The organism is Nocardioides baculatus, assembly GCF_016735675.1.
Taxonomy (GTDB): Bacteria; Actinomycetota; Actinomycetes; order Propionibacteriales; family Nocardioidaceae; genus Nocardioides; species Nocardioides baculatus.
The window spans coordinates 734,721-845,965 of the sequence record NZ_JAERSG010000001.1 but is presented as its reverse complement, the minus strand read 5'-3'; the positions used below and the strand labels follow the sequence as shown (position 1 = coordinate 845,965).

At 71.3% G+C, this 111,245-nt stretch carries 116 protein-coding genes (2 of these 116 cut by a window edge); 58 read left to right on the top strand and 58 right to left on the bottom strand.

Annotated elements, in window-relative coordinates; genetic code table 11:
* Together JI751_RS04155 and JI751_RS04150 are read right to left on the bottom strand one after the other, a co-directional pair.
* Positions 1–24, bottom strand: the 5' end (the start) of a protein-coding gene (locus tag JI751_RS04155; protein ID WP_201933697.1) for a 3-hydroxyacyl-CoA dehydrogenase NAD-binding domain-containing protein. Its footprint begins 2,199 nt before the window's first position; the window shows 24 of its 2,223 coding nt (coding positions 1–24); its start codon is at positions 22–24; its stop codon lies off the left edge, out of view.
* A gap of 11 nt (positions 25–35) precedes the next feature.
* Positions 36–1,247, bottom strand: a complete 1,212-nt coding sequence (locus JI751_RS04150) for an acetyl-CoA C-acetyltransferase (protein ID WP_201933695.1) — start codon at positions 1,245–1,247, stop codon at positions 36–38.
* A gap of 68 nt (positions 1,248–1,315) precedes the next feature.
* Between JI751_RS04150 and JI751_RS04145 the strand changes: the two genes are divergently transcribed.
* The 3 genes from JI751_RS04145 (at position 1,316) to JI751_RS04135 (ending at position 4,317) form a co-directional block, all read left to right on the top strand.
* Complete coding sequence (locus JI751_RS04145; RefSeq protein ID WP_307813812.1) at positions 1,316–1,891, top strand: helix-turn-helix domain-containing protein; 576 nt, start codon at positions 1,316–1,318, stop codon at positions 1,889–1,891.
* A gap of 97 nt (positions 1,892–1,988) precedes the next feature.
* Complete coding sequence (locus JI751_RS04140) at positions 1,989–3,314, top strand: cation:proton antiporter (RefSeq protein ID WP_201933693.1); 1,326 nt, start codon at positions 1,989–1,991, stop codon at positions 3,312–3,314.
* 103 nt (positions 3,315–3,417) lie between these two features.
* Positions 3,418–4,317, top strand: a complete 900-nt coding sequence (locus JI751_RS04135; protein WP_201933687.1) for an NAD(P)H-binding protein — start codon at positions 3,418–3,420, stop codon at positions 4,315–4,317.
* Positions 4,318–4,321: 4 nt separating this feature from the next.
* Here JI751_RS04135 and JI751_RS04130 read toward each other — a convergent pair whose 3' ends face one another.
* From JI751_RS04130 to JI751_RS04115, 4 genes are all read right to left on the bottom strand, one after another.
* Positions 4,322–5,008: a CPBP family intramembrane glutamic endopeptidase gene (locus JI751_RS04130; protein ID WP_201933686.1), complete on the bottom strand. Its 687-nt coding sequence runs from the start codon at positions 5,006–5,008 to the stop codon at positions 4,322–4,324.
* A gap of 10 nt (positions 5,009–5,018) precedes the next feature.
* A complete protein-coding gene (locus JI751_RS04125; RefSeq protein ID WP_201933685.1) occupies positions 5,019–6,092 on the bottom strand; it encodes an LLM class flavin-dependent oxidoreductase in 1,074 nt (357 codons plus the stop codon).
* Between the two features lie 211 nt (positions 6,093–6,303).
* On the bottom strand, positions 6,304–7,830 hold the full coding sequence (locus JI751_RS04120; RefSeq protein ID WP_201933684.1) for a DEAD/DEAH box helicase: 1,527 nt from the start codon (positions 7,828–7,830) through the stop codon (positions 6,304–6,306).
* Positions 7,831–8,060: 230 nt separating this feature from the next.
* Positions 8,061–8,501: an ArsI/CadI family heavy metal resistance metalloenzyme gene (locus JI751_RS04115; protein WP_201933682.1), complete on the bottom strand. Its 441-nt coding sequence runs from the start codon at positions 8,499–8,501 to the stop codon at positions 8,061–8,063.
* A gap of 77 nt (positions 8,502–8,578) precedes the next feature.
* Between JI751_RS04115 and JI751_RS04110 the strand changes: the two genes are divergently transcribed.
* Genes JI751_RS04110 through JI751_RS04100 form a run of 3 tightly spaced genes read left to right on the top strand, consistent with a single transcriptional unit; the run spans position 8,579 to position 10,015 of the window.
* Positions 8,579–8,947, top strand: a complete 369-nt coding sequence (locus tag JI751_RS04110; RefSeq protein WP_201933680.1) for an ArsR/SmtB family transcription factor — start codon at positions 8,579–8,581, stop codon at positions 8,945–8,947.
* The gene (locus JI751_RS04105) at positions 8,944–9,627 is read left to right on the top strand and encodes an aquaporin (protein ID WP_201933678.1); all 684 of its coding nucleotides are present in this window, start codon (positions 8,944–8,946) and stop codon (positions 9,625–9,627) included. The genes JI751_RS04110 and JI751_RS04105 overlap by 4 nt, the downstream gene beginning before the upstream one ends.
* Positions 9,620–10,015: an arsenate reductase ArsC gene (locus JI751_RS04100; RefSeq protein ID WP_201933676.1), complete on the top strand. Its 396-nt coding sequence runs from the start codon at positions 9,620–9,622 to the stop codon at positions 10,013–10,015. Before JI751_RS04105 ends, JI751_RS04100 begins: the two co-directional genes overlap by 8 nt.
* 1 nt (position 10,016) lies before the next feature.
* Here JI751_RS04100 and JI751_RS04095 read toward each other — a convergent pair whose 3' ends face one another.
* The 4 genes from JI751_RS04095 to JI751_RS04080 are packed head-to-tail and all read right to left on the bottom strand — an operon-like array spanning position 10,017 to position 14,457.
* Complete coding sequence (locus JI751_RS04095; protein ID WP_307813809.1) at positions 10,017–11,042, bottom strand: LacI family DNA-binding transcriptional regulator; 1,026 nt, start codon at positions 11,040–11,042, stop codon at positions 10,017–10,019.
* Between the two features lie 29 nt (positions 11,043–11,071).
* Positions 11,072–12,520 carry a flavin-containing monooxygenase gene (locus JI751_RS04090; protein WP_201933675.1) on the bottom strand — a complete coding sequence of 483 codons (1,449 nt, stop codon included), beginning with the start codon at positions 12,518–12,520 and terminating at the stop codon, positions 11,072–11,074.
* Positions 12,521–12,569: 49 nt separating this feature from the next.
* A complete protein-coding gene (locus JI751_RS04085) occupies positions 12,570–13,304 on the bottom strand; it encodes a glutamine amidotransferase (protein WP_201933673.1) in 735 nt (244 codons plus the stop codon).
* Positions 13,305–13,308: 4 nt separating this feature from the next.
* Positions 13,309–14,457, bottom strand: coding sequence for a CaiB/BaiF CoA transferase family protein (locus JI751_RS04080; protein WP_201933672.1), 1,149 nt, complete (start codon positions 14,455–14,457; stop codon positions 13,309–13,311).
* 167 nt (positions 14,458–14,624) lie between these two features.
* Here JI751_RS04080 and JI751_RS04075 point away from each other — a divergent pair, with 167 nt between their 5' ends.
* Both JI751_RS04075 and JI751_RS04070 read left to right on the top strand, forming a co-directional pair.
* Positions 14,625–15,167 carry a PadR family transcriptional regulator gene (locus JI751_RS04075; protein ID WP_201933669.1) on the top strand — a complete coding sequence of 181 codons (543 nt, stop codon included), beginning with the start codon at positions 14,625–14,627 and terminating at the stop codon, positions 15,165–15,167.
* Positions 15,164–17,176: an NADPH-dependent 2,4-dienoyl-CoA reductase gene (locus JI751_RS04070; RefSeq protein ID WP_201933666.1), complete on the top strand. Its 2,013-nt coding sequence runs from the start codon at positions 15,164–15,166 to the stop codon at positions 17,174–17,176. Before JI751_RS04075 ends, JI751_RS04070 begins: the two co-directional genes overlap by 4 nt.
* Here the strand turns inward: JI751_RS04070 and JI751_RS21410 are convergent.
* Complete coding sequence (locus JI751_RS21410) at positions 17,173–17,301, bottom strand: hypothetical protein (RefSeq protein WP_269090348.1); 129 nt, start codon at positions 17,299–17,301, stop codon at positions 17,173–17,175. The genes JI751_RS04070 and JI751_RS21410 overlap by 4 nt on opposite strands.
* Here JI751_RS21410 and JI751_RS04065 point away from each other — a divergent pair.
* Positions 17,294–17,563, top strand: coding sequence for a sensor histidine kinase (locus JI751_RS04065; RefSeq protein WP_201933663.1), 270 nt, complete (start codon positions 17,294–17,296; stop codon positions 17,561–17,563). The two genes, JI751_RS21410 and JI751_RS04065, sit on opposite strands and share 8 nt — an antisense overlap.
* A 3-nt stretch (positions 17,564–17,566) precedes the next feature.
* Here the strand turns inward: JI751_RS04065 and JI751_RS04060 are convergent, their stop codons facing one another.
* On the bottom strand, positions 17,567–19,111 hold the full coding sequence (locus JI751_RS04060) for an alpha/beta hydrolase (protein WP_201933660.1): 1,545 nt from the start codon (positions 19,109–19,111) through the stop codon (positions 17,567–17,569).
* Between the two features lie 88 nt (positions 19,112–19,199).
* Between JI751_RS04060 and JI751_RS04055 the strand changes: the two genes are divergently transcribed.
* Complete coding sequence (locus tag JI751_RS04055; RefSeq protein WP_201933657.1) at positions 19,200–19,955, top strand: alpha/beta fold hydrolase; 756 nt, start codon at positions 19,200–19,202, stop codon at positions 19,953–19,955.
* Between the two features lie 100 nt (positions 19,956–20,055).
* Complete coding sequence (locus tag JI751_RS04050; protein ID WP_201933655.1) at positions 20,056–20,415, top strand: DUF6907 domain-containing protein; 360 nt, start codon at positions 20,056–20,058, stop codon at positions 20,413–20,415.
* A gap of 5 nt (positions 20,416–20,420) precedes the next feature.
* Here JI751_RS04050 and JI751_RS04045 read toward each other — a convergent pair whose 3' ends face one another.
* From JI751_RS04045 to JI751_RS04035, 3 genes are all read right to left on the bottom strand, one after another.
* A complete protein-coding gene (locus JI751_RS04045; protein ID WP_201933653.1) occupies positions 20,421–21,425 on the bottom strand; it encodes a beta-ketoacyl-ACP synthase III in 1,005 nt (334 codons plus the stop codon).
* Between the two features lie 30 nt (positions 21,426–21,455).
* Positions 21,456–21,602 (bottom strand): hypothetical protein, encoded by a 147-nt coding sequence (locus tag JI751_RS04040; RefSeq protein WP_201933651.1) that lies wholly within the window; start codon positions 21,600–21,602, stop codon positions 21,456–21,458.
* A 64-nt stretch (positions 21,603–21,666) separates the two neighbouring features.
* Positions 21,667–22,077, bottom strand: coding sequence for a DUF1810 domain-containing protein (locus tag JI751_RS04035; RefSeq protein ID WP_201933649.1), 411 nt, complete (start codon positions 22,075–22,077; stop codon positions 21,667–21,669).
* A gap of 28 nt (positions 22,078–22,105) precedes the next feature.
* Here JI751_RS04035 and JI751_RS04030 point away from each other — a divergent pair, with 28 nt between their 5' ends.
* Positions 22,106–22,711: a DUF998 domain-containing protein gene (locus JI751_RS04030; RefSeq protein ID WP_201933648.1), complete on the top strand. Its 606-nt coding sequence runs from the start codon at positions 22,106–22,108 to the stop codon at positions 22,709–22,711.
* A 3-nt stretch (positions 22,712–22,714) separates the two neighbouring features.
* On the opposite strand, the gene JI751_RS21405 is transcribed toward JI751_RS04030, so the two are convergent.
* Positions 22,715–22,849: a hypothetical protein gene (locus tag JI751_RS21405; protein WP_269090347.1), complete on the bottom strand. Its 135-nt coding sequence runs from the start codon at positions 22,847–22,849 to the stop codon at positions 22,715–22,717.
* Between the two features lie 141 nt (positions 22,850–22,990).
* Here JI751_RS21405 and JI751_RS04025 point away from each other — a divergent pair, with 141 nt between their 5' ends.
* Together JI751_RS04025 and JI751_RS04020 are read left to right on the top strand one after the other, a co-directional pair.
* On the top strand, positions 22,991–23,701 hold the full coding sequence (locus tag JI751_RS04025) for a hypothetical protein (RefSeq protein ID WP_201933647.1): 711 nt from the start codon (positions 22,991–22,993) through the stop codon (positions 23,699–23,701).
* A gap of 93 nt (positions 23,702–23,794) precedes the next feature.
* Positions 23,795–24,967, top strand: coding sequence for a nucleotide sugar dehydrogenase (locus JI751_RS04020; protein ID WP_307813806.1), 1,173 nt, complete (start codon positions 23,795–23,797; stop codon positions 24,965–24,967).
* A 77-nt stretch (positions 24,968–25,044) separates the two neighbouring features.
* Here JI751_RS04020 and JI751_RS04015 read toward each other — a convergent pair whose 3' ends face one another.
* The 7 genes from JI751_RS04015 to JI751_RS03985 form a co-directional block, all read right to left on the bottom strand.
* Positions 25,045–25,347 (bottom strand): GIY-YIG nuclease family protein, encoded by a 303-nt coding sequence (locus JI751_RS04015; protein WP_201933641.1) that lies wholly within the window; start codon positions 25,345–25,347, stop codon positions 25,045–25,047.
* 98 nt (positions 25,348–25,445) lie between these two features.
* Positions 25,446–27,026 carry a glycosyltransferase family 2 protein gene (locus tag JI751_RS04010; RefSeq protein ID WP_201933639.1) on the bottom strand — a complete coding sequence of 527 codons (1,581 nt, stop codon included), beginning with the start codon at positions 27,024–27,026 and terminating at the stop codon, positions 25,446–25,448.
* Positions 27,026–28,807: a glycosyltransferase family protein gene (locus tag JI751_RS04005; protein ID WP_201933636.1), complete on the bottom strand. Its 1,782-nt coding sequence runs from the start codon at positions 28,805–28,807 to the stop codon at positions 27,026–27,028. The genes JI751_RS04010 and JI751_RS04005 overlap by 1 nt, the downstream gene beginning before the upstream one ends.
* Positions 28,804–29,757: a glycosyltransferase family protein gene (locus JI751_RS04000; protein WP_201933634.1), complete on the bottom strand. Its 954-nt coding sequence runs from the start codon at positions 29,755–29,757 to the stop codon at positions 28,804–28,806. The genes JI751_RS04005 and JI751_RS04000 overlap by 4 nt, the downstream gene beginning before the upstream one ends.
* Positions 29,757–30,812 carry a sulfotransferase family protein gene (locus tag JI751_RS03995; RefSeq protein ID WP_201933632.1) on the bottom strand — a complete coding sequence of 352 codons (1,056 nt, stop codon included), beginning with the start codon at positions 30,810–30,812 and terminating at the stop codon, positions 29,757–29,759. The genes JI751_RS04000 and JI751_RS03995 overlap by 1 nt, the downstream gene beginning before the upstream one ends.
* Positions 30,813–30,957: 145 nt before the next feature.
* Complete coding sequence (locus tag JI751_RS03990; protein WP_201933630.1) at positions 30,958–31,629, bottom strand: hypothetical protein; 672 nt, start codon at positions 31,627–31,629, stop codon at positions 30,958–30,960.
* Between the two features lie 20 nt (positions 31,630–31,649).
* Positions 31,650–32,999 (bottom strand): GH1 family beta-glucosidase, encoded by a 1,350-nt coding sequence (locus JI751_RS03985; protein WP_201933628.1) that lies wholly within the window; start codon positions 32,997–32,999, stop codon positions 31,650–31,652.
* 18 nt (positions 33,000–33,017) lie between these two features.
* Between JI751_RS03985 and JI751_RS03980 the strand changes: the two genes are divergently transcribed.
* On the top strand, positions 33,018–33,716 hold the full coding sequence (locus JI751_RS03980) for a pirin family protein (protein ID WP_201933626.1): 699 nt from the start codon (positions 33,018–33,020) through the stop codon (positions 33,714–33,716).
* Here JI751_RS03980 and JI751_RS03975 read toward each other — a convergent pair.
* The gene (locus JI751_RS03975) at positions 33,691–35,256 is read right to left on the bottom strand and encodes an FAD-binding oxidoreductase (RefSeq protein ID WP_236665538.1); all 1,566 of its coding nucleotides are present in this window, start codon (positions 35,254–35,256) and stop codon (positions 33,691–33,693) included. The two genes, JI751_RS03980 and JI751_RS03975, sit on opposite strands and share 26 nt — an antisense overlap.
* A 17-nt stretch (positions 35,257–35,273) precedes the next feature.
* On the opposite strand from JI751_RS03975, the gene JI751_RS03970 reads away from it, so the two are divergent.
* The 3 genes from JI751_RS03970 to JI751_RS03960 all read left to right on the top strand — a co-directional run bounded on the left by JI751_RS03970 (position 35,274) and on the right by JI751_RS03960 (position 38,770).
* Positions 35,274–35,876 (top strand): TetR/AcrR family transcriptional regulator, encoded by a 603-nt coding sequence (locus tag JI751_RS03970; protein ID WP_201933619.1) that lies wholly within the window; start codon positions 35,274–35,276, stop codon positions 35,874–35,876.
* A complete protein-coding gene (locus JI751_RS03965) occupies positions 35,876–37,399 on the top strand; it encodes a glycerol-3-phosphate dehydrogenase/oxidase (RefSeq protein WP_201933616.1) in 1,524 nt (507 codons plus the stop codon). The genes JI751_RS03970 and JI751_RS03965 overlap by 1 nt, the downstream gene beginning before the upstream one ends.
* A gap of 141 nt (positions 37,400–37,540) precedes the next feature.
* Positions 37,541–38,770, top strand: coding sequence for a hypothetical protein (locus JI751_RS03960; protein ID WP_201933615.1), 1,230 nt, complete (start codon positions 37,541–37,543; stop codon positions 38,768–38,770).
* Between the two features lie 329 nt (positions 38,771–39,099).
* Here JI751_RS03960 and glmS read toward each other — a convergent pair whose 3' ends face one another.
* Entirely contained in the window at positions 39,100–40,923 is a 1,824-nt protein-coding gene (glmS, locus tag JI751_RS03955) for a glutamine--fructose-6-phosphate transaminase (isomerizing) (protein ID WP_201933614.1), read from the bottom strand.
* A gap of 30 nt (positions 40,924–40,953) precedes the next feature.
* Positions 40,954–41,214, bottom strand: coding sequence for a hypothetical protein (locus JI751_RS03950; RefSeq protein WP_201933613.1), 261 nt, complete (start codon positions 41,212–41,214; stop codon positions 40,954–40,956).
* A 248-nt stretch (positions 41,215–41,462) separates the two neighbouring features.
* Here JI751_RS03950 and JI751_RS21400 point away from each other — a divergent pair, with 248 nt between their 5' ends.
* From JI751_RS21400 to JI751_RS03930, 5 genes are all read left to right on the top strand, one after another.
* On the top strand, positions 41,463–41,588 hold the full coding sequence (locus JI751_RS21400) for a hypothetical protein (RefSeq protein ID WP_269090346.1): 126 nt from the start codon (positions 41,463–41,465) through the stop codon (positions 41,586–41,588).
* A 159-nt stretch (positions 41,589–41,747) separates the two neighbouring features.
* The gene (locus JI751_RS03945; protein WP_201933612.1) at positions 41,748–42,317 is read left to right on the top strand and encodes a YceI family protein; all 570 of its coding nucleotides are present in this window, start codon (positions 41,748–41,750) and stop codon (positions 42,315–42,317) included.
* Positions 42,318–42,458: 141 nt separating this feature from the next.
* Positions 42,459–43,016 carry a TetR/AcrR family transcriptional regulator gene (locus tag JI751_RS03940; protein WP_201933611.1) on the top strand — a complete coding sequence of 186 codons (558 nt, stop codon included), beginning with the start codon at positions 42,459–42,461 and terminating at the stop codon, positions 43,014–43,016.
* Positions 43,009–43,353, top strand: a complete 345-nt coding sequence (locus JI751_RS03935; RefSeq protein ID WP_201933609.1) for a DMT family transporter — start codon at positions 43,009–43,011, stop codon at positions 43,351–43,353. Before JI751_RS03940 ends, JI751_RS03935 begins: the two co-directional genes overlap by 8 nt.
* Complete coding sequence (locus JI751_RS03930; protein WP_201933606.1) at positions 43,350–43,670, top strand: DMT family transporter; 321 nt, start codon at positions 43,350–43,352, stop codon at positions 43,668–43,670. The genes JI751_RS03935 and JI751_RS03930 overlap by 4 nt, the downstream gene beginning before the upstream one ends.
* A 13-nt stretch (positions 43,671–43,683) precedes the next feature.
* Here the strand turns inward: JI751_RS03930 and JI751_RS03925 are convergent, their stop codons facing one another.
* A complete protein-coding gene (locus JI751_RS03925; protein WP_307813800.1) occupies positions 43,684–45,426 on the bottom strand; it encodes a DEAD/DEAH box helicase in 1,743 nt (580 codons plus the stop codon).
* Positions 45,427–45,519: 93 nt separating this feature from the next.
* On the opposite strand from JI751_RS03925, the gene JI751_RS03920 reads away from it, so the two are divergent.
* The 3 genes from JI751_RS03920 (at position 45,520) to JI751_RS03910 (ending at position 48,404) form a co-directional block, all read left to right on the top strand.
* Positions 45,520–46,482 (top strand): GNAT family N-acetyltransferase, encoded by a 963-nt coding sequence (locus tag JI751_RS03920; protein WP_236665536.1) that lies wholly within the window; start codon positions 45,520–45,522, stop codon positions 46,480–46,482.
* 160 nt (positions 46,483–46,642) lie between these two features.
* Complete coding sequence (locus tag JI751_RS03915) at positions 46,643–47,485, top strand: response regulator transcription factor (protein WP_269090345.1); 843 nt, start codon at positions 46,643–46,645, stop codon at positions 47,483–47,485.
* A 166-nt stretch (positions 47,486–47,651) separates the two neighbouring features.
* Complete coding sequence (locus JI751_RS03910; protein ID WP_201933598.1) at positions 47,652–48,404, top strand: response regulator transcription factor; 753 nt, start codon at positions 47,652–47,654, stop codon at positions 48,402–48,404.
* Between the two features lie 8 nt (positions 48,405–48,412).
* On the opposite strand, the gene JI751_RS03905 is transcribed toward JI751_RS03910, so the two are convergent.
* The 4 genes from JI751_RS03905 to JI751_RS03890 are packed head-to-tail and all read right to left on the bottom strand — an operon-like array spanning position 48,413 to position 55,420.
* On the bottom strand, positions 48,413–51,487 hold the full coding sequence (locus JI751_RS03905) for an FtsX-like permease family protein (RefSeq protein ID WP_201933597.1): 3,075 nt from the start codon (positions 51,485–51,487) through the stop codon (positions 48,413–48,415).
* Positions 51,488–51,492: 5 nt separating this feature from the next.
* Complete coding sequence (locus JI751_RS03900; protein WP_201933594.1) at positions 51,493–53,853, bottom strand: FtsX-like permease family protein; 2,361 nt, start codon at positions 53,851–53,853, stop codon at positions 51,493–51,495.
* Positions 53,850–54,536 (bottom strand): ATP-binding cassette domain-containing protein, encoded by a 687-nt coding sequence (locus JI751_RS03895; protein WP_201933591.1) that lies wholly within the window; start codon positions 54,534–54,536, stop codon positions 53,850–53,852. The genes JI751_RS03900 and JI751_RS03895 overlap by 4 nt, the downstream gene beginning before the upstream one ends.
* On the bottom strand, positions 54,533–55,420 hold the full coding sequence (locus JI751_RS03890) for an ABC transporter ATP-binding protein (protein WP_307813797.1): 888 nt from the start codon (positions 55,418–55,420) through the stop codon (positions 54,533–54,535). Before JI751_RS03890 ends, JI751_RS03895 begins: the two co-directional genes overlap by 4 nt.
* Before the next feature lie 74 nt (positions 55,421–55,494).
* Here JI751_RS03890 and JI751_RS03885 point away from each other — a divergent pair, with 74 nt between their 5' ends.
* From JI751_RS03885 to JI751_RS21395, 4 genes are all read left to right on the top strand, one after another.
* Positions 55,495–56,130 carry a response regulator transcription factor gene (locus tag JI751_RS03885; RefSeq protein ID WP_307813794.1) on the top strand — a complete coding sequence of 212 codons (636 nt, stop codon included), beginning with the start codon at positions 55,495–55,497 and terminating at the stop codon, positions 56,128–56,130.
* Between the two features lie 126 nt (positions 56,131–56,256).
* On the top strand, positions 56,257–57,765 hold the full coding sequence (locus tag JI751_RS03880) for an SDR family NAD(P)-dependent oxidoreductase (RefSeq protein ID WP_307813791.1): 1,509 nt from the start codon (positions 56,257–56,259) through the stop codon (positions 57,763–57,765).
* A gap of 258 nt (positions 57,766–58,023) precedes the next feature.
* The gene (locus JI751_RS03875) at positions 58,024–58,662 is read left to right on the top strand and encodes an HIT family protein (protein WP_201933576.1); all 639 of its coding nucleotides are present in this window, start codon (positions 58,024–58,026) and stop codon (positions 58,660–58,662) included.
* 11 nt (positions 58,663–58,673) lie between these two features.
* Positions 58,674–59,126, top strand: a complete 453-nt coding sequence (locus JI751_RS21395) for a GNAT family N-acetyltransferase (protein ID WP_201933575.1) — start codon at positions 58,674–58,676, stop codon at positions 59,124–59,126.
* Between the two features lie 63 nt (positions 59,127–59,189).
* Here the strand turns inward: JI751_RS21395 and JI751_RS03865 are convergent, their stop codons facing one another.
* Positions 59,190–60,908 (bottom strand): sulfatase-like hydrolase/transferase, encoded by a 1,719-nt coding sequence (locus JI751_RS03865; RefSeq protein WP_201933567.1) that lies wholly within the window; start codon positions 60,906–60,908, stop codon positions 59,190–59,192.
* A 90-nt stretch (positions 60,909–60,998) separates the two neighbouring features.
* Here JI751_RS03865 and JI751_RS03860 point away from each other — a divergent pair, with 90 nt between their 5' ends.
* The 4 genes from JI751_RS03860 (at position 60,999) to JI751_RS03845 (ending at position 64,654) form a co-directional block, all read left to right on the top strand.
* On the top strand, positions 60,999–62,042 hold the full coding sequence (locus JI751_RS03860) for a formylglycine-generating enzyme family protein (protein WP_201933566.1): 1,044 nt from the start codon (positions 60,999–61,001) through the stop codon (positions 62,040–62,042).
* 32 nt (positions 62,043–62,074) lie between these two features.
* The gene (locus tag JI751_RS03855; RefSeq protein WP_201933564.1) at positions 62,075–62,884 is read left to right on the top strand and encodes a hypothetical protein; all 810 of its coding nucleotides are present in this window, start codon (positions 62,075–62,077) and stop codon (positions 62,882–62,884) included.
* 12 nt (positions 62,885–62,896) lie between these two features.
* Positions 62,897–63,487, top strand: a complete 591-nt coding sequence (locus JI751_RS03850; RefSeq protein WP_201933562.1) for a DUF1349 domain-containing protein — start codon at positions 62,897–62,899, stop codon at positions 63,485–63,487.
* A gap of 162 nt (positions 63,488–63,649) precedes the next feature.
* On the top strand, positions 63,650–64,654 hold the full coding sequence (locus tag JI751_RS03845) for a DUF3644 domain-containing protein (protein ID WP_201933560.1): 1,005 nt from the start codon (positions 63,650–63,652) through the stop codon (positions 64,652–64,654).
* 326 nt (positions 64,655–64,980) lie between these two features.
* Here the strand turns inward: JI751_RS03845 and JI751_RS03840 are convergent, their stop codons facing one another.
* The 4 genes from JI751_RS03840 to JI751_RS21705 all read right to left on the bottom strand — a co-directional run bounded on the left by JI751_RS03840 (position 64,981) and on the right by JI751_RS21705 (position 69,772).
* Positions 64,981–65,673: a DUF7002 family protein gene (locus JI751_RS03840; RefSeq protein WP_201933558.1), complete on the bottom strand. Its 693-nt coding sequence runs from the start codon at positions 65,671–65,673 to the stop codon at positions 64,981–64,983.
* Between the two features lie 106 nt (positions 65,674–65,779).
* The gene (locus JI751_RS20825; RefSeq protein ID WP_307813789.1) at positions 65,780–67,240 is read right to left on the bottom strand and encodes an adenylosuccinate synthetase; all 1,461 of its coding nucleotides are present in this window, start codon (positions 67,238–67,240) and stop codon (positions 65,780–65,782) included.
* Positions 67,241–67,452: 212 nt separating this feature from the next.
* Positions 67,453–68,949: an ImmA/IrrE family metallo-endopeptidase gene (locus JI751_RS03830; protein ID WP_201933553.1), complete on the bottom strand. Its 1,497-nt coding sequence runs from the start codon at positions 68,947–68,949 to the stop codon at positions 67,453–67,455.
* A 136-nt stretch (positions 68,950–69,085) separates the two neighbouring features.
* Positions 69,086–69,772 (bottom strand): pyrophosphohydrolase domain-containing protein, encoded by a 687-nt coding sequence (locus JI751_RS21705; RefSeq protein ID WP_307813787.1) that lies wholly within the window; start codon positions 69,770–69,772, stop codon positions 69,086–69,088.
* 149 nt (positions 69,773–69,921) lie between these two features.
* On the opposite strand from JI751_RS21705, the gene purB reads away from it, so the two are divergent.
* Complete coding sequence (purB, locus tag JI751_RS03820) at positions 69,922–71,250, top strand: adenylosuccinate lyase (RefSeq protein WP_201933550.1); 1,329 nt, start codon at positions 69,922–69,924, stop codon at positions 71,248–71,250.
* A gap of 18 nt (positions 71,251–71,268) precedes the next feature.
* Here the strand turns inward: purB and JI751_RS03815 are convergent, their stop codons facing one another.
* From JI751_RS03815 to JI751_RS03785, 7 genes are all read right to left on the bottom strand, one after another.
* Positions 71,269–72,327, bottom strand: a complete 1,059-nt coding sequence (locus JI751_RS03815) for a hypothetical protein (protein ID WP_201933549.1) — start codon at positions 72,325–72,327, stop codon at positions 71,269–71,271.
* 547 nt (positions 72,328–72,874) lie between these two features.
* Positions 72,875–74,134, bottom strand: coding sequence for an HNH endonuclease signature motif containing protein (locus JI751_RS03810; protein WP_201933548.1), 1,260 nt, complete (start codon positions 74,132–74,134; stop codon positions 72,875–72,877).
* A gap of 187 nt (positions 74,135–74,321) precedes the next feature.
* Entirely contained in the window at positions 74,322–74,750 is a 429-nt protein-coding gene (msrB, locus tag JI751_RS03805) for a peptide-methionine (R)-S-oxide reductase MsrB (RefSeq protein WP_201933547.1), read from the bottom strand.
* A gap of 29 nt (positions 74,751–74,779) precedes the next feature.
* Complete coding sequence (locus JI751_RS03800) at positions 74,780–75,103, bottom strand: hypothetical protein (RefSeq protein WP_201933545.1); 324 nt, start codon at positions 75,101–75,103, stop codon at positions 74,780–74,782.
* Positions 75,104–75,155: 52 nt separating this feature from the next.
* Entirely contained in the window at positions 75,156–75,581 is a 426-nt protein-coding gene (locus JI751_RS03795) for a VOC family protein (protein ID WP_201933544.1), read from the bottom strand.
* 244 nt (positions 75,582–75,825) lie between these two features.
* On the bottom strand, positions 75,826–76,485 hold the full coding sequence (locus JI751_RS03790; RefSeq protein WP_201933542.1) for an FMN reductase: 660 nt from the start codon (positions 76,483–76,485) through the stop codon (positions 75,826–75,828).
* A complete protein-coding gene (locus tag JI751_RS03785) occupies positions 76,482–77,630 on the bottom strand; it encodes an LLM class flavin-dependent oxidoreductase (protein ID WP_201933541.1) in 1,149 nt (382 codons plus the stop codon). Before JI751_RS03785 ends, JI751_RS03790 begins: the two co-directional genes overlap by 4 nt.
* 156 nt (positions 77,631–77,786) lie before the next feature.
* On the opposite strand from JI751_RS03785, the gene JI751_RS03780 reads away from it, so the two are divergent.
* A complete protein-coding gene (locus JI751_RS03780) occupies positions 77,787–78,173 on the top strand; it encodes a tetratricopeptide repeat protein (RefSeq protein WP_201933540.1) in 387 nt (128 codons plus the stop codon).
* 101 nt (positions 78,174–78,274) lie between these two features.
* The gene (locus JI751_RS03775) at positions 78,275–79,057 is read left to right on the top strand and encodes a glycerophosphodiester phosphodiesterase family protein (RefSeq protein ID WP_201933539.1); all 783 of its coding nucleotides are present in this window, start codon (positions 78,275–78,277) and stop codon (positions 79,055–79,057) included.
* On the opposite strand, the gene JI751_RS03770 is transcribed toward JI751_RS03775, so the two are convergent.
* Positions 79,054–79,671, bottom strand: coding sequence for a response regulator transcription factor (locus JI751_RS03770; RefSeq protein WP_201933538.1), 618 nt, complete (start codon positions 79,669–79,671; stop codon positions 79,054–79,056). The two genes, JI751_RS03775 and JI751_RS03770, sit on opposite strands and share 4 nt — an antisense overlap.
* 201 nt (positions 79,672–79,872) lie before the next feature.
* On the opposite strand from JI751_RS03770, the gene JI751_RS03765 reads away from it, so the two are divergent.
* The 4 genes from JI751_RS03765 to JI751_RS03750 all read left to right on the top strand — a co-directional run bounded on the left by JI751_RS03765 (position 79,873) and on the right by JI751_RS03750 (position 83,610).
* Positions 79,873–80,175, top strand: a complete 303-nt coding sequence (locus tag JI751_RS03765; RefSeq protein WP_201933536.1) for a metal-sensitive transcriptional regulator — start codon at positions 79,873–79,875, stop codon at positions 80,173–80,175.
* A gap of 31 nt (positions 80,176–80,206) precedes the next feature.
* Positions 80,207–80,413 carry a heavy-metal-associated domain-containing protein gene (locus JI751_RS03760; protein WP_201933535.1) on the top strand — a complete coding sequence of 69 codons (207 nt, stop codon included), beginning with the start codon at positions 80,207–80,209 and terminating at the stop codon, positions 80,411–80,413.
* A 61-nt stretch (positions 80,414–80,474) separates the two neighbouring features.
* Positions 80,475–81,401: a DUF8832 domain-containing protein gene (locus tag JI751_RS03755; RefSeq protein ID WP_201933532.1), complete on the top strand. Its 927-nt coding sequence runs from the start codon at positions 80,475–80,477 to the stop codon at positions 81,399–81,401.
* Complete coding sequence (locus JI751_RS03750; protein ID WP_201933528.1) at positions 81,391–83,610, top strand: heavy metal translocating P-type ATPase; 2,220 nt, start codon at positions 81,391–81,393, stop codon at positions 83,608–83,610. Before JI751_RS03755 ends, JI751_RS03750 begins: the two co-directional genes overlap by 11 nt.
* Before the next feature lie 101 nt (positions 83,611–83,711).
* On the opposite strand, the gene JI751_RS03745 is transcribed toward JI751_RS03750, so the two are convergent.
* Positions 83,712–85,112, bottom strand: coding sequence for an alpha/beta hydrolase family protein (locus tag JI751_RS03745; RefSeq protein WP_201933526.1), 1,401 nt, complete (start codon positions 85,110–85,112; stop codon positions 83,712–83,714).
* Between the two features lie 177 nt (positions 85,113–85,289).
* Here JI751_RS03745 and JI751_RS03740 point away from each other — a divergent pair, with 177 nt between their 5' ends.
* On the top strand, positions 85,290–86,012 hold the full coding sequence (locus tag JI751_RS03740; protein WP_201933524.1) for an EcsC family protein: 723 nt from the start codon (positions 85,290–85,292) through the stop codon (positions 86,010–86,012).
* Here the strand turns inward: JI751_RS03740 and JI751_RS03735 are convergent.
* From JI751_RS03735 to JI751_RS03725, 3 genes are read right to left on the bottom strand one after another with little or no spacing between them, the layout of a single operon-like run.
* Positions 85,995–87,263, bottom strand: coding sequence for a CotH kinase family protein (locus JI751_RS03735; protein WP_201933523.1), 1,269 nt, complete (start codon positions 87,261–87,263; stop codon positions 85,995–85,997). The genes JI751_RS03740 and JI751_RS03735 overlap by 18 nt on opposite strands.
* Positions 87,260–88,039, bottom strand: a complete 780-nt coding sequence (locus JI751_RS03730; protein ID WP_307813782.1) for a polyphosphate polymerase domain-containing protein — start codon at positions 88,037–88,039, stop codon at positions 87,260–87,262. Before JI751_RS03730 ends, JI751_RS03735 begins: the two co-directional genes overlap by 4 nt.
* Positions 88,036–88,635, bottom strand: coding sequence for a DUF4956 domain-containing protein (locus JI751_RS03725; RefSeq protein WP_201933513.1), 600 nt, complete (start codon positions 88,633–88,635; stop codon positions 88,036–88,038). The genes JI751_RS03730 and JI751_RS03725 overlap by 4 nt, the downstream gene beginning before the upstream one ends.
* An 88-nt stretch (positions 88,636–88,723) precedes the next feature.
* Between JI751_RS03725 and JI751_RS03720 the strand changes: the two genes are divergently transcribed.
* Genes JI751_RS03720 through JI751_RS03710 form a run of 3 tightly spaced genes read left to right on the top strand, consistent with a single transcriptional unit; the run spans position 88,724 to position 89,935 of the window.
* Positions 88,724–89,083, top strand: a complete 360-nt coding sequence (locus JI751_RS03720; protein ID WP_201933510.1) for a hypothetical protein — start codon at positions 88,724–88,726, stop codon at positions 89,081–89,083.
* Complete coding sequence (locus tag JI751_RS03715; protein ID WP_201933507.1) at positions 89,080–89,472, top strand: hypothetical protein; 393 nt, start codon at positions 89,080–89,082, stop codon at positions 89,470–89,472. The genes JI751_RS03720 and JI751_RS03715 overlap by 4 nt, the downstream gene beginning before the upstream one ends.
* 40 nt (positions 89,473–89,512) lie before the next feature.
* Positions 89,513–89,935 carry a CHRD domain-containing protein gene (locus JI751_RS03710; RefSeq protein WP_201933504.1) on the top strand — a complete coding sequence of 141 codons (423 nt, stop codon included), beginning with the start codon at positions 89,513–89,515 and terminating at the stop codon, positions 89,933–89,935.
* Between the two features lie 60 nt (positions 89,936–89,995).
* Here JI751_RS03710 and JI751_RS03705 read toward each other — a convergent pair whose 3' ends face one another.
* On the bottom strand, positions 89,996–91,186 hold the full coding sequence (locus JI751_RS03705) for a RimK family alpha-L-glutamate ligase (protein WP_201933501.1): 1,191 nt from the start codon (positions 91,184–91,186) through the stop codon (positions 89,996–89,998).
* 41 nt (positions 91,187–91,227) lie between these two features.
* Here JI751_RS03705 and JI751_RS03700 point away from each other — a divergent pair, with 41 nt between their 5' ends.
* From JI751_RS03700 to JI751_RS03670, 7 genes are all read left to right on the top strand, one after another.
* Entirely contained in the window at positions 91,228–91,710 is a 483-nt protein-coding gene (locus JI751_RS03700) for an ATP-dependent zinc protease family protein (protein ID WP_307813780.1), read from the top strand.
* 80 nt (positions 91,711–91,790) lie between these two features.
* The gene (locus tag JI751_RS03695; protein WP_201933498.1) at positions 91,791–92,720 is read left to right on the top strand and encodes a phosphodiester glycosidase family protein; all 930 of its coding nucleotides are present in this window, start codon (positions 91,791–91,793) and stop codon (positions 92,718–92,720) included.
* A gap of 5 nt (positions 92,721–92,725) precedes the next feature.
* The gene (locus JI751_RS03690) at positions 92,726–93,847 is read left to right on the top strand and encodes a GtrA family protein (protein WP_201933495.1); all 1,122 of its coding nucleotides are present in this window, start codon (positions 92,726–92,728) and stop codon (positions 93,845–93,847) included.
* Between the two features lie 34 nt (positions 93,848–93,881).
* A complete protein-coding gene (locus tag JI751_RS03685) occupies positions 93,882–95,402 on the top strand; it encodes a carbohydrate-binding domain-containing protein (protein ID WP_201933492.1) in 1,521 nt (506 codons plus the stop codon).
* 55 nt (positions 95,403–95,457) lie between these two features.
* Positions 95,458–95,922 (top strand): hypothetical protein, encoded by a 465-nt coding sequence (locus JI751_RS03680; protein ID WP_201933489.1) that lies wholly within the window; start codon positions 95,458–95,460, stop codon positions 95,920–95,922.
* Between the two features lie 241 nt (positions 95,923–96,163).
* A complete protein-coding gene (locus tag JI751_RS03675; RefSeq protein WP_201933485.1) occupies positions 96,164–97,111 on the top strand; it encodes a succinylglutamate desuccinylase/aspartoacylase family protein in 948 nt (315 codons plus the stop codon).
* Between the two features lie 10 nt (positions 97,112–97,121).
* On the top strand, positions 97,122–98,321 hold the full coding sequence (locus JI751_RS03670) for a cysteine desulfurase-like protein (RefSeq protein WP_201933482.1): 1,200 nt from the start codon (positions 97,122–97,124) through the stop codon (positions 98,319–98,321).
* Between the two features lie 39 nt (positions 98,322–98,360).
* Here the strand turns inward: JI751_RS03670 and JI751_RS03665 are convergent, their stop codons facing one another.
* Entirely contained in the window at positions 98,361–99,203 is an 843-nt protein-coding gene (locus tag JI751_RS03665; RefSeq protein WP_201933479.1) for a GNAT family N-acetyltransferase, read from the bottom strand.
* 42 nt (positions 99,204–99,245) lie between these two features.
* Entirely contained in the window at positions 99,246–99,464 is a 219-nt protein-coding gene (locus JI751_RS20820; RefSeq protein ID WP_236665533.1) for a hypothetical protein, read from the bottom strand.
* 79 nt (positions 99,465–99,543) lie between these two features.
* On the opposite strand from JI751_RS20820, the gene JI751_RS03660 reads away from it, so the two are divergent.
* Positions 99,544–100,584: a DNA polymerase IV gene (locus tag JI751_RS03660; RefSeq protein ID WP_307813778.1), complete on the top strand. Its 1,041-nt coding sequence runs from the start codon at positions 99,544–99,546 to the stop codon at positions 100,582–100,584.
* Positions 100,585–100,650: 66 nt separating this feature from the next.
* On the opposite strand, the gene JI751_RS03655 is transcribed toward JI751_RS03660, so the two are convergent.
* From JI751_RS03655 to JI751_RS03640, 4 genes are all read right to left on the bottom strand, one after another.
* Positions 100,651–101,361: a ZIP family metal transporter gene (locus JI751_RS03655; protein ID WP_201933476.1), complete on the bottom strand. Its 711-nt coding sequence runs from the start codon at positions 101,359–101,361 to the stop codon at positions 100,651–100,653.
* Between the two features lies 1 nt (position 101,362).
* Positions 101,363–102,829 carry a peptide MFS transporter gene (locus tag JI751_RS03650; protein ID WP_201933473.1) on the bottom strand — a complete coding sequence of 489 codons (1,467 nt, stop codon included), beginning with the start codon at positions 102,827–102,829 and terminating at the stop codon, positions 101,363–101,365.
* Between the two features lie 76 nt (positions 102,830–102,905).
* Positions 102,906–105,458: an ABC transporter permease gene (locus tag JI751_RS03645; protein WP_201933470.1), complete on the bottom strand. Its 2,553-nt coding sequence runs from the start codon at positions 105,456–105,458 to the stop codon at positions 102,906–102,908.
* Between the two features lies 1 nt (position 105,459).
* Complete coding sequence (locus JI751_RS03640) at positions 105,460–106,242, bottom strand: ABC transporter ATP-binding protein (RefSeq protein ID WP_201933467.1); 783 nt, start codon at positions 106,240–106,242, stop codon at positions 105,460–105,462.
* A 106-nt stretch (positions 106,243–106,348) separates the two neighbouring features.
* On the opposite strand from JI751_RS03640, the gene JI751_RS03635 reads away from it, so the two are divergent.
* Complete coding sequence (locus tag JI751_RS03635; protein ID WP_307813776.1) at positions 106,349–106,951, top strand: LysE/ArgO family amino acid transporter; 603 nt, start codon at positions 106,349–106,351, stop codon at positions 106,949–106,951.
* 5 nt (positions 106,952–106,956) lie between these two features.
* Here JI751_RS03635 and JI751_RS03630 read toward each other — a convergent pair whose 3' ends face one another.
* Positions 106,957–107,130: a hypothetical protein gene (locus tag JI751_RS03630; RefSeq protein ID WP_201933461.1), complete on the bottom strand. Its 174-nt coding sequence runs from the start codon at positions 107,128–107,130 to the stop codon at positions 106,957–106,959.
* Positions 107,131–107,158: 28 nt separating this feature from the next.
* Between JI751_RS03630 and JI751_RS03625 the strand changes: the two genes are divergently transcribed.
* Positions 107,159–107,791 (top strand): hypothetical protein, encoded by a 633-nt coding sequence (locus tag JI751_RS03625; protein WP_201933460.1) that lies wholly within the window; start codon positions 107,159–107,161, stop codon positions 107,789–107,791.
* A 51-nt stretch (positions 107,792–107,842) separates the two neighbouring features.
* Here the strand turns inward: JI751_RS03625 and JI751_RS03620 are convergent, their stop codons facing one another.
* Positions 107,843–108,796, bottom strand: a complete 954-nt coding sequence (locus JI751_RS03620; RefSeq protein ID WP_201933459.1) for a helix-turn-helix transcriptional regulator — start codon at positions 108,794–108,796, stop codon at positions 107,843–107,845.
* Positions 108,797–108,903: 107 nt separating this feature from the next.
* On the opposite strand from JI751_RS03620, the gene JI751_RS03615 reads away from it, so the two are divergent.
* Entirely contained in the window at positions 108,904–109,602 is a 699-nt protein-coding gene (locus tag JI751_RS03615) for an alpha/beta fold hydrolase (protein ID WP_201933456.1), read from the top strand.
* On the opposite strand, the gene JI751_RS03610 is transcribed toward JI751_RS03615, so the two are convergent.
* Entirely contained in the window at positions 109,599–110,576 is a 978-nt protein-coding gene (locus JI751_RS03610) for a serine/threonine-protein kinase (protein WP_307813866.1), read from the bottom strand. The two genes, JI751_RS03615 and JI751_RS03610, sit on opposite strands and share 4 nt — an antisense overlap.
* A 227-nt stretch (positions 110,577–110,803) precedes the next feature.
* Here JI751_RS03610 and JI751_RS03605 point away from each other — a divergent pair, with 227 nt between their 5' ends.
* Together JI751_RS03605 and JI751_RS03600 are read left to right on the top strand one after the other, a co-directional pair.
* Positions 110,804–111,202: an ArsR/SmtB family transcription factor gene (locus JI751_RS03605; RefSeq protein ID WP_201933453.1), complete on the top strand. Its 399-nt coding sequence runs from the start codon at positions 110,804–110,806 to the stop codon at positions 111,200–111,202.
* Between the two features lie 4 nt (positions 111,203–111,206).
* Positions 111,207–111,245, top strand: the 5' portion of a protein-coding gene (locus JI751_RS03600; RefSeq protein ID WP_201933450.1) for an SRPBCC family protein. 459 nt of this gene lie beyond the right edge of the window; only the first 39 of its 498 coding nucleotides appear in the window; its start codon is at positions 111,207–111,209; the stop codon falls past the right edge of the window.

The window sequence follows — 111,245 nt, the reverse complement described above, 5'->3', positions numbered from 1 at the left end:
GGTCTGCTCGGTGGTGGTACTCATGTCGTGTCTCCTCAGACCAGCTCGACGATCGTGGCGATGCCCATGCCGCCGCCGACGCAGAGCGTGGCGAGGCCGCGCTTCTGGTCGCGACGGGCGAGCTCGTCGACGAGGGTGCCGAGGATCATCGCGCCGGTGGCGCCGAGCGGGTGGCCCATCGCGATGGCGCCGCCATTGACGTTGGTGATGTCGTGGCTGATGCCCATGTCGCGCATGAACCGCATCGCGACGGCGGCGAAGGCCTCGTTGATCTCGAAGAGGTCGATGTCCTCGACCTCGAGACCGGCCTTGGCGAGCGCCTTGCGGGCGGCGGGCGCCGGTCCGGTGAGCATGATCGTCGGGTCGGCGCCCGACACGGCGGTCGCGATGATGCGGGCGCGCGGCGTCAGCCCCATCGACGTACCGGCCTCCTCGGTGCCGATCGCCATCACGGCCGCGCCGTCGACGATGCCCGAGGAGTTGCCGGCGTGGTGGACGTGGTCGATCGCGGGGATCCAGTGGTACTTCTCGAGCGCGACGTCGTCGAAGCCGGCGTCACGACCCATCTGCGCGAACGACGGCTTGAGCCCGGCGAGGCCCTCGACCGAGGTGTCGGGGCGGACGGTCTCGTCGCGGTCGAGCACGGTGACGCCGGAGAGGTCGCGCACCGGGATAACGGCGTTGTCGAAGTAGCCGTTGGCCCACGCCTTCGCGGCGCGGTGGTGGGACTCGGCGGCGTACGCGTCGACGTCCTCGCGGCTCCAGCCCTCGATCGTGGCGATCAGGTCGGCGCCGATGCCCTGGGGCACGAAGCCGGTCTCCAGCGCGGTGGCCGGGTCCATCGCCCAGGCGCCGCCGTCGCTGCCCATCGGCACGCGGCTCATCGACTCGACACCACCGGCGAGGATCAGGTCCTCGAAGCCGGAGCGCACGCGCTGCGCGGCCTGGTTCACGGCCTCGAGCCCGGAGGCGCAGAAGCGGTTGAGCTGCACGCCGGCGACGGTCTCGGGGTAGCCGGCCTTGAGCGCGGCGGTCTTGGCGATGTCGCCGCCCTGGTCGCCGATCGGGGTCACGACGCCGAGCACGACGTCGTCGACGCGGGCCGGGTCGAGCGTGGGGTTGCGGGTCTTGAGCTCGTCGAGGAGTCCGACGACCAGATCGACCGGCTTGACCTCGTGCAGCGAGCCGACGGCCTTGCCGCGGCCACGAGGCGTCCGGATGTGGTCGTAGACGAATGCTTCTGCCATGCGAGCGATTGTGACACCATTACTGTCACAGTCCAACAGGTGTGTCCCGCGTCACGAGAGGCAGAAGTGTGGAGACGGAGCTGCTCACGCTCGACGAGCTGACCGAGCGCACCGGGGTGAGCGCGCGCAACGTGCGCTTCTACGCCTCGCGCGGCCTGGTCCCCTCGCCCGTGCGCCGCGGCCGCTCGGGCTACTACGGCCCCGACCACGTCGCGCGGCTCGAGCTCGTCCGCGAGCTCCAGGGCCACGGCTTCACGCTGTCGGCGATCGAGAAGTACGTCGACGCCATCCCCGCCACGGCGACGCCGTCCGACATCGCGCTGCACCTCTCCCTCCTCGCGCCCGTCACCGGCGACCGCGACGTGGACGTGCCCGGCGGCCTGTCCGGGATGGGCATCTCGCCGGAGGCGGCCGCGGCCGTCGCCGAGGTGTACGCCGAGCACGGCCGGCAGGTCGCCGAGGAGCTGTCCGAGATCGTCAGGACCATGGTGTGGCCGCAGTTCCGCGAGCACGGCTACACCGCCGAGCAGCTGCGCGAGTTCATCCACCGGCTCAAGCCGCTCACCATCGCCGGCCTCGTCGCGGCCTACGAGCAGGCGATCGACGAGAGCCAGGCGACCTACGACGGCAGGCGCAAGGCCTGACCGCCCATCCGGGTGACGGAACTGACAGAGAAGGCCGTTCACTGGGACGCTGAGGGGTGCCCTCCCCCGTGACACCCCGCACCGGACGGCGACCCCGATGACCGGAGCCGCGGTCTACTTCCTCTTCGGCCTGTCCCTTCTCCTCGCGATCGTCCTCCCCCAGGCCACCCGCCGGATCGCGCTGTCGCCGCCGATGGTGCTGGTTGGGGTGGGCATGCTGCTCGGGCTGCTGCCGCTCGCGGGCGACGTGAGCCTGGAGCCGCAGGACCACCGTGACCTGGTCACCCACGTCACCGAGTTCACCGTGCTGGTCGCGCTGATGGGCGTCGGCCTCGCGATCGACCGCACGCTCGACCTCCGGAAGCGGGCCTGCTGGCGCGCCTGGTCGCCGGTGTGGCGGCTGCTGCTGGTGGCGATGCCGCTCACCATCCTGGGCGTGGCACTCATCGGGTGGTGGGTGGCCGGGCTCGCGCCCGCCGTCGCCCTGCTGCTGGGCGCCGTCCTCGCCCCGACCGACCCCGTGCTCGCGTCCGACGTCCAGGTCGGGGAGCCCCTGACCGACGACGTCGACGACCCCGAGGACGAGGCGAACCGGCAGCAGGAGGACGACGACATCCGCTTCTCCCTGACCGCCGAGGCCGGCCTCAACGACGGCCTCGCCTTCCCGTTCGTGCACCTCGCGCTCCTGATGATCGCCGGCGGCTTCACCGCGCTCGACGCCGGCACCTGGCTCGGGTGGTACGTCGTCGGCAAGATCGCGCTCGGCGTCCTCGTCGGCCTCGGAGCCGGGTGGTTGCTGGGGCGACAGGCCTTCCACTCCCGCAGCGACAACCTGCGCCTGGCCGACCACGGCGAGCCCCTCCTGGCGCTCGCCGCGCTGCTGGCGGCGTACGGCGGCGCGGAGCTGGTCGGCGGCTACGGCTTCCTCGCGGTCTTCGCGTGCGCCATGCGGCTGCGCGCCTCGCACCGCGGCCACTCCTACCAGCGCGCGATGCACGCCGTCGTCGAGCGCCTCGAGCGGCTGATGACGCTGCTCGTCCTGCTGGTGCTGGGGATGGCGATGACCCAGGGCCTGTTGAAGCACCTCGACTGGCGCGGCGTCCTCATCGCCCTCGCCCTCGTGCTCGTCGTGCGCCCGCTGGCCGGCTGGATCGCGGTGTCCGTCCTGCCCCGTGACGAGCGGAGCGAGGGCGGGCTCGACCGCGGCGAGATGGTGGCGGTCGCCTTCTTCGGCGTCCGCGGCGTCGGCTCGCTCTACTACCTGGCCTACGCCACCAGCCACGAGCACGTGCCCGAGGAGTCGTGGCTGTGGTCGACGGTGGCGTTCACCGTCATCGCGTCGGTGCTGCTGCACGGCATCACCGCGACCCCGGCGATGGCCCGGCTGGACAAGCGTCGCGGACGCATCTCCGCGACGGGATGACTCGCCCGGCTGGACCCTGCTGACAGCATGGGGCCATGATCCGCACCCCACGGCGTTCTTCTCCCCCGCTTCGCTCCTCCGAACAACCCCGCAGGGACCCCGCATGAGCACCGTCCTCGTCACCGGCGCGACAGGCTTCATCGGCCGCCGCCTCGTCCCTGCACTGATCGACGCCGGGCACGAGGTCCGCGCGATGACCCGGCGCCCGGAGGAGTACGACGGCCCCGGCGAGGCCGTCGGCGCCGACGTGATGGACGCCGACTCGCTGCGTCCGGCACTCGAGGGCGTCGACGTCGCGATCTACCTGGTGCACTCCCTCGACGACCCCGACTTCGAGCGCAAGGACGCCGATGCCGCGCGCAACTTCAGCGCCGCGGCGGCTGCGGCCGGCCTGAGCCAGATCGTCTACATGGGCGGCCTCGGCGAGGACGAGGACCAGGAGCTCTCCCCCCACCTGCGCTCGCGCCGCGAGGTCGAGGGGCTGCTCGGCACCGACGGCGTCCCCGTCACGGTCCTGCGGGCTGCGATCGTGGTCGGCCACGGCGGCATCTCGTGGGAGCTCACCCGCCAGCTCGTGAAGAACCTGCCGGCGATGGTCGTGCCCAAGTGGGTCGGGACGCGCACCCAGCCGATCGCCATCGACGACGTCGTCCGCTACCTCGCCGGCGTGGTCGGCAAGCAGGAGGCGCTGGACCGGGTCTTCGAGATCGGCGGTCCCGAGACGCTGACCTACCGCGAGATGCTGCAGGGCGTGGCGCTGGCGATGAACGGCCGCAAGCTCCCGATCGTCGTCCTGCCGCTGCTCACCCCCGGCCTGTCGTCGCGCTGGCTCGCGCTCGTCACCGACGTCGACGTGACGACCGGCCGCAACCTCATCGACTCGATGTCGACCGAGGTCGTCGTGCGCGACACCTCGATCCGCGACGTGGTCCCGGGCGAGCCGCTGACCTACGAGGAGTCCGTACGGCGCGCGCTGGCCGAGCGGGCGGCGTCCGGGAGGTAGCGGCTCAGAACAGGAGCGGCAGCAGGAAGAGCATCGAGAGCGACCACGTGATGTGCGTCAGGATCGGCGCGAGGATGCCGCCGCTGGCCCGTCGCTCGAGGCCGCACACCGCGCCGAGCACGATGGCGGCGAACCCCAGCATCACGTTGCCGGTGGCCAGCGTCGCGACGACGTAGGCGAGCGTCGTCCAGAGGACCGGGTGCCGGGGGATCGCGGCATACATCGCACCCCGGAAGAACAGCTCCTCGGCGATGCCGTTGAAGAAGGTGATGACCGCCAGGACGGTCAGCGAGCCCTCGTCGGCGTACGCCAGGACGGAGCTGACGTAGTCGGCCAGCGGCGGGATCTCGCGCACGATGAGCGACCCGAGCACGAACACCCCGACCAGGATCAGCCCGAGCAGGATCGGCGCGAGGATCGGACGGACGAAGACCTCGTTGCTCCGCGCCATCCGGCCGAGGTGGAGCCGGCCGGACAAGAACGCCCCCGCCGCCCACACCCCCGCGAGCACGACGGCCGCGACGTAGAAGGTGTTGCCGCCCGGCTCGAGGCGCAGCGACCAGCCGAGGACGGCGGCGCCGACGAGCACCACGATCGCCGCGACCACCTGACGCCGGCGGAAGGCGGCGTCGCTGTCGCGCTGGTCGCGCGGGACGACGTCCCACAGCGATCGCTGGATGAAGGTGCGCATGTGGACCAGCCTAGGCAGCAGCCAACAGCTCGCGAACTCGCGGGACGACTTCTTCCCCGTAGAGCCGGATCGACTCGAGGCGCTGCTCGTGCGGGAGGGCGCCGACGGAGTACTTCAGCTGGAAGCGGGAGAGTCCGAGCGTGCGCGCGGCCCACGCGATCTTCTGCGCCACCGTCTCGGGCGAGCCGACGAAGAGGGCACCCGTCGGCGAGGCCGACTGCTCGAACGCGATCCGGCTGTAGGGACCCCAGCCGCGCTCGCGGCCGATGCGGGTCACCAGGTCGGCCTGGTGCGGGTAGAGCTGCTCGCGCGCCTCGTCGTCGGTCGCGGCGACGTGGCCGGGCGAGTGCATGCCGATCGGCAGCTCGGGCAGGCCGAGCTGGCCGAGCGCGTCGCGGTAGAGGTCGGCGAACGGCACGAACGCCGACGGCGAGCCACCGATCACGGCGAGCATCAGCGGCATGCCGTAGCGCGCGGCCCGTACGACGGACTGCGGCGTGCCGCCGACGCCGATCCAGGCGGGCACCTTCCCGGCCGCGGTCGTCGGGTAGACGGGCTGGTCGACGAGGGGCGTGCGGATGCTGCCCTCCCACGACACCGGCCGCTCGTGCTGGAGCGCGGCGAAGAGGTCGAGCTTCTCCTCGAAGAGCCGGTCGTAGTCGCCGAGGTCGAGGCCGAAGAGGCCGAAGGACTCGATGAACGACCCGCGACCGAGCTGCACCTCGGCGCGTCCGTTGCTCACCGCGTCGAGGGTGGCGAAGCGCTCGTAGACCCGGATCGGGTCGTCGGAGGACAGGACGGTGACGCCGGTGCCGAGCCGGATCCGCTCGGTCCGCCCGGCGATCGCCGCGAGCACGACGTCGGGCGCGGAGATCGCGTAGTCCGCGCGGTGGTGCTCGCCGAGGCCGATGTAGTCGATGCCGACGCGGTCCGCGAGCACCGCCTCCGCGACGACCTCGCGGAGGGTCTCGGCATGGTTGGTGGGGGCGCCGTCGAGCGGCGCGTCGCCGAAGGTGTCGAGGCCGAGCGAGATCCGCTCGCGCGTGCCGAGCACGCTGTGGTCGAACTCCTGGACGTCGGTCATGTCATCCTCCGGGTTGGTTGAAGGGTGAACGATCTCGGGCAGGCCTGCATTCCACGCACACGACCGCTGGTCGAGGAGGGTCGTCGGCACACGCACACGACCGCTGGTCGAGGAGGTCGCGCAGCGACCGTCACGAGACCCGGTCAGGTCTCGCGACAGGCGCCAGGGCGCCTTCCTCGACCAGCGGTCGGAGGATGCGGGGGTGCTGCGGTCAGCGGCCGCGCGAGAACGACGCCGCGCTGTGGCCCCCGCCGCTGCGCTGGCCGCCCTGCGAGGACTGGCCGCCGCCACCGGAGCGACGACGACGGTTGCCGCCACCACCCTGGCCGCCGCCGGAGCCGCCCTGGCCGCCCTGGCCGCCGCCGGAGCGACGGCGCTGGCCGCCGCCACCGGTGGCCGAGCCGGACGGGCCGGACGGCTTGCCGGTCTCGCTGGTGTAGGACGCCGGGTTGCCGCGACGCGACTTGCCACCGGTCTGGCCCGTGCTGCGGGCGCGCTTGCGCTGGGCGTTGGCGCCCGTCGAGCGACCGCCGCCACCCGTCGAGGCCGGGGCCTCGATGGTGAGGCCGCCGGGAAGGCTGCGCTCACCGGGGGCGAGCTGGACGAGCACGGGGTGGCTCGGGCCGTTGACCTTGGTGGTGGTCGGCTTGATGCCGGCCAGCCGGGTCAGGTCGCGCACGTCGCGCTGCTGCTCGTCGGTCATCAGGGTGATGACGGTGCCCTCATTGCCGGCGCGGGCCGTACGACCGGAGCGGTGCAGGTAGGCCTTGTGCTCGACCGGCGGGTCGGCGTGCACGACGAGGGCCACGTCGTCGACGTGGATGCCGCGCGCCGCGATGTCGGTCGCGACCAGCGTGGTGGCGGTCCCGGAGTGGAACGCCTCCATGTTGCGGGTGCGGGCGTTCTGCGACAGGTTGCCGTGCAGGTCGACCGTGGGCACGCCGCTCTTGTTGAGCTGGCGGGCGAGCGCCTTGGCGCCGTGCTTGGTGCGGGTGAAGACCACCGTGCGACCGGGCGCGCTGGTCAGGTCGACGAGCACGGGTACGCGCTGCTCGCGACTGAGGTGCAGCACGTGGTGGTGCATGGTCGAGACCGGCGACTGCGCGGAGTCGGCCTCGTGGGTGACGGCGTTGGTCAGGAACCGCTTGACCAGGACGTCGATCGCCTTGTCGAGCGTGGCGGAGAACAGCATCCGCTGGCCCGACTGCGGGGTCTTGTCCATGATCCGACGGACGCCGGGCAGGAAGCCGAGGTCGGCCATGTGGTCGGCCTCGTCGAGGATGGTGATCTCGATCGCCGACAGGTCGGCGTAGCCCTGGCCCATGAGGTCCTCGAGCCGGCCCGGGCAGGCGATGACGATGTCGACGCCCTTCTTGAGCGCGGTCACCTGCGGGTTCTGGCCGACGCCGCCGTAGACGACGACGGACGACAGGCCGGCGGCCTTCGCCAGCGGCTGCAGGGCCGCGTGGATCTGGCCGACGAGCTCGCGGGTCGGCGCCAGGATCAGCGCGCGCGGCTTGCGCGACATGGCCGGCATCTTGCTCGCGTCGAGTCGGGCGACGAGCGGGAGGAGGAAGGCGTACGTCTTGCCGGAGCCGGTGCGGCCACGGCCGAGGACGTCGCGACCGGCGAGGCTGTCGGGCAGCGTCGCGGTCTGGATCGGGGTGGGAGTGGTGATGCCCTGCTGCTCCAGGATCTGGGCAAGCGTCGTGGGCACGCCGAGGTCGGCGAAGTTCATGTGAGTTGCTTTCGGTTGGCGTCTCGCCACCGTGTGCCGCGCTTCTGTGATGTGCGCGATCTACGTGCCTCAAGTGCTGAGGAAGGGTGCCGCCCCAGTGGTGCGAGGGGCAGCTACCTGCGCCCGGGGCAAGACCGGCCGGGCGTCTGAGGTGTCAACGCTAGTGGGACAGGTGGTGTTCCCGCGAATCCGTTGCCGTGTGAGTCCGACCTCAGCCGCCCGGCCGACCCTCATGCGCAGCAGGGCTGCGGCTCCCCGGTGAGGTGCTCGCGGGACTCCTCGACGACGACATCGCCCGGGCCCGTCAGGTCGTCGGTGATCGTGTAGACCTCCCACCGCTCGCCGTCCGGGGTCCCCTGCACCCAGAACTTGTCCTGCTTGGCGTAGCAGCAGGTGGTGTCGCGCTCCTCGGTCGTCGCGAAGCCGGACGCCGCCAGGCGAGTGAGCTCGGCGTCGACGGTGTCGACGTCCGCGACCTCCACGCCGAGGTGGTTGACGCTGCCGCCCTTGCCGGGGTTCTCGATGAGCACGAGCTTGAGCGGCGGCTCGGCCACGGCGAAGTTGGCATAGCCCGGACGGAGCTTGTGCGGCTCGGTGCCGAAGAGCGCGGAGTAGAAGGCGATCGACGTCTCGAGGTCGTCGACGTTGAGGGCGAGCTGCAGGCGGGACATGGTGGTGCTCCATTCATATTGACGGTTGTCGATGTGTTGAGATTGCACCAGACATCGATCTCTGTCAATATTGATTTGTGTCGAAGTCTGCCGCCGGGTCCCAGCTCACCCTCACCCCCGTCGAGACGGCCGCGTGCTGCTCCCCGCTCCTGCGCGAGCCCCTGTCGCTCGAGCGCGCCGAGCAGGTCGTGCCCCTGCTGAAGGCTCTCGCCGACCCGGTGCGCCTCCGGCTGGTCTCGATCGTGGCCGCGAGCGAGGGCGGCGAGGCGTGCGTGTGCGACCTCAACGACTCCTTCGACCTCTCGCAGCCGACGATCAGCCACCACCTCAAGGTGCTGCACGAGGCCGGCATCCTCGACCGGACCAAGCGGGGCGTCTGGGTCTACTACGCCGTACGCCGTGAGGTGCTGGCCGACATCGCCGCGCTCATCGGCGGAAGCGCATGACCCCGGCACTGGTCCCGCGCGTCACCGCAGAGCTGGTCGGGACGATGCTGCTCGTCGCCACCGTGGTCGGCTCCGGCGTGATGGCGACCGAGCTCACCGACGACGTCGCGCTCCAGCTGCTGGCCAACTCCCTGGCGACCGGTGCCGTGCTGGTCGCGCTGATCGTGGCGCTGCAGCCGGTGTCAGCGGCGTTCAACCCGGTCGTGACGCTGGTCGAGGTCGTCCTCCGGGTGGTTCCGGCCGGCACCGCCGCCGCCCTCGTCGTCGCCCAGGTGGTGGGTGGGGCGCTCGGGGCGATCGTCGCGAACCTGATGTTCGACCTGTCCGCGATCGACCTCTCGACGCACGACCGGACCGGGAGCGGGCTGTGGCTCGGCGAGGTCGTCGCCACCGCCGGGCTGGTGCTCGTCATCCTCGGCTGCGTCCGCGCCGGCCGGACCGACGCCATCGCCTGGGCGGTCGCCGGCTGGATCGTGGCGGCGTACTGGTTCACCTCGTCGACGAGCTTCGCCAACCCGGCCGTCACGATCGCGCGCACCCTGTCGGACACCTTCGCCGGGATCAGCCCGGCGTCGGTCCCGATGTTCGTCCTGATGCAGCTCGTCGGGGGCGGCGTCGCCCTCGGCGTGGTGCGCCTGCTCCACCCGACGCCCTCGCCCCTGGAGGCCTCCGATGACTGACCAGCACACCGTCCTCTTCGTCTGCGTGCACAACGCCGGCCGCTCGCAGATGGCCGCCGGCTGGCTGCGCCACCTCGCCGGCGACCGCGTCGAGGTGCTCTCCGCGGGATCGGCACCCAAGGACTCGATCAACCCGGTCGCCGTCGAGGCGATGGCCGAGGTCGGCATCGACATCGCCGGCGAGCAGCCCAAGCTGCTGAGCGACTCGGCGGTCCAGCAGTCCGACGTCGTCGTCACGATGGGCTGCGGCGACGCCTGCCCCTTCTACCCCGGCACCCGCTACGAGGACTGGGCGCTCGACGACCCCGCCGGTCAGGGCATCGAGGCCGTCCGTCCGATCCGCGACGAGATCAAGGCCCGGGTCGAGGCACTGATCGCCTCGCTCTGACTTACGCGCTGTCGCGCCGCACCACTGTGGGCGGTACGACGACCTGCACCGGGTGGCTGGCATCGACGCCGTCCACCCGCTCGAGCAGCATCCGGGTCGCCCGCTCGGCCATCTCCTCGACCGGCTGACGGACCGTGGTGAGGCGCGGGGTCGTCCGCTCCGCGACCCCGAGGTCGTCGAAGCCGACGACGGCGATGTCGTCGGGCACCCGGCGGCCCAGGTCGGCCAGCACCCGGAGGGCGCCCGCGGCCATCAGGTCGGAGGCGACGACGAGGCCGTCGAGGTCGGGGTGCCGTGCCATCAGCGCGCGGGCCGCGGCGACCCCGCTGTCCTCGGTGAAGTCGCCGTGCTCGACGGCGTCGGTCGACAGGCCGGCGTCGGCCATCGCCCGACGCCAGCCGGCGAGGCGGTCGGCGGCGGCCGTCATGTCGGCCGGGCCGGCGATGGTGCCGATGCGGGTGCACCCGCGGGCGATGAGCAGCTCGGTGACCGCGCGCTCGCCCGCGGTGTTGTCGACGTCGACGTAGGCGACCCGGTCGCCGCCGGTCCACGGCCGACCGCCGAAGACGCACGGCAGGCCGCTGTCGGCGAGGTGCTCGGCCAACCGGTCGTCGCGGTGGTGCGAGATGACGATCGCACCGTCGACGTGGCGGGTGGTGAGGTAGCGCAGCGTGCGGGCGGTGTCAGCGCCGGGGCGGGTGAGCAGCAGCACCAGCTGGATGTCGCGCGCGGACAGCACGCGGTTGACGCCGCGCAGGGTCCCGGCGAAGAACGGGTCGGAGAAGACCCGGTCATCGGGCTCGGGCACCAGCACGGCGACGGAGTCCGTACGCCGGGTGACCAGGCTGCGGGCCGCCGGGTTCGGGACGTAGCCGAGCGTCCGCACTGCCGTCTCCACCGCGGACTGCGCGCGGGCACTGACCCGTTGACCGCCGTTGATCGCCCGCGACGCCGTCGCCCGGGAGACACCCGCGACCCGGGCCACCTCGTCGAGGGTCGGCGAACCGGCGGACGGCGGGATGCTCACGCCGCCACGGTAGCTGCCGGAGTCCGCGCTCAGGACCAGCGAAGGACGCCGTCGTCGAGCCTGGCGGTGCGGAGCCTGGCCGCGTCGTAGAGGTAGTTCTGCTTCAGCGCCCACGGCGCCACCGTGCCCTGGCGCGGCAGCGTGTGGACCATCCGCTGGACGTAGCCCGAGTCGAGGTCCATCAGCGGCTCCTCGGCGACCGACTCGTCCCGCACGGGTACGACGCTGCGGGTGCCGGTGGAGCGCAGCCGCTTCAGCACCCGGACGACGTACTCCGCGACGAGGTCGGCCTTGAGCGTCCACGACGCGTTGGTGTAGCCGATCGTGAAGGCGAAGTTGGGCACGCCCGACAGCATCATCGCGCGGTAGGCCATGGTCTCGTGCGGCTTGACCTGCTCGCCGTCGACGGAGAGCTCGGTGCCGCCGAAGACCTGGAGGTTGAGGCCCGTCGCGGTCACGACGACCTCGGCGTCGAGGTGCTCGCCGGAGACGAGCTCGAGGCCGGTCTCGGTGAAGGTCGCGATGCGGTCGGTGACCACCGAGGCGGAGCCGTCCTTGATCGCGGCGAAGAGGTCGCCGTCCGGCACCAGGCACATCCGCTGGTCCCAGGGGTCGTAGGACGGGTTGAAGTGGGTGTCGACCTCGTAGCCCACGGGCAGCTGGGCGACGTTGGTCTTGCGGACCACCTTCCGCACCAGGTCCGGGCGCGCGCGGCTGACCCGGTAGAGCGCCGACTGGAGCACGATGTTCTTCCAGCGGGTCAGGGAGTAGGACCTCTCCTCACCGACCAGCCGGGTGAGGCGTCCCTTGACCGCGTCGTTGCCCGGCACCGAGATGACGTACGTCGGCGAGCGCTGGAGCATCGTCACGTGGCTCGCACCGCTGGCGGCCAGCGCCGGCACCAGGGTCACCGCGGTCGCACCCGAGCCGATGACCACCAGGCGCTTGCCGGTGTGGTCGAGGTCCTCGGGCCAGTGCTGGGGGTGCACGACCTGGCCGCGGAAGCGGTCCCGGCCGGCGATCTCGGGGGTGTAGCCCTCGTCGTAGTCGTAGTAGCCGCTGCACGACCAGAGGAAGTCGGCGGTGATCGTCCGGGTCTCGCCGTCGACCCGGGACGTCACCGTCCACTGCGCGGTCGTCGAGTCCCATGCGGCCGAGGTGACGTGGTGGCCGTAGCGGACGTGCTCGTCGACGCCGTACTCGTGCGCGGTGTCGCGGACGTAGTCGAGGATCGACTGGCCGTCGGCGAGCGCGACGGTGCCGCGCCACGGCCGGAAGCGGTAGCCGAGCGTGTGCATGTCGGAGTCCGAGCGCACACCGGGGTAGCGGAAGAGGTCCCACGTCCCGCCGCTGACCGCGCGGCGCTCGAGGACGGCGTACGACGTCGAGGGCAGGTCCTTGGCCAAGTGGGCCGCCGCGCCGATGCCCGACAACCCCGCCCCGATGATCAGCACGTCGACGTGCTCGGCCTTCGTCATGCCGTCCAATCTAGGCCGCCCGGCCGCCGATGTAACTATGAGTTACACCTCAGCCCCGGGCGTACAGCTCCACGAACCTCGCGAGCAGCCGCACCGGCTCGGTCACCAGCGCCTCGCGCGCGGCGGCCTTGAGCTGCTCCTGCTCGTGGGGCTCGTAGTAGCCGTGGGCGCTGTAGGCGTCGACCCGGTCGCAGAGGGCGACGGCGTCGAGCTCGGGGTGGAACTGGGTCGCGTAGACGTTGAGCCCGAGGCGGAACGCGTGGACCGGGCAGGTGTCGGTCGAGGCCAGCAGGACCGCGCCCTCCGGCAGCCGCGCGACCGCCTCCTTGTGGCCGAGGAAGGCGGCGAACTCGGGCGGCAACGGGCCGAAGAGGGGATCGGCGCGACCCGCCTCGGTCAGCGTGACCGGCAGCGCGCCGATCGGCTCCCCCCAGGTGCGGTCGACGGACCCGCCGCCCAGCCGGCCCAGCACGCCGATGCCGTAGCAGGCGCCGAGGAAGGGGAAGTCCTCCGCGACGACGCGGACGGCGAGGTCGTGCAGGTCGGCCTCGACCCGCCGCTGCGCGGCCGACTTGGTGTCCTCCGGGTCGGACACGTTGAACGGTCCGCCGCCGAGGATGATGCCCGACCACGCGTCGGGGTCGACCTCGCCGAGCGGACCCTGCTCGAGCCGCACCCGCACCAGCTCGTCGGGTCGCAGGCCGCAGCCGGCCAGCACCGCGTCGTACTCCTGCTGGGCGACGGCGTCCTCGGCGCGGGTGCCGAGGAAGAGGAAGGGGCGCACGGGCTCAGGCTTGCACGGCGGCACCGGAGTCGATGAGCGCGTCCACGTCCGTCACGCCCCAGGCGGACAGGGCCTCGCGGGTGTGCTCGCCGGGGAGCGCGGGAGGCGCGTCGAGGGTCGGTGCGGTGCGTGAGAACCGTGGCGCCGGCGCCGGCTGGGTGACGCCGTCGCGCTCGACGAAGGTGCCGCGCGCGGCGAGGTGCGGGTGGTGCGGCGCGTCGGCGAGGGGTACGACGGGCGCGACGCAGGCGTCGGTGCCGGCGAACACCTCGGCCCACTCGGCCTGCGTCCGCTCGCGGAACCTCTCGGTCAGCGCCCGGCGGATGGCGGCATGGTTCGACGGGTCGTCGCGGTCGGGCAGCTCGACGCCGATGCGCTCCACCAGCGCGGACCAGAACTGCGGCTCGAGCGCGCCGACGCTGACGTGCATGCCGTCGGACGTCTCGTACACGTCGTACCAGGGAGTGCCGCCGTCGAGCAGGCCCGCGGCCCGGCGACCCGAGTCGAGTCCCATCGCCGCGAAGCTCGACGCGATGGTGTTGAGGTGGGCGGTGCCGTCGACGATCGCGGCGTCGACCACCTGCCCCTGCCCGCTCGTGCGCGCCTCGAGGAGGGCGGCGAGGATCCCGATGACGAGGTAGGTCGAGCCGCCGCCGAAGTCGCCGAGCAGGTTGCTCGGGAAGTGCGGGCGGTCGCGGTCCTGGCCGAGGCCGTGGAGGGCGCCGGTGATCGAGATGTAGTTCATGTCGTGGCCGGCTGCGGTCGCCCACGGCCCGTCCTGACCCCACCCGGTCATCCGGCCGTAGACCAGCCGCGGGTTGCGGGCCAGGCAGTCGTCCGGACCGAGCCCGAGCCGCTCGGTCGCACCGGGCCGCATCCCCTCGACCAGGACGTCGGCGTGCTCGACGAGCCGCAGCACCGTCTCCACGGCGGCCGGCTGCTTGAGGTCGAGCGCGACGCTCGGGCGGCCGCGGTTGAGCAGGTCGGCCCGGCCGCTGGCGAACATCCCCCCGCCCGGCCGGTCGACGCGGATCACGTCGGCGCCGAGGTCGGCCAGCAGCATGCACGCGTGCGGCCCCGGCCCGATGCCCGCGACCTCCACCACCTTCACGCCCCGCAGCGGCCCGGTGCCCTGGCCCAGCTCGTACGTCATGCGCCCGATCATGACACCAACGCTGTCACGGTCGCGAGGGGTAGTTCAGGGCGACCCGGTCGGCCGAAGGGCGGCGCGACGACCATCTCGCCCTGAACTACCTGGGGAGGAGGATGTGGCCCAGGCCACCTTGCAACTCGTTGCATAGGTGCGCCACACTGCCGGGCATGGCCCTCGAGCACGCCCTCCTCGTCGCGCTCAGCGAGCGACCGGCGAGCGGGCTCGAGCTCACCCGGCGCTTCGAGAGGTCGCTCGGCTTCTTCTGGCACGCGACCCACCAGCAGATCTACCGGGTGCTCGCGCGGATGGAGTCCGACGGCTGGGTGACGGTCGAGGTCGTCGAGCAGGACGGTCGCCCGGACAAGCGGGTCCACACGCCGTCGGCGACCGGCCGCGAGGTGCTCGCCGACTGGCTCGCGAGGCCGATGCCGATGGAGGGCTTCCGCAGCGAGCTGGCGGTCAAGCTCCGCGGGGCGTCGTACGGCGACCGCGCCACGCTGACCGACCACCTGGTCGACCTGCGCGCCGACCACGCGACGCGGCTGGCGCACTACGAGAAGTTCGAGCGCGAGCAGTTCCCCGACCCCACCGCGCTCGACGGCGCGGCGCTCGACCAGTGGCTGGTGCTGCGCGGCGGCCTCCGGCTCGAGCAGTTCTGGATCGACTGGATCACCGAGTACCTGCAGGCCCACGAAGGAGCCCCGAAGTGACGCACCCCCGCTACCCCCACCTCCTCGAGCCGATCACCCTCGGCAGCGGCCCCGACGCACTGACCCTGCGCAACCGGGTCGTGATGGGCTCGATGCACACCGGGCTCGAGGACCACCCGTGGGACATCGACAAGCTCGCGGCGTTCTTCGAGGAGCGCGCCCGCGGCGGCGTCGGCCTGATCATCACCGGCGGGTACGCCCCCACCAAGCGCGGCTGGCTCAAGCCGTTCGCCTCGGAGATGACCAACCGACTGCACGCCAAGCGGCACGAGCGGGTGACCGGCGCGGTGCACGACGCGGGCGGCGCGATCGCGCTGCAGGTGCTGCACGCCGGCCGCTACGGCTACCACCCGCTGTCGCAGAGCGCGTCGGACAAGAAGTCGCCGATCACGCCCTTCAAGCCGAGCGCGATGTCCACCAAGGACGTGGACCACACGGCGACCGCCTTCGCGAAGAGCGTCGCGCTGGCGCGGAAGGCAGGCTACGACGCGGTCGAGATCATGGGCTCCGAGGGCTACCTCATCAACCAGTTCCTCGCCGCCCGGACCAACGACCGCGACGACCAGTGGGGCGGCTCGGCCGCGCGCCGCATGCACTTCCCCGTCGAGGTCGTACGCCGCTCGCGCGAGCTCGTCGGCGACGACTTCCCGATCGTCTACCGGATCTCCCTGCTCGACCTGGTCGAGGGCGGCCAGACGTGGGAGGAGACCGCCGAGCTCGCGCTCCACCTCCAGGCCGCCGGCGTCACGGTCTTCAACACCGGCATCGGCTGGCACGAGGCGCGCGTCCCGACGATCATCACGCAGGTGCCGCGCGGCGCGTGGCGGTCGTACACCGCTCGGCTCAAGCAGGTCGTCGACGTGCCGGTCTGTGCCTCCAACCGGATCAACACCCCCGAGCTCGCCGAGGAGATCCTCGCCGCGGGCGAGGCCGACCTCGTCTCGATGGCGCGGCCGCTGCTGGCCGACGCGGCGTTCGTGGCCAAGGCGATGGACGAGCGCGCCGACGAGATCAACACCTGCATCGCGTGCAACCAGGCCTGCCTCGACCACGTGTTCAGCAACGAGCGAGCCTCCTGCCTGGTCAACCCGCGCGCGTGCCACGAGACCGAGCTCGTCCTGATGCCGACCCTGCGGAAGCAGACGGTGGCCGTCGTCGGCGCCGGTCCGGCCGGCCTGGCCGCGGCCGTCAGCGCGGCCGAGCGCGGCTTCGCGGTCACCCTCTTCGAGAAGTCTCCCGAGCTCGGCGGCCAGTTCCGCCTGGCGATGGCCGTCCCCGGCAAGGAGGACTTCGCCGACACGCTGCGCTACTTCACCCGTCGCCTCGAGGTCCTCGACGTCGACGTACGCCGTTCGACGGAGGCCACCGCCGACGACCTCGCCGGCTTCGACCAGGTGATCGTCTCGACCGGCGTCGAGCCGCGGATGCCCGCGATCCCGGGCATCGACCACCCGTCCGTGGCGTCGTACGCCGACGTGCTGAGCGGTGCCGTCGTCCCCGGCAAGCGCGTCGCGGTGATCGGCGCCGGTGGCATCGGCGTCGACGTCAGTGTCTTCCTCACCCATGAAGAGGAGGACCTCGACGACTGGATGGCCCACTGGGGCGTCGGCGACCCGGCCCTCACCGCCGGCGGGCTGACCGAGGCCAAGCCGCGCACCCCCGCGCGCGAGGTGACACTCGTCCAGCGCAAGACCACGCCGATCGGCATCGGCCTCGGCAAGACGTCGGGTTGGGCGCACCGAGCGGTGCTCAAGCAGTCGAGGGTGACCCAGGTCAGCGGAGCGACCTACGACCGGATCGACGATGAGGGCCTGCACGTCACCGTCGACGGCGAGCGGCGCGTGATCGAGGTCGACACCGTCGTGGTGTGCGCGGGCCAGGAGTCGGTGCGCGGCCTCTACGACGGCCTCGACCGCGACGCCCACCTCATCGGAGGTGCGGACGTCGCGGCCGAGCTCGACGCGAAGCGCGCGATCAAGCAGGGGACCGAGGTCGTGGCGGCGCTCTAGCGCTTCGGCGGGGAGAACATCAGCACGACCATCACGATCGTCCAGACCACGCCCGCGGCGACGAAGATCTTCACGACCGCCGGCACGTCGACGAAGAAGGCCGGGAGCGAGGTCAGGGTGACCACGATCAGGCTCGCCGCGGAGCGCCGGTTGGCCGCCTTGCTGCCCGAGCGCCAGGCGACGACGGCTCGCGTCGAGGTGCGCGTCCGCGACGGTGCGCTCCACGTCGCCGTGCGCGACGACGGTCGGTCGGGCGTCGAGTGGGTGCCGGGTGTCGGGATCTCGTCGATGCGCGAGCGGGCACAGCAGGTCGGCGGCACGCTGCGCGCCTCGGCGACCGGCTCGGGCGGGCTGGTCGAGACGTCCCTCCCGCTCGGTCCGGGCTGAGCGCTACTGCGTCGTCAGCGGCAGGTGCACGTCGACGTCCTTCAGCCGCATCGCGCCGACGATCCGGCTGCCGAACCCGGCGGACATGTCCGAGATCGGCGAGACGGTGAGGAAGAGCGTCTGGCCGGCGGGTACGTCGACCGCGACCGACGGAAGCTCGATGCCGCTCCGTGGCTTGTTGATCGCGATGCCGTTCTCGCGGATCGGCAGCATGTTGTTCTGCACGACCTTCGCGTCGAGCGGGCTGGTGCCGACCGACAGCGCGAGGAAGGCACGGTTGTCGAGGCCGAGGGTGCTGATCGTCGCGTCGAGCGTCGGTGAGCCGGCGACGGTGAGCGGACCCTGCGCGATGGGGTACGCGACCGGCGCGCCGACACCGACGGTGCTGATGACGTCGCCGAGGCGCACGGTCCGCGTCGGGGCGACCGACGGGACCGTGACGCAGCGTCCGCCCGCGGTGGTGAGGTGGTAGCGACCGAACCCGGTGAGCCCGGTCCTCTTCCCCTGGAGGTTCTGCTGGAGGAACCGCAGGCCCAGGTCGGTGAAGGACGGACTGCCCAGCGTCGGCGAGCAGCTGTCGCTCACGGCGAGCGGGATGTCGTAGTTGCTGCCGGCGGGCAGCAGCGACGGCAGCGTGTGGCCGCCGTTGTAGCCGACGAAGATGCTGCGACTGCGGGCCTTGTCGGTGAGCGCGCGCTGGAAGTTCTTCAGCCCCTGGTGCAGCGGGAAGAGGTTGTCGGTCTCGCCCTGGCCGAAGAGCACCGGCACGTCGAGTCGGCGACCCTGCCGCGCGTGCCACTCGGGACCGTTCTTGTCGAGGAAGTCGTGGAGGTAGGTCGGCACGTTGCCCGTCGCGGACGTCTCGGCGAAGCCCTGCAGCACGATCGGCGGCAGCGCGTCGGTCGGCAGCGCCGCCGCCGTGAGGGCCGCAGCCCACTCGGTCCGCGGGACGCCCTGCGGGAAGAGGCTCTCCGTCAGGCTCCACCAGGTGATCTCGGGGACGAGGGCGTCGAACCGCGTCGTGCCGGTGTCGCGGAGCTCGCTGAACGCGCCGACGAACTGGTAGCCGCCGCCGTAGGACCCGCCGATCGCCCCGAGGACGGGGTCGCCCGGCCTCTGCTTCTCCACCCAGTCCTGGGCGGCGACGAGGTCGACGATCCTCTGCACGTCCTTGCCCTCGACGTCGGGGTTCTCGATGTGCGCGTGCCCGCCGCTCTCGCCGAACCCGCGTTGGTCGAAGCTCAGCACGCCGAAGCCGGCGTCGGTCAGGTAGGAGAACGCCGCCGGGTCCGTGGTCCGGCTGCCGCCCCAGCCGTGGCTGTGCAGCACCATCGGCACGGGCGCGGCCTTCGTCGCCGAGGCCGGGCGGAACAGCGTGAAGCAGATCTCGACCGGCGCCGTGGTGCCCGGGTCGGGGACGCTCTCGATGCACCCGTCCGTCGTCGTGACGCCGGCCGCGGAGGCCGCCGGAGCGACGGGCGCGACGAGCAGCGGGCTCGTGGCGGCAGTGACGACGCCGATGACTGCGGCGGTGACGATTCGGTGCATCGCAGGGCCTCCTGGGCGGGACGGGTCTGCTGTACCAACGAGTAACCACGGTCCCGGCTACGGCGCGCGACCACGTACGGTCGAGCTCATGACACCCCTGCTCGGCCTCACCGGTGTGCGGTCGCGGGCCCGCGCGACGACCGATGTCGACGCGCTCGCCGCGCCGAGCGGCCCGCCGCCGACGTGGGCGACGCTCGGCGAGCTCACCTCCCCGCTGGCTGCCGTACGACTCGTCGGTGCGGTCCCGCGGCTGGCGTCGATGCCGCGCGGCGACGGCCACCTCGTGGTCGACATCCCCGGCTGGCAGGCCCCCGAGCTGTCCGGTGCGCCGCTGCGTGCGTACCTCCGGCGCCTGGGGTACGACGCCCGCGGCTGGGGCTTCGGCACCAACACCGGCGACCCGCGGCGCGACGTCGACCGGTTGTCGGCGCGGCTGCTCGACCTGGTCGACGAGACCGGTTCACCCGCGTCGCTGGTCGGCTGGAGCCTCGGCGGCGTGATCGCCCGGGAGGTCGCCCGCCGCCACCCCGAGGCCGTACGCCGGGTCGTCACCTACGGCACGCCGGTGTCCGGTCCGCGGCACACGAGCGTCGCCCGCTTCTTCGGCGCCGGCTCGGGCGACGCGGAGCGGGTCACGCGCCGTCTGGATGCCGAGTCCCCGATCAGCGTGCCGCTGACGGTGATCTTCTCGCGGCGCGACGGCGTCGTGGCGTGGCAGGCCTGCCTCGACCGCTCGACGCCGGGGGTCGAGCACGTCGAGGTCTCCTCGACCCACATCGGGCTGGGCGTCGATCCCGATGTCTGGGCGGTCGTGGCCGAGCGACTGGCCGCGCCGGCGCGATGAGCGACCCCTCCCGAGGGGTGGGCAGGCCGTGTCCTGGAGGCACCTTCGGGGGTTCAATGTCGAGAAGCCCATCCCAGCGGGACGCGCGAAAGGCCCCTCGATGACCCTCACCGCTCCGGCGACGACCACCGCACCGGCGGCCGCCCCCGGCCTCCCCGCCGTCACGTGCGCGCCCTGGTGCGTCGACGGCACCGGCCACACCGACGCACGTTTTCCCGAGGACCAGGTCTGCCGTGGCACGACGGTCGAGGTCGAGCTGACCCGTCGTCCGCTCGTCGAGGTCGCCGACGACGAGTGGCGCCGCGAGACCGTCCACCTCTACCTGCAGCGCCGGCCCGGGCACACGCCGGTCGTCGAGATGTACCGCGGCGAGCTCGGCGAGTCCGTCACCTTCACCCTCGACGAGGCCGACGCGCTGGGCCTCGCGCTCGGGCACGCCGTCCAGCAGGCCAAGGGCTGAGGGACTCAGCCCAGAGGCGGCAGGGTCACGACCTGGCCGGCATAGCTGAGCCCGGCACCGAAGGCGATCAGCAGCGCGGTGTCACCGGCGGCGGCCTCGTCCTGCCGGATCATCGCCTCCATCGCGAGCGGCACCGAGGCCGCCGAGGTGTTGCCCGAGTCGATGACGTCGGTCGCGATGGCGACCGAGTCGGGGAGCCCGATGTTCTTGGCGAGGGTCTGGGTGATCCGGAGGTTGGCCTGGTGCGGGATGAACGCGTCCAGGTCGTCGACCCCGATGCCGGCCAGACCGAGCGCCTCGTGCGCGACCTTCGCCATCGCGAACGGCGCCCATCGGAAGACAGCGGTGCCCTCCATCTGGACGACGGGGTGGTCGGCGGCGGTGTGATCACGCACGCCCATGCAGCTCGGGGTCTGGGTGATGACGTGGGCCTGCGACCCGTCGGAGCCCCAGGCGGTCGGACCGATGCCGGCCTCGGCCGACGGTCCGACGACGACCGCACCGGCGCCGTCGGCGAAGATGAAGGCGGTGCCGCGGTCGGTCGGGTCCATGAAGCGGCTGAGCTGCTCGACACCGACCACCAGCACGTGGGACTCGGCTCCGGCGCGCACCATCGACGCGGCCAGGTTGAGGGCGTGGCAGAAGCCGGCGCAGCCGGCGGAGATGTCGAAGGCCGCCGCCGTGATGCCGAGCGCGGTCGCGACCTGCGGCGCCGACGCGGGCGTGTGCTCGGGGTGCGTGGACGTCGCGACGATGACACAGCCGATCTGGTTCGCGTCGACCCCGGCCGCCGCGAGCGCGCGCTGCGACGCGCTGATCGACATCCCGATCAGGGTCTCGCCCTCGGACGCGAAGCGCCGCGTCCGGATGCCCGACCGCGTCTGGATCCACTCGTCGGAGGAGTCCAGCACCTCGCAGATCTCGTCGTTCGTGACGACCCGCTCGGGCCGGTGGACGCCGAGGCCGAGCATCGCTGCGTGGGTGAGCTCGGCGGTCTGCTGGATGGTCATGGACCGAGCATAGGCAGCCCCGCGACCGGTCTACAGCCCGCCGTCGGGCCGGGTCTGCGGGTCGGTCTGCGGCTCGGGAGCCTCCGGGGCCTGACCGGGGTCGATCGGGTTCACCTGCGGGTCGCCGGACGGCACGATCTGCGGGTCGGACTCGGGCTCCATCGGTGTGGTGGTCATGGTCCAGTCCTACGCCGGGCCCACGGACATCACAACGGCCGGCCCACCCCTTGCGGTGGGCGGCTCAGGCCAGCAACGCGACCGTCCGCTCGTCCTCGCGGCCGTCGTAGAACTTCTCCAGCACCTCGCCGAACACCGCCTCGTCCGGAGCCGCGCGGGCGAAGAGCGTCATCGACGACCGGAGCTTCATCGCGTCGACCGACCCGAGTACCCGCTCGGCGCTGACGCCGTCGAGGTCGAGGAGGGCGCGGCAGCACTCGAGCAGCCGCGGACCGAGGACCTCGTGCCGGACGTACGCCGTCGCCTCGGTGAGGTCGCGGACGGCGTACGCCTGCGACGTCGGGCTCGCGCCCAGCCCGGCCAGCTGCGGGAAGACCCACCACATCCAGTGGCCGGTCTTGCGCCCGGCGCGCAGCTCGCCCAGCGCCCGGTCGTACGTCCCGGCCTGCGCGTCGACGAAGCGGTCGAGGTCCATGCCGTCCACTGTGCCCTAGGTTGGCGTCGTGCCAGAGCCGTCGCGTGCCGCCCAGCTCGGAGCCCTCGTCTTCCTGCTGCGACCGACCTACATCGCGACCGAGGTGGTCACCGCGGCCGCGACCACCGGCGGCTACAGCTTCGTGTCCGACTCGGTGAGCAAGCTCGGCGAGGTCGGCTGCTCGGCGGCGTACTGCTCGCCGCGGCACGAGGTGATGAACGGTTCCTTCATGGCATACGGCGTCCTGCTGGCCGGTGGCGCACTGCTGCTCGCCAGGCCGCTCGGTCCGTGGGTGACCGGCCTGCTGGTGGTGTCGGGCGTGAGCTCGTACGCCACCGGGCTGGCGCCGCTCGACCAGGACGCCACCCTCCACGCGCTCGCCGCGACGCCGCTGTTCGTCGCCCAGCCGCTGGCGCTGCTGCTGCTCGGCTGGCGGGTGCGCGAGGAGCGGCCCCGGCTGTCGAAGGCCCTGCTCGTGACGGGGGCGGTGACCGCTGCGGCCGCCGTCGGCTTCATCGTCTCGGGCGAGGAGCGGGCGGGCGGGGCTCTCGAGCGGCTCGCGCTCTGGCCCGTGCTGTTCGGCCTGGCCGGCTTCGCGTGGACGCAGCGCCCGAGGCTGCGCCGCGGCCGCTAGGGATCAGCGAGGACGCTGGCGACGCTCCTGGACCTTGGCGACCGCGCTCTTGATCTTCGCCTGGTTGTGCGGCTTGCGCGCCTCGTCGTAGACCTTCTTGGCGACCGCGAAGGCCCCTGCCTTCTTCATGAATCCCATGCGCTACACCCTGCCAGCGGCCGCCAAGGGGGCCTTCGGGGCGATTCATCCCAAAGTCGCACATCCGGTGACCCGGGTCACACCGAACCACTGGGCAAGCCGCCGATCCCGACGGCCTTGTCCGACGAAGGGTCCGAACCCATGCGCCTCCCCAGTCTCCGCCGCCCCTCCCCCTCCATGGCGGTCTCGATCATGGCCCTCGTGGTGGCCTCCACCGGAACGTCGTACGCCGCCGGGCTGATCGGCTCCGACGACATCAAGAACAACTCGATCCAGTCCAAGGACGTCAAGGACGGCTCGCTCAAGGGCCGCGACATCAACGGCAACTCGATCGGGTCCAACAAGATCCGCAACGGCTCGCTCAAGGAGCGCGACTTCAAGGACGGCGTCCTCAAGTCCGGGCCTGCAGGTCCTGCCGGTCCCGCCGGCGTCGGTCGCTGGGCGCTCGTCGACGCGACGGGCGCGATCATCGCCCAGTCCGGCGGCTTCTCCGTGACAGCCGGCTACGTGGCCACTCCGGCCGCAGCCAACGGCAACGTCTACATCAACGCCGGCGAGAACCTCAGCAACAACGGGATCATCGCCACCATCGCCCTCCAGAACACCGTCGACCAGAACGGCGACATGGTGATGAACGGCCGCCAGACCGGGCCCGACGCCAACCCGGAGTTCTCCGGCGAGATCGCTGCCGCGATGTGCCAGCCCGGCGTGGTCAACTGCGCGCCCCCCGGCACCGGCAACACCAACCACCTGGTCGTGAGCCCGCGCAACAGCGACGGCAGCTTCACCACCGACGGCACGCGCAAGCGCTTCTACGTGGTCGTGACCGGCGACTCGAGCGACCGCAGCTGACGTCACGTGGGGTGATGACGGCGTCATGCGGAGTGGGTCCTCCCACCCGCTCCGCATGACGTCCCCACCCCTGGCGTGCGGCAGACTGGCGACGTGACTGCGAAGATCTCCGTCGCCGGCCTCGGGTATGTCGGTCTCTCCATGGCCGTCCTGCTGGCCCGCCACAACACCGTCGTCGGGCTCGACCTCGACGCCCCGCGGATCGACCGGCTGCGTCGCGGCGAGAGCCCGATCCACGACGACGACATCTCGCGCTTCCTCGCCGAGGAGGAGCTCGACCTCGCCTTCACCACCGACGCAGAGGTTGCCCACACCGGCGCGGACTTCGTGATCATCGCGACGCCGACCAACTACGACCCGGTGACCAACTACTTCGACACCACCTCGATCGAGGCGGTGATGCGCGACGTCATCCGGATCGCCCCCGACGCGACGATGGTCGTGAAGTCCACCGTGCCCGTCGGCTACGTCCAGGACGTACGCCGTCGGCTCGGCACCGACAACGTCGTGTTCTCCCCCGAGTTCCTCCGCGAGGGCCGGGCACTGCACGACAACCTCCACCCCGCCCGGATCGTCGTGGGCGACCAGACCGAGCAGGCCCGCGCCTTTGCCGACCTGCTGCTCAAGGGCGCGGACGCCGACGACGTACCCGTCCTCTTCACCCAGCCCACCGAGGCCGAGGCGATCAAGCTCTTCGCCAACACCTACCTCGCGATGCGGGTGGCGTACTTCAACGAGCTCGACTCGTTCGCGATGTCGCACGGCCTCGACAGCCGCCACATCATCGACGGCGTCGGGCTCGACCCGCGGATCGGCACGCACTACAACAACCCGTCGTTCGGCTACGGCGGCTACTGCCTGCCCAAGGACACCAAGCAGCTGCTCGCGAACTACTCCGACGTCCCGCAGACGCTGATCTCCGCGATCGTCGAGGCCAACACGACGCGCAAGGACTTCATCGCCTTCGACATCATCGGCCGGGCGCCACGCGTGGTCGGCATCCACCGGCTGATCATGAAGGCCGGCTCGGACAACTTCCGCGAGTCGTCGGTCCAGGGGATCATGAAGCGGATCAAGGCCAAGGGCATCGAGGTCGTGGTCTACGAGCCCGAGCTCGACGCCGACACCTGGTTCGGCTCGGAGGTCACCAGCGACCTCGCCGCCTTCAAGGAGCGCGCCGACCTGATCGTGGCCAACCGGATGGTCGACGAGCTCCGCGACGTCGCCGACAAGGTCTACACACGCGACCTCTTCGGCTCCGACTGATCAGCGGCGACCCACCCCCTCGCTGGTTGAGGTGCGAGGAGCTCCAGCGACGAGCCTCGAAACCTGCGAGCCCGCCGTCAGGTGGGCCGCGGTCGGCCACCGCGTCGCGACGACAGGAGCGGCAACAGCTCGAAGTCGCCGCGGATCAAGGCCTCCCGCTTCTTCCGACCCCAGCCCTGGATCTGCTTCTCGAGTCCGTAGGCGAGCCCGACGTTCTCGACCTCCTCGTGCCACACCAGCTCAACCGGTCGACGCGAGCGTGTGTAGAGGCACGCGTCCTCCACGGCATGGTTGTGCTGGAAGAGCCGCGCTTCGAGGTTGCGCGTGCTGCCCACGTAGTAGGAGCCGTCAGCGCAACGAAGCATGTAGACGAAAGGCATCTGTCGATCGTCTATCTGCCGGACACCGGACGGCGAGATGGCCAACGGCATCTGTGGAGAGAGGTTTCGAGGCTCGCCTCAACCAGCCAGGGAGGGAGTCAGCGGCGGCGGCCGAACAGCCCCCGCTTGCCCTCGTCGGGCTGGTCCGGGGCCTCGGCGTGGGGGTTCTCGTCCCCCGGGCCGGAGACGGCGTCCGCCTTGCGGAGCAGCTTCATCATCCGCTGCTCGGACTTCGCCGGGTCCGTCGCGGGCCGGGCGGGCAGGGTGAAGCGCTCGACCTCGCGCTCCTCGGCCGGCACCCAGCCGACGGCGGCGGCGGGGTAGGTCTTGATGCCGTAGGTCGCCTCGAGCAGGGCGTCGCGGTCGTCGTCGGCGTCGGCGATGCGCGCGACGCGGGCCAGGGCGGCGGTCCGCTCGAGCCGGGCGACGGCACCCGAGTCGTACGACAGCAGGCGGGCGCCGTGGTGCGTGCGCTCGAGGTCCTCGAGGAGGGGCGGCAGCGCGTGGCGGACCGGGGCGAGCGAGACGTCGGGCAGGGTCAGGATCATCTCGGCGTCGGAGACCTGCGGCGCAGCGGAGGCGAGCCGGACGCGCGGCTCGTGGAGGTAGGAGCGGTGGACCAGCCGGGTCTCGAGCACGGGGTCCTCGACGGGCTGGACGCGGTCCTCGTGGACGGAGTCCCACGGACCGACGACGGTCACCCGCAGGTCGGGGACGTCGCCGTCGAGCAGCGAGTCGACGACGCGGATCGTCTCGTCGGCGGGACCGGCGGGCACGACGACCTCGAGGTAGGGCACCTGGTAGGTCCGCCCGCGCCGGTTGCGCTTGGGCCGCATCGTCGGCACGAGGTCGGCGAGATAGGGGTCGTTGTAGCGGTTGACCTGCTCGGCACGCCGGAGCACCTGCGAGCGACCGAGATGCCAGCTGCGGGCCTCGCGGTCCACGACGAAGACCCCGCCGGCCTGGGCGAGCGAGTGGCCCAGGTGCATGTCCTCGCCGAGGCGCAGGGAGCGGTCGAAGCCGTCGGAGTCGAAGTAGAGCGCCTTCGTGACCGAACCGGTCATCCCGATGTGGAAGCGTTGGGCGCGCGGCCCGGCGGTGCGCAGGTCCTCCGTCCTGGCCCAGTAGTCCTCGACCCACTGGTGGGGCTCGTGCTCCTGGTCGGGGAAGAGGTCGGCCGCGTCGCCGGCCGCGATCCGGTCGCGCACGAGCGCCGGGTCGACCTCGAGCAACGGGGCCGGGTCGACGAAGCGCTTGTCGCCACCGGGGACGGCGTAGTCGACCAGGTGGTGCCAGCGGGCGTGCGCCTCGACCTCCTCGCGGTAGGCCAGCATGTCGGCGTCGTACCAGTGCAGGACGTCGCCCTCGGCCGCGAGCGCGCCGAGGTGACAGGCGTTGGCCCGGCCCCAGCCGTCCTCGACCCGGATCAGCCGGGTGTTGTCGGGCCGGACCTCGGGCAGCTCCTGCGCGGGCGAGCTCTGGTCGTCGACGACGAGCACCTCGAGCAGGTGCGCGGGGTAGGACTGCGCGGCGAGCCCGGCCAGGACGTAGGGCAGCGTGTGCTGGTAGTTGAAGGTCGGCACCACGACGGTCACCGACAGGGTTGGCTGCCACGCGCCGAGGGGCGGCGGGGTCAGCGACCCCCAGTCGTTGTGGCGCACCACCGGCTGCACAGGCACTACTCGCCACCCCCGTCCGGCCGGTCGAGCGGGTCGACCTCCAGCGCCAGGCTGGGCTGGAACCCCGTCCACTCGCAGGCCACGATGTCAGGTCGGCGGAACTCCTCGTCGTCACGCTGCCAGGTGTGTCCCGCGCCGGTGCGCCGCAGGATGTAACCGAGCCCGTGGGTGCGGTAGATCCGGCCGCCCGCGGCCTCGACGCCGGACAGCAGCTGGGCGTCGACGAACTTCCGCACCCGGCGGAAGTCGCCGAGCGAGCGCAGCAGCCCGCGGTCGAGCAGCAGCGTGCCACCGGCGACGAAGCGGGCGAAGAGCTCCGAGGGGTGGTTGCGCCGGACGGTGAGGTCCTCGCGGTCCGCGTTGGCGTGGAGGTAGACGAACTCCGACGGCATCCCGACGACGTCGGCGCCGGAGAAGCGGCGGGCCATCAGCAGGTCGTGGACGGCGTCGGGTGAGTACCAGTCGTCGTCGTCGACCTTGAGCAGCACCTCGCTCGACGCGGCCCGCGCCGCGGCGGTGAGGACGTCGCCGAAGAAGGCGTCCCCGTCGAAGGTGAGCACCTGGTGCGGCCGGTCGCCGAGCGCACGGCGTACGGCGTCGCGGTCGGGCTCGAAGCCGTGCGCGGCGAGCACCAGCTCGACCTCCGCGCCCCGCTGCCGGGCGACCTGGCGCAGCGCGAAGTCGAGCATCTCGGGCCGCTTGGTGGCCAGCAGGGCGCTGACCGGCGGCAGCGCGACGTGGCGTACGCCGGCGCGGTCGGCGAGTGCCGAGCGCCAGGCCAGCGTGGAGTGGTGGTCGAAGGCGGCGCGGCGCACGGCGAGGCTGTGCTCCTCGCGGCGCAGCGCGTCGGCGAGGTCGACGTCGGCCGTGAGCGCGTCGACGAGGGCGGGCGCGAGCCCGGACTCGGTGAGCCGGACCGCGTCGACACCGACCAGTGGCACGCCCGCCGCGGCAAGGGCCAGCACGTCGGAGGTCGACGACTCGGGCGTGAGCCGCACCCCCTGGTGGGCACGGGCCGCGGCGACGACGACCTCCGTGATCGGGCCCTCGAGGGCGACCACCGGCTCGTCCCAGTCCTTGCGGAAGCCGATCGGGCTGAAGATCCGCTCGTCCACGGGCTCCGGCCCGGGATCGGTGACGACCGTCGGCGCGCGATCGATCACGTGGTGGGCCGCGACCTGACCGTCGCGACGCGCGACGACCACGTCGGGCGGCACGTCGCGCGCCTCCTCGGCGGCACCGGCGACGTCGGTCAGCAGCACCGCACGAGCGTCGAGGCCGGGCGCGGCGGGACGACCGGCGTACGCCAGGACGACGCCGCCGTGCGTGGTGTCACCGGGTCCGGCGGCCTGCCGGGCCATCTCCATCACGACGAGCTGCGCCCGCGCACCGGAGCCGAAGCGGACGACCGTGAGGACGCCGCGATCACCGGCCGGCCGCGCCGCGAGGTGCGCCAGCGGCGGCCACTCCGGTCGCGGCACCAGCACCCACGGCGTGGGGGTGTCGGTGAGCCAGCAGGCGACGGCCTTGCACTGACCGAGGAGGGGTACGGCGCTGGCCATCCGCCGCAGCCGCGCGCGGTCGGCGGCGACGACGAGGACCGAGCCCCAGCCCTTGCGGGGTCCGTCGAGCGCCGACAGCGGGACGACGGTGGGCTCGAGGCCGGGGACGTCCTCGATGCCGTGCAGCGCGTCGAGGGCGAGGCCGTCGGAGTCGTCGACCAGGACCAGGGTCGGGCCCGGCATCCGGAGGTCGTGCAGGGGATGGGCTGCCGCGGTCATGCGCGCACCCCCTCCTTCAGTGCTCGGTGCTTGAGGGACGGGGGCAGCGAGTGCTGCACGAGCGGCCGGGGCTGGCGCCAGAGCCAGTCGCGGCTGACGTGGTCGATGATGTGGACGCCAGCGGGGGCGGTCACCTTGACGAGCCCGCCCAGCGCCTCGGGGTCGCCGTTGCGGATCGCCTCGTCCACCTCGAACTCCCGCAGCTTGCGGTAGAGCCGGGTGTTGGTGAAGTCGACGCCGTCGCGGCGCCAGTGGGCGTACTCGTCGGCGTCGAGCCACTTCACCTCGACGACCAGGCCCTGCTGGAGCACGATCCGCTCGATGCCGGACGGCTGCTCGCGCAGCTCCCAGTCGAAGGCCTTCACGAAGGTGGTGTCGGGTCCCATCGGGTAGACCCACGGCTCGAGGAAGCGCAGCGACAGGTCGAGCCAGCCGGTCGACTTGTCCACGACGGTGAGCGGGTGGCGCGGCATCGCGACGATCGCGCGCGTCGACTGGAGCTGCCACGACAGGTCGCGCAGGATGCCGGCGCCCTCGGGCGTCAGCACCATGTCGCCGTCCCACTTCATCGAGTAGGTCGTGCGGACGTGGGAGAAGCACCAGTTGTAGAAGTGGGTGAGCGAGTGGACGCTCGTCGCCGGGGTCGCGAGGTGCTCGCCACCGGCGCGGGCGACCGCGTGCGGGTAGTCGAGGACGGTGAGCCGGTCGGCCGCGCCACAGTGCTCCGCGACCCGCTGCGCGACGCCGGACGTGTCGTCGTCGGAGCCGTTGTCCACCAGCAGCACGTGGTCGACCGCCGAGAAGATCGGCGGCAGCACCCATGGCAGGTTGCGCGCCTCGTTGCGCACCCGGAAGACGCACGTCAGGCCCGGCTCGAGGCGCTCCCCTGCGGTCCACGGCCAGGTCACGTCGTAGCCGGAGTCCCCCTCCAGCGCGGCGATGTCGGGCATCAGGCCGGTCGCTCCCGGCCCATCGCCCTGCGCAGCTTCTGGCGGGCCGCCGGGGGCACCATCGCCCGTACGGCGTGCGGGATCCGGTCGGCGCCGCTCGAGGTCTGCTCGGCCGCCTCGCGTCGCGCCTGCGCCGCAGCCGTACGCCGTTGCGCGACGACCGTCGAGTGGGCGAACGCCTCCGCCTCCGCGTACTGCGCGGCATAGGCGGTGCGCAGCTGGTCGCACCACTCCTGGGTCGAGGCTGCGTCGTCGGTGGCGAGGGAGTCGAGCGCCTGCCAGGTCTCGTCGGCGAGCTCGCGCAGCCGGTCGGGCACGCCGATGTCGTCCCACGTCATCGTCACCCGCCGCAGCGACGGGTCGATGAAGCGGTGCACCTCGGCGATGTCGACGGCCATCGCGGTCTTCACGCCGTTGAGGTCGAACTTCTCGCCGAGCGCGAAGACCGGCTGGGTCCAGTCGTCGAGGAGGTCGCCGTAGCGGACGAACGCCCGCTGCTGGCCGCGGGTCGCGCGCTCGGTGTGGAGCATCATGTTGATCCACGCGGCCGTCCGGGTGATGGCGCCCTGGTCGGAGCCGCCGCCGCCCCGCCCTCCAGTGGGCCCGTAGTAGGTCTGCTTCGAGCCGACCACCTCGGTCACCGGCCGGAGCATGGTGACGTAGGACGACGTCGCGTCGCAGCGGTCCGCGGCGGCTCGCCAGAGACCGAGGAACCAGGACGCGCGCGGGTCCTTGATGACGAGCTCGTCGCTCACGGCCAGCTGGTCCTGGAGCCAGGTGGTGACGCGCTCGCGGGTGGCGTGGTCGCCGCTGGTGGTGCCGGCGTCGAGCCAGGCCCGCGGTCGGGCGTCGGAGACCTGCACGTTGCTGCGCGCGAGCAGCTCGGTGTGGAGGTCGACGACCCAGCGCGGCTCGCCGAACCCCTTGGGGTTGGTGGCGTCGGCGACGACCTCGGGCTGCGGCACGTGGAGGCCGAGCGTGCGCAGCGTGCCGGCCATCGTGCTCGTGCCGCTGCGGCCCGAACCGACGACGAACACCACACGTCGAGGACTCATCGACGTCCTCGCTCAGCTCCGGGCGCCGACGAGGCACGAGGACGCTGTGCGGGTTCGACTCCCTCGCTCCGCTCGGTCATGCGGTGAGCCTATCGGTGCCGATCAGTGCTCCGGGGCGGCGTAGGCGTCGGGAAGCGCGAGCAGGTCAGATGCCGTCGGGGCCGTCGCGTCGCACGGGCGCCGGCGGAGGTGGCGTCTCGTCCGGCTTCGCGCGGCGCACCCGGAACCATCCGTAGATCATCACCAGCACGAGGAGGGCGCCCAGGCCGGAGCCGATCGCGCCCCACGGCGACTCCTCCGACGTCGTACGCCAGGTGTCGCCGTCGCGGTAGACCTCGATCGTGTCGCCCCTGTCGGCGCCACCGATGAACTGTTGCTCGTAGAGCGCCTCGCCGGTCTCGCCGTCGTCGAGGTGGAACTGCACGACGAGGAAGTTGCGGTTGCGCGAGCCGGGCCTCGGACGGCTCGGGTCGTAGGTGTCGTCGACCGTCGCCGACTCGACCGACGCCCCCGACGGCGGCGTGCGGGCGTCGTTCCACGAGTAGATGTTCCAGCCGAGGAAGGCGAGCACCGCGACCAGCAGCACGAGCGCCGTCCACGTCATCCCGTCGGAGCGGCCGCGACGGCGCGGTGGCGACATCGTGTGCGCGTCCGGCCGGACGTAGGCGGGCGGTGCGCTCGCCCGCTCCCGCTTGCGTCGCGCGAGCCGGATGCTGATCGCGGCGTAGCCGGCGATCGCCAGCAGGGCGAGCACCCCCACCGTCAGCGAGATCGGATCGAGGAACAGCGCCGAGACCATCACCGAGATCGGGTGCACGGCGTCAGTGTGCCAAAGGCTCAGAGGTGCTGGGGCTGGGCGGCGATCAGGTCGGCATACCAGTGGAAGGAGTTCTTGCGGGTGCGCGCCAGCGTCTCGTAGTCGACGTGCACCAGGCCGAAGCGCTGCGTGTAGCCCTCGGCCCACTCGAAGTTGTCCATCAGCGACCAGCAGTAGTAGCCGCGTACGTCGACCCCGCGGGTGATCGCCTCGGAGACGGCGTTGACGTGGGAGCGCAGGTAGTCGATGCGGGCCTGGTCGTCGACGACGCCGTTCTCGTCCGGTCCGGTGTTGTAGGAGCAGCCCGACTCGGTGATGTAGATCGGCGGCAGGGCCGCGCGGAAGCGGGCGCGGAACATGACGAGCCACTCGCGCAGCGCGTCGGGCACGATCGGCCAGCCGAAGTCGGTGGTCGGGTAGCCGACGACGTCGTGGAACGCGAACGGGATCTGGGAGTCCTCGCCGGCGGCCGCGACCTTCATCGGGTTGTAGTAGTTGACCCCGTAGAAGTCGAGCGGCTGGCGGATCGTGGCGAGGTCGCCGTCGGCCATGATGCCGTCGAAGAGCGGCATCAGGTCCGCGGGATAGCGCCCGAGCAGCATCGGCTCGAGGAACATGCCGTTCCACAGGGCGTCGAAGATCTTGCTCATCCCGACGTCGGCGTCGTCGTCGGTCGCCGGCCAGATCGGGGCGTGGTTGTTGGCGCAGCCGATCGACGTGGCACCGGCGTTGCGCAGCTCGATGGCGGCGCGGCCGTGGGCCAGCAGCAGGTGGTGCGCGGCCGGCAGGCAGTCGAAGAGCAGCGACTTGCCGGGCGCGTGGGTGCCCATCCCGTAGCCGAGGACCGAGGCCACGTTGGGCTCGTTGACCGGGATCCAGTGCTCGACGCGGTCGGCGAAGCGCTCGCCGACGAGGGCGGCGTAGTCCGCGAACCGGTCGACGGTGTCGCGGTTGAGCCAGCCGCCGTCGTCCTCGAGCGCCTGCGGCAGGTCCCAGTGGTAGAGCGTCACCATCGGCTGCTGGCCGTTGGCGAGCAGCGTGTCGATGAGCCGGTCGTAGAACGCCAGGCCCTTCTCGTTGGCCGCACCGCGACCGGTCGGCTGGATCCGCGGCCAGGCGATCGAGAAGCGGTAGCCGCCGGTGCCGAGCTCCTTCATGAGCGCGACGTCCTCGTCGACGCGGTGGTAGTGGTCGCAGGCGACCTCGCCGCTGCTGCCGTCGACCACGCGGCCCGGCTCGGCGGTGAAGGTGTCCCAGATGCTCGGCCCCCGGCCGTCCTCCGTCACGGCCCCCTCGATCTGGTAGCTCGCCGTGCTGGTTCCGAAGCGGAAACCGGGCGGGAGCAGGGGAAAATCATGTGACGGGGGCACATCCGCGAAGATATCGGCATGTCAGTGGCCCTGTACGCGGGTTGGGAGAGGTCGTCGTCGACGGCCGAGGGCCGGGAGACGCGGCACTCGTTCTCGTTCGGCCCGCACTACGACCCGGCCAACCTGGGCTTCGGTCCGCTCGTGTGCCACAACGACGACGTGCTCGACCCTCCCGCGGGCTATCCCGACCACCCCCACTCCGAGCTGGAGATCGTGACCTGGGTGCTCGAGGGCGCGCTGGTCCACACCGACTCGACGGGTGCCCGTCACGTCGTCGAGGCCGGTCGCGCCCAGGTGCTCTCGGCCGGCACCGGCATCCGGCACAGCGAGGTCGCCGACCCCGGGTCGGGGCGCTGCCGCTTCGTCCAGGCGTGGCTCGCGCCGACCGCCGCCGGTCGCGACCCGTCGTACGTCCTGGGCGAGGCGCCGCGGCCCGGGTCCGGGCTGGTCGAGGTGGTCGGGCCCTCCGGGCTGCCCATCGGCACGGTGGGTGCGCGGCTGCTCGTCGCCCGGCTCGACGCCGGTCAGTCGCTCGTGCTGCCCGAGGGCGCGCGCCAGCACGTCTTCGCGGCGACCGGGTCGGTCTCGGTGGGCGAGGAGTCGCTGGCCGCCGGGGACGCCGTACGCATCACCGACGAGCCGGGTCACACCGTCCGGGCGAGCGAGGCGACCGAGCTGCTGGTGTGGTCCTTCAGGGGATCAGCACACCCGGGTTGAGGATCCCGGCCGGGTCGAGCTCGGCCTTCACCGCGCGCAGCACCCGGACGCCGACCTCGCCGATCTCCCGGGCGAACCACGGCCGGTGGTCGGTGCCGACGGCGTGGTGGTGGGTGATGGTCGCGCCGGCGGCGATCATCGCGTCGCTCGCCGCGGCCTTGGCGACCTGCCACTGCGCGATCGGGTCGTCACCCTGCCGAGCGGCGACGGTGAAGTAGAGCGAGCAGCCGGTCTCGTAGACGTGCGAGACGTGGCACAGCACCAGCGAGCCCTCGCCGAGCGAGGACGTGAGCGCCGCCTTCACGTCGGCGTACAGGCGCTCGCGCCGGGACCAGAAGGTGGCGGTCTCGAGGGTCTCGACGAGCACGCCGTGGTCGAGCAGCGCGTCGCGGAGGTAGGGCGCACCGAAGCGGCCGTGCGACCACTTCTCCCCCGGCTCGGCACCCAAGGGCACACCGCCGAGCTCGGTCAGGACGGTCGTGACCTCGGCGCGACGGGAGGCGACCTGCGCTGCCGTGCCCTCGTAGCCGGTGATCATCAGGCAGCCGTCGCCGGACCCGCCGATCGCCGCGGGATCGGCGAGGTTGATCGCGGTCTCCGACTCGTCGGAGAGCCGGATCACGGTGGGCAGGAGGCCGGCCTGCGCGAGGGTGCGCATCGCGTCGGAGCCGGCGGCGAACGACGGCCAGCGCCAGCCCTCGTACGACGTCTCGGCGGGCGCCCGCCGCACCCGCACGGTCACCGAGGTGATGACGCCGAAGGCTCCCTCCGAGCCGAGCAGCAGCTGGCGCAGGTCGGGGCCGGCAGCGTTGGCCGGGGACGAGCCGACGGTCATGGTGCCGGTCGGGGTCGCTGCCGTCAGCGCGACGACCATCGCGTCGAAGCGTCCGTAGCCGGCGCTCGACTGCCCGCTCGACCGGGTCGCCGCGAAGCCGCCGATCGACGCGTGCTCGAAGGACTGCGGGTAGTGGCCGAGGGTCAGGCCGTGCCCGGCCAGCAGCGCCTCGGCCTCCGGGCCGCGCAGCCCCGGCTCGAGCGTCGCGGTCATCGAGACCATGTCGACGTCGAGGAGCCGCTTCATCCGGACCAGGTCGAGGCTGACCAGCCCGGCGAAGCCGTCGCGGCGAGCGGCCAGGCCACCGGTGACGCAGGTGCCGCCGCCGAACGGGACCACCGCGACCCGGTGCTCGGTGGCCCAGGCCAGGAGGGTGGCGACCTCGTCGTGACCGCTGGGACGGACGACCGCGTCGGGCGCGTCGGTGAGGTCACCGGCGCGGGCGCGCAGCAGGTCGGGCGTTGACTTGCCGCGGGTGCGCAGGGTGCGCGTCGCGTCGTCGACGAGGACGTGCGCGTCCCCCACGATCGCGCGCAGCCCGTCGAGCAGCGACTCGTCGAGGGCGATGCGTGGAGGCGTCGCCCCGGTGACCGCCGGACTGTCCTGGAGCCCGAAGGCGAGGTCGACCAGCCCGAGCGCGGAGTCGGGCAGGACCGTGGCGGCGTCGGGGGTGCCCCAGCGCTGGGGGTGCATCTCGGCAGTCATGCGTTACAGTGTGACACATGTCGTCACTTCGTCACACCGCGCCGACCTCATCGGACCCGAGACACGCGGCCTACCTCGACGCCGCCCGCGACTGCATCCTCGACCTCGGCTGGCGGCGTACGACGCTCACCGAGGTCGCGAGGCGCGCCGGGGTCTCGCGGATGACGATCTACCGCGCGTGGCCCGACATGGGGTCCCTGCTCGGCGACCTGATGACCCGCGAGTGGGTCAGCATCGCCGCCGCGACCCGGGTCGCAGCCGCCGACAGGACCACCCCCGCAGGCATCGCCGCGGCCGCCCTCTCGACGATCCGGGCGCTGCGGGACAACGAGCTCTTCGTCCGCATCGTCGAGCTGGACCCCGACCTGCTGCTGCCCTACCTGATCGCGCGCCGCGGCCGCTCGCAGGAGGCGCTCGTCGAGATCATGGCAGACGAGATCGCGAGCGGGCAGGCCGCCGGCACGATCCGTGCCGGTGACCCCGTCCTGATCGCGCGGTCGCTGACGCTCGCCGGGCACGGCTTCGTGCTGTCGGGCCAGACGATGACCGACGCGCAGGTGGGCTTCGCCGACCTCGACGCGGAGTACGCCCGCCTCATCACCCGGACCCTCGAGCCGTGATGAGCGACCCGTTGTCTCGCATCACCCCCGGCCTGGCCGGCATCCCCGACGAGGTCGACGTGGTGGTCGTCGGCCTCGGCATCACCGGCGCCGGGGTCGCCCTCGACGCCGTCACCCGCGGCCTCTCGGTGCTGGCCGTCGACGCGCACGACCTCGCCTTCGGGACCTCCCGCTGGTCGTCCAAGCTCGTCCACGGCGGCCTGCGCTACCTCGCCCAGGGCCAGCTCGCGATCGCCCAGGAGAGCGCTGTCGAGCGCGGCATCCTCATGCAGGTCACCGCACCCCACCTCGTCCACGCGCTGCCGATGCTCACCCCTCTCAACGACGCGATGACGCGCAGCCACGCCGCGATGACCTGGGGCGGGCTCCAGGCCGGCGACGTGCTGCGCCGCACCGCGCGCACCAGCACCCGCACCCTGCCGAGGCCGCGCCGCCTCAACGCCACCGAGACCCTCAGCCTGGCCCCGTCGATGCGCGCCGAGACGCTGCGGGGAGGACTGCTCGCCTGGGACGGGCAGCTCGAGGACGACGCCCGGCTCGTGGTCACGGTCGCCCGCACCGCGGCGTCGTACGGCGCCCAGGTGCGGACGCGTGCCCGTGTCCTGTCGGCCACCGGCACGGGGGTCGCGCTGCGCGACGAGCTCACCGGACAGCAGTACGACGTCCGCGCGCGGGCGGTCGTCAACGCGACGGGCGTGTGGGCCGGCGACCTCGACGACCAGGTCCGGCTGCGGCCGAGCCGCGGCACGCACCTCGTGCTGCGCGGCTCGACGCTGCCGCACACGCGGGTCGCGGTGATGGTGCCGATCCCGGGGTCGACGTCGCGGTTCGCCATGGTCCTCCCGCAGCCCGACGGCACCCTCTACGTCGGCCTCACCGACGAACCCGTCACCGGCCCGGTCCCCGACGTGCCGGTGCCGAGCGAGGAGGAGATCGACTTCCTGCTGGGCGTCGTCGCCTCCGCCTTCACCGTCCCGCCGACCCGCGCCGACGTCGTCGGTGCCTTCGCCGGCCTGCGCCCGCTGCTCGAGGTGTCGGGGACCGACGCGTCGGCCGACCTGTCACGGCGGCACGCGATCCTCACCTCGTCGACCGGCGTGACGACGGTGGTGGGCGGCAAGCTCACGACCTACCGCCGCATGGCCGAGGACACCGTCGACGCGCTCGGTCTCGGCACCGGCCCGTGCCGCACCGCGTCCCTCCCGCTCCTGGGCGCCGTCGGCACTTCGACCGCACCGTCGCGACTGGTCCGCCGCTTCGGCTCGGACGCCGACCTCGTGCTGGACACCGCCCGCGCGGTCACCGGCCTCACCGACGACGAGCTGCTCGCCCCGGCGTGCGGCCGCGTCCCGGTGACCCTGGCCGAGCTGGTCTTCGCGATCACCCACGAGGGCGCGCACGACGTCGCGGACCTGCTCGACCGTCGTACGCGCGTGGGGCTCGTGGCCGCCGACCGCGCGATCGCCGAGCCGCTCGCCCGCAGGGCACTGGGCCTGGCGCGCACCCGCGGCGCGGTCGGCTAGCCCGTACCCGGACGAGGTGGCGGGAGTCGTCGGCACCGGCGTGGCAACCTGTGCCCCGCAACGGGCGTCTCCCCTGCACCAGTCACGAACAGAACGGGAATCCACGTGCCGGCTCGTCTCCGAGGTGTCGCCCTCGTCCTCATGCTGTCCACAGTGCCGCTCGCCACGGCTCCTCCCACCACGGCGGCCGCGAGCGCCGTGCCGACCGCCGTGCCGACCGCCTCCGCCGACCGGGTCGCCACGACGTCACCGCTGCGACGCGACGTGCGGCTGGGCCACAAGCCGCTGCGCTACGACGAGAAGCGTCCGTCCGTCCAGCTGACCTTCTCCGGGCGCAAGGGGCAGCTCGTCGAGCTCGCCACCTGGCAGTCCTGGCCGCAGGACCCGTGCGTACGCAAGTCGCTGCGTTCGACGCGCGGCCGCCGGGTCGACAGCTGGGCCACCGGCTACTGGCGGTTGCCGCGGAAGGGCTCCTACACCGCGGTGCTGCGGCCCTGCGACGACATCGAGACCCCCATCCGCGTGCAGGTTCGCCGGACCGTGGTCCAGGACGCGTCCATCGACGGTCCGGCCACCACGGTCGGGCGCGACCCGGACGTCACACACCTGGTGCGCGTCCCGGTGGCGGCTGGTGAACGACTCTCCGTACGACCGAGCCGGACCCCGCGCCACCTCGTTCTGCCGGACGGCACCGTCGACGACGAGCTCGGCGGCTGGCTCCCACTGAGCAGTCCCGGGCGCTACTCCGTCGCCGCCCGTCCCGGCACCTCCGTGTCCGTGTCGCGGGCTCAGCGCCACACCGCAGTCCTGGACGGGAGTGCCGTGGCACTGGTCAACGCAGGCGTCGCCGCACGCGAGCACGTGGTGTCGTTCACGGCCCGCGCGGGCCAGTGGGTCTACCCAGAGCTGCTCGACGCCTCCGGCAGGTTGGTGACCGACGGAGGTGCCCGCACGCAGGTGCTGCGAGCCGACGGGAGCGTGGTGCGGACCCACACGATGACCCCCTGCCCGGGCAAGCCCGCGGCCGAGCCGTGCTCCTACCTCGTGTCCGGGCCGTGGCTGGTGCCGGCCGCCGACACCTACGAGATGGTGGTCGCCGCCGGCTCCGGGGCGTCCGACACCTTCTCGCTGCGGGTGCGCTCGGCCGCGACCGCACCGGCCCTCACGCTCGACGGCCCGGCCGTCACCTACACCTCGACGACCCCGGGACAGTGGGTGGTCGGCACCTACACCGAAGGCATCGTGGGCGGCACTGCGGTGGCACATGCCGGGCAGGCGTCCGCGTCCCTGTCGGACTGGCGGGTCTCGCTCCTCGCCGGCTACCCCAACGTGTGTCCGGTCCGGGACACCTCCAACGGCTGCCCGGACTAATTCTACAGCGCGCTCACGCCCGCCAGCCCGACGGTGGACGTGCCACAGGACGGCAACTCGGGGCCGGCGACGGTGGTCCTGACCGTGCCGCCGTACGTCACCGGTTCGCTCGAGGTGCGCCTCAGCAGCAGGTGACCCACCCGACAGGCAAAATCGCTCGGTAGTTCCGTCGATCCACGGACAGGACGCCGGGCGGGTGGGATCGTTCTCCACGGCGCGCCCCTTGCCGACCCCATGCGGCAAGGGGCGCCCAGTCCATTTCGGGTAGTTCAGGGCAAGCTGGTCGTCCCGGCGACCCCCGGACAGCCATCTCCCCCTGAACTACCGGATCACTCGACGGTGACCGACTTCGCCAGGTTGCGGGGCTTGTCGATGTCGTGACCGAGGTGCTGGGCCGCGTGGTAGGCCAGCAGCTGCAGCGGGATGGTCAGCAGGATCGGGTCGAGCTCCGGCTCGTTGCGGGGTACGTCGATCCGGCGGGCCCGGACCTCGCCGAGGTCCACGTCGGCGTGGGTGATCACGACGAGCGGACCCTGGCGCGCGTCGATCTCGTGCAGCGCGCCGATGTTGCGCTCGGTGAGCTCGTCGCGCGGCACCAGTGCCACCGTCGGCACCTCGGGGTCGATCAGCGCGAGCGGGCCGTGCTTGAGCTCGGAGGTCTGGTAGGCCTCGGCGTGGCGATAGCTGATCTCCTTGAACTTCTGCGCGCCCTCGCGCGCGACCGGGAAGCCGCGGACCCGGCCGATGAAGAACAGGCTGCGCGCCTCGGCCAGCTGCCGCGCGACCTCGACCAGGTCGGCCTCGCCGGCGAGGACCTCCTCGATCTGGGCCGGCAGCTTCTCCAGCCCGGCCACCAGCCGCTTGCCGTCCGCGATCGACAGGTCGCGCGTGCGACCGAGCTGGAGGGCGAGCAGGGCGAAGCCGAGGAACATGTTGGTCAGCGCCTTGGTGCTCGCGACCGCGACCTCCGGGCCGGCGTGCAGGTAGATCCCGCCGTCGCACTCGCGCGCGATCGCCGAGCCGACGACGTTGACCAGGCCGACGCAGCGCCCGCCCTTGCGGCGTACCTCCTGCACGGCGAGCAGCGTGTCGATGGTCTCGCCGGACTGGCTGACCGCGACGTAGAGCGTGTCGGGCTCGATGACCGGGTCGCGGTAGCGGAACTCGCTGGCGGCCTCGGCGTCGGCGGGGATCCGCGCCAGCTCCTCGATCAGCGCGGCGCCCATCTGGCCGACGTAGTAGGCCGAGCCGCAGCCCAGGATCTTCACCCGCCGCACCGCGCGGAGGTCACGCGCGTCCATGTCGAGGCCGCCGAGGTGCGCGGTGCCGAAGCGGTCGTCCAGCCGTCCGCGCAGCACCGCCAGCGACGTCGTGGGCTGCTCGAGGATCTCCTTGCGCATGAAGGACTCGTGCTCGCCTGCGTCGTACGCCGACGCGTCGATGTCGACCTCGCTCGCGGTCTTGCCGGTCGAGGCGAGGTCGCTGTGGCGCATCGTGGTGAAGCCGGCCGCCGTCACGGTGGCCATCTCGCCGTCGTCGAGGATCGCCACCGTGGTGGTGTGGCGCACGATCGCGGCGAGGTCGGAGGCGACGTACATCTCCTTGTCACCGACGCCGACGACCAGCGGGCTGCCGTTGCGGGCCACGACGATGCGGTCCGGGAAGTCGGCGTGGAGCACGGCGAGGCCGTAGGTGCCCACGACCGCGCCGAGCGCGTCGCGCACCTTGCCCTCGAGGGTGTCGGCGTCGCTGCGCGCGACCAGGTGCGCGATCACCTCGGTGTCGGTGTCGCTGGCGAGGGCGACACCGGCGTCGGTGAGCTCGGCGCGGAGCGTGGCCGAGTTGTCGATGATCCCGTTGTGCACGACCGCGACCCGACCGGACTCGTCCTGGTGGGGGTGGGCGTTGTGGTCGGTCGCGGGACCGTGGGTGGCCCACCGGGTGTGGCCGATGCCCGTCGTCCCGGCGAACCGCTTGGGCAGCGCGGTGGTCAGGTCACGCACCCGCCCGGCCTGCTTGACCACCTTCACGCCTCGCGCGCCGAGCACGGCGACGCCGGCGGAGTCGTAGCCGCGGTGCTCGAGGCGCGTCAGTCCTTCGAGGACGACGGGTGCCGCGTCCTGGCGGCCGATGTAGCCGACGATTCCGCACATGGTCTTCCTTCTCCTTCTCTGTCCGTAGATCTATCCGTAGACGATGCGACGCAGCTGGCGCTCGGTGAGCACGGGCGCAGCGACCACGCGCTGCTCGAGCTCCTCGGCGATCTGCGCGAAGATCTCGGGATTCTTCGCGCCGTACGTCTTGAGGTGGGCGTGCCGCGACCTGACGTAGTCCTCCACCGGTTGGGCGTGGAAGGCGATGACGTCGTCGATCACCCGTGCTGCCTCCCCGGGTGTCAGCGACGTGGTGGCGACGACGTGGGAGACGAGGGCGGGGTCGGGCACCCGTGAATAGTGCGCTCGCGTCCGCCGATGTGCCAAGTTCCTGCCCGAAATCGGGCAGATCCCATGATTCGGCGGCCGACAGACGTCGCTCAGCACCACCACTCCCGTCCCAAGTGGGGCACAGGGTCCGCCTCCGAGCGCTCAGTTGGTGCGCTGGTGGGGCATTCCGATGACGTCTGAGCGAAATGGGTGCGCGCCGGTGGGGACGTGGTACCTTGGGTGAACAGAAAGTGAACGGGAGGTGTCACATGAGCAAGCACCAGATGGCCGACGCACCGGTCTGCACCTGGGTAGCGGTCACGGACGCGTCCGGCCGCACGCGCATGGAGGCCCGCTGGACCACCGCCGCGAGCCTCGCCGTCGCAGCTGCCTGACCGCAGCCACCCAGATCACGAGCCACGCCCCACCGGGGCGTGGCTCGCTGCATGTCGGGGTCTCGGAAAAAGATGGCACCATCCGGGAATGAATGTGGACCGCGGTCCGTTACGGTGGTTGAAAGTTGTACAAACCACCGACTCCAGGAGCCCTCCGCCATGACCACCTCGTTCGACGCCCCCACCACCGCCATCGACGACATCTCCGGTGACTACACCCTCGACGTCAGCCACAGCCGCCTCGGCTTCGTCGCCCGCCACGCCATGGTGACCAAGGTGCGCGGCCAGTTCGGCGCCTTCACCGGCACCGCCCACATCGACGAGGCCACGCCCGCCAGCTCCAAGGTCGACCTCTCCATCGAGATCGCCTCTGTCGAGACCGGCAGCCCCGACCGCGACGGCCACCTCAAGTCCGGCGACTTCTTCGACGCCGAGACCTACCCGACCATGACCTTCACCTCGACCGACGTGTCGCGCGACGGCAGCGAGTGGACCATCACCGGCGACCTGACCATCAAGGACATCACCAAGTCCGTCACGATCCCGTTCGAGCAGACCGGCTCCGCCCAGGACCCCTTCGGCAACGTCCGCGTCGGCTTCGAGGGCGAGACCACCATCAACCGCAAGGACTGGGGCCTCACCTGGAACGCCGCGCTCGAGACCGGCGGCGTCCTCGTCTCCGAGAAGATCAAGCTCGAGTTCGACATCTCCGCCATCAAGAGCGCCTGACGCCGGCGCCACCGGGCGCCCCGCAGTCATCGAGTCGGCGCGTCTGTTCGCACCCGCGGGCAGACGCGCCGACTCGACGCATGTCCGGCGGACGTTCACGCCGTCTCGTCGCTTGCTTGACTGGATGGTAAAGTTCTCGCCATGACCGATGTCGTGCGCCGCCCCTCGACCCGCGACGCCATGGTGGCGGCCGCCGAGGCGGAGCTGCGCACGAGCGGGATGCTGTCGCTGGACAGCGCCGCCCGCGCCGCCGGGGTGACCAAGCCCGGCCTGATGTACCACTTCTCCACCAAGGAGGAGCTGATGACGGCCGTCCTCGACCGGGTGCTCACCCGCTACGAGGTCCAGCTCACCGCGGCGCTCGGCGCGCCGGACTTCGCGGACGCGCCGGTCGCGGACCGGATGCGGGCCTACGTCGGGTGGGCGTGCGCGGGCGAGTGCGAGTCGGGCGACCTGGTGATGTTCGCCGACCCGCGCCTGCGTGAGTCGCTGACCCAGCACTGGGCCGAGCGGATCGAGCCCTGGCTGCACGTGCCCGACGACGTCCCCGCCGAGCACCGCGCGGCGCTCCTGACGGCACGGCTGCTCGCCGACGGCGTCTGGTTCAACCTCGCCAGCGACCTGCTGCCGCTGGACGCCGCCGCGCTGGACGGCGTACGCGCTGCCGCGCTCGCGATGCTGGAGACCGTCGATGCGTAGCTGGTTCCTCCTGGTCGCCGCCGTCGCCTCCGAGGTGACGGCCACCCTCGCCCTCAAGGGCGCCCTCGACCGTCCGGCGCTCTACGTCGTCGTGGTCGCGGGCTACGTCGCCGCGTTCACGCTGCTGACGCTCGTCTTCCGCGCCGGCATGGGCCTCGGCGTGGCGTACGGCATCTGGGCCGCACTGGGAGTCGCCGGGACGGCCCTGCTGTCCGCGCTCCTCTTCGACGAGGCCGTCACGCCGGTGATGCTGGTCGGCATCGTGCTGGTCGTCCTCGGGGTGCTCGCCGTCGAGGTCGGGTCGCACCGCGCCCACCGGGGCGAGGTCGCGCCGTGAGCTGGCTCTTCCTCGCCGGCGCGATCCTGGCCGAGGTGGTCGCGACGCTCTCGCTGAAGGTCGCCTCGGCCGGCCGCGTCCGCTGGTACGCGCCGGTCCTCGTCGGCTACGCCGCCACGTTCGTCCTGCTGTCGCTGTCGCTCGACCGGGGCATGCCCCTCGGCGTGGCGTACGGCATCTGGGCCGCGGTCGGCGTCGCCCTGACCGCGCTGCTGTCCCGACCGCTCTTCCAGGAACCGCTGACGCCGACGATGGCCTTCGGCATCGTGCTGATCATCGCCGGGGTGCTGGCCATCGAGGTCGGCGCCACCCACTGACCTGACGCGTGCGTCAGCGGGGGTTCTTGCCCTGGTAGCCGCCGCCCTTGCGGTGGCCCTGGCCGCCGTGGCCGCCGCCGGGACGGCCGCGGTAGGGGCCCTTGTCGGGCGAGATCTCGATGAGCTTGCCCGAGATCCGGGTGCCGGCGAGTCGCTCGAGGGTGCCAGGCGGCAGCTGGGCCGGGAGCTCGACGATCGAGAAGTCCGGCTTGATCATGATGTGACCGAAGTCGCCGCGCGAGAGCCCGCCCTCGTTGGCGAGCGCCCCGACGATCTGGCGCGGCTCGACCTTGTGGCGCTTGCCGACCTCGAGGCGGTACGCCGCCATCGGCTGGCCGGTGCGCGACTCGCGGGGACTGCGGTCGGCCTTCCCACCGTGGGTCGGTCGCTCGTCGAAGGAGCGGGTGGAGCGCTCGGGCTCCGGCTCCAGCAGCAGCGGCTGCTCGCCGTGCATCACCGCGGCCAGCGCGGCGGCGACGTCGACCTCGGCCACGTCGTGCTCGCTGACGTAGTGGGACACCACGTCGCGGAAGAAGTCGATCCGCTCGGGCTGCGTGAGCGCCTGGGTGATCTGGTCGTCGAAGCGCGAGAGGCGCGTGGCGTTGACGTCGTCGACGGTCGGCAGCTGCATCTGCGTCAGCGGCTGGCGGGTCGCCTTCTCGATGGCCCGCAGCAGGTGGCGCTCGCGCGGCGTGACGAACGCGATCGAGTCGCCGCTGCGGCCCGCACGGCCGGTGCGGCCGATGCGGTGGACGTAGGACTCAGTGTCGGTCGGGATGTCGTAGTTGACGACGTGGCTGATCCGCTCGACGTCGAGACCGCGGGCCGCGACGTCGGTGGCGACGAGGATGTCGAGCTTGCCGGCCTTGAGCTGGTTGATCGTCCGCTCGCGCTGCACCTGGGCGACGTCACCGTTGATCGCCATCGCGCTGTAGCCGCGGGCGCGCAGCTTCTCAGCGAGGGTCTCGGTCTCGTTCTTGGTGCGGACGAAGACGATCATCCCCTCGAAGTTCTCCACCTCGAGGATGCGCGTGAGGGCGTCGACCTTCTGCGGGTAGGACACGATCAGGTAGCGCTGGGTGATCGAGGAGACGGTCGACGTCTTGTTCTTGACGGTGATCTCGACCGGGTCCTCGAGGTACTTCTTCGAGATCCGGCGGATCTGCGCCGGCATGGTCGCCGAGAACAGCGCGACGTGCTTGTCGTCCGGGGTGTCGGCGAGGATCGTCTCGACGTCCTCGGCGAAGCCCATGTTGAGCATCTCGTCGGCCTCGTCGAGGACGAGGAAGCGCAGCTCGGACAGGTCGAGGGTGCCCTTCTCGAGGTGGTCCATGATCCGCCCCGGCGTGCCGACGACGACGTGGACGCCGCGGCGCAGCGCGGACAGCTGGACGCCGTAGCCCTGGCCTCCGTAGATCGGGAGGACCTTCACGCCCTTCATGTGGGCGGCGTACTTCTCGAAGGCCTCGGACACCTGGATCGCGAGCTCGCGGGTCGGGGCGAGGACGAGGGCCTGCGGGGTCTTCTGCGACAGGTCGAGGCGCGACAGGATCGGCAGCGCGAAGGCGGCGGTCTTGCCCGTGCCGGTCTGGGCGAGGCCGACGACGTGCCGACCCTCGAGCAGCGGGGGGATCGTCTGCGCCTGGATCTGCGACGGGGTCTCGTAGCCCACGGCGGCGAGGCCCTTGAGGACCTCGGGCGAGAGGCCGAGGTCGGCGAAGGTCTGCTCGGGTGCTACGGGCTGCTCGTCACTCACCCGACAACGGTAGGGCTTCGCGCAGCAACTGGACATTCGGCGAGGGCCAAAATCGACGCGACAGGCCCAGACGTGAGGCAGCACACTCCGTCCATGCCCGAATCCATGCCCGACGCCGTGCCCGACTCCGTGCCCCCGCTGCCTCCCGGCCTCACCACGCGGCCGCTCCAGAAGTCCGACGCCCACGCCGTCTTCGTCCTGATGGCCGCGCAGGAGCAGGAGGACATCGGCGAGGTCGCCATCGAGGAGGCCGACATCGTCAGCGACTGGGCCAAACCGAGCCACGACCTCGGCGCCCGGTCGGTCGGCGTCTGGGACGGCGACACCCTGGTGGCGTACGCCGAGCTGATGGGGGCCGACCGCGCCGACACCTCCGTCCTGCCCTCCCACCGCGGTCGCGGGATCGGCACCTGGCTCGCCCACTGGCTCGAGGACCTCGGCCGCAGCCTGGGCTCCCCGGTCATCGGCATGCCCGTCCCGCAGGGCTCGCCCGGCGACCGGCTGCTGGAGGCCCTCGGCTTCCACGTGCGGTGGACCAGCTGGGTCCTCAAGCTCCCCGAGGGAGCCTCGATCCCCGAGCGCGACCTGCCCGCGGGCTACACCGTCCGGACGGCCGAGCCCGGCGAGCTGCGCGCCGCGCACGACGTGCTGGAGGACGCGTTCCTCGAGTGGTCGGTGCGCGAGCGTGAGTCGTTCGAGGACTTCGAGGCCGCGACGACCGGACGCCCGGGCTTCGAGCCCTGGAACATCCGCGTCGCCCTCGACCCCGACGGCGCGGTCGTCGGCGTCTCGCTGGTCCTGGTCTCGGACAACGGCTCGACCGGCTACGTCGACCGGCTCGCCGTACGCCGCGACCAGCGCAACCGCGGGCTCGCGCAGGCCCTCCTCGTGGACTCCTTCGCCCGGGCGCGCGAGCACGGCACCTCGACGGCAGAGCTCAGCACCGACTCGCGGACCGGCGCCCTTCCCCTGTACGAAAGGGTGGGAATGGTCGCAGAGAGCGTCTGGGTCAATCGGGGTCTGGAATTGACGACGACGACGGAAAACGCACTCTGACGCAGCCTCAGCAAAAGTTTCCGTCAAACCAACTGGTCTAGACCTGCGACTCGCCTGTGGAAACTTCACTCCTCTTGAGTCGTTCTTACCCTTAACATCAAGCGACGCCGGATCGGGCGGCGCCACGGCAGGGACGTGGGGTCCCTGTTTCGGCTTTTTTATGTGGGGGTTCCACGTGCAAGATCTTCATGCTTTGGTCGTCGAAGACGATCCGGACATTTCCTCGGCGCTGGTGGAGACACTGGAGGGCGCGGGTTTCCGCGTGACCTCGGCGCGCGACGGACGGGCAGCAGTGGACGTGGCGGCAGCCGATCCACCGGACCTGGTCACGCTCGACCTGACCCTGCCGCACATGGATGGCATCGAGGTGTGCCGCCGCATCCGGGAGACCAGCGACTGCTACATCGTGATCGTGTCCGCACGGTCCGACGAGGTGGACAAGCTGATCGGCCTGGAGGTCGGCGCTGACGACTTCGTCCTCAAGCCGTTCTCGCCGCGTGAGCTGCGGGCCCGCGTGGCCGCGCTGTTCCGGCGGCCGCGGTCGGCGATGGGTGGCGAGGAGGCAGGCTCGGCTCCGCACGTGCCGAGCCCGTCGCGGCCGGCCGACGAGCCGACGACGATCTCATGCGGCGCCGGCTTGGTCATCAACTCGGCCCGGCGCGAGGTGCAGATCGACGGCACGATCGTCGAGCTCACCCGCATCGAGTACGACGTCCTCGAGTACCTCGCCACGCACCTGTCGCGGGTGTGCACCCGCGAGGAGATGGTCCTGTCCATCTGGAGCAGCGCGCTCACCCACGACCACCACCTGGTGGACGTGCACGTGGCCAACCTGCGCGGCAAGCTCCGCCGGCACTCCGACGCGACGTGGATCCACACGATCCGCGGCATCGGCTACCGGATGGACCGCGAGGACCAGCCGCAGGACCGGCGCGCCGGCGGCGGCCCCTACCTCGTGGCGCGGATCGACTCCGAGGACTGGGCCCGCGGGCTCGACTTCTGAGCAAGCCGGCCGGTAGACCACTCCGCCCGACTGTCGGATAACGGACACGCGTCGGGCCACTCCCCCTAGCATCGGGAGTGGCTCGGCCGCGTGCGTCCGCCCGCACCGGGTCACGGGGGGTCCGACCGTGTTCCCCCGAGGCTCTTCATCCGGGGGGATGACATACATGGACAACCGACGTACGGCAGTCGTCGTCGAGGACGATCGCGACGTCGGCGACGCCATCTCGGGGCTGCTGCTCAAGGTGGGCTTCGAGGTGTCGATCGCCAGGAACGGCACCGACGCACTGGCGATGATCCGCGACGAGCGGCCCGACCTGGTCACGCTCGACCTGACGCTGCCCGACATCGACGGGGTCGAGGTCTGCCGCCAGGTGCGGCTCGTCAGCGACTGCTACGTGATCGTGGTCAGCGGCCGCACGGCCGAGCTCGACCGGTTGATCGGGCTCGAGGTCGGCGCCGACGACTACCTGGTCAAGCCGTTCTCGATGCGCGAGCTCCAGGCCCGCGTCGCCGCCCTGTTCCGACGCCCGCGCAGCAGCGAGCAGGTGACCAACGACGCGGCGCCCGCCGAGGCGTACGCCGTCGAGGTGCCGGGGACGGTCGACGGCCTCATCGGCTGCGACGACCTGCTCGTCGACGCGCGCGCCCGCGAGGTGCGGGTGGACGGCGAGGAGATCGAGCTGACCCGCACCGAGTTCGACCTGCTCGCGCACCTGGTCGGCCATCCCGGGGTCGTCGTGGCTCGCGAGGAGCTGCTCAGGGCGGTCTGGGCGACCGACTTCGTGCCCGACAGCACCCACGTGGTCGACGTGCACCTGGCCAACCTGCGCCGCAAGCTGCGTGACGCCTCGGCCGACAACCAGTGGATCCGCACGATCCGCGGCGTCGGCTTCCGCTTCGACCCCTGCTGCACCTGAGGGTCTGCTCAGCGGGCGCTCTCGCGCAGGGTCGCGCCGCGCGCACCGCGGACGGTCATCGATGCGCTGATCAGGGCGACCGTGCCGAACACGGCTGCGGCGAGCAGCGCCAGCACCACCAGGCGCAGCGGCGAGATCGTCGCGATCAGCGCGGGGGTCGCCAGCCCCTCGGCGTACCCCAGGGTCAGTGAGCGCAGCACGACGTACTGGGCGAGCGACCCGGCCAGGATGCCGGCGACGGCGGCGCTGCCGAGCACGACGCCGAGCTCACGGACGACGGCGACCATCACCGACGAGCGGGGTACGCCGACCACGCGGAGCGCGGCGGCGTCGCGGCGCCGGGCGGGCAGCTGCACGGCCGCGCTGACGAACAGCCCGGCGAGCGCCATCAGCAGCACCAGCCCGGCGACGACGGCGTAGAGCCGGAGTGCGAGGGCGTACGCGCTCTGGTCCAGGACGTGCCGCTCCTGGGCGAGCGTCGTCTCGACCGTCATGCCGGCGCCGGAGAGGGCGTCGGTGATCGAGGCGGGGGCGCCCTCGCGCTGGAGCACCCGCGCGTCGAAGTTGCTGTCGTAGACCGGGCGGTCGGTGATGAAGGACGAGTAGTCGACGAGCAGGCCCGCGGGACCGACGAAGGGCATGCCCTCGATCTCCCCGACGGGACCGACCGGGATCAGGCCCAGGCCCCCGTCGAGCTTGTCCAGCGCGGTCTGGCGCACCTTGGGTCCCATGAGGGCGGGCCGCTGCCGGACGATCCCGCCGGCCGTCAGCCGGGCCATGCCGACCGAGTCGCCGGTGTCGAGGTCGAGCTCGAGGTGGCCGTCGGTCACGCGCAGGTCGGTGATCGCGCTGCGCACCGCCGGGTCAGGGGTGGGCACCCAGGCGGCTCCGTCGATCGCCCCGTCGATCGGCTCACCGTCCGCGTCGATGGAGAGCACCGTCGCCGAGCCCGACATGGCGGTGTTGGTGCCGGCGCCACCTCCGAGCGTCATGCCCTCGATGGGGCACGGCAGGTCGCGGCACCACGGCACCTTCGCCGACCGGGTCACCTCGCCGGGGCCGTAGGGGCCGAGGTAGACCTTGAGCGGGATCCCGTCGCGGCGACCGAACCGCACCTCGAGGGCCAGCGGTCGCTCGCTCTGGACGTCGCTGTCGACCGTGACCGAGATCCGGCGCCCGGAGAACGTCGGCACGACGCCGGGCGGCTCGATGTCGGCGGCGACCTGCTCCACGTCGAGGCCCGGGCTCCAGGTCGGCGGCCAGGTCGCGACCCGCGCCAGCCGGTCGGCGTCGACCACGGAGAAGTGCGCCCCGGGGTTCAGCACCGAACCGGCCGCCATCACCCACTGCCCCTCGGGGTCGATCTGCCGGGTGAGCTCGAGCGTCTCGGCGAAGGTCACGGGCGAGTGCCACGTGGTGTCGGCCGGCGAGAGGGTGGCCGCGACGCTGGTGCGCCAGGTCGCGGCCGAGTCGTAGACCCCGGCGCCGAAGACCGCGACCGCGATCGCTGCCGTGATCGGCAGGATGACGAGGGTGCCCTCCTGGCGCCGCGAGATCGCGCGCGAGGAGACGAAGCCGCTCAGCGAGCGTCCTCGCGAGCGGCCGGTCCACCAGGTGGCGAGGACGGCCGTGAGCTTGGTGGCGGCCAGTCCGGCGACCACGGCCAGCAGCACGGGGAGCAGGAGGTCGGTGACGTCGGGGTCACCGCTCGCGGGGTCGGACAGCTTGCTCAGCAGGACCGCGGCGGCGAGGGCGACCAGCGTGAGCTGGGCGATGACGGACCAGCGGCGCGCGGCCACCGGACGGCGTACGCCGCTCAGCTGGGAGGCGAGCGACTCGCGCACCACCAGGCCGATGGCGACGCACGCGACCGCGACGGCCGCCAGCAGCACGAGCGCGGCAGCGATCCAGCTCGCGACACCGACCGGCAGGGGCAGGCCGGGGACGAGCCACGCGCGGGTCAGCAGCAGCCCGCTGCCCAGGCCGAGCGCGACGCCGATCGGGGTGGCGATCAGCAGGATCGTCAGCGGCTCGGCGAGGCCGAGGCCCCACAGCCGCCGGGAGTTCACCCCGCGCAGCGAGGCGAGGGCGAGCTCGGGGACGCGGAGCTCGCTGGCGGCGGTGAGCAGCCGCATCAGCAGGGCCAGCGCCACGAGCACCAGCGACAGGACGGCCGGGGCGATGGAGCTGCGGGCGGTGGACTGCTGTGACTCCACCTCGTCGACCACGGCAGCCAGGTCGTTGGTGCTGTCGTCGGCCAGCGTGCCGCCGTCGACCTCGACCCCTTGGTCGTCGGGCAGCGACGCGGCCGACCGTGCGGCGACGCCCAGCTCGGCCGGGGTGATGTCGGCGGGGACGTCGAGGAAGGTGTCGACGCGGACGTCCCACTGGCCCATCGCCTCGACGGTCTCGGGGGTCGTGATGATCGGTCCGGGCGAGTACGGCGTGTAGGGGCCCGTGTCGGTCACCATCTCGTTGGTGATCGTCAGGCGCCGCGGCACCAGCCAGTCGGTGGCCTCGGCGGGCGTGACGTAGGTCCCGACGACGGTGACCTGCCGGAGACCGGGACGCGGAAGGCCCAGACCCTGGAGCGCGGGCGGTTCGAAGCCGACGAGGTCGAGCGGTTCGCCGATCGTGGCACCGGCCCGCTTCGCCGCCGTCTCGAGCAGCAGGACCTCGCCCTCCTTCTCGGGGCACCGGCCGGTGACCACGAGGGCCTCGCAGGCGTCCTCGCGTGCCCAGAACTGCACCGAGCCGCGCAACGCCATCAGGCGCTCCGACTGCACGATCGCCACCGTCTGGCCCCACGGACCCTCGTTGCGCGACTCGGTCGCGGCGACGGCGTCGCGCGCGGCCTCCGTGCTCGAGGCCTGCGAGTCGGGCGTGAAGACCCGGCTGAGGCCGGTCAGCGCCGGCGGGGCCTCGCGGAGCCGGGTGACCAGGTAGGAGTTGGTGACGGCCCCGGCGAAGATCGGCCCGAGCACGGCGGACGCCACCGCGAGTGCGGTGAGCAGGACCGATCCGGCGCTGAGGAGGGCGCGGGCGCGCACGCCCCGCAGGATCGCGCCGAGCATCCCGAGCATCGGCGTCACCCCTCGCTCTCGCGGAGCAGGCTCGGCCGTGTGGTCGAGGCGCGCACCGACCGGGCGCGGCCCCCGACGAGGACGACCACGGCGGCAGCGAGCACCGCGGGGACCACCAGCGGCACGAGGTGCGGTGCGGTGTCGATCGCGAGGGCGGCGACCGGGAGCGTGAGGAGCGGAAGACCGGCGAGGAGCAGGGTGACGGCGAGCCAGCCACCGGCGACCACGGCCGCGAGCACCAGCAGGGTGAGGCTGGCGAGCTCGAGTCGTCCGGCCCTGCGCACGGTGTCGGTCGAGATGCCGACCACGCGCAGGGATGCCACGTCGCGACGGTAGTCGCGCAGGTGCCGCGCCACTCCGGCGGCCAGCGCGAGGAGGGCGACCAGGGCACAGGCGAGTGCCGTGAGGGCGTACGCCACTGCCTGGGCGCCGCCGTGCGTCCGGTTGAGCCGGTCGCGGACCGACGCGAAGGAGCGCCACGACGTCCCCGTGGCCTCCGCGACCTGGTCGAGCATCGCCTGCGGGGTGCCGGCGGCGGCGACGATCTGCACCTCGGCGGCCGGGACGGTCGGGTCGGACCCGACGGCGGAGGTGCGGAGGTCGGAGAGGACGCCGATGCTCCCGAGGAGCGGCATCGACTGCGCCACCCCGAGGACGTCGGTCTCGCGCTCGTCGCCGCCGAGGTCGAGGGCCTGGGGCTCGTCCTCGTCGGCGACGAGGACGGGCACCGGGGTGTTGCGCGACTCGTTGATCAGGCGGAGCGAGGAGTTGGGCAGGAGGGTGAGCTCGAGCGCGTCGGGCAGGTTGACCAGGAGCATCCGGTCGATGGTGTCGGGCGGCAGGAACCGGTCCCCGAGCGCTGCTGCCACGGACGACGGGTCGGGCAGCCACGTGGACCGCGCCAGGTTGGTGTCGCCGACGGTGATGGCGCCGACCCGTACGCGGAACGGGTCGATCGTGTAGATGCCGGTCAGGTCGCGCGACACCTCGAGCCCCGTGACCAGGCAGCCGTCGGCGCAGTCGCGCAGCCGGACCGTCTTCTCGACCCGGGCGCCCTCGCGGTCGAAGCCCATCGTGGCGGTCACGGTGCCCGACACGTTGTCGGTGCTGACGTAGGAGAGCCGGACGACGAGCCGGCTCGCCTGCGCCCGGCCGAGGCGGGTGCCGTCGGGCGCGGTGAACACCTGCGGCGCGGGCAGGGTCGTGGCGGTCGCGGCGACGGTGAGCCGCTCGCCGGTGACCTGGAGCGGTACGGCGTCGGTGCCGAGGCGCTCGACCGCGTCGGACGCGGCACGGGCGGGCGTGCCGTCGTAGAAGCCGCCCACCACGGCGTCCCAGCGGCCGGAGTCGACGTAGGCCCTACGCTCGGCGAGGCGGCCCTCGTTGCGGACGATGGCGGTGGCGATCAGGTGGTCGCCCTCGGGGTCGATCGCGTCGGTGAGGTCCACGGCGCCCATGGCACCGACCTCGGTGGCCTCAATGGTGCGGGCGCCGGGCACCTCGACGCTCGCCTGCTCCTCGGTCCACCGGTCGACGCTGACCGCGCCGCTCAGCGCGAGGGATCCCACGACTGCGGCGGCCACGACGAGGCGTACGGGCGTGACGAGGTCGTCGGCGCGGGCCAGGCGGCGGGCCGCGAGGAAGGCACCCATGCCGCGTCGCTCGGTGGCGGGGGTGAAGGTGCGGGCCGCGATCCGGACCACCCAGATCGCGACCTGGCCGAGGGCCAGGCCGACGAGTGCCGGGCCGAGGAGGACGAGCACGTCGGGCTCACCGGCAGCGGACCGGCTGCGGTAGGCCGCGACGCCGGCACCGATCAGCACCAGGAGGCTGAGGAAGACGGCCAGGGTCGTCGCGCGGCGCGGCCGGCGGCGCTGGGCCACCTGGACCGACAGCGGCTCGCGGAGCGCTGCCGCGGCGGAGAGACCGACGATGACCAGCCCGACGGCCGCGATCGCCGCGGCGGCGAGGAGCGCGGGGCGCGCGAGCGGCGCCGACGCGTCATCGAGCCAGGTCGCGGTCGCGAGCACCGTCCCGGCGGCGCCGACGGCCAGGCCGAGGAGCGTGCCGACGACGATCGCGAGGAGCGGCTCGACCAGGAGGAAGCGCCAGAGCCGGACGCCGTGGATGCCGCGGAGCCGGGCCAGCCCGATCTCCTCGCGCCGGGCGACGGCGAGCTCGGCGCCGATGCTCGGCACGGCGACCGCGCCCAGCAGCAGGAGCGGCGCGGTCAGCCAGCGCGACGTCCCCGCCGCCTCGGCGAACTGGAGCACGGTGACCGCCCCGGCGACGACGACCAGCGCCATCAGCACCAGGGACGTCAGCGCACCGCGACGACTCCAGATGCCCCGGAGGACACGACTCATCCGACGACCCGGCCCTCGTCGAGCGCGATGTGCAGGTCGCAGGCCTCGACGACGGCGGGGTCGTGGGTGGCGACCACCACGATCGCGCCGCGGGCCGCCTCCTCGCGGAGCTCGCCGAGCACGACGCCCCGGTTGCCCTCGTCGAGCTCGGACGTCGGCTCGTCGGCCAGCAGCACGTCGGCACCGACGACGAAGCCGCGGGCGCAGGCGACGCGCTGCATCTGGCCGCCCGACAGCTCCTCGACCTGCCGCTCGCCGAGGTCGGCGATGCCGAAGCGGGCGAGCGCCGCCTCGGCGGCCTCGTCGGCGTCGGCGGGCGTGGTGCCGCGGGCACGCAGGGCGATCGACACGTTCTCCCGCGCGGACAGGATCGGGACCAGGCCGTAGACCTGGAGGATGAACGCGACCTCGGGCCGCGGGTCGCCGCCGCCGGTCCACATGTCGAGCTTGCCGTCGCTGCCGTCGAGCTCGACGGTCCCGGACGTCGCCTGCAGCAGGCCGCCGGCGATCGAGAGCAGGGTGGTCTTGCCCGAGCCGCTCGGGCCCGACAGCGCGGTCACCTTGCCCGCCGGGAACGAGACGCTCACGTCGTCGAGCAGCGTGCGGCCGGCGACGTACGTGATCGAGTCGAGCGCGAGCCCGCCGACGTGGTCGCGGCCACTGAAACCGCCGAGGGTGCTCACTGGTGGCTGCCTTCGCTGCTCGCTCGGGTCACGATGATCCGGCCCTGCTCGTCGTCCTCGAACCGCACCAGCGTCCCGGGCGGCCACTCGGCCGCGATGTGGCCGGGCAGGTGGAGCACGCCGTCCTCGCCGACGACGGCGTACTCGGAGCCGCCGTGGCCCTCCGCGCCGACGCGGCCACCCTTCATGGTGACGGTGCGCGGGAAGGTGGCGGCGACCTCGGGCTGGTGGGTGACGACCACGATCGTGGTGCCGAAGTCGTCGCCGAGGGAGTGGATCAGGTGCAGCACGTGGTCGCGGTCGGCGTGGCTGAGCTGGCTGGTCGGCTCGTCGGCGAGCAGCAGCCGCGGCGCGGTCGAGACGGCGCAGGCGAGGGCGAGGCGCTGGCGCTGGCCGCCGGACATCGTGGAGACGACCTGGTCGGCCTGCTCGACCAGCCCGACGCGGTCCAGCAGCTCGACGTCGACCAGCGCGTCGTCGCGCTCGCTGCTCGACAGCGACAGCCGGGCGAACGCGATGTTCTGGCGCGCGGTGGCGTACGGCAGCAGGTTGCGGGTCGCGCCCTGGAGCATCGTCGACACCTGGCGCGAGCGGATCCGGGCGAGGTAGCGCTCGCCCATCCGCGAGACCTCCTCCTCGCCGAGGAAGATCTTGCCGGCGCTGGGGCGCTGGATGCCTCCGAGCAGCGCGAGGAGGGTGGACTTGCCCGAGCCGCTCGGACCAAGGAAGGCGACGCGCTCACCGGCGCGGATCGTCAGGTCGACGCCGCGCAGCGCGACGACGTCGTGGCCACCGAACGTCTTGTAGAGATGGACGACACCCTCGCACCGGATGCCGAGCCCCCCGGTGCGGGTCTCCTCGACCGTGGTCGCGCTTCCCCGCACGTTCTCCCCATCTCTGTGAAACAAACGGCCTTCAAGATACATAACTGTCGTACCTTGAGCGCATGGTGATTCGCGTGGCTCTCGTGAACGACGACGAGGTGGTCGTCCGTGGGCTCGACGCGATGATGCGCAACTACAGCCACCGCGTCGAGGTCGTCGAGCTGGTGGCGGGCAAGCCGGTCGCCCAGCCGGTCGACGTGGCGCTCTACGACACCTTCGGGATGGGCCAGGGCAACGGTCCCGCCGTGCAGCGGCTGGTCGAGAGCCCGCAGGTGCGCACGGTCGCCGTCTACACCTGGAACTTCCAGCCGTGGCTGACCCGCGACACCCTCAGCACCGGCGTCCGCGGCTACCTCTCCAAGAGCCTCCCGGCCTCCCGGCTGGTCGACGCGCTGCACGCCATCTCGACGGGCCAGGTCGTGGTCTCGCCCTCGCGCGGCCGTTCGTCGCTCGTCGGCGGCGACTGGCCCGGCCGCGAGGAGGGGCTGACCGCACGCGAGGCCGAGGTGCTCTCGCTCATCACGATGGGCCTCAGCAACCAGGAGATCGCCGAGCGGACCCTGCTGTCGCTCAACTCGATCAAGTCCTACATCCGCTCGGCCTACCGCAAGATCGACGTCGACTCCCGCTCGAAGGCGGTGCTCTGGGGCGTCGAGCACGGCATGCGCGCCGACCGCGTCCGGATCAACGGGTCCCCCGCTCGCCACTGAGCAGGTCCCCGAACACAAGTCCCCGGATATCCGGGGAGATGCCCGCTTCGAGGTAGAGATCTCTACCTGTAAGTGGCTAGGTCACCGGATATCCGGTGACCCACCCGATGGCCGTACCCTGCACCGGTGACCGAGCAGCCCCCCGCACCCGAGCCGGGGATCGCCCCCGAGGACCTCGAGGCGACCCTGCGGGTGCTGGCGACGCTGCACCACCTGCCCGGCGACCACCCCGACCACATCACGGTGAAGCGGGCCGCGTCGCACATGTACAAGTCGATCAAGTCGGAGCGGAAGCTCCAGAAGCGCGCCGCCGAGCTCGCCCACGACCGCGCGATCATCGAGCGCACGGCGACCGGGTCGCCGATGCGGATCGACGACGAGACCGCCGGCATCCCGCTCGTCTCGACGACCGTCGGCGCGTTCGCCGGCGAGCTCGCGGTCGCGCGGGGCTGCTACATCTGCAAGCAGGACTTCACGCTCGTCGACGCGTTCTACCACTGGCTCTGCCCCACCTGCGCGGCCACGAGCCACGCGAAGCGCGACCAGCGCACCGACCTCACCGGCAAGCGCGCGCTGCTCACCGGCGGCCGCGCGAAGATCGGGATGTACATCGCGCTCCGCCTCCTCCGCGACGGCGCGCACACCACGATCACGACGCGCTTCCCCAAGGACGCCGTCCGCCGGTTCTCCTCCCTGCCCGACGCCGCCGACTGGATCGACCGGCTCAAGGTGGTCGGGATCGACCTGCGCGACCCGACCCAGGTCATCTCGCTGGCCGACGACGTGTCGGCCGCAGGGCCGTTGGACATCCTGATCAACAACGCGTGCCAGACCGTACGTCGTACGCCCGGCGCCTACGCGCCGCTGGTCGAGGCCGAGTCGTTGCCGCTGCCGGAGGACTCGATCCCCGAGCTGGTCACCTTCGACCGGATCTCCGAGGCGCACCCGGCCGCGATCGCCGGCGCGCTCACCGACACGGCCGTCGCGCACCACCTCGGCGAGAGCGACGACCACGCCCTGGCCGCCCACAACGCAGCGACGCTGACGGCGCTCGCGCTCAAGGCCGGTCACGCCTCGCTCGACGCCCACCTCGCCGGGACCGCCGTCGACGCGGGCGGCCTGCTGCCCGACATGCAGGTCAACAACTCGTGGACCCAGACGGTCGGCGAGGTCGACCCGCTCGAGCTCCTCGAGGTGCAGCTCTGCAACTCGATCGCCCCGTTCCTGCTGGTCTCCCGGCTCCGGCCGGCCCTCGCCGCGGCTGCCTCGACCGCGGCGTCCGGCAGGGCGTACGTCGTCAACGTCTCCGCGATGGAGGGGCAGTTCTCCCGGCGCTACAAGGGCCCCGGCCACCCGCACACCAACATGGCGAAGGCCGCGCTCAACATGATGACCCGGACGTCGTCGGGCGAGATGTTCGAGACCGACAACATCCTGATGACGGCCGTCGACACCGGCTGGATCACCGACGAGCGCCCCCACCACGAGAAGCTCCGGATCGCCGCCGAGGGCTGGCACGCGCCCCTCGACCTGGTCGACGGCGCGGCCCGGGTCTACGACCCGATCGTGCTCGGCGAGGCCGGCACCGACCTCTTCGGCTGCTTCGTGAAGGACTACCAGCCCTCTCCCTGGTGAGGTCTTCCCCTCCGGGGGCGGACACGTGTCCGAGATGTGGTCCCCCACCAGAAGGCCCAGGGGCAACGTCGCGGACACGTGTACGCAGGCCTGCCGCGGCGACCGAGTCCCGCTGAGGGTGGCGGCGCACGACATCTCTCCCGCCGTGGGTGGCGGCGGACGACATCGGACGAGCCCGTTTCCTTGTCGTACGCCGCCACCCACCGGCGGCCGGATGTCGGATGCCGCCACCCAGCGCCTGCTGGTTGACTCATCCGCATGACGAGTCTCGAGACCGCCGAGGAGTTCCACGCCCGGGTCGCCGCGGCGACCGACGACGAGGGCCGGTTGCCCGTCGCGATCGAGCTGATGCCGGGCTGGGACATCTTCCCGTTCGAGCTCGACGGCCTGCGGATCAAGCCGCTCGAGCCGCTCTCCGACAACGAACCGCCCCGTCGCGGTGAGGACCCCGCCGACTGCCCCTGCCAGCAGCCCGAGGACCCGGAGCGGGCCGCCCGGTTCGCCTGGAGCAACGAGCGCTGGGTGCTCGTCGACGGCGGGATGAAGCTGCCCGTCACCCTCCTCCTGCAGCCCCGCGCCCACCACGACCTCGCCGACCTGCCCGACGACCTGGCCGCCGAGATGGGCATCCTGATGGTCGCGATCGCCAAGGCGGTCGAGAGCCTGCCGAGCGTCGGGCGCTGCCACGTCGGCCGCTACGGCGACGGCGGCGCGCACCTGCACCCGTTCTTCTTCGGCCGGCCGGCGCGCATGCCGCAGCTGCGGGGCTCGTGCGTCCTGGACTGGGAGGAGAACCTCCCCGACATCCCCGACGACGTACGCCGGGCCAACGCCGCCCACGTCGGCCGCCTGCTCGTCGAGCGCCTCGGCGGCACCGGTCCCGCGTGGGAGGCCTGAGCCGGGTGGAGGTGACCATCCGTCCGGCGACCCAGGACGACGTGTCCTTCCTGACCGACGTCGTGGTCGAGGCGACGTACGACCAGGGCCGCTTCCCCGACGACTTCGACGAGGTCGACTTCCGCAGCGGGTTCGGCGGGTGGACCGCCGAGCAGGTGCGTGGCGAGCACGACGGCTCGTCGACCTCGGTGGTCGAGGTCGACGGCGTCCGCGCGGGCCGGCTGCGCGTCGTACGCCGTCGCGACCTCGTCGAGATCGCGGGCCTGCAACTGCTGCCCGAGCACCAGTCGCAGGGCGTCGGACGCACGGTCGTCGACCGGCTGGTCGCGCAGGCGCGTGCCGACGGGCTCCCCGTGGAGCTCGGCGTGGAGAAGGACAACCCGCGGGCGCGTGAGTTCTGGGAGCGCTGCGGCTTCGGCTACGTCGGCGAGGGCGAGGGGGAGCACCGGATGCGGCTGCGCTGAGCGCCACGCGGCGTCGGGCCCGGGCAGGATCGCGCCCGGGCCCGACGTCACGACCGGAGCCGACTACGGCGTCGGCAGCACGAACGGCACGGGGTCGCCGGCCGCGATCGTGAGGGTGTCACCGCGGTGGCGCGTGACCTCGCCGTCGGCGTACGTCTCACCGGTGAAGTCCTCGATCACGCGGGTCGGCTGGCCGGCGCGGAGCGTGGCGAGCGGGGCGTCGGTCTCGTCGAGCCAGCCGATGAGCTGTTCGCCGAGCTGGTGGACCAGCCCGGGCTTCTGCTGGGCGAGGTTGGTGGTCTCGCCGAGGTCCTTGCTGAGGTCGTAGAGCTCGAAGGTGCCGGCGGTGTAGGTGTAGTAGAGCTTCCACTTGCCGTCACGGACCATCGAGGCGGGACCCTGCACGCCGACATAGCCGGGCAGGTGGTGGAAGTGCGTGCGGTTGATCTTCGTGCCCTTGCTGAAGGCGGGCTTCAGGTCGATGCCGTCGAGCGGGACCCCGGCCGGCAGCGGCGCCTGCGCGTAGGAGGCAAGGGTCGTGTAGAGGTCGGTGCTGTTGATGATCGTCTCGTTGGCGCGACCCCCACCGCGGACCAGCGCGGGGTTCTCGCTCCACACGATCCACGGCACGCGGACACCGCCTTCGTACATCTGGCCCTTGTCCTCACGGAGCGGCCCGTTGTAGGCACCCGAGTTGACCGGGTCCTCCTCGCCGCCATTGTCGGAGGTGAAGATGACCAGCGTGTTGTCGGCCAGCGGCTTGCCGCCGTTGCGCGGGTCGGGGGTCTCCTCGAGGTAGTCGATGATGCGGGCGACCGACTGGTCGACACCCTCGGTGAGGGCGCCGTACGACGGCTTGGCCGGGGACTGCCCGGCCGGCTTGGCCTGGTACTTCGCGAGCAGGTCGGGTCGCGCCTGGGCGTCGTTGACCGGGAAGTGCGGGGCGAACTCGCTCACCCACGCGAGGAACGGCTCGTCCTTGCTGCGGTCGATGAAGTCGAGCGCCGCGTCGGTCTGCGCGTCGGTCACGTGCTTGTCGGTGCCGACCAGCGCGTCGAGCTGGGCGGCGCTGACTCCCACGCTGTAGGGCGCGATGTTCTCGTCGACATAGGCCTGCGTGTAGTCACCGGCGAACTGGTCGAGCGACGGCGAGACCGAGTCGTTGAACTGGTCGTTGGTGGCGAAGTAGTAGGTGGCGTGCGAGTTCTGGCTGCCGCCCCAGTTCTCGTCGAAGCCATGACTGGCGACGATCTCCTCGGCCGAGCCAGCGACGTGGAACTTGCCGGAGTAGCCCGTGGCGTAGCCCGCCTTCTGCAGGGTCTCGCCCAGGGTCTGGTAGCCCACCGGGACGGCCGTCCTGCCGTCCTCTGCCAGACGACCCTGGGTGACGCCGCGCAGCGGGGCGCTCGCCGGACCGGTGACGGCACCGACGGCGTACACGTTGTTGGTCGGGCGGGTGGCGTACTGCCCGGTGTGCAGCGCCGTGCGCGTCGGGCTGCACTGGACCGAGGCGTAGGCCTCGGTGAAGACCTGGCCCTCCTCGGCGAGTTGGTCGATCCGCGGCGTCTCGTTGTAGTCGTTGCCGTAGCCGCCGTTGGTGAGGCCGGTGCTCAGGTCGGCCCAGCCGAGGTCGTCGGCCATGACGAAGACGATGTTGGGGCGGGGCGCCTGGGTCGGCGCGGCGGCGGTGCTCGCCGGGGTGGTGCTGAGGGCGGGCGCGACACTGGCCAGGGTGAGGACGGCCGGAGTGGCGATCGCGGTGATCAACTTCCGAGAGGGCATTCGAGAGGTTCCTTCTGCAGGGGTGGGTGACAGCTCGAGGACTATCTGTAGTTCTTCGGTGCACTTACTGTAGTCAGATAGGTTGGGCCCATGACGACCCGCCACGATGTGAGCCGTCCGCTGCTCCCGTTGGTCGAGGCTCACGAGTCGGCGACACCACCGTCGGAGCACGCCGGCTCCTGCTGCGCTCCGACCGCCGATCGGTCTGCCGCGCCAGACGCCCCCGCCGTCCCCCGCGGCCAGCGGAGCACGCGCGGCCAGGTGCGCGTCCCCGCGGGCACGTTCTGGATGGGTGACAGCCACGGCGACGGCTACGCCGCGGACGGCGAGCTGCCGGTCCACGAGGTGCAGCTGTCGGCCCACCTCATCGACGCCAAGGCCGTGACCAACGCGCAGTTCGCCACCTTCGTGAAGGCGACGGACCACGTCACCGACGCCGAGCGCGACGGCGTCTCCGCGGTCTTCCACCTCGCGGTCGACGCGGCGCCGGCCGACGTCCTGCAGAGCGCCGCCGGCGTGCCGTGGTGGCTGGCGGTCCGTGGCGCGGACTGGCGGCACCCCGCCGGCCCCCGCTCGGGCATCGCGGACCTGCAGAACCACCCCGTCGTCCACGTCTCGTGGCGCGACGCGCAGGCCTACTGCCGCTGGGCCGGCAAGCGGCTGCCGACGGAGGCGGAGTGGGAGCACGCGGCGCGCGGCGGGCTCGACCGCGCCCGCTACCCGTGGGGCGACGAGCTCGGCAGTGGCGGACGGTGGCGCTGCAACATCTGGCAGGGCGAGTTCCCTCGCCGCAACACGCTCGAGGACGGCTACCTCACGACCGCGCCGGTGACGGCCTTCCAGGCCAACGGCTACGGGCTGTTCAACACCGTCGGCAACGTCTGGGAGTGGTGCCAGGACGCGTTCCGCCCGAGCGAGTACGCCGACCGCGCGGGCGCGACCCCCGCCGTCGACCCGGTCGCCGCGGAGCCGGCGGACGTCGACGAGGCGCTGATCAGCCGGGTGATGCGCGGCGGGTCCTACCTCTGCCACGACAGCTACTGCAACCGCTACCGGGTCGCGGCCCGCTCCTCCAACACGGCCGAGTCGTCGTCGGGCAACATCGGCTTCCGCTGCGCCAACGACGAGGCGTGACCCCGGCTTCGACGGCGACCTAGGCTCTCGTCATGGAGACGATCCTGCTGCTGGTGGTCCTCGGAGTGCTCGGCGCCGTCGCGGTCGTCGCGAGCCGTCGCAGCAAGGCAGGTGAGCTGCGGCGGCGCGAGGACGAGCTCGCACCGGTCAAGAAGCTGGCGTTCGAGGACATCACCGCCTTCGGTGTCGACCTGCAGGAGCTCGACTACGAGCTGAGCGGGCACGAGCTCGACGCCGGCGCCAACGCCGACTACCAGCGCGCGCTCGACACCTACGAGTCGGCCAAGACCGCGGGTGACTCCATCACGAAGCCCGAGGACATCCGGCACGTCACCTCGATCGTCGAGGACGGCCGGTACGCCATCGCATGCGTGCGCGCCCGGGTCGAGGGACGGGCGCTGCCCACCCGACGACCGCCGTGCTTCTTCGACCCGCGCCACGGACCGTCCGTCGCCGACGTCCTCTTCGTCCCGCCGGACGGCATCGAGCGGGACGTGCCCGCGTGCGCCCTCGACGTCGAGCGCGTCAACGCCGGCGCCGAGCCGGACGTCCGCAAGGTGATGGTCGGCGCCCAGCGCGTCCCCTACTACCAGGGCGGTCGCGCGTACGAGCCCTACGCCGCCGGCTACTTCGGCGCCTTCGGCCCTATGACGTGGATGTTCATGGGCGGGATGATGTTCAGCGACTTCGGGTCCGGCTACGACGGTGGCGACGGGGGCGGAGACGGCGGCGGTGGTGGCGACGGCGGCGGCTCGGACGGCGGTGACGGCGGTGGGTACGACGGCGGTGGCGGCGATGGTGGGGGCTTCGACGGCGGCGGCTTCGACTTCGGTGGCTTCTGAGCGCGGGCGACCATGATCGACACCGTTCCGTGGAGCGACGGAGTGTGGACGAACGACCCCGCCGACGTCGTGACCGACGGCACTGGCCTGCACGTCACTGCCTGTGAAGGGAGCGACGCCTGGCGGATCACGTCCTACGAATTCATCCACTCCTCCGAGCACGCGCTCCTGGCACCGTTCGAGCCCGAGTCCGCGATCGAGGTGCAGTTCCGCCTCGACTTCGCCGAGCAGTTCGACCAAGCCGGCATCTTCGTGAAGGTCGACGACGAGACGTGGATCAAGGCCGGCGTCGAGCTGAGCGACGGGGAGGAGAGCCTCGGCGCCGTGGTGACCAGGGGAATGTCGGACTGGTCCCTGTCCCCCGTCCCGGACTGGTCAGGGCGGTTGGTGACCATCCGCGGCAGCTGGTCGGGCAACTCCCTCACCGTGCGTGCGCGGGTCGACGACGAACCGTGGCGCCTCGTCCGCGTCGCACCACTCGATGCGGCCGCACCGGTGACGGCAGGACCGTTCTGCTGCGCACCGACCCGCGCCGGGCTCACCGTCCACTTCACCTCGTGGCGGACCACAGCGCCGGACGCTGAGCTGCACACGAGCGCCTGAGCCTCTCTCGCGATCGTGCGCGCGCGGAGAACCAGTACACGCATGCACATAGGTGGACTGGGGCATTGCGGTGGAATGACGCGATGCTCCGGCCTGGGATCGCGACGTTCTAGGTGGCCAGGTGCAGAGTGTGGACTCCAACAAACGAGGGGAATCAGCACAGTGGGCGCGCCATACGTCTCAATCAAGCGTCTCGCCGATAACTCGCTCGCGGCGATGCTGTCCGCGGTAGAGGTCTATAACAAGCCGCAGATGACCTACCGCGACGAGGTAACCGTGATGCTCGTCGTGAACTCTTGGGAGCTGGCGCTCAAGGCGACCCTGCGGCAGAAGAACCGCTCGATCTTCTATCCTAAGCAGCGCGGCGAGCGCTACCGATCCATCGGGATAGACGACGCCCTTGGGAGAGTCAGCGCCAGCGATTTGTGGCCGGCCGGCGTCGACGGACCCGCCGTAACTGCGAATATCAAGGCGCTCACCGAGTACCGCGACCGTGCGATCCATCTTTACAACGCGCAAGGACTCGCCGCGGTCATCTACCCCTTCCTGCAGCAGAACGTCCTGAACTACCGGGACTTCATGCTTGCCAAGTTCAAGAAGGACCTGGCCGACTCAATGACGTGGCAGCTGCTGCCACTCGGTGCAACCGCGCCGTCCGACGCCGTGCAGTTCATGAAGGTCGACCGCAACGCCACGATGGTGGTGGAGGTCGAGGAGTTCATCAATGAGCTGCGCAAGCTGATGGACGCTGCGGAGAACTCGAGCGGTGATATGTCGCGAGTCGCGACGGTCTACGACATCAACATGCAGTCGGTGAAGAAGATGTCGAGCGCGGACCTCGTGGTGGCAGTGTCGCCGACGGCGGATGGGCAGGTGGTCGTCCGCAAGACCGATCCGAATCAGACCCACCCGTACAGCGCCACCGAGCTACTCAACAAGGTGAATATGAAGCGAAACGGACGGGACCTCTCGAGCTACGACATCCAGGCAATTTGCTGGAAGGAGTCGCTGCGTGAGAACGCTAAGTACGCCTGGAAGCACAGCAACGGCGCGACTCACGTCTGGTCCGGCGATGCGCTTTCCTACTTGGCGTCGCTCTCGGACGAGCATTACGAGTCCGTCCGTTCGGAGTACGGGGCCCAGCGTCGGACGAACGCGGGCAGCTAGGGCACCGCTGGCAGATACGTGGGGGAGCTGACGCTGGAATCGCCCTATCTGTCGTCTGCATGCGCTCTCGCGGGGTTCGCGCCAGCCACTGCGCGGCGGTAAGGCGGCGGACGGACTGCGAGGATTGCCAACGCAGCCTAACGGTGCCGGGCTCCGCGTTTGTGAGTGCGGGCGTAGTCCCGGATGACTGGCTTCCTGCGTTGCTGCGGCCTCTTCGCTCGCGGCCACCGGACCCGGCTCGGTTGGAGGAGCTGGCCCGGTCAGGAGCTTGACCAAATGGCATTAGCGGGGCGGATGCGTCTGATCGCAGACGATCCTATGACTGCTCAAGAGTGCCGAAAGCGGCCTCGCGAGTTGCGCTGGTAGATCACGTCCCGAATCTCCGAGCCCACACGACGCTGTACTTCGATGACGTATTCGGCGACATCTGGAACACCGTCAAGTACAGAGAGTTCTACGACGACGTCTTCGAGCGCACGCCCCTTCCTTCGCTCCTGAAAGGGGAAGGCATCGATGGCGGTGAAGGTCTGGGTGCCTCGAGCGGGTGCACCCGGGAAGATGGTTGCACCCGTGTTCATGGGTGACAACCTAACCTTCGCTAGGTGCGTTGCGACGAGTCTCTCGGTGTCTATGACGAGGACGTCATGAGGGATGTCGCGGTAGAGGCGAGCCTGGAGAAGTCGATTAAGCCGCCGTTCGTCAAGCCAGAAGAACACCCGAGAGTTAAGGATGTGCAGCCACTCCGCGACGGTCACGTCAATCAAGCTCGGTTCAAGGTTGTGGAGTTTTAACGGCCCCTGATCTCGAATGACCACGTCGCCGACAACCGGATGTTGCAATCTGAACCCGTGCGAGCGGCGTTCGTGCAGGATCTGGTTCGCAATTGTGGAGTCGACAGTGCATTCATGAACAAGTTGAGCTGTGGTCTTTAACCCGATTCTTTGAATGGCTTCCCAACTGCCGGCTTCGGCCATGTGGAACAGCCGCGGGTAGTTGCTTAGAAGAACGCCGAGGTCCATGTTTCCTTCCTTGAACTAACTTGTCTATTCCTAGAGGTGCCATGCAGCGATCACTATTGCTAACTGATATTTGGTCGTGTGCTGGTTAAGCAATATGGACCAAAATTCACCATCGTCGGCGATCAATGACACTTCTGATGTCGAAGCGGGTGGTGATCAGACTTACGGGAACCCCGGAAACCCGTTCTACCTCTTCGATGAACTGGATCGTGTCGGGCGTCAATTGGTCGTACCGCTGGGCTTGACGGTTCTTCACGCTGATGTAGTCGGCGAACGTGAGAGCGATGTCGGTGGCACCGTTCAGTTCGACGCTGGTCCGCAGGAGGTCCCAGTCGAACTCGGCGACGCGCCGTTGTCTTCCACTGACCGAGCCCTTCTCGGTCTCGAGGAGTTCTGCGAGGGGGATCCCCGATCGATCAGCGAGTTCTTCATAGGTGATCTCCTGAGACATGTATCCGGAGGTCGTGCCGTCACGGTCCGGGTTCTGAACGCGGATCGGATAGGTGCGGATTACGAGGATGACGCGACGAAGCCGCCTGGGCCCGATCCCCGACTCAGCAAGGGTCCCGGAGGTGGTGGTGTCGCGGCTGGTCACATGCGGGTAGTGACCGTGGTACAGGCTTAGGGCCGTTCCCTGGGTCCCTTCGAGGAGGACGCGTCTGTTACCTCTGAAGGTCTCGCTGAGGACATTGCGGGTCGGTTCGAGGTACGGGGCAAGTTCAGGCGCATCGCGGGCGAGCCGGACGGGTGTGTCAACCGCTGCCGCACTTCGCCCCAGAATTCGCCGGGCCGCCGCTGCCCCACCCCCCTTTCCCGTTGAGGCAATGTCAGCCACGATGGTCCTTTCGAACTCACGGTCAGCGGGTTCGATGATCATGGCTTGCGGGTCAATGGAGAGCCTCTCGGCCTCAATCTGACAGAACGCAATCTCCTCTTGCAGAAGGGACACATCGAGGGTGGCGCCAGGTCCAATGACTAGTTTGGCGTCGCCGTTCGCGAGGGTTCCCGAGGGAAGAAGCCTGTGGGTGTACGGGCTGGGCATGGGAACCGTGTGGCCTGCGTTCGGCCCGCCCACGCGCATCAGGACGTCGTACTCACGCGCCAAGTAGAAGGCGATATTGCCTTTGCCCTCGCTTCCGTACTGCCCTCCAATGAGTACGTCGACTAGACGTTGATCGGCTGGGGGAAGGAGGGCGAGTGCTGCGGCGGCGCGGATGAGGACGTCGCGTTCGTTGCTGCGTTCGGTGTCGATGGCAACGTCTGCGTCGTCCTTTAGGTCGCCTACGCCGGCTTCGGTGGGGTCGGATGCGACGTCGTCATAGGACTTCAGTTCTGCGATTCCGGAGTTGAGACGTTCAGAATACCTTCTGGCCAGGACGGTGGTCGAGGAGAAGAGGTGGACGTGGACCACGGCGCCACCGAACGCCTCTCTTAAGGCGTCGATCTGTGAGTGGATCCGAACTGAGTCCACGACCAGTAGGTCGTCGAGAACCTCGGACACATGAGGCTGCTTCAAACCAGGTTTGGCAGCAGCGCCCGAGACTGTGGCGGCGATCGCGTCTGCCACCCACCGTCCTGCGGTCTCGCGGTCGAGCTGCGCACCAAAGCGCTGTAGCGCTGCTCTCTCAAGAGGGAGTTTCTGGCCGCGTGCTTTCGCGGCTAGGGCCAGCAGTTCTCGTGTGCGTACGTGGCGGGCGCTGTAATGCGCCGACAAACCACGAGCCAGTGTCGACTTTCCGGCACCGACCTGCCCAGAGATCACGACCAGACGAAACCGCTTCACTGTGGCGACCCCGTGGCTCGGGCGGCCCGCGACCTTGAGGGCTTGGTGTATACGACGGTCTTGATGCCTCGGTCGAGGAGAGTCCGGCCAATCGTGGTCTCGATGAGGTCCCACCGCCCGCCCGCCTGGCCCGCCCCGATCCGGGGAATGTGAACTTCGCGCCCCTGTTGCTGGGCGATATCAGCGATCCGCTCCAGCGCCTCTCCCAGAGCGACGTAGGAAAGCCTGGGCGTGCTGCTGGGACCGAAGCCGGATTGCACCACCATTGATGCGATGTCGACCATAGGCCCTCCCGTCGAGGCTGGTACGTCGACGATGTGGACGTTTCCGAGGGCGAGATTGTCCGGGTCGGCGATGGCCCAGGACCTGAAGGCGCGTGCCGCGTCGGGTACGTGCCGCGCCAACGATCCGGCGACACCGGTTTTGCCCCACGCGCGTGCGGAGTCGGAGACGACGTGGGCGATGAGTCGTCGTGTCACGTCGTTGCCGTCGCTGACAGCTCCGGGTTCGGGCTGGACGGCGTCGCTGATGTCGGCGGTGACGAACTGGAGGCGTTTGTCACTGCGCTCGACAGACTCGGGGGGTTCCACGATCGCAAGGACTCGCGGAGATCGAGCACCTGGGTACGGCGATACTCCCACGACCTGAACCGACCTAAGCGTGGTTTGAAGTGGTTCAAGCCCGCGAGCGGTCTGACCTACTGCAACGGGCGCGGCGAAAATAGAGGTCGCTGCGAATTGTTGGTGCGGTTCGACTTGCCGGTCGCCGTAGCGAGAGGACAGAACGTAGTCGACCCTGAGGGGCGCCCCTGTGTGGTCTTGCGTCCTCGAAAGGGCTACCAGGTCAATTTGGCGTTCACACGCGTGCACGAAACGACGTAGAAGTGCCTCGGTTGAGACATCGAACCTTGCGCGTTGCGCCATCAAAAAGTCGATGTCGGTGGAGGTGTTGGTGATGCCCAGCATTTCGGTGCTCGGCATCAAAAGTTCTGCCGCCGCAATGTTGCACAATAGTTCTAGTTGCCAGTTGTCGTCGGTGGTCGCATGTTCCAGGGCGCCCTGCGGAGTCCTGTGTCGGGTCTTGAGTCCTGCGTCGTCGAACAGGGCGTGCGCAAGCTCGTGCGCGACGCTGTAGCGCAGACGGCCCGGGGGGCGGGTGGGGTTGTACTCAATGGTGAGTCCGGGGGCGGACTTGAAGGCATTCAGACCAACCGACTGTCTCCGCTGATCGGGACCGGACTCAGCTGGGCCCGGGTCCGACGACAAGTCTTGGACCAGTTGGGCATCGCGGACGTCGTAACGCGGACGCAGTTTGATCCCCAGGTGTTCGGCGAGCTCGAACGGGTTGAGGGGCTGCGTGGGGAGCCCGGCGTCTGCTGCTGCGAGAAGCAGTGAGCCAGCGGTTTGTGTGACGGCTTCGACTGGGTCGCGTCCAGCCGCGAAGTCCCGTACCGATTGGTTCGTCCATTCGGGATCAGGTTCATTGCCAGCCATGTGTGGACTCTAGGAGATCGCGATGGCATTCGCTGGGACAACCCGTGGGCGCGGCTGAGCCACTCGCTGGCGGCGGATGTCAGGTTTCTAACCTGGGCGACTCAACGACGATCGAGCAGTGAGCGGGCGACCGCACTCAACTCGTGAGCGCCTCCGACCTAGCGCCCGTGTCAGCAAACAGAGGAAGCTGACCCTGCAGCACGCTCGCTAGGGCGGGGGGGCTGTAGCGGGTTGACTTAAGCACCTTCCCGTCTGAGCGTAAGAGAGGCTGTCCGTTTACATCCAACTTGCTCATGTTTGACCGATGCACCTCACGAATAACGGCGTCAAGATCGATGCCGTAGGTCAGAGCGGATCCGTAGGCGACGTATACGACGTCTGCGAGCGCGTCCGCAATCGGTACCACGTCTCGTTCGTCTGTCCCCTCTGCGAACTCCTCGGTCTCCTCACGCAGAAGACGAACACGCAGTTGAGCCAGCACGTCCCCGACGTGGGCATCGGGGAGAGGCTGGCGCGGCAGATTGAACGCTTCATGGAACTCGATCACCTGACGCATGACCTCACCGACATGGGCAGTCGGAACGGCGTGACAGGCCCTCTCAAAAGCCTCGCTACGGGTATCGGTAGTGGTGCCGTTGGTCACTGTGAGCATCAACTGCGGGCCGGTCGGCTCGATGTCGAGCTCGAGCTCGAGCTGAACCGAGGCTGAGGCGTCCAAGACTTCGCCATCGGCAGCCGTGGACAAGTGCAGGTGGGTCAAACCACTGGTGGCTCCCCAAGACGCTCCGCGACTCGTGCGGGCGGAGGTTTGCTTCGATGGCACGACCCAACTGTCGCACACGCGAACACTTGCTGGGGAACGCCATGGGTAGGGTCCACGACACGGACCGAAGCTAGGGACACCGGCGGGAAGATGGTGCGGATCCGTCAGATGATGATCGCGAAGTCCTGTGCGCTGCGAAGGGTTGTCCGATGATTATGCGTTACACGTCAGCCGAGATGGCGTCCCTATGGTCTGAGGATGCGAAGCTCAGTCGCTGGCGCGACGTCGCGGTCGCAGTTGCCCACGCGCAGTACGAGATGGGCGTGGTGCCCGCCGAGGCCTTGGACCAGATCAGAGCCGCCCCGGTTCCTCTCATCGAACGCGTCAGGCAGATCGAGGCGGACACCCGCCACGACGTTGTCGCGTTCATAAAGGCATTCACCGAGCCCATGGACACCAAGACCGCCGGTTTCGTCCATCGGAACCTGACCAGCAGCGACATCGTCGACACCGCGCAGGCGATGGCCTTGCGGACTGCGAACAACTGGATTCTGGCCGAGGCGCGCCGCTTCACCGTTGCGCTCGGAAGTCAGTCGCTCAAGCACCGAAACACAGTATGTGTAGGCCGAACCCACGGACAGGCAGCAGCACCAGATGTCTTCGGGCACAGGCTCGCCGACTTTGCGTTTGCCGTAGAACGGTCAGTTGTTCGCCTGGAAGCAGTTGGCAACGATTTGGCGGTCGTTAATCTGACCGGACCGGTCGGCACCGGAATCAACTTGAGCCCCCGGTTGCGTGAGCTAGTGGCGTCGCGGCTGAACCTAGGCGTGCCAAACGCGTCTACACAGGTGATTTTCCGTGACGCCTTGGCCACCTGGGTTGCCGACCTTGCGGTGCTGGGCGGCATCTGTGAGGCGTTCGCCACAGACGTTCGGCTAGGCGCGCACGATGGTGTTGCCGAGCTAAGCGAAGGCCAAGGCCCGTACCAGGTCGGTTCATCCTCGATGCCTCACAAGAAAAACCCGATAACAGCAGAGCAGATCTGCGGGGTCTCGCGTCTTCTGCGAGGCTATGTCGGCCCAGTTATGGAAGACATCGCGCTGTGGCAGCACCGCGATCTGAGTCACTCATCGGTGGAGCGAGTTGCGATCCCGGACGCTGCGGCGCTGGCCGAACATCTGCTGTTGAAGTCGACCCAGTTGTGCTTGGGCCTAGAGGTTGACGTGAAGCAGATGTTGCGGAACGTGGAGCGAGCCGGCCGGGAACTCGCCTCAAGCCGGATGCTGAGGGATTTTCTGGCGGCCGGGATGGATCGGACCGAGGCCGTGACCGCGTCACAGGCGTGGGTCGAAGGAGCTGACGGCACCGAGCACGAAGTCAACCAAGACGCGGCCGCGCCGCTGATGTGGCCCCGCCTAGAACCGGCGGTGGCAGTTGCGGTGCAGGAAGTCTTGGACAGCGAGACTCTGAACGCCATGTTCGCTGATGTTGAGTTGCTCGTGGGCCGGGCAGCCAAGGATCTGCCCGCCCCGTGCTGATGACACAAATTTCTGCATTCAGGGGCGGTTGGACCGGGGTCCTCGCGACTTGGGCACTGAATTCTGTAGCCGGAGATCTGCTAGTTGGTCTTCAAGTTCGGCGAGTCGATTCTGTAGTTCGGTGACGTCGTCTTCGCGCCGGTCCACGTCACCGTTGACGTCGTTGATTCGGGGTACGACAAAGACGCTGAATAGCGTTACAACGAGCACAACGATCCCGAGGATCCCAATCGTGGGTATCAGGAGCTCAAGATTGCGGACCTTTTTCTTGGCTTTGTTGGCAGTACGGGCGATTCGCGCTGTACTGCTCTCGGGCCACTTGCCAGAACCGACCGCCTGGCGAACGTAGCCCCCGACCAGTCGGTCATGCGTTCGCGACGCGGCGAATGGCACATACATGCCCTGGCGGCCAGGGAGTGCCAGTGGTGTGGCCGCGACAGGGCTGGCGGTCGTCGGGCTGGCCGCGGCCACATCAACGGGCGCAGGGCGGGCGGGTGCGGGCAACTTGCTGAGCTTGGTGAACTCGACCCAGATCACGCCTTCGCCGCCAACGAAGGTGTAGTCGTTCTCTGTCAGGTTATGCAGGGGAAGCGCGATGCGTCCCACGAAGCCTGGGTCGATCAGCGGACCGGTACCAACAAGCAGCCCTTTGTAGACGTTATCGATCTTTAGATTGTGACGAAGCGCGATGTAGTCCGGCAAACGAAAGAATGGCTCGACGGTTAGAAACGTTATGCTGTTCTTCCTGATCGTGATCTCTTGCCCTTTCGCAAGAGTTCCGCTCTGTTTGTCCCCGTTCTCGTCGATGTAGACGTAGTCTCCAACGAGGGCGACCTCGTAGCTCGCCGATTTCAACTTCTCAGGGTGAAACGGGTAGATCATGCCGGTCTGTGCCACGTAATCGACGATGTCAGCACTGTTTAGCAGGGCCGGCCTGATGTCTGGGAAAGGATCTATCTGTCGCCACGAGAGATACTGTGCGTGCGCTTTGGCGTCACTCTTCGCGATAGCGACGACGCTGTTGTGCTTCAGCGCGGCGTCGCGCTCACCGGTTCGGTCATAGTCCTTTGGGTCCACTCCACTAATGCTCACCGCGCCATTTGTACACGACGCGACCGTTAGCTAGAGCGCCGCGTGGCCGACTCAGGGCGGACCGCTTGTTTGCGTTGCCGCGGGCTCCCGCGACGCCTGCGGTCGCAGCATCACCGTCGACATCATCGTCGCTGAGTCTGAGGCCGGCAGCGATCACTCCAGCACCAAAGAACCTGCGCCGAATCGACGCGAACTCACCCTGAAGGGCAAGGTCTATTCGACAGCGGTCGGTTGGCCCAGCTGGGGCAACGCCTTGATTGGCCGGGTCGGAAGGTCCCGTGGAGGGGCGACTCGTAGAGCCGCGCTGCCGTGCTTCCAACCGTGCCCGGTGACCCTCGATCGTGGTCACCCTGGAGGACACCGGAACATCTAGTGCAACCCTGCGGACCGGTCCGCCACAGAGGCAGTTGCTGTCTATCAGCCGCCCGCGGACTCGACCTGCGTCATAGTGGGCGATTAGCAGCGGCAGACGCCACGTCTCGACCACCGGTGTCACGCCAACAGTGCTTACGAGTGCGCGGACGGCGGGCTCCTACCTGCGCCGATGGAACCGGACGTCCCCGTTGGCAAGGCGCTGGAGGTGAAAGCGTGCGTCGTGGGCACGGTGGTGGTGATGGCTGCAGAGGAGCTCGCCGTCGTCGAGGTCGGTGAGGCCGCCCTCGGACCAGGGATCCCGGCGGTGGTGGGCCTCGCACCATGTGGCGGGGACGTCGCATCCCTCGGCGCGGCAGGTCTGGTCGCGGATCACGAGCGCCTTGCGCTGGGCCGGGGTGAACAGTCGTCGACCGCGGCCCAGGTCGAGCGGGAGACTGTCACCGCCGAGGACGGCGGGCAGGATCGTCGCGGTGCAGGCCAGGCGTCGGACCTGTGATGCGGTGAGCCGGTCGCCGGTGAGGTCGTCACCGGGCACCAGTCCGGCGCCGATGACGTCAGCGGCTGCGAGCTTGGCCTGGAGCGAAGCGAGGGGGATCGTGACGATGACGGTGGTCGCGTCGCCACCGTGGAGCGGGAGGCGGGCCGGGTCGACGGCCTCGAGGAACTGGGCGAGCGCATCGCCCATCCGCTTGGGGTACGCCGGCCGTACGACCGCGTCTCCTCCTGTGCCGACCCCGGCGACGCGCGGGTTGGTGAACGCCTCGAGGTAGGTCGCGAACCGGGTGGCCACGGCGTCGGGAACCCGGCCCGAGATCCGGGTGGTGCCATCGCCGAGGCGGCGCATCGTGAGCCGAGTCCGCTCGGCCGCGTTGGCCTCCTGCTCGGCCAGCCGGGCCGCCTCCGCGGCCTCGGCGATCTCCGGCGCCACGACCTCGAGGACGCGGCGACCGATCCGGCCGAGCTCCTTCGGCCCGAACTCCGCCGCCTGCGCCACGAGGTGTGCCTCAGCCGCAGCCACCGTGTCGGCGTCCACGGACGAGGGGAGCGCGTCGACGGTCCGGCGGATGACGTGCGCCTGCGCCAGCGTCACCGACCCCTCGCGCATCGCCGCGGCGACGAGTGCCCGGTCGCGGTCGAGGGCGGCGGCGAGCGCGAGGTCGGCACGGGCATCGCTGAAGCGCGTGCGAGTCGCCTTCGCCAGCCACCCCGCGGCATCCTTGGCCGCGGTCTCGTGCGCCAGGTCGCCGGCGTCGGCGAGGATCCGGAGCCGCAGCTCGGCCAGCTGCGCCTCGGCTCGGCCGAGCTCGGTGAGCGCGTCCGCCTTGTCGGCGGTCGACATGAAGGTGGGGTTCACGCCCGCCACGCCCTTGAGCGCGGCGCGTACGTCGGAGGCCGCAGCCACGATGGGGTGGGACACAGTCGGCCTCCTCTCGACGACGGGTCGTCACGCACGCGCGTGACGGACAACGGTCGTCGCTCCTGGAGGCCCCACTGGGGCTATTACTCACCCTCGCAACTCGTCCGCATCACCACCGGGAAGGCGCACCATCGGAGCTGGTGGCCCAGAGGCTAGGAACGTAGGACCACTTTACTTCGCAACCACACTATTCGTCAACCTGTTCGAGCGTGAGCGCGGCGCCGTTGATGCACCACCGCTGGCCCGTGGGCCGGGGGCCGTCGCCGAAGACGTGCCCCAGGTGCCCTCCGCAGGTGGCACAGCTCGCCTCGCGACGGGGAAACAGCAGCTTGAAGTCGGTGTGCACCTCCACCGCACTCCGGCTGGCCACCTCGGAGAAGCTGGGCCAGCCCGTGCCCGACTCGAACTGGTCCGTCGAGCGGAACAGCTCGGCCTGACAGCCGGCACAGCGGTACACGCCGTCCGGTCCGGCGGACGGGTGCGCATACGCGCTGCTCCCGGGCGCCTCGGTCCCCGCCTGGCGGAGCACGCGGTAGGCCTCGGGCGAGAGGCGTTCGCGCCACTCCGCGTCCGTGCGTACGACGGGTGGCTGAGGTCGGGCGCGGCGCTTGAACACAGGACGAGCCTAGGCAGGGTCGCCTGACCTCAGCAGGAACCGCCGTCGCCGCCGGGACCTCCGCCGCCGTGCGAGAAGTCGCCCCCGACCCCGACCGTGCCGCTCCAGCCGCCGGCATGACCGGCCTGCCGGCGTAAATCCGGGTTGCCGGGCACCAGGATCGCGTCGAGGAACGCAGCCAGGGCGGCGACCACCGCGAACCAGGTGCCGAACACTCCGGCAAGGGCGACGCGGCCGCTGCCGGTCAGCACGACCACCACGATCGCGACGAGGACCGTCGCCACCGCCACGGCAGCGAACGTGAGCCACGACGTACGGGCGTGGGGAGCGAGCAGACGCCTCAGGGTGCGCATGGTGCGAGTGTGCTCCCGCGCGGCCGCCTCCGCCAGAGGGTGGTGCGCCGGCTCAGGACGCTGCCGCGCCCGCGATGTTGACCAGCCAGCCGATCCCGAAGCGGTCGGTGAGCATGCCGAACTCGTCGCCCCAGGGGGCGGCCTCGAGCGGCTGGCGTACGGTCCCGCCCTCCGACAGACCGGCGAACCACGCGCGCAGGCGCTCGGCGTCCTCGGGGCCGCCGGACAGGCTCACCGAGACGTTGTCGCCGAAGGTGACCGCCGCCATCTCCGGCGGCGCGTCGGCACCCATCAGCACCAGGCCACCGGGCACCTCGAGCTGGCCGTGCATGACCTGCGACGCGAGCGGCCCCTCGGTGCCCATGTCGCCGAACGTCATGACGGTGAGCTCGCCCCCGAGGACGGAGGCGTAGAACTCCATCGCCTCGCGCGCCTGCGCGTCGGGGAAGTTGAGGTAGGGGTTGAGGTTGATCGACATCGTCGGCTCCCGATGGTCGGTGTGGTCCCGCCACCGTAGTGACTCGGTGCGCTGCCGCGGAACCCTCGGTGCGGTCGACGGGACCGATGCCCGCCCCACCCGGATCACGAGCCGTCCCCGGCGGTCGTGCGCTCCCTCATCGATGGCCCTCCCAAGCTCGATCGACCATCCACGCAACCACGGACCGCGCGGCGGGGAATCACCCGTCAGGGGGAAGTTGACGAGGCAACCAGTGACGGATGCGTCAGTCGGTGCCGGTGTGACCCCTGAGCAGGTCGCCGAAGGGGGTCACGTCGGACTCGACCTGGGTGCCGGACGTACGCCGCGGGCGGGCCGCGAGGTCCGGTGCGAAGCCGCCGACGGAGTAGTCGCCCTGGCTCAGCACGGCCGCGGCCAGCTCGGACGCGGCGCGGGTGATCCGGTCGGACAGCCCGTGGCTGCCGAAGTCCTCGGTCGCCGCGAACACCCCGGTGGGTACGACGACCGCGCGGAGGTAGGCGAAGAGCGGGCGCATCGCGTGGTCGAGGACCAGCGAGTGCCGGGCGGTGCCGGCGGTCGCGGCGATCAGCACCGGCGTACCGGTGAGCCCGTCGGGGTCGAGGGCGTCGAAGAACATCTTGAACAGCCCGCTGAAGCTCGCGTTGAAGACCGGAGTGACGGCGACGAGCCCGTCGGCCGCGGCCACCTGCTCGCGCAGCGCGGTGAGCCGCGGCGTCGGGATGCCGCCGGTCACCATGAAGGTGGCGAGCTCGGACGCGACCTCACGCAGCTCGACGTAGTCCATCTCGACGGACTCGCCGCGCGCGCTGACCTGCGCCGAGGTGGCCTCGGCGATCTGGTCCGCGAGGAGCCGGGTGGACGACGGGACGGTGAGTCCCGCCGTCACCACGACGATCCGACTCATGCGTCGACCTTCGCGGCAGCCAGCTCCTCGGCGCGAGCCCGTGCAGGCTCGACCAGGTGGTGCGGCGCGTCCGGGCCGGCGGCCACGAGCGAGGCGTGGGTGGGCGGGTCGCTCGGCACGTGGGCCGGGCGGCGGCGCTCGAACTCCTTGCGGAGCACCGGCACGACCTCGGTGCCGAGCATCTCGACCTGCTCCATCACCAGCGACGTCGGCAGGCCGGCGTGGTCGACGAGGAACAGCTGGCGCTGGTAGTCACCGACGTAGTCGGCGAAGCCGAGCGTCCGCTCGATGACCTGCTCGGGCGTGCCGACGGTCAGCGGCGTCATCTCCGTGAAGTCCTCCAGCGACGGGCCGTGTCCGTAGACCGGGGCGTTGTCGAAGTAGGGCCGGAACACCCGCTTGGCCTCGGCCTCGGACGACGCCATGAAGACCTGGCCGCCCAGCCCGACGATCGCCTGGTCCGCGGCGCCGTGGCCGTAGTGCTCGAACCGGCGACGGTAGAGCCGCACCATCGCCTCGGTGTGCTCCTTGTTCCAGAAGATGTGGTTGTGGAAGAAGCCGTCGCCGTAGTAGGCCGCCTGCTCGGCGATCTCGCTGCTGCGGATCGAGCCGTGCCACACGAACGGCGGCGTGCCGTCGAGCGGCGCGGGCGTCGAGGTGTAGCCCTGGAGCGGCGTACGGAACTGGCCCTGCCAGTTGACCTTCTCCTCGCGCCACAGCGTGCGGAGGAGGTGGTAGTTCTCGACCGCGAGCTTGATGCCGTCGCGGATGTCCTTGCCGAACCACGGGTAGACCGGGCCGGTGTTGCCGCGGCCCATCATCAGGTCGACGCGACCGCCCGAGAGGTGCTGGAGGAAGGCGTAGTCCTCCGCGATCTTCACCGGGTCGTTGGTGGTGATCAGCGTGGTGCTCGTCGAGAGCAGGAGCTTGTCGGTCTTCGCCGCGATGTAGCCGAGGTGCGTGGTCGGCGACGACACGACGAACGGCGGGTTGTGGTGCTCGCCGGTCGCGAAGACGTCGAGCCCGACCTCCTCGGCCTTGAGCGCGAGCTGGGTCATCGACGCGATGCGCTCGGCCTCCGACGGCGCCCGGCCGGTGGTCGGGTCCTCGGTGACGTCACCGACGCTGAAGATGCCGAACTGCATGGTCTTCCTTCCCTGGAGCCAGACTGGTTGAAGTTTGTACCACCCTCAACGGGGCCGGGGCGCCCAGTATTCCGTGGAATCGCCGGGCACCGTTACGGCGTTGGAGCCATGTCCGGGCGCACGCTCGGAGGAGAGACCCGCTCGAGAGGAGCGACGATGACCGACTTCACCCCCTTCGAGGAGCTGCTGCGCTCCTCCCGCGGCCTGCTCGAGGACGCACCCTTTGACCGCTGGCTCCACGCCCAGGAGCTGTTCGCGGAGAAGTCCTACCGCGAGGCGGCCGTGCTGCTGACCGAGCTGCTCGACGACTCCACCGACGTGGGCCACGAGCTCACCGACGTACGCCTCCTGCTGGCGCGCTCGCTCTACCACTCCGCCCAGCTCAACGGGGCGATCCGGGTCGCGACCGAGCTGCTCGAGCACGACCCCAACGAGCCCTACGCCCACCTGCTCGTCGGCCGGTCCCTGCAGCGCCAGGGCAAGGCCGACGAGGCGCAGCCGCACCTGCGCCTGGCCGAGCTGCTGGGCGGCTACCGGGTCTGACGTGTCCGGGGCCGGGCGCCGCGGCGACGGTTCGGTGAACACTCGCTCGAACCGGCCGTCGCGGCGCGACAGCGGTCGTCGTACGCCCGCATGCTGGTGAGGTGACCAGCTACGGCGACCACGCAGGACCGCTCGCCATCGCCCACCGCGGTGGCATGGGGCTCGCCCCCGAGAACACCCTGGCCGCGTTCGGCCGGGCCACGGCGCTCGGCCTCGGCTACGTCGAGACCGACGTCCACACCACGCGCGACGGGCACGTCGTCTGCTTCCACGACTCCGACCTGCGGCGGGTCACCGGGCACCCCGGCCGGGTGGCGGACCTCGACCTCGCGGACCTGCGCCGGCTCCGCGTGCACGGCACCGAGCCGATCCCGACGCTGGCGGAGGCGATGGGGACGTTCGCACGCACCCGGTTCGCCATCGACCTCAAGGACGAGGCGGCCATCGCCCCGATGGCGCGGCTGCTGCGCGCGAACCCGCGCTGGGCGGAGCGGGTGTGCGTCGCCGGGGCGTGGAGCACGTGGCTGAGCCGTCTCCAGGACGAGGCGCCCGGCGTCACGACCGCCCTCGGCTGGCGCTCGCTGACCACCCTGATCGCCTGCTCGAGGGGACGGATCCGACCCCTGGGCGTCAGCAGGTCGGGCGGTGCCTTCGCCCACGTGCCGATGCGGCTCGGACGGCTCCCGATCCACTCCGAGCGCGTCATCGCCCGCGCCCACGACCTCGGCATCCGGGTCGTCGTGTGGACGGTCGACGACCCCGGCACGATGCGTACGCTCCTCGACGCCGGCGTGGACGGGATCATCACCGACCGACCCGACGTCCTCCGCGAGGTGCTGGTCAGCCGCGACCAGTGGGTGCGGCCGGAGGTCAGGGTGCCCTAGGCGTCCTGGAGGACCTCGACCCGTACTCCGTGGGTGACCGCCCACAGGACGGCCTGGCTGCGGCTCTGCACGCCGGTCTTGCGGTAGGCGCTGCGGATGTAGGACTTCACCGAGTTGAGCGAGATCCGCATCTCCTGCGCGATCTCGTCGTTGCTGCGGCCGGTGGCGATGAGGGCGAGGGTCTCGCGCTCGCGCGTGGTGAGCATGTCGACCTCGCTGGGGCCTCGCTCCCCGTGCGGCGCCACGCCGACGAGCGGCGGTGCCACGACGTGCTGGCCCTCGTGGATCGAGCGCAGCGCGCGGCCGAGCTGGGCGGCCGTCAGGCTCTTGCCGAGGTAGCCCGCGACACCGTTGACGAGCACGTCGTCGACCAGGCCGGGGTGGTGGTTCCAGGTGAAGACCGCGACCCGACGGATGTAGGGGTCTGCGACCGCACGGGCGAGGGTGGTGTCCTCGAGCGACGTGCCGTAGGTCTCGACGAGGGCGATGTCGAGCGGTGCGCGCATCCGCTCCTTGATGCTCCCCATCTCGAAGCCACCGAGGGTCCGGAGCATGCTCTCGAGGCCCCGGCGGACGAGCTCGTCACCGCCGAGCAGCCCAATACGGATGTTCATGTGAAGTCCTGACGGTCCTGTGGTGAGGGACGCACGGTGGTGCGGTCTCGACGTCCCCCCGGACCGTCGCCGACACCATAGGTCTGGACCAGTGCAAAGCGACCTGCGCGACGTGCGGTTGAGCGTGAATCGGAAGACGAACTCCACCCTCAAGGGTGGACGAGTCGGGGCCTCTATACCCCCTAGGGGTATGGTGGACCCATGAGCGAGCAGCACGGACACCTCGAGGGCAACGACGAAGCCGTCCAGGCCCACCTCAAGCGGCTGCGCCGGATCGAGGGCCAGGTGCGTGGGATCCAGCGGATGGTCGAGGACGAGAAGTACTGCATCGACATCCTGACCCAGGTCTCCGCCGCCACGAAGGCCCTCCAGGCACTGGCGCTGTCGCTGCTCGACGACCACATGGCGCACTGCCTCGTGGACGCCGCCCGGCAGGGCGGGCCTGCGCAGGAGCAGAAGCTCAAGGAGGCCTCCGAGGCCATCGCGCGCCTCGTGAAGTCCTGACCCCGTCCCCCTCCCCCGAAGGAGCTGCACCATGAGCGAGACCACCACCTACACCGTCACCGGCATGACCTGCGGCCACTGCGCCGCCTCGGTCACCGAGGAGATCTCCGAGCTCGCCGGCGTCGAGGACGTCGCCGTGGTCGTCGAGACCGGAGCCGTCACCGTCACCAGCGCCGCGCCCCTCGATCCCGCCGCCGTCAAGGCCGCCGTCGAGGAAGCCGGCTACGCGATCGCATGAAGGCACCCCACGACGTTCTCCCCCGCCGCTGCGCTCGCCCGAACTACGCCGCGGGGACCCCATGAGCACGCCGGTCCGCGTCGTCGCGTTCGTCACCGCCCTGGTCGCCGCGTTCGCGCTCGCCTGGGGCGCGGGTGCCGTCGTGGGACCGATCGACACCGGGACCGTCGCGGCCCACGAGGGCGCCGACCACGGTGGCGACGCGGGTCACGGCGACGAGCACGGCGCGACGACCGCAGCCGACGTCGGCGGCCTCACCGCGCGGGCGGACGGCTTCACCCTGGAGCTGGCCGACCGGGAGGTGGCCGCCGGTCGCACCCGGCTCGCCTTTCGGGTGCTCACCTCGAGCGGGCGGCCGCTCCTCGACTACACGCGCGAGCACGACAAGGACCTGCACCTCATCGTCGTACGCCGTGACCTGACCGGCTTCCAGCACGTGCACCCGGTGCTGGACCGTACGACCGGCACCTGGTCCGTCGACGTCCGCCTGACGCCGGGCGTGTGGCGCGTGGTCGCCGACTTCACGCCGGAGGGCTGGGAGGGCATCACGCTCGCCGACGACCTCGCGGTCGCGGGCGACTTCGCCCCGGAGCCGCTGCCGGAGGACAGCCGGACGGCGACGATCGAGACCGACGAGGGCACCTACACCGTGACCCTCGAGGGCGACACCGCCCCGGGCGCGAGCACCGTGCTCACCACCCGCATCGAGCTCGACGGCGAGCCCGTCACCGACCTCGAGCCCTACCTCGGCGCCTTCGGTCACCTCGTCGCGATCCGGGCCGGCGACCTGGCCTACCTCCACGTGCACCCGGAGGAGGGCGAGCCCGGTCCGGGCATCGAGTTCGCGACCGCCTTCCCCGAGCCGGCGACGTACGGCCTCTTCCTGGACTTCCAGCACCGCGGCACCGTCCACACGGCCGCCTTCACCGTCGAGTCCGGCGGTGCGCCCGCGGGCGACCACGCGGAGGGAGGCGACCATGAGCACTGACGTCGAGCTCGCCATCACCGGCATGACCTGTGCGTCCTGCGCCAACCGCATCGAGCGCAAGCTCAACAAGCTCGACGGCGTGACCGCGACGGTCAACTACGCCACCGAGAAGGCGAAGGTCACCTACCCCGGCACCGTCTCCACCGACGACCTGCTGCGGACCGTCGAGGCCGCCGGCTACGCGGCCTCGCTGCCCACCCCTCCCGGCGCCGACGTCGCGGACGAGGCACCCGAGCGCGACCCGCTCCTCCAGCGGCTGCTGGTCAGCGCCGCGCTGAGCATCCCCGTCGTCGCCCTGGGGATGGTCACCGCCTGGCAGTTCACCTACTGGCAGTGGGCCTCCCTCGTCCTCGCTGCACCGGTCGTGGTGTGGGGCGCCCTGCCCTTCCACCGCGCCGCGTGGACCAACCTGCGCCACGGCGCGACGACGATGGACACCCTCGTGTCGGTCGGCGTGCTGGCCGCGTTCGGCTGGTCGCTGTGGGCGCTCTTCCTCGGCACCGCCGGCGAGCCCGGCATGACGCACCCGTTCCGGATCTCGATCGACCGGACCGACGGCGCGGGCAACATCTACCTCGAGGCCGCCGCCGGGGTGACCACGTTCCTGCTGGCCGGCCGCTGGCTCGAGCATCGCTCGAAGCGCCAGTCCGGGGCGGCACTGCGGGCCCTCCTCGAGCTCGGCGCCCGTGACGTCGGCGTCCTGCGTGACGGGGTCGAGGTGCGGGTGCCCGTCGACCAGCTGGTGGTCGGGGACGCGTTCGTCGTACGCCCCGGGGAGAAGGTCGCGACCGACGGCGAGGTCGTCGAGGGCACGTCCGCCGTCGACGCCTCGATGCTCACCGGCGAGTCGGTGCCGGTCGAGGTACGTCCCGGCGACGCGGTCGTCGGCGCCACCGTCAACGCCGGCGGTCGCCTCGTGGTGCGCGCGACGCGCGTCGGCGCCGACACCCAGCTCGCCCAGATGGCGCGGCTCGTGGAGGACGCGCAGAACGGCAAGGCCGAGGTCCAGCGCCTCGCCGACCGGGTCTCCGGCGTCTTCGTGCCGGTGGTCATCGGGCTGGCCGTGGCGACCCTCGGCTTCTGGCTCGGCGCCGGCGGCGGCGCGACCGCTGCCTTCACCGCGGCGGTGTCGGTGCTGATCATCGCCTGCCCGTGCGCGCTCGGCCTGGCCACGCCGACCGCCCTCATGGTCGGCACCGGCCGCGGCGCCCAGCTCGGCATCCTGATCAAGGGGCCGGAGGTGCTCGAGCAGACCCGCCGTGTCGACACGATCGTGCTCGACAAGACCGGCACGGTGACCACCGGCGAGATGACCGTCCACGAGGTGGTGGCCGCCGAGGGCGAGAGCGCGGCGGACGTGCGCCGCCTCGCGGCCGCCCTCGAGGCGGCGTCCGAGCACCCGATCGGCCGGGCCGTCGCGGCCTCGGTCGCCGACCTGCCGGCCGTCGAGCTGCCCCACGTCGAACACTTCGCCAACGTCGAGGGCCTCGGGGTGCAGGGCGTCGTCGAGGGCCACGCGGTCGTCGTCGGGCGGCCACGGCTGCTGGCCGACTGGTCGCAGCACCTCGATGCCGACCTGGCCGACGTCGTCGAGCGCGCCCAGCGCGAGGGGCGTACGCCGGTCGCGGTCGGGTGGGACGGCCGCGCCCGGGGCGTCATCGTCGTCGGCGACACGGTCAAGCCGTCGTCGGCCGAGGCGATCGCCCGGCTCCGCGACCTCGGGCTCACCCCCATCCTGCTCACCGGCGACAACGCCGCCGCGGCGCAGCAGGTCGCGGACGAGGTCGGCATCGAGACCGTCGTCGCGGACGTGCTGCCGGCCGACAAGGTCGCCGAGGTGCAGCGGCTCCAGGCCGCGGGCAAGGTCGTCGCGATGGTCGGCGACGGGGTCAACGACGCCGCCGCCCTCGCCCAGGCCGACCTCGGCCTCGCGATGGGCACCGGCACCGACGTGGCGATCGAGGCCAGCGACCTGACCCTCGTGCGCGGTGACCTCCTCGTCGCCGTCGACGCGATCCGGCTCTCGCGGCGCACGCTCGCGACGATCAAGGGCAACCTGTTCTGGGCGTTCGGCTACAACGTCGCCGCCCTCCCGCTCGCCGCCGCCGGCCTGCTCAACCCGATGCTCGCCGGCGCCGCGATGGCGTTCTCCAGCGTGTTCGTGGTGACCAACAGCCTGCGGCTGCGCGGCTTCCGGTCGTCCACCTAGCACCGACGGTCGAGGAAGGCGCTCTGCGCCTGTCACGACCCCACTCCTGTGATGGGTCTCGTGACGGGACTCCGTCCCTCCTCGACCAGCGGTGGCGGCTGCTACGGCGCGATGCCGATGCCGTCGATGCGCGACCACGCCTGCTCCTGGGCGGCCGTCATCGTCGGCCAGGAGCGGCCGCCGGGCCGCGCGGCCACCCGGGTGTCGTACGCCGCCGGGGTGAAGGCGGGGTCGAGGAAGCAGCCGCTGCCGTAGACCGCGTCGAACCCCGGGCAGGACCCGGCGATCCCGGCGGGCGTCGGCTTCCGGCCCGTCGACACCCAGGTCGTGAGTGCGTCCATCGCGGCGGCGTACCCGCTGTTGCTGAGCGAGCTGTGCTCGGACTCGCGGGTGAAGACCTGCACCAGCAGGTCGTCGGTGCCGGCCCCGACCCGCGTCGCGCGGTAGGCCGACTCGTGCTCGACGAATGCCGTCGGGTCGTCGATCGCGTGGAGGGTCACGGTCGGGACCGTGACGGCGCCGGTCAGGTCGCTGTCCCACGTGAGGTCGCGCCGGGCCGACGGGTCCGCCGCGAACCGCTCGACGCCCCGGTTGAGGGCCCGGTCGTCGTGGCTGCCGGAGTAGCGGATCCCGACGTTGCTGAACGGGTTCCGGCCGCCGAGCCGCTCGTGGACGATGTCGCGGAAGGTGAAGGTCGCGAAGCGCAGGTGCGACTCGAGCGTCCGCTCGGGGACCTTCGTCACGGCGAGGATGTCGGTGAGGTTGCGCTGCTGGAGCGCCGTGCGCTCCGCGGGCGCCTGCGAGACACCGGTGCACTCCTCGAGCCGCGCGCGCAGGCCGGCCGACGTCATGGTCGAGTCCTTCCGCAGGCCCATCCACAGGGGGTACTGCGGCTCGGTCGGACGCGGGTGGTTGCCGCAGTAGTACTGGTAGACCACGCGCAGGTCGACCCGGTAGTCGTAGCCGCGCGAGGCGCCGGCCAGCACGCCGTTGGTGAGCAGCACGCCGTCGTACGACGTCGGGTGCACCTCGACGAGCTTGGCCGCGACGTCGCCGCCCCACGACTGGCCGTGCGCGAAGGTGCGCGCGGGCTCGCCGAAGGCAGAGACGAACTCCTGCCGGGCACTCTCGGTGTCGGCGACCGCCATCCGGGTGCCGTACCCGCCGCGGCGGTAGGCCGAGCCGACCCAGGCGTAGCCCTCGCGGACCATCACCGCCCACCGGTCGAGGTCCTCCACGCTGCGCTCCGGGTCGGACGCCGTGCCCAGGTCGGGGCCGCCGTGGGCATGGACGACGAGGTCGCCTGCCCAGTCGTGGGGCACGGCGACGGCGTACCACGCGCCGTGGGCGTCCTGCCCGGTGAAGCAGTCGGCGACGTCCGCGACCGAGGCCGGGCACGAAGCGGGCGTCGGCGCGCCCTCGGCATGGGCCGCGACGGGCGGGAGGAGCCCCGCGGCGAGGAGCGCGGCTCCGGCGGCGAGGCGGGTCGGAAGGGATCGCATGTCGTCCTCCAGGAGGTCACCCGGCGCCGAGATGCACCGGATGCCTGCGACGCTAGGCGGATGTGACGTGCGTCTCACCCTTGCGTACGTTGTGTTCGCCGGGCCGACTCCACCCCCGACTCCACCCTCGACTCCAGGGGTGAGCCGTCGCTACCGCGTGGTTCCTATCGTGTGCGCATGGGACTCAAGGACCTCCTCTCTCCGGGCAGCGACGAGACGAAGAAGACGCGTGCCGCGCTCGACGCCGCCAACGACGAGCAGCCCGACCCCAACGCCATCGACCGGCTCGTCACGATGCTGGTCGACGTCGGCCTCGAGGGCCGCGGGCCGGTCGACCCCGTCCGCGAGGTCGCCGACCGCGCGCTGAGGAAGGCCGACGGCGACCGCGAGAAGGCGATCGCCGCGGTGGCCCGCTCGACGACGTTCATGGGGTCGATCGGCGGCTTCGTCACCGGGCTCGGCGGCTTCGTCACGATGCCCGTGTCGTTGCCGGTCAACCTCGCGGAGTTCTACCTCCAGGCGGTGCGGATGGTCGGGGTCGTCGCCACGCTGCGGGGGTACGACATCTCCGAGCCGCGGGTGCGCACCGCGATCCTCCTCACCCTGGTCGGCTCGGACGCCGACGACGTGCTCAAGAAGGCCGGGATGGCCACCGCCGGCAGTCGCGTGACGACGTACGCCCTCCGGGGCCTGCCGCCCGCCGCGCTGATGGTGGTCAACAAGGCGGTCGGCTTCCGGCTGATGCGCGGGGTGAGCGAGAAGGCGCTGAGCCGCTTCGGTCGCGGCGTCCCGTTCGCCGGCGGTCTCGTCGGCGGCGGCATCGACGGCTACATGATGAAGAAGATCGCCGACCACGCGATGAAGGAGTTCCCCGCCGTCGCCTCACCCACCGATGGCTGACCGGATGGCGTCGGCCTCCTCCTGCACGGTCGCCGCGTCGACGAGGTCGCCCGCCTGCTCGGTCAGCACGGTGACCCAGGAGTCCAGCACCTCCTCGGCGTACCCGCTCTCGTAGAGCTGGGCCGTGAGGTCGGTCTTCGCCTGCTCGACGAGGTCGGCCCACGCGTCGACCGCGGTGAAACGCTCCACCAAGATGTTGGACCCGCCGCCGGGACCGCCGCGGCCGGCGCCGTCCGGGCGCGCTCCGTCAGGCATCCCCTCCGGGCGCTCGGGCCGCTGGCCGTCCTCACCACCGGGCGAGCCGCCGAAGGCGAGGTTGTGGTCCCACGCCACGACGGTGAACCCGCCGGACTCCGCGTCCCAGCGGAGGTAGGCGTTGTTGCCGGGGCCGTCGATGTCGTCGAAGTTGTCGACGACCTCCTCGAAGGCGAGGTAGCGGGCGAACGCGTCGACGTCCAGCCGCGACGGCAGCTCCGCGGCGAAGTCCTCGTCGCTGCTCTCGTTGACGAACTGGAGGAAGTCGATCAGCGGCGTCAGGTCGTCGTCGCCGGTCTCCTGGTCGAAGACGTCGGTGTAGGAGTCCGGGTCGTCGCCGCGGTAGGACCAGTCGCCGCCGGCCTCGGCCTTGTAGAGCAGGCCGTCGGAGGCGAAGTTCTCCGCCTCCCAGTCCTCGTCGAGGTTCTGTACGACCAGCCGGAGGCGGGCGTCGGCGCCGTTCACGCTGAACGACGACGGCACCGCGTGCTCGCTCGCCAGCCCGGCTTCGGCCAGGAGGTCGAGCGCGACGGCCTCGTTGAGCGCCGTCTGCGAGCCGTTGGACCGCACGACGAGCTCGCTCCACCCGTCGAGCGACTGGCCGTCGACGAACTCGTCGAGCCGGATCAGCCACGGCAGGTCCTTGGGCTCGGCGTCGTCGGTGACGCCGCGGAGCGAGGAGTTGCCCTTGAGCCGGAGGCCGGCGCGCTCGAAGGTGGTGCCGTCGATCGTCACGGTCGCCTCGAGCCACTCCTTCTCGTCCGTCCCCTGGTAGGTGTCGACCATCGCCGCGAAGGCGTCCTCGTCGACGTCGACCGAGATCTCGTGCACCGTGCTCGCGTCCCAGACGCCGGTGCCGTCGGCGACGTCCTGCGCAGCCGTGCTGACCGTGTCGCCGGAGGCCCGGGTCGCGTCGGTGGAGCACCCTCCGAGGGCGAGCGCGGCCAGGATCGCGACGGCCGCGAACCGCTTCGCGCCCGGCTCGTACGCCGTCACGCGACAGCTCCCGCGTCGACGGCCAGCGCGCCGAGGTGCCGCGTCGTGACGCGGTGCCAGCGGTTGCGCGGCAGGTCGGGCGTCAGCAGCGCCAGACCCGTGCCGTACTTGCTGATCCGGGTCGGGCGGTGGCCGAGCTCCCACAGCCGTCGGTCCAGCGGGCCGGGGCGGGCGCTGCCGGCCTTGGTCTCGATGACGAGCACGTCGCCGACCGCGGCACTGCCGCTGCTGGACTCCCAGCGCAGGTCGCGGTCGACGGTCGCGCGGCCGGCACCGTCGAGCAGCAGCGTGGTGCGGAGGTAGGAGGTGTGGAGCGTCGCCACCAGGCCGCCGGGATCGACGCCGTGGACGTGGGCCGCCCCGAGCCGCTCGCGCACCCAGTCGCCGGCCTCGACCGGCACGCCGAGGTCGTCGCCCGCGTGGGGCAGCCGCTCCTTGACGGTGGTGCCGCGCGCGCCGCGGGTCTTCACCTCCAGCCAGCGCTCGCCCGAGTCGGCGTACGTCCGGGTGCGCACCTTCCAGCGGCGTCGGCGCCGGTGGGCCGAGGCACTCCAGCTGTCGAGGTCGACGGTGTCGAGGTAGGTCGACTCGTAGCGCGAGCTCCGGCGGCCGTCGATCTCGAGCACGCGCAGCCCCGGGAGCCCGGTCAGCACGGCATTGAGGTCGGTGGCGGGGACGACGTACTTGCGGTCGACCCGGGTCAGCAGCGCGGCCTCGGCGTTGACCTCGGCGAGCGAGACGGCGGGCAGGCGTTCGATGACGGACACGGCGATCACCGGGTCAGGGCCGGGGCCGTGTGGCGCTCGGCGCGCGACAGGGCCGGACGGGTCGAGGCGGCGTAGTGGACCTCGACGGTCGTGGTGTCGTTGACGAGGTCGACCCGCACCGGTGTCACGCGGGTGACGCGGGCGTCGAGCAGCAGCTCGAGGCGCTCGACGAGGGTCGCCTCGTCGGTGATCGCGGAGTCCAGCACGACGACCTGGCGCAGGCCGGCGCCGTGCAGCAGGCGGCTGTCCGCGAGGGCGAGGACCCCCACCAGGGCGGCCATCAGCGTGACCGAGAGCGCGAGGTCGCCGGTGCCGAGCCCACCGATCAGGCCGATCGCGAGGGCGGCGAAGTAGTAGGCGATCTCGTGCTGGCCGAGCTCGTCGGAGCGCAGGCGGATGATCGACAGGACGCCGAACAGGCCGAGGCCGAGCCCGACCGTGGCGACGCTGCTGGACAGCACGATGGTGACGGCGAGGACGCCGACGTTGACCGCGATGAAGGCCGTGACGAGGTCGGCGCGGCGGTGGCGTGGGTAGTAGACGGCCATCGCGAGGACGAGCACGGCGACGAGGTCGGCCGCGGCGAGGAGATAGGTGGAGGTCATGGGCCCGAGGCTGTCGTCCCGACCTGTCGCCGACCTGCCGCCGACCTGTGGGCACGCTGTGGCTTGCGCACCTGAGAGGATCGGCACCGTGGACGGACCCCTTCCCCTCGCGCTGATCTACGCGTCGCTGGCGTTCGCCGCGGTCGTGCTGGTGTACGTCGTCCTCGACCGCACGCCCGACTGGGGACTGCTCGGCCTCGCGGGGCTCATCGAGGCAGCCACGCTGGTCCTGCTGGTCGTCGCGATCGCGCAGGTCGGCGACGTCTCGCTGTCGGGGGGAGCGACGGTCACGTTGTTCGGCTACCTCCTCGCCGGGCTCGTCCTGCTGCCGATCGGATTCGTCTGGTCGCTCGCCGAGCGCAGCCGCGGAGCCACGGCCGTGCTGCTGGTCGCGGGCCTGGCCCAGGCCTTCGTCGTCGTACGCGTCCTGCAGGTGTGGCCGGGATGAGCTCGACGCGCTCCGGGGCGGGCCGCGCGCTGGTGGCGGTCTACGGCGTCTTCGCCCTCGCCGCCACCGCCCGCTCGCTGGTCCAGCTGGGCACCAAGGCCTCCGAGGCGCCGCTGGCCTACACGCTGTCCGCGGTCGCCGCGCTCGTCTACGTCGCCGCCACCCTCGGCCTCGCGGAGGTCGGACCGTCACCGCGCCGGCTGGCTTGGGCCGCCGTCGGCTTCGAGCTGGTCGGCGTGCTCACCGTCGGGACGCTGACCGTCCTCGACCCGGAGCTCTTCCCCGACCAGACCGTGTGGTCGTCGTACGGCGCGGGCTACGGCTGGCTGCCGCTCGTCCTCCCCTTCGTCGGCCTCGCCTGGCTCTGGCGCACCCGTCCCCCCAGATGAGGGATACCCCTGGGTCACCGTGCGGGCACACGATGACGAGATGGCCACCCTCACCCGCTCCGTCGCCGCGCTCGCCGCGGCCCTGACGATCCTGTCCGTCCCCTCGGCAGCGCACGCCCGTCCCGCCCAGGTGGGCGCGACCGTCCTCAGCACGCACCTCACCCACAGCGGCGACCCCGACGGGTCCGGCTCGGCCACCGTCCGGCTGCGGCCGGGGGCTGGTCGCGTGTGCGCCTCCATCTCGTGGACGGGTATCGACGACCCCTCGGCCGCCCACATCCACCGCGCCTCGGACGGCTTCGTCCTCGTCGACCTCACCGGTGCCGTCACGGGCGGGTCGCGCTGCGTCGACGCTCCCCGGGCCGTGATCCGTCGCATCGCTCTGCACCCGCGCCGCTACTACGTCAACGTCCACAACGCGACCTACCCCGCGGGCGCAGTGCAGGGGACGCTGCACCGCTGACCGTGGGACGTCATGCGGAGCGGGCATCCGCTTGCCCCGTCCGTATGACGTCCCGTGGCGCTAGGGAGTCGTCGGCGGCAGGTGCTTCTTCATCAGTCGCTTGACCCGGCGCTGCTTGCGGTCCGGGATCATCGAGCGCATCTCCTCGAGCTTGCCGAAGCAGAGGAGGCGGTCCTCGCCCTCGAGGACGGTCTTGTTGCGCGGGTTGGGGATGACCTGCGGGCCGCGGTGGAGGGTGAGGACGGTGATGTCGCGGTCGTCGAGGCCCGAGTCGCCGAGCTTCTTGCCGACCATGTCGGAGCCGGCGTGCACGACGATCTCGGCGACGCCGTAGCCGGTCGAGACGGTGAGCCGCTGGCGTACGTCGATGTCGGGGAAGGCCACCTGGTTGTCGATGTAGTCGATGATCGCGCCGGCGACGTCGAGCTTGGTCGCGGCCTCGATGCCCTCCAGGCCGGGCGAGGAGTTCACCTCCATCACCTGCGGGCCGTTCTTCCCCTCGAGCATGTCGACACCGGCGACGCGCAGGCCCATGATCTGGGCCGACCGGACGGCCACGCGCTCGAACTCCTCGTCGAGCTCGACCGGCTCGACGCTGCCGCCGCGGTGCACGTTGGAGCGGAACTCGTCGCCCTGCGCCACCCGTCGCATCGCGGCGACCACGCGGTCGCCGACGACGAGGGCGCGGATGTCGCGGCCCTTGCTCTCCTTGACGAAGCGCTGGATCAGCACGTTCTGCCGGGTGCTCTGGAGGGTCTCGATGATCGCCTCGGCGACCTTCAGCGTCGGGGCGAGGATGACGCCGATGCCCTGGGTCCCCTCGAGCAGCTTGATCACGACGGGCGCGCCGCCGACGCGCTCGATCGCCGGGATCACGTCGGCGCGGTCCTGCACGAAGGTCGTCGCCGGCATCGGGATCTTGTGCCGCGACAGGATCTGCGTCGCGCGCAGCTTGTCGCGGCTGTTGGCGATGCCATAGCTGGTGTTGGGCGTGTAGACGTCCATCTGCTCGAACTGCCGCACGACGGCGGTGCCGAAGTAGGTGATCGAGTTGCCGATGCGCGGCAGCACCGCGTCGTACGTCGACAGCTGCTTGCCGCGGAACAGCAGGTCGGGCTCGTCGCCGGTGAGGTCGATCCCGAAGCGCAGAGTGTTCAGCACCTTGACGTCGTGGCCGCGGTCGAGCGCGGCGGTGCGGAGTCGCTGGGTGCTGTAGGAGCGCGGTGCGCGCGAGAGGATGGCGAGCTTCACGGGCCTCATACAAGCACGAGGCCACCTGACAGGATGGCGGCGTGCCCACCACTGACGAGACGCCCGAGCCGCTGGTCGTCGGCTGGCGGGAGTGGGTCGGCCTGCCGCAGGCCGGTCTCGACTGGGTGAAGGCGAAGATCGACACCGGTGCGCGGTCGTCGGCGATCCACGCCTTCGACCTCGAGACCTACGAGCAGGACGGCGCCGAGTGGGTGCGCTTCTCCGTCCACCCCTGGCAGAAGTCCGACGACGACCACGTCGAGCTGACCCTTCCCGTGCTCGACCGGCGCGAGGTGAGGTCGAGCAACGGCCAGGTCGAGCAGCGCTACGCCGTCAGCCTCGACGTACGGCTCGCCGGACGCACCATCACGACCGTCATGACGCTGAGCAACCGCGACGAGATGGGCTTCCGGATGCTGATCGGCCGCGAGGCCCTCGAGCGCGGCTTCCTCGTCGACTCGTCGCGGTCCTACGCCGGCGGCAGGCCCCGGCGGGCCGTACGCCGACGCAACTGGGGCAAGTAGAGCTGGGGCACTAGCACCCCACACGGACTGCAAGGCTCGGCCACAGGGTCCGAACAGGGATCCCCCGCACCGTCGAGGGCATGCCAGCACCTTCGCGACGCGCCTTCCTCATCGGCGGACTCACCACCCTGACCCTCGGCACCGGTACGGGCGCGTGGGCGCTCGACCGCTACGTCGTCGACCACGTCGAGGTCGCCGACGCGTCGGCGTACGAGGCGAGCCAGGGCAGCACCGGCACCGAGCTCGACACCTCGGACGCGGTGCTGACCGACGACAGCTGGAGCGCCGACGGCACGACGGTGTCGGTGCGCGAGGTGACCACCGGCAGCGGTGACGCGACCGTGACCTACTTCGTCGCCGACCTCGTGCTCAGCGACGCCACGGTCCTCCGCTCGGCCTTCGCCGGCGACGCCTTCGGCACCAACATCGTCGACGAGACCTCCGACATCGCCGGGCAGAACGGCGCGATCTTCGCGGTCAACGGCGACTACTACGGCTTCCGCGACACCGGAATGGTGATCCGCAACGGTGTGGTCTACCGCGACTCCGGCGCTCGCGAGGGGCTGGCGTTCTACCGCGACGGCCGCGTCGAGCTCTACGACGAGACCGCCACCGACGCGCAGACGCTCGTCGACGCGGGCGTGTGGAACACGCTCTCCTTCGGACCCGCGCTCGTCGCGGACGGCGAGGTCCTCGACGGGATCGACGACGTCGAGGTCGACACCAACTTCGGCAACCACTCCATCCAGGGCGACCAGCCGCGCACCGCGATCGGCGTGGTCGAGGACAACCACCTGCTCGTGGTGGTCGTCGACGGCCGGTCCACCGGCTACAGCGCGGGTGCCTCGATGACCGAGCTCGCCACGCTGATGAGGGGCCTCGGCGCCGTCACGGCCTACAACCTCGACGGCGGCGGGTCCTCCACGCTCTTCTTCGACGGCGAGGTGGTCAACCGCCCGAGCAACGGCGGCGAGCGCGGCACCTCCGACATCCTCTACATCAAGGGCTGAGCCCGGTGCCCACCGTGCTGGTCCCGGCCTACTGCCCCGGCGCCGCGATGGTCCGGACCGTCAGCGACCTCCGGACGGCCCGCCCCGACTGGGCGGTCCTGGTCGTCGACGACGGATCCGGGACGGCGTACGACGACCGCTTCGCGCAGGCCCGCGCGGCCGGCGCCGAGGTTCTCACGCTGCCCATCAACCGCGGCAAGGGCGCGGCCCTCAAGGCCGGCCTCGCCCACGTCCTCGCCACCCGCCCCGGCTCGCCGGTGATCTGCGCCGACGGCGACGGGCAGCACGCGCTGGCCGACATCGTCGCGGTCGGCGAGCGGCTGCTCGAGGACGCCGGGGCGCGGCGGATCGTGCTCGGGACGCGCAGCTTCGACGCCACCTCTGACGGACACCTTGTCCCGCTGCGCAGTCGCGTCGGCAACGGGGTCACCCGCTGGCTCTTCACGGCCGCGACCCACAGCCGGGTGCCCGACACGCAGACCGGCCTGCGCGGGATCCCGGCCGACCTGCTCGGCTGGGCGGGCACCGTGCCGGGCGAGCGCTACGAGTACGAGCTCCAGGTGCTCCTGCGGGCCGGCCGCTCGGGCATCGACCTCGACCCGCTGCCGATCGCCACGATCTACCTCGACGACAACTCCGCCTCGCACTTCCGGCCGGTGGTCGACTCGCTGCGGGTCTACGCGCCGCTCCTCGCCTTCCTCGCCTCCTCGCTCGCCGCCTTCGTCATCGACACGGTGGCGCTCCTGGTGCTCCAGGCGCTGACCGGTGACCTGCTCGTCTCGGTCGTCGGCGCTCGCGTGACCAGCGCCGGGGTGAACTTCGTGGTCAACCGGCGCCTCGTCTTCGACGGCGAGCGCCGGGTCCGCACGCGCACAGCGGCGGTGCGGTACGCCGCCCTCGCCACGGCCCTGCTCGCCCTCAACTTCCTCCTGCTGACCGCCCTCGGCGCCGCCGGCATCGCGCTGCTCCCGGCCAAGGTCCTCACCGAGCTGGCGCTGGTCTCGACGAGCTTCGCCGCCCAGCGCGCGTTCGTGTTCCGCGCCCCGGCGACCTTCACAGGAAGCCCACAAGGTCAGCCCACCTCCCCGACAGACGCCTCGACCACAGTCGACACCACCAGCCGCTGAGACCGGCTCCTCCTGCTCCCGAAAGGCCGCTCCCATGCGACTTCTTCCCTCATCCGCCACGGTCCGCCAGGCCCTCGCCGGCACCGCCGCCGTCCTCCTCCTCGCCGGCTGCGGCGCCTCCGTCGCGGCCGACACGACCAGCTCGACGTCCAGCGCCTCCAGCTCGAGCAGTGCGGTCGCCACCTCCGACGGCACGACCGTCGACGACGTGCTCGCCGACGACATCGCCGTCGAGACCGGCGACACGTCCTACGACGAGGCCGACGCGGTCGCGGTGGCCCTGGACGGCACGACCGCCACCGCCGACAGCGATGCGGTGAGCATCGAGGACGGCACGGTCACCATCTCCGCCGCCGGCACCTACGTGCTCACCGGCGAGCTCACCGGCCAGGTCGTCGTCGACAGCGCCGGCGACGGCGTCGTACGCCTCGTGCTCGACGGCGCGACGATCACCTCCGAGACCACCGCCGCGATCAACGTCGTCGACGCGGAGTCCGTCGTGGTCGTCCTCGCCGACGGCAGCGACAACGCGCTGGCGGACGCGGCGACGTACGCCGACACCTCGGAGGACGCACCCACCGGCACCCTCTACTCGACCGCCGACCTGACGATCGGCGGCAGCGGGTCGCTCACGGTGACGGGCAACAGCAACAACGGCATCGTCGGCAAGGACGGGCTGGTCATCACCGGAGGCACGATCGACGTCACCTCGGTCGACGACGGGATCCTCGGCAAGGACTACCTCGTCCTCACCGACGGCACGGTCACCGTCGACGCGACCGGCGACACCTTCAAGTCCGACAACACCGAGGACGCCGGCGCCGGCTTCGTGCTGATCGAGGGCGGCGAGCTCACCGTCACCTCCCAGGACGACGGCATCAAGGGCGTCCAGGTGCTCGTCTCGGGCGGCACGGTCACCGTCGCCGGGTCCAACGAGGCCGTCGAGGGCTCGCTGATCGTCGTCGACGACGGTGACGTCGAGCTGCACTCCGCCGACGACGGCGTCAACGCCGCGACCTCCGACGACAGCGCGAGCACCGACGGCCAGGCCGGCGGCATGGGCGGCGAGATGGCAGCGGACAGCTCGCTCAACCTCTACGTCAACGGCGGCTCGCTCGAGGTCTGGGCCAGCGGCGACGGCCTCGACTCCAACGGCAACGCCACCATCACCGGCGGCGACATCGTCGTCTACGGCCCCACCACCGACGGCAACGGCGCGCTCGACGTCAACGGCACCTTCGAGGTCACCGGCGGCACGCTGATGGCCACCGGCAGCGCCGGGATGATGGTCGCCCCCTCCACCGACTCGGCCCAGGGCTGGATCGCCACGGCCCTCGCGAGCACGGCCGCCGCCGGGTCGGAGGTCGTGATCACCGACGCCGACGGCACCGAGGTCGCGACGTACACGATCGAGAAGGACTTCGCCTCCGTCGTCTACTCCGCCTCCGACATCGAGCAGGGCCAGACCTACACGGTCACCGTCGACGGCACCGCCACCACCGTCACCGCCGGCGAGGCGCCGGCGGGTGGGCACGGCGGCCCGATGGGCGGCTGAGCCGATGACCTCCACGCCCTCCACCTCTCCCAGCACCCACCACGAAGGAACGTCCATGTCCGAGAACCAGCTCCCCGCAGCCCCCCACACCACCGACGCCGACGACCCCGCCACCCACCCCGCCCCGCGCCGGACCTGGCGCGACCGCATGCCCAGCGGACGCAAGGTGATCACCGCCGGAGCGGTCGTCGCCGGCCTCGCCGTCGGAGGCGCCGGCTTCGGTGCCGGGTACGCCGTCGGGCACGACGACGTCGCGACCACCGGCACCACCACCCAGCAGACCACCGACGGATTCGGCGGCCAGTTCGACGGTCGAGGCTTCCCCGGCGACGGCCGCGGCCCGATGGGCGACATGAGCGGCCAGCTGCCGGGAGGCCCGATGGGCGGCACCACCCAGGACGGCACGGGCCAGCAGCCGGACTTCGACGGCGACGGCCAGCCCGACACCGACGGCGGGACCGACAGCGACAGCGGGACGGGCACCGACGACGGCACGATCTCCGGCTCGCTCAACAGCTGACGCCCCTGCACCGGCCAAACCCGACCGACCCGCCCCGGACCGCCTCTCCCCCGTGAGGTGTCCGGGGCGGGTCACGTCACCGCCCGGTCCCCGGCCCGGACACGTGTCCGAGGGATGGCCCCCAGGACCGCTCCGGGAGGGCGACATCCCGGACACGTGTGGCGTGACGCGCCGCCGGCGCCACGCACGTCGGGCACTACCCTGACCGCGTGACCATCGCAGCGGACCGGAGCACCCGCTAGTGGCTCGCGAGTCGTTCGCCATCGGCGGTGTCCGCATCCGCGCCGGGACGGTGCGGGCGCTCGAGCTGCCGATCACGCGACTGGTCACCGGCGCCGACGTGACGCTGCCGGTCCGCGTCGTCCACGGCCGCGAGGACGGGCCGTGCATCTGGATCAACGCGGCCATCCACGGCGACGAGGTCGTCGGCGTCGAGGTGGTCCGCCAGGTGATGGCCGGGCTCGACCCCAAGACGTTCCGCGGCACGCTCGTCGCGGTGCCGATCGTCAACGTCATGGGCTTCATGACCGGCGACCGCTACCTGCCCGACCGCCGCGACCTCAACCGGTCCTTCCCCGGCTCGGCCCGCGGCTCGCTGGCCAGCCGCATCGCCTACCTCTTCATGCGCGAGATCGTGGCCGGCTGCGAGGTCGGCATCGACCTGCACACCGGCTCCGACCGCCGCAGCAACCTGCCGCAGGTGCGCGCCGACCTCGACGACGAGGGCACCCGCGCGCTCGCTGCTGCGTTCGGCGCCCCGGTGATGCTGCACGCCAAGATCCGCGACGGGTCGCTGCGCCACGCCGCGCGCGAGAAGGGCGCCAAGGTCCTGCTCTACGAGGCCGGGGAGCCGTTGCGGTTCGACGACTACGCGGTCGAGGCCGGCGTGATCGGCGTACGCCGCGTGCTGGCGACGCTCGGCATGACCGACCCGGTCGAGGAGCTGCCCCCGGAGCCGAGCCTGGAGTGCCGCTCGAGCGGCTGGGTCCGCGCCCGGCGCACCGGGATCCTGCACCTCGACGCGCACCTCGGCCAGAAGGTCAGCGACGGCGAGCGGCTCGGCACGCTCTTCGACTCCTTCGGCAAGACGCTGCGCGCGGTCTACGCCAACCGCGACGGCGTGATCATCGGCCGCACCGAGGCACCCCTCGTGAACTCCGGTGACGCGGTCGTGCACATCGCCAACTAGCGTCTGGCGCATGTCCTTCGACGTCGCCGGCTTCCGTTCGCACTTCCCCTCTCTCGAGTCGGGGATCGCCCACTTCGACAACCCCGGTGGCACGCAGACGCCCCTCGTCGTCGGCGAGGCGATCGCCCGGACGCTGACCGGACCGCTCTCGCAGCGCGGCGCCGCGACCGTGAGCCAGCGCAACGCCGAGGAGTCCGTCGCCGGCTTCCGCTCCGCCATCGCCGACCTCGTCGGCGGCGTGCCCGAGGGGGTGGTCCACGGCCGCAGTGCCACCGCGCTGACGTACGACGTCTCCCGCACGCTGGCGCGCACTTGGTCGCCCGGCGACGAGATCGTCGTCTGCGAGCTCGACCACGACTCCAACGTGCGGCCGTGGATCCAGGCGGCCGAGCGCGCCGGGGTCACCGTGCGCTGGCTGCGGCTCGAGCCCTCGACGGGCGAGCTCGACCTCTCCTCCCTCGACGCGATCACCGACCGCACGCGGCTGGTCGCGTTGACCGCCGCGTCCAACCTGCTCGGCACCCGGCCGCCCGTCGCGACCGTCGCGGCGAGGGCGCACGAGGTCGGCGCGCTGGTCCACGTCGACGCAGTGCACCACACCGCGCACGCCGCCCCCGACCTCACCGCGATGGGTGCCGACCTGCTGGTGTGCTCGCCCTACAAGTTCTTCGGCCCCCACTGCGGGGCGCTCGTCGCCGACCCCGAGCTGCTGGAGACGCTGCGCCCCGACAAGCTGCTGCCGTCGAGCAACGCGGTGCCCGAGCGGTTCGAGCTCGGGACGCTGCCCTACGAGCTGCTCGCCGGTGTCACCGCGGCCGTGGACCTCATCGCCTTCGTCGGCACCGGTTCCTCTCGCCGCGAGCGCCTCGTCTCGGCCGCCGCGCTGATCGCCGACCACGAGCTGCGCCTGCGGCTCCGGATCGAGGAGGGCCTGGCCGCCCTCGGCGACGCGCTCACCCTCCACTCGCGTGCCGCCGACCGGACGTCCACGCTCTTCCTCACGCTGCGCGACCGCCTGCCCGTGGACGCGTACGACGCCCTCGCGAAGCACGACGTCCTCGTCCCGGCCGGCACGTTCTACGCCTACGAGACCTTCCGGGCCCTCGGCCTCCCCGTCGACTCCGGCCTGCGGATCGGGCTCGCGGCCTACACCGACGACTCCGACGTCGACCGGCTGCTCGAGGGGCTCGGCGACTTCCTGACCGCCTGACTCGAGGATCACTCGCGACATCCGCGAGCGAAGCTCGACCTAGCCGCGCCGGTAGGTCCGCGTGCAGGCGCCCGGCACGAACCCGATCCGCCGGTAGAGCCGCGCCGGCGCCGGGTAGTCGTCGTCGCCGCGCGGGCAGACCAGCCCGGTCGTCGCGCCGAGGTCGCGGGCGGCGGTGAGGGCGGAGACCGACGCGGCGGTCGCGAGGCCGCGACGCGCGTGCGCGTCGACGCAGCCGACCGGCTCGACCAGGGCGACGCCGGTCGTCTCGTCGAGCCAGACGCAGCACGACGCGACCCACTCACCGTCGGGCGCGACCACGACGTGGTCGGTCGCGGGTCGGTAGGGCGGCGTGGCCATCAGCCGCTCGTAGGCGCGTGCCGTCACCTTCGAGGTAGGCGACCACGCGTCGCGGTGGACCTTCGACCGCTGCTCGTGCTCGCCGGCCCGCACCGCGCGGACGTCGTACCCCGCGGGCACCGCGACGTCCGGCAGGTCGGCCAGGTCGAGGAGGTGGTGGGTGAACCACGGGCTCCCGACCTCAGTAAAACCGTGGTCGAGCAGCGCGTCGATGGCGACCGTCTCGGTCTCGAGCGTGCTGGCCGTGACTTCGTCGGCGGACTCCGCGAGGGCCGCTCGCACCACTGCGCGTACGGCATCCGGGTCGGTGCCGCAGACCTCCAGCCAGTCCGCGGACTCGAGCCACGCCCACGCGTCGTCCACGAGGAAGGCCGGTCCGAGCCCGAGGGCCTCCGGCTCGCCGTACGCCGCCGACCAGGCGAGCTGCCCGGGGTGGTGGCGGGACTCGGGCGACCAGAGCCGCGCGGCCAGCGCCTGCATCCGCGGGAGGGCCTGCTCGATGTCCAGCCGCTGCACCGTCATGCGCGCACTCTGGCAGCGCGGCCGCCCGCGCGCACCCGAGATTCAGTCGCGGACCTGCTCCTCGACCTCCTGGCCGGAGGTGCCCTCCTCGGCGCTCGAGTCGACGTCGTCGGTGTCCACCGTGTCACCGACGGTCGCGTTGCCACCGGGCTCGGCGTCGAGCGCCCGCTGGCGGTCCTCGTCGGACACGCGCTCCCCGGCGGCCGGGAAGGCCGACTCGTCGGGATGCGTGGCGTACGGGTCCTGCTGGTCGTCGCTCATCGTCCGACCGTACGCCGACGCCGTGCCGCTGCGATCCGCCCGCAGGGGTGCTGTCGGACGACCCGGCCACAATGGCCGGGTGACCCACTGGGTGCTCCACGTCGACATGGACCAGTTCCTCGTCGCCGTCGAGCTGCTGCGCCGGCCCGAGCTGGTCGGGCTGCCGGTCGTCGTCGGCGGCCGGGGCGACCCGACCGAGCGGGCGGTGGTGTCGACCGCGTCCTACGAGGCGCGGGCCCACGGCGTACGCAGCGGGCTGGCGCTCAAGCTCGCCAAGCGACGGTGCCCGGAGGCGGTGTTCCTCCCGGTCGACTTCCCGGTCTACGAGGCGGCGTCGGCGCGGGTGATGGCGACGCTGCGGGCGACGCCGGGAGCCGTGGTCGAGGTGCTCGGGTGGGACGAGGCGTTCGTCGGCATCGAGGCCGACGACCCGGTCGCCGCGGCCCGCTCGATCCAGGCCGCGGTGCTCGCCGCGACCGGGCTGCACTGCTCGGTCGGGATCGGCGACACCCTCGTGCGCGCCAAGATCGCGACCGACTTCGGCAAGCCGCAGGGCACGTTCGTGCTCACCCGCGACACCTGGATGGAGGTGATGGGCGAGCGCCCGACCACCGCGCTCTGGGGCGTCGGCACCAGGATCGGCGCGCGTCTCGAAGCGATCGGGATCCGCACGGTGGCCGACCTCGCGGCGGCCGAGGCGGACGCGCTGGTCGCGGCCTTCGGTCCGGCGACCGGGGCCCACCTCGGCCGGCTCGGTCGCGGCGGCGGCCGCTCGAGGCCCGACGACACCCCGTGGGTCGCGCGCGCCCACGGCCGGGAGACGACCTACCAGTCCGACCTCCGCACCCCCGACGAGGTGCGCGCCGCGCTGGCCGAGCTCGCCGCCCGGGTCATCGACGACGTCCGCAAGGAGGAGCGGATGGTGCAGCGGGTGCACCTCAAGGTCCGCTTCGCGCCGTTCTTCACGTTCACCAAGGTGCGCAAGCTGAAGGAGCCGACCTGGGACGTCGAGGTCATCACGCAGACCGCCCACGACCTCTACCTCGCCCTCGACGACCAGCGCCCGGTGCGGCTCCTCGGTGTCCGGGGCGAGATGGTCGAGCCCGAGGGCGGCTACTGACCACGGGACAGTGGAGCCCGGAGCCGGTAGGTCGGGCCGCCGGCTCCACTGTCGATGGGCCGGACGCTATCCACCCAGCAGCGACAGCCCCGCGGCGATCGCGAAGCCGACGACGGTCGCGAGCCCGGCGAGGTCCTTCGCCTTCTCCTTGGCCTCGGGGACCATCGAGTCGATCAGCATCGTCAGCAGTGCGCCGGCGGCGAAGCCGTCGATGAGGGCCTGGCCCTCGGCGGAGACCACGTCGGAGAGCGCGTAGCCCCCGACCGTGGCGAGCGCGCACAGCGCGGCGACGCCGGCCCAGAGGCCGACCACGGACCGCGCGGAGCGGCCGTCACCGCGCATGTCGGCCGCCGAGCCGATCGCCTCGGGCAGGTTGGAGGCGAAGATCGCCACCACCAGCGCGGCACTGACACCGCCGCCCGAGGCGATGCCGATCCCGAGCACCATCTGTTCGGGGATCCCGTCGAGGAAGGCGCCGACGGCGAGCGGGGCGCCGGCCGACGACCCGCCGGACCGACCGCCCCACCTCTGCACGAGGCGGTCGGCACCGAAGAAGGTGAGGCCGCCGAGGGCGAGCCCGCCCGCGACGGCGTACGCACTCCCGACCCGGAGCCCCTCCTCGGCCAGCTCGAACGACACGCTCGCGATCAGCGCGCCCGCCCCGAAGCCCAGCACCAGGCCGACCAACTGGGCGGACCACGTACGGACGAGGGCGAGGACGGCGCCGACCAGCAGCGAGCTGGCCGCCACCGCTCCCCAGCCGAGGGCCTCGAGCATGTCAGTCCACGCCGGCCATCAGGCGGTGGATCGGCTTGGACGCGAGCATCACGACGACGCCGGTGACGACGGAGGCGAGGCCGATCCAGATGAAGAAGGGCGCCTCGTTGTTCTCGTCGTAGAACCCCGCGAGCGTCCCGGCGAGTGCGGTGCCGAGGGCGATCGAGAGGAAGTAGAGCGCGACCATCTGGGTGCGGAACTTCTTCGGCGCCAGCTTGGTGGTGGCGCTGAGGCCGACCGGCGAGATCAGCAGCTCGGCCAGGGTGAACACCAGCAGGATGCCGGCGAGGCCCAGGAGCGGTGCGGTGTTCTCGCCACCGGGCATCGGGAGGAAGCAGAAGAACGCGACGCCCATCAGCGCCGTGCCGGCGCCGAACTTGAACGGCGTCACCGGCTGGCGGTCACCGAGCCTGGTCCACAGCGCCGCGAAGACGCCGGCCAGCACGATGATGAAGACCGGGTTGATCGACTGCACCCACGACACCGGCATCTCCCAGCCGAACAGGTTCCGGTCGAGGCGCTTGTCGGCGTAGATCGTGACGACGGTGAACTGCTGCTGGTAGAGCGACCAGAACACGACGTTGCAGATGAAGAGCGGGATGAACGCGAAGATCCGGCTGCGCTCGACGCCGGTCACCTGCTTGTCGGCGAGGATCACCGCGAAGTAGGCGATCGCGGCCACCAGGCTGATCCCGATCACGATGTTGGACAGCCGGTCGGCGGTGATGACGTCGACCCAGGTCAGGACGGCGACCAGGGCGAGCACGACGACCGCGCCGCCGGCGTACGCCAGTCGGCGATCGGCGGGCAGCGGGTTCGCCACCTCGTTGGTCTCCTCGGGCAGCCGGCCGCGGAAGGCGGCGTACTGCGCGAGGCCGATCGCCATGCCGACCGCGGCGGCGCCGAAGCCCCAGTGGAAGCCGGCCTCCTTCTGCAGCAGGCCGGTCAGCAGCGGGCCGAGGAGGGCGCCGATGTTGATGCCCATGTAGAAGAGGGAGAAGCCGGCGTCGCGGCGGGTGTCGTGCTCGTCGTAGAGGGAGCCGACCAGCGAGGTGGCGTTGGCCTTCACCCCGCCCGAGCCGAGCGCGATCAGCACCAGGCCGACACCGACGCCGGTCAGGCCCGGGAGGACGGCCAGCGCGATGTGGCCGAGCATCACGCAGATCGCTGCGTAGAACAGCGTCCGCTCCGGGCCGATCAGCCGGTCGGCGAGCCAGGCGCCGAGGATCGTGGAGAGGTAGACCCCTCCGCCGTACGCGCCGACGATGCCGGTCGCGACGGTCTCGTCGATGCCGAGGCCGCCCTTGGCGGCGGAGTAGTAGAGGTAGATCAGCAGGATTCCCTGCATGCCGTAGAAGCTGAAGCGCTCCCACAGCTCGACCCCGAACAGGTTGGCGAGCACGCCCGGCTGACCGAAGAAGCTGCGGTCGGACCGGTCCTCTGACGTCTTCAGTTGTTGATCAGTCACCCGTCCACGGTGCCACCGCGCCCCGGTCCTGTCAGCACCCGGGGGGCGGGGCGCGTGAGCCGACTCACTCGGTCGCTCATTCCGTGGCGATGGCCTGGAGCACCTTCATCCGCGACGCCCGGACCGCGGGGATGACGGCTGCGAGCACGCCGAAGATGACCGCGACGACCAGGAAGAGCGCCAGGCTGCTGATCGGCAGTGCGAGCTCGGTCAGGTCGTCCTTGAGCGACTGGCGCAGCACGACCCCGATGACCAGCCCCAGCGCCATCCCGAGCACCGCACCGAGCACCGCGATCGCGACGGACTCGAGGGTGATCATCGTGCGCAGCTTGCGCCGCGACAGGCCGACGGCGCGCAGCAGCCCGATCTCGCGCGTCCGCTCGAGGACGCTGAGGCTGAGCGTGTTCACGATGCCGATGACGGCGATCACCACGGCCAGCGCCAGCAGCCCGTAGATGACGTAGAGCAGCTGGTTGACCTGCCCGCTGATGAGCTCCTTGAACTCCTGCTTGTCCTGCACCGACAGGATCGGGAGGTCCTTCACCACGTCCTCGAGGTCCTGCTTCACCGCGCCGCGGTCCGCGCCGTCGGCGACGTTGATGCTGATCGAGGAGTCGCTGCGCTTGACCCCCGCCTCGTCCAGGACCGCGAGCGGCACCGTCAGGCCGCTGGTCACCGGGGTGTCCTCGAAGACGCCGGCCACCTCGAGCGGGATGGTCTTCCCGCCGGGGAACTGCACCTCGATCGTGTCCCCGGTGGTGGCCTTCAGGTCGTCGGAGCGGCCCTCGCTGAGCAGCGCCTGGTCCCCGGAGATCTGGTCGGTGCCGGACACCATCTTGAGCGTGTAGATCTCGGTGAAGGCCGCGTCGACGCCGTTCGCGAAGGTCTGGTCGGGCGTGCCGGCGACCTCGATGCTGACCGGCACCCCCTGCTGGCGCGAGACCAGGTCGACGCCGTCGACCTCCTCCATCTGGTCGCCGTACTGCGTCGGGAACCCCTGGAACGTCGGCAGCTGGACGAGGAAGTCGCTGGTGAACTGGTCGTCGACGATCTTGTCCTGGGTGGCGCTCAGCGACGAGGCGAGCACGCCCACGGCGGACACGACGGCCAGGCCGATCATCAGGGCGGAGGCGGTCGCCCCCGTACGCCGCGGGCTGCGCAGCGCGTTCTCACCGGCCAGGCGCCCCGCAGTGCCGAAGATGCGGCCGAACACGCTGCGGCTCAGCAGCAGCACCGGCCGGCCCACGACCGGGGCGAGGACGGCGGTGGTCACCACCCAGATCACGGCTCCGGCGCCGATCCAGATCGCATCGGTGCCGGGAGCCCCGACGAGGCCGGCTGCGACCAGCGCGACGCCGACGACCATCGCGATCGTGCCCAGCACGAGCCGGCGGCGCATCCCCTTCTCCTGCACGGTGAGGTCGTCGCGCATCGCGGCGACCGGCGGGACCTTGGCCGCGCGTCGCGCCGGGACGAACGCCGCGACCATGGTGACCACGATGCCGGTGACGTAGCCCGACGCGATCGTGAACGGCGTCAGGGTCAGCACCTCGCCGGCGATGTCGAGCCCGAACGTCCGGAACAGTCCCGCCAGGCCACGCGACAGGCCGAGCCCCAGCAGCAGGCCGAGCGTCGACCCGACGAGGGCCATGAGGAACGCCTCGATGAGCACCGAGCGGGTGACCTGGCGCTTGCTCGCGCCGAGGGCGCGCAGCAGCGCGGACTCGCGCACGCGCTGGGAGACGAGGATCGAGAAGGTGTTGAAGATGATGAACGCGCCGACCACTATCGCGATCACCGCGAAGGTGGTCAGGAAGATCGAGATGACGTCGAGGAACTGGCCGATCTGGTCCTGCTGCTCCTTGATCACCTTGTCGCCCGTGACGGCCGTGAAGCCCTCGGGCACGACGGCCTTGGCCGCGTCGGCGAGCTCGGTGCGGGAGACGCCGTCGGCGGCGGTCAGCGAGACGCTGGTGAAGGCGTCCGCGCCGTCGAGGAAGATCTCCTGCGCCTCCTTCGTGTCGAGCAGCACGAGCGTCGCGCCGGCCGTGCCGCCGCCGTTGAACTCGGCGGTGCCCACCAGGGTGAAGGTCCGGCGGGGCTGGCCGCTGGGCACGATCAATGTGACCGTGTCGCCGACGGCGTAGCCGCCGCGCTCGGCGGAGGAGGCGTCGAGGGTGACCTCGCCCGGCTTCTCCGGCCACCCTCCCTCGACGAGCTCGAGCACCTGCTCGCCCTGGATGTTCTCGCTGGGCGCGTAGTTGAACGCCAGGGTAGGGGCCCCCTGGCCGCCGACCAGCTTGTCGTCCTTGCCGAGCAGGAAGGACCCCAGGCCGTCGACCGAACCGGTTGCCTGCGCGACCTCGGGGAGCGCGGCGAGCTTGTCGACGTCGGCAGGCGTCACCAGCGAGGTGGTGCCGACGCCGGCGTTCGCGCCCTGCACGTCGCCGGCCGGACGGACCTGGGCGTCGGGGGTCGAGCCCTCGACGATGTTGTCGAAGGTCGCGTTGAGGCCGGTGCTGAAGGTCATCACGCCGGCGAGGAATCCGATGCCGAGCACGATCGCGAGCGTGCTCATCAGCAGGCGCACCTTGCGGGCGAGCAGGTTGCGCCAGGTCAGGCGGAACATCTCAGCCCGCCTGCTTCCGGGCAGCCGCGACGTCCTGGAGCTTCGACATCTTCTCGAGGATGGCGTCGCGGTCGGGCTCGCGCAGCTCGTCGACGATGAGGCCGTCGGCGAGGAAGAGGATCCGGTCGGTGTACGACGCGGCGACCGGGTCGTGCGTCACCATCACGACGGTCTGGCCGAACTCGTCGACGCTGCGGCGCAGGAAGCCCAGCACCTCCGCCGAGCTGGTCGAGTCGAGGTTGCCGGTGGGCTCGTCGGCGAAGACGATCGACGGCTTGCTCACCAGCGCCCGCGCACAGGCCACGCGCTGCTGCTGGCCGCCGGACATCTCGCTGGGCCGGTGCCCGAGGCGGTCGCGCAGGCCGACGGAGTCGACGACCTGGTCGAACCAGTCGCGGTCGGGCTTGCGGCCGGCGAGGCTCAGCGGGAGGAGGATGTTCTCCTCCGCGCTCAACGTCGGCACCAGGTTGAACGACTGGAACACGAAGCCCACCCGCTCGCGGCGCAGCGTCGTGAGGTCCTTGTCCTTGAGCCTGCCGAGCGAGGTGCCGTCGACGATCGCCTCGCCGGAGGTCGGGGTGTCGAGGGCCGCCAGGCAGTGCATCAGCGTGGACTTCCCGGATCCCGACGGGCCCATCACCGCGGTGAACTCGCCCTTCATGAGGTCGACGCTCACGCCGTCGAGGGCCCGCACCTCCGCCTCGCCCTTGCCGTAGGTCTTCACCAGGTCACGCGCGCTCGCGGCGACCTCGGCCACCGCACCCTCCCGGGGTTGCTCAGTCATGAGGTGAGTCTCCCAGTCGCGCGAAGTCGCCGACCATGGGATATCTCCCCGAGCCGTCCCTGACATGTGTCACCCGACCCCCGGGCGGACCCCTAGATTGACCCGCGTGGGAGACATCGTCGCCGGCCTGCTCACCGGCCTGTCCCTCATCGTCGCCATCGGCGCGCAGAACGCCTTCGTGCTCCGCCAAGGGCTCCGCCGCAGCCACGTCGGCCTCGTCGTCGCGATCTGCGCGCTCTCCGACGTCGTCCTCATCATCGCCGGGGTCGCCGGCATCGGCGTCGTCATCGACCGCGCACCCTGGGCGGTCGAGGTGATCCGTTGGCTCGGCGTCGCGTTCCTGACGGCGTACGGCGTCCTGTCGCTGCTGCGCGCCCGACGTCCGCAGGCCCTCGCGGCCGGCGAGGGGGTCGTCGAGTCCCGTGGCGGCGTGGTCGCCAGGGCGGTCGCGCTGACCTGGCTCAACCCGCACGTCTACCTCGACACCGTGCTGCTCCTCGGCTCGATCGCCGGCACCCACGGGACGCCCGGGCGGTGGTGGTTCGCGCTGGGCGCCTGTGTCGCGAGCATCGCGTGGTTCTCCGGGCTGGTGTACGGCGCCCGCCTGGCCGCCCCGCGCCTCGCCGACCCGCGCGCCTGGCAGGTGCTCGACGTCCTCATCGGCCTGGTGATGCTCGCGATCGCCGTCCGCCTCGCCCTCGGCGCCTGACCCGCCTACCCCTCGGAGGTCTCGGCGCGCGCGACGGCCTCGTCGTGCTTCTGGTGGAGGCGGGTACGGATCTCGCCGGCGTCGTAGTGGCGGCGTACGCGCTCGTCGCGGGCGACGGCGGCACCGGTGGCGACACCGGCCAGGATCCCGGCGAGGCCGAGCAGCTTCCACACGCGCATGGCCCGAGCCTAGGGCAGACTTCCGGCCATGGCTCCGGTCCTGACCCTCGACCAGGCGGTCGACCTCACCCGCAGTGGCGACATCTGGCTCTTCCGTGGTCGCCGGGCTCCCGATCGCGCGATCCGCGCGGTCACCAACTCGCCGGTCAACCACGTCGGGATGGCGGTGGTCGTCGACGACCTGCCGCCGCTGATCTTCCACGCCGAGCTCGGCAAGAAGCAGATGGACGTGTGGACCGGCGCCCACCACCGCGGCGTGCAGCTCCACGACCTGCGCGAGGCGGTGTCGCGCTGGCAGACGGAGTACGACCAGGACGCCTGGTTGCGCCAGCTCGAGCCGGAGATCGGCCAGGACGAGGAGGACGGGATGCTGCGCACGATCGCGCGGCTCGACGGCGTCTCGTTCCCCAGCATCGCCAAGCTCGGCGCCCGGTGGCTCCGCGGCCGCGACGCCTACGTCCCGCGCCGCAAGCGCAGCCAGCGGGTGACGCCGGAGGCGGCGTTCTGCGCGGAGATCGTCGCGTCCTGCTACATCGAGATGGGCATCCTGCGCGACGACCGGAAGGCCACCTGGTACGACCCCGGCACCTTCTGGAGCGGCGACTACCTCCCGATCTCCGACGGCTGGAACCTCGGCACGGAGGTCTCGGTCAGCCGATGACCGGGTCGAGTGCGCTCGCGGCACTGGTCGCCACGGAGCTGCGCACTCGAGTCACTGGGCCGCGCGGGTGAGCCGCGCGCCCACAGCGGCCACGGCCGCCCTCAGCTCGTCGCCCCCGACGACCGTGAACTCCAGCGGTACGCCGGCCAGCCACTCGCCGGCGTACGCCTCCGCGTTGCTCGTGGTGCCGACCAGCTCGCAGCCGCCGTCGGGACGCGCGCGCAGCTCCCCCAGCGTCGGGCGGATCCACGGCCGCACCTCCTCGAGCGGCTGCGCGAAGACGACGTGCGTCTCGTGCTCCCAGCCCTTGCCGAGGTTGGCCTCGAGCTCGGCAGCCGGGTCGAGGTCGGCCGGCACGTCGAAGGTGCCCTCGAGGAGCTCGACCGACGTGATGCGGTCGACCCGGAAGGTGCGCAGCTCGTCGGCGTGGTGGGAGTGGCAGAGCAGGTACCACCGGCCGTAGCGCACCACCACCGACCACGGGTCGACCTCGAACGTACGAGCGTTGCCCGCAGCCGTCCGGTAGCCGAGGCGCACCTGCCGCTGGGCGGCGACCGCCTCCACCAGCTCGGAGGTCACGTCCACGTCCGGCTTGGCCGGGAAGCGCTCGGGGACTGCCTGCGCGGTCTCGCGCAGCGCGACCGCCTGCCGGGCGACGTTGCTCGGCAGCACCCGCAGGATCTTGCCGAGCGCCGACCCGACCGGGTCGTCGGGATCGGCGACCGCGTGCTGCGAGTCGAGCGCGGCCATCACCAGGCCGAGCGCCTCGGTCGCGGAGAAGACCAGCGGCGGGAGCCGCAGGCCACGGCCCAGCGTGTAGCCGCCGTAGGGACCGCGGGTCGACTCGACCGGGATGTCGGCCTCGCGCAGGATCGCGACGTAGCGCCGGGCGGCGCGCTCGGTCACGCCGAGGCGCGACGCCAGGTCGGCGGCCGTGATGCCGGGGCGCCCCTGCAGGATGTCCAGCGCCCGCAGCGCCCGCGCGGTCGGGCTGATCTCGCTCATCGTGACCCCATGAGGACATGGTGGCACCGGTTCCGGACGTGGAGCGTCCGGAACCCCTCCTAGGGTGGCTCGCGAGGGGTCGAACACCACCGATGAAGGAGAACTCCATGGACATCGTGCTCATCGCCGGACTCTGGCTCGACGGGTCGGCCTGGGACGACGTGGTCCCCGAGCTCGAGGCGCTCGGCCATCGCGCGGTCCCGCTGACCCTGCCCGGCCAGGGTGACGGCGCCACCGAGGCGACGTACGACGACCAGGTGCAGGCGGTCCTGGCGGCGGTCGACGCCGCCGACGGATCGCCCTACGTGGTCGGCCACTCCGCCGCGTGCACCCTCGCCTGGGCAGCGGCCGACCAGCGCCCCGACGGAGTGAGCGGCGTCGCCCTGATCGGCGGCTTCCCGTCGACCGAGGGCGAGAAGTACGCCGACTTCTTCGAGCCCGTCGACGGCGCGATGCCCTTCCCCGGGTGGGAGAAGTTCGAGGGGCCGGACTCCGACGACATGTCCGAGGAGCTGAAGTCCGACCTGCTCGGCCGGATGATCGCCGTGCCGGTCGGCGTCACCCGGGGCGAGGTGCACTGGACGAGCGAGGCCCGGCACGACGTACCGCTCACGTTGATCTGCCCGGAGTTCAGCCCGGCCGAGGCGCAGGAGTGGATCGACGGCGGCGACGTGCCGGAGCTGGCGTCGGCCACCAGGCTCGAGCTGGTCGACATCGCATCGGGCCACTGGCCGATGTTCACCCAGCCGAAGGCCCTCGCCGTGCTGATCGACGAGGCGACGAAGCGCCCCGCAGCCGGCTCCTAGTCGAGCAGGTCCTCGGGACGCGCCGCGACGGTCGGCTGGTCGGCCGGCGTGTCCAGAGGAGCGGGCTGGCGCAGGTTCATCGGCGTGACGGGCGTGGCCGGCAGCACGTAGTCGCTGTCCACGCCCGAGGCGAGGCCGAGGTCGAGGCCGGACAGCTCCGTGCTGGCCATGCCGAGCATGACCGCGACCGTGCGGGCGTTGGCCGGCCGCTTCTCGGGGTCCTTCTCGAGGAGGGTCGCCACGACCGCCCGCAGCTCGGTCGGCACGTCCTCGGCGAGCGGGGGCGGCGGCTCGTTGACGTGCGACATCGCCGTGGCGATCGGGGTCCCCCGGTCGAAGGGCCGGACCCCGGTGAGCATCTCGTGCGCGACCACGCCGAGGGCGTAGAGGTCGCTCGCCCCGGTCGCGGTCTCGCCGGTGGCCTGCTCTGGGCTGATGTAGTTGGGGGTGCCGAGCATCTCGCCGACCCGCGTGTGGCCGATCGAGTCCATCGCCCGGGCGATGCCGAAGTCGGTCAGCTTCACCACGCCGTCCTCGCGCAGGAGGATGTTGGCAGGCTTGACGTCGCGGTGGACCACCCCGGCCTCGTGGGCGGTGCCGAGGGCGAGCGCGGCCTGGGCCAGGATCGAGCGGACGTTCTCCGCCTCGAGGGCACCCTGGTCGCGGATCACCGCGGACAGCGGGAGGCCCTCGATCAGCTCCATCACCAGGTAGGAGAGGTGGTCGTCCTCGCCGTAGTCGAAGACGGTCGTGATGTTGGGGTGCAGCAGGGCGGCGGAGTGCTGGGCCTCGTCGCGGAACCGCTGCGCGAAGATCTCCTCGTTGTCCGGGTCCGCGCGCATGATCTTCACCGCGACCTGGCGCTGCAGCACGTCGTCGAGCCCGCGCCACACGTCGGCCATGCCACCGGAGGCGATGCGCTCCTCCAGGACGTAGCGGTCCCCGAGACGGAGACCACCCACCAGTCGCTGCACGGTCAAGCCCCACTTCTCCTCGAGCTGGCGGCACGAGCTCGCACCACGTCGGATCGTACGCCGCGGGGAGCGGCTGCCACCGCTTTCCGATGCAGCCTCCACCCCTACGGAGGCACCAGTGCCCCGGCCGCCGGATCGTCATACGTCGCCCGGCCTGCGCGACCGGTCACACCACGATCCACGAACCTCCTTGACAACGTACAACCGATCAGTTGTATGTTTGTCCCGTGAACGAGCCGACCACGCGTGAGCGGGAGGACCAGGCGGACGCCTGGTTCCACGCCCTCGCCGACCGCACCCGGCGCGACATCCTGCGCCGCGTGCTGGCCGGCGAGCACTCCGTCTCGACGCTGGCGCGGAGCTACGACATGAGCTTCGCGGCCGTCCAGAAGCACGTCGCCGTGCTCGAGAGGTCGGGCCTGCTGACCAAGCGCCGGCAGGGCCGCGAGGCCCTCGCCAGTGGCGACGTCGAGGCGGTCCGGTCGGTGGGCGTGATGCTCACCGAGCTCGAGGCGCTGTGGCGCGGCCGGATCTCCCGGATGGACGAGCTCTTCGCCAGCGACACCGGCACCGACACCGACACCCAGACCAGCACCGACACCACCACTTCCACCCAGAAGGACTGAACCCATGCCCGTCACCGACGTTCAGCACGACCTCGACGCCCTC

Coding starts and splice junctions, on each gene's coding strand:
- JI751_RS04150 (WP_201933695.1), bottom strand. CDS start 1,247: ATGGCAGAAGCATTCGTCTACGACCACATCCGGACGCCTCGTGGCCGC.
- JI751_RS04140 (WP_201933693.1), top strand. CDS start 1,989: ATGACCGGAGCCGCGGTCTACTTCCTCTTCGGCCTGTCCCTTCTCCTC.
- JI751_RS04135 (WP_201933687.1), top strand. CDS start 3,418: ATGAGCACCGTCCTCGTCACCGGCGCGACAGGCTTCATCGGCCGCCGC.
- JI751_RS04130 (WP_201933686.1), bottom strand. CDS start 5,008: ATGCGCACCTTCATCCAGCGATCGCTGTGGGACGTCGTCCCGCGCGAC.
- JI751_RS04125 (WP_201933685.1), bottom strand. CDS start 6,092: ATGACCGACGTCCAGGAGTTCGACCACAGCGTGCTCGGCACGCGCGAG.
- JI751_RS04120 (WP_201933684.1), bottom strand. CDS start 7,830: ATGAACTTCGCCGACCTCGGCGTGCCCACGACGCTTGCCCAGATCCTG.
- JI751_RS04115 (WP_201933682.1), bottom strand. CDS start 8,501: ATGTCCCGCCTGCAGCTCGCCCTCAACGTCGACGACCTCGAGACGTCG.
- JI751_RS04105 (WP_201933678.1), top strand. CDS start 8,944: ATGACCCCGGCACTGGTCCCGCGCGTCACCGCAGAGCTGGTCGGGACG.
- JI751_RS04100 (WP_201933676.1), top strand. CDS start 9,620: ATGACTGACCAGCACACCGTCCTCTTCGTCTGCGTGCACAACGCCGGC.
- JI751_RS04090 (WP_201933675.1), bottom strand. CDS start 12,520: ATGACGAAGGCCGAGCACGTCGACGTGCTGATCATCGGGGCGGGGTTG.
- JI751_RS04080 (WP_201933672.1), bottom strand. CDS start 14,457: ATGACGTACGAGCTGGGCCAGGGCACCGGGCCGCTGCGGGGCGTGAAG.
- JI751_RS04075 (WP_201933669.1), top strand. CDS start 14,625: ATGGCCCTCGAGCACGCCCTCCTCGTCGCGCTCAGCGAGCGACCGGCG.
- JI751_RS04060 (WP_201933660.1), bottom strand. CDS start 19,111: ATGCACCGAATCGTCACCGCCGCAGTCATCGGCGTCGTCACTGCCGCC.
- JI751_RS04055 (WP_201933657.1), top strand. CDS start 19,200: ATGACACCCCTGCTCGGCCTCACCGGTGTGCGGTCGCGGGCCCGCGCG.
- JI751_RS04050 (WP_201933655.1), top strand. CDS start 20,056: ATGACCCTCACCGCTCCGGCGACGACCACCGCACCGGCGGCCGCCCCC.
- JI751_RS04045 (WP_201933653.1), bottom strand. CDS start 21,425: ATGACCATCCAGCAGACCGCCGAGCTCACCCACGCAGCGATGCTCGGC.
- JI751_RS04040 (WP_201933651.1), bottom strand. CDS start 21,602: ATGACCACCACACCGATGGAGCCCGAGTCCGACCCGCAGATCGTGCCG.
- JI751_RS04035 (WP_201933649.1), bottom strand. CDS start 22,077: ATGGACCTCGACCGCTTCGTCGACGCGCAGGCCGGGACGTACGACCGG.
- JI751_RS21405 (WP_269090347.1), bottom strand. CDS start 22,849: ATGGGATTCATGAAGAAGGCAGGGGCCTTCGCGGTCGCCAAGAAGGTC.
- JI751_RS04025 (WP_201933647.1), top strand. CDS start 22,991: ATGCGCCTCCCCAGTCTCCGCCGCCCCTCCCCCTCCATGGCGGTCTCG.
- JI751_RS04015 (WP_201933641.1), bottom strand. CDS start 25,347: ATGCCTTTCGTCTACATGCTTCGTTGCGCTGACGGCTCCTACTACGTG.
- JI751_RS04005 (WP_201933636.1), bottom strand. CDS start 28,807: ATGACCGCGGCAGCCCATCCCCTGCACGACCTCCGGATGCCGGGCCCG.
- JI751_RS04000 (WP_201933634.1), bottom strand. CDS start 29,757: ATGCCCGACATCGCCGCGCTGGAGGGGGACTCCGGCTACGACGTGACC.
- JI751_RS03995 (WP_201933632.1), bottom strand. CDS start 30,812: ATGAGTCCTCGACGTGTGGTGTTCGTCGTCGGTTCGGGCCGCAGCGGC.
- JI751_RS03980 (WP_201933626.1), top strand. CDS start 33,018: ATGTCAGTGGCCCTGTACGCGGGTTGGGAGAGGTCGTCGTCGACGGCC.
- JI751_RS03975 (WP_236665538.1), bottom strand. CDS start 35,256: ATGACTGCCGAGATGCACCCCCAGCGCTGGGGCACCCCCGACGCCGCC.
- JI751_RS03970 (WP_201933619.1), top strand. CDS start 35,274: ATGTCGTCACTTCGTCACACCGCGCCGACCTCATCGGACCCGAGACAC.
- JI751_RS03965 (WP_201933616.1), top strand. CDS start 35,876: ATGAGCGACCCGTTGTCTCGCATCACCCCCGGCCTGGCCGGCATCCCC.
- JI751_RS03960 (WP_201933615.1), top strand. CDS start 37,541: ATGCTGTCCACAGTGCCGCTCGCCACGGCTCCTCCCACCACGGCGGCC.
- glmS (WP_201933614.1), bottom strand. CDS start 40,923: ATGTGCGGAATCGTCGGCTACATCGGCCGCCAGGACGCGGCACCCGTC.
- JI751_RS21400 (WP_269090346.1), top strand. CDS start 41,463: ATGAGCAAGCACCAGATGGCCGACGCACCGGTCTGCACCTGGGTAGCG.
- JI751_RS03945 (WP_201933612.1), top strand. CDS start 41,748: ATGACCACCTCGTTCGACGCCCCCACCACCGCCATCGACGACATCTCC.
- JI751_RS03940 (WP_201933611.1), top strand. CDS start 42,459: ATGACCGATGTCGTGCGCCGCCCCTCGACCCGCGACGCCATGGTGGCG.
- JI751_RS03935 (WP_201933609.1), top strand. CDS start 43,009: ATGCGTAGCTGGTTCCTCCTGGTCGCCGCCGTCGCCTCCGAGGTGACG.
- JI751_RS03920 (WP_236665536.1), top strand. CDS start 45,520: ATGCCCGAATCCATGCCCGACGCCGTGCCCGACTCCGTGCCCCCGCTG.
- JI751_RS03915 (WP_269090345.1), top strand. CDS start 46,643: ATGTGGGGGTTCCACGTGCAAGATCTTCATGCTTTGGTCGTCGAAGAC.
- JI751_RS03910 (WP_201933598.1), top strand. CDS start 47,652: ATGGACAACCGACGTACGGCAGTCGTCGTCGAGGACGATCGCGACGTC.
- JI751_RS03905 (WP_201933597.1), bottom strand. CDS start 51,487: ATGCTCGGGATGCTCGGCGCGATCCTGCGGGGCGTGCGCGCCCGCGCC.
- JI751_RS03900 (WP_201933594.1), bottom strand. CDS start 53,853: ATGAGTCGTGTCCTCCGGGGCATCTGGAGTCGTCGCGGTGCGCTGACG.
- JI751_RS03875 (WP_201933576.1), top strand. CDS start 58,024: ATGACGAGTCTCGAGACCGCCGAGGAGTTCCACGCCCGGGTCGCCGCG.
- JI751_RS03865 (WP_201933567.1), bottom strand. CDS start 60,908: ATGCCCTCTCGGAAGTTGATCACCGCGATCGCCACTCCGGCCGTCCTC.
- JI751_RS03860 (WP_201933566.1), top strand. CDS start 60,999: ATGACGACCCGCCACGATGTGAGCCGTCCGCTGCTCCCGTTGGTCGAG.
- JI751_RS03855 (WP_201933564.1), top strand. CDS start 62,075: ATGGAGACGATCCTGCTGCTGGTGGTCCTCGGAGTGCTCGGCGCCGTC.
- JI751_RS03850 (WP_201933562.1), top strand. CDS start 62,897: ATGATCGACACCGTTCCGTGGAGCGACGGAGTGTGGACGAACGACCCC.
- JI751_RS03840 (WP_201933558.1), bottom strand. CDS start 65,673: ATGGACCTCGGCGTTCTTCTAAGCAACTACCCGCGGCTGTTCCACATG.
- JI751_RS03830 (WP_201933553.1), bottom strand. CDS start 68,949: ATGGCTGGCAATGAACCTGATCCCGAATGGACGAACCAATCGGTACGG.
- purB (WP_201933550.1), top strand. CDS start 69,922: ATGATTATGCGTTACACGTCAGCCGAGATGGCGTCCCTATGGTCTGAG.
- JI751_RS03800 (WP_201933545.1), bottom strand. CDS start 75,103: ATGCGCACCCTGAGGCGTCTGCTCGCTCCCCACGCCCGTACGTCGTGG.
- JI751_RS03795 (WP_201933544.1), bottom strand. CDS start 75,581: ATGTCGATCAACCTCAACCCCTACCTCAACTTCCCCGACGCGCAGGCG.
- JI751_RS03790 (WP_201933542.1), bottom strand. CDS start 76,485: ATGAGTCGGATCGTCGTGGTGACGGCGGGACTCACCGTCCCGTCGTCC.
- JI751_RS03785 (WP_201933541.1), bottom strand. CDS start 77,630: ATGCAGTTCGGCATCTTCAGCGTCGGTGACGTCACCGAGGACCCGACC.
- JI751_RS03780 (WP_201933540.1), top strand. CDS start 77,787: ATGACCGACTTCACCCCCTTCGAGGAGCTGCTGCGCTCCTCCCGCGGC.
- JI751_RS03770 (WP_201933538.1), bottom strand. CDS start 79,671: ATGAACATCCGTATTGGGCTGCTCGGCGGTGACGAGCTCGTCCGCCGG.
- JI751_RS03765 (WP_201933536.1), top strand. CDS start 79,873: ATGAGCGAGCAGCACGGACACCTCGAGGGCAACGACGAAGCCGTCCAG.
- JI751_RS03760 (WP_201933535.1), top strand. CDS start 80,207: ATGAGCGAGACCACCACCTACACCGTCACCGGCATGACCTGCGGCCAC.
- JI751_RS03755 (WP_201933532.1), top strand. CDS start 80,475: ATGAGCACGCCGGTCCGCGTCGTCGCGTTCGTCACCGCCCTGGTCGCC.
- JI751_RS03750 (WP_201933528.1), top strand. CDS start 81,391: ATGAGCACTGACGTCGAGCTCGCCATCACCGGCATGACCTGTGCGTCC.
- JI751_RS03745 (WP_201933526.1), bottom strand. CDS start 85,112: ATGCGATCCCTTCCGACCCGCCTCGCCGCCGGAGCCGCGCTCCTCGCC.
- JI751_RS03740 (WP_201933524.1), top strand. CDS start 85,290: ATGGGACTCAAGGACCTCCTCTCTCCGGGCAGCGACGAGACGAAGAAG.
- JI751_RS03725 (WP_201933513.1), bottom strand. CDS start 88,635: ATGACCTCCACCTATCTCCTCGCCGCGGCCGACCTCGTCGCCGTGCTC.
- JI751_RS03715 (WP_201933507.1), top strand. CDS start 89,080: ATGAGCTCGACGCGCTCCGGGGCGGGCCGCGCGCTGGTGGCGGTCTAC.
- JI751_RS03710 (WP_201933504.1), top strand. CDS start 89,513: ATGGCCACCCTCACCCGCTCCGTCGCCGCGCTCGCCGCGGCCCTGACG.
- JI751_RS03695 (WP_201933498.1), top strand. CDS start 91,791: ATGCCAGCACCTTCGCGACGCGCCTTCCTCATCGGCGGACTCACCACC.
- JI751_RS03685 (WP_201933492.1), top strand. CDS start 93,882: ATGCGACTTCTTCCCTCATCCGCCACGGTCCGCCAGGCCCTCGCCGGC.
- JI751_RS03680 (WP_201933489.1), top strand. CDS start 95,458: ATGTCCGAGAACCAGCTCCCCGCAGCCCCCCACACCACCGACGCCGAC.
- JI751_RS03670 (WP_201933482.1), top strand. CDS start 97,122: ATGTCCTTCGACGTCGCCGGCTTCCGTTCGCACTTCCCCTCTCTCGAG.
- JI751_RS03665 (WP_201933479.1), bottom strand. CDS start 99,203: ATGACGGTGCAGCGGCTGGACATCGAGCAGGCCCTCCCGCGGATGCAG.
- JI751_RS20820 (WP_236665533.1), bottom strand. CDS start 99,464: ATGAGCGACGACCAGCAGGACCCGTACGCCACGCATCCCGACGAGTCG.
- JI751_RS03655 (WP_201933476.1), bottom strand. CDS start 101,361: ATGCTCGAGGCCCTCGGCTGGGGAGCGGTGGCGGCCAGCTCGCTGCTG.
- JI751_RS03645 (WP_201933470.1), bottom strand. CDS start 105,458: ATGTTCCGCCTGACCTGGCGCAACCTGCTCGCCCGCAAGGTGCGCCTG.
- JI751_RS03640 (WP_201933467.1), bottom strand. CDS start 106,242: ATGACTGAGCAACCCCGGGAGGGTGCGGTGGCCGAGGTCGCCGCGAGC.
- JI751_RS03630 (WP_201933461.1), bottom strand. CDS start 107,130: ATGCGCGTGTGGAAGCTGCTCGGCCTCGCCGGGATCCTGGCCGGTGTC.
- JI751_RS03625 (WP_201933460.1), top strand. CDS start 107,159: ATGGCTCCGGTCCTGACCCTCGACCAGGCGGTCGACCTCACCCGCAGT.
- JI751_RS03620 (WP_201933459.1), bottom strand. CDS start 108,796: ATGAGCGAGATCAGCCCGACCGCGCGGGCGCTGCGGGCGCTGGACATC.
- JI751_RS03615 (WP_201933456.1), top strand. CDS start 108,904: ATGGACATCGTGCTCATCGCCGGACTCTGGCTCGACGGGTCGGCCTGG.